106 protein-coding genes, 4 tRNA genes and 1 pseudogene (2 of these 111 cut by a window edge) are annotated in these 111,162 nt (G+C 63.3%); 51 read left to right on the top strand and 60 right to left on the bottom strand.

Annotated elements, in window-relative coordinates; translation table 11 throughout:
• From ACB037_RS12630 to nhaC, 5 genes are all read right to left on the bottom strand, one after another.
• Nucleotides 1-645 carry the 5' portion of an ABC transporter permease gene (locus ACB037_RS12630; RefSeq protein WP_201932977.1) on the bottom strand. 324 nt of this gene lie to the left of the window's left edge, so the window shows 645 of its 969 coding nt (coding positions 1-645); the start codon lies at nt 643-645; its stop codon lies off the left edge, out of view.
• Nucleotides 642-1,655 (bottom strand): ABC transporter ATP-binding protein, encoded by a 1,014-nt coding sequence (locus tag ACB037_RS12625; RefSeq protein ID WP_011707520.1) that lies wholly within the window; start codon nt 1,653-1,655, stop codon nt 642-644. Before ACB037_RS12625 ends, ACB037_RS12630 begins: the two co-directional genes overlap by 4 nt.
• 73 nt (nt 1,656-1,728) lie before the next feature.
• On the bottom strand, nt 1,729-2,874 hold the full coding sequence (locus tag ACB037_RS12620) for an ABC transporter substrate-binding protein (RefSeq protein WP_323950872.1): 1,146 nt from the start codon (nt 2,872-2,874) through the stop codon (nt 1,729-1,731).
• Nucleotides 2,875-3,070: 196 nt separating this feature from the next.
• Nucleotides 3,071-3,994 carry a LysR family transcriptional regulator gene (locus ACB037_RS12615; RefSeq protein WP_043152857.1) on the bottom strand — a complete coding sequence of 308 codons (924 nt, stop codon included), beginning with the start codon at nt 3,992-3,994 and terminating at the stop codon, nt 3,071-3,073.
• Nucleotides 3,995-4,099: 105 nt separating this feature from the next.
• Nucleotides 4,100-5,509: a Na+/H+ antiporter NhaC gene (gene nhaC / locus ACB037_RS12610; protein WP_279961469.1), complete on the bottom strand. Its 1,410-nt coding sequence runs from the start codon at nt 5,507-5,509 to the stop codon at nt 4,100-4,102.
• A gap of 298 nt (nt 5,510-5,807) precedes the next feature.
• On the opposite strand from nhaC, the gene ACB037_RS12605 reads away from it, so the two are divergent.
• The gene (locus ACB037_RS12605) at nt 5,808-6,017 is read left to right on the top strand and encodes a hypothetical protein (RefSeq protein ID WP_010675758.1); all 210 of its coding nucleotides are present in this window, start codon (nt 5,808-5,810) and stop codon (nt 6,015-6,017) included.
• On the opposite strand, the gene ACB037_RS12600 is transcribed toward ACB037_RS12605, so the two are convergent.
• From ACB037_RS12600 to rsmC, 8 genes and pseudogenes are all read right to left on the bottom strand, one after another.
• The gene (locus ACB037_RS12600) at nt 6,014-6,286 is read right to left on the bottom strand and encodes a late competence development ComFB family protein (protein WP_029314828.1); all 273 of its coding nucleotides are present in this window, start codon (nt 6,284-6,286) and stop codon (nt 6,014-6,016) included. The genes ACB037_RS12605 and ACB037_RS12600 overlap by 4 nt on opposite strands.
• A gap of 101 nt (nt 6,287-6,387) precedes the next feature.
• Nucleotides 6,388-6,473 (bottom strand) — tRNA-Leu (locus tag ACB037_RS12595).
• Between the two features lie 71 nt (nt 6,474-6,544).
• Nucleotides 6,545-6,630: transfer RNA gene (locus tag ACB037_RS12590), tRNA-Leu, on the bottom strand.
• A gap of 45 nt (nt 6,631-6,675) precedes the next feature.
• Nucleotides 6,676-6,761: transfer RNA gene (locus tag ACB037_RS12585), tRNA-Leu, on the bottom strand.
• A 55-nt stretch (nt 6,762-6,816) separates the two neighbouring features.
• Nucleotides 6,817-6,902, bottom strand: a tRNA-Leu gene (locus ACB037_RS12580).
• Nucleotides 6,903-7,018: 116 nt separating this feature from the next.
• Nucleotides 7,019-8,479: a glycogen synthase GlgA gene (glgA, locus tag ACB037_RS12575; protein WP_039040607.1), complete on the bottom strand. Its 1,461-nt coding sequence runs from the start codon at nt 8,477-8,479 to the stop codon at nt 7,019-7,021.
• A pseudogene (glgC, locus tag ACB037_RS12570) lies at nt 8,469-9,689 on the bottom strand (glucose-1-phosphate adenylyltransferase); the annotation flags it as partial. The gene glgA and the pseudogene glgC, both read right to left, overlap by 11 nt.
• A 147-nt stretch (nt 9,690-9,836) precedes the next feature.
• A complete protein-coding gene (gene rsmC / locus ACB037_RS12565) occupies nt 9,837-10,865 on the bottom strand; it encodes a 16S rRNA (guanine(1207)-N(2))-methyltransferase RsmC (RefSeq protein ID WP_319918854.1) in 1,029 nt (342 codons plus the stop codon).
• 278 nt (nt 10,866-11,143) lie between these two features.
• Between rsmC and dapA the strand changes: the two genes are divergently transcribed.
• The 3 genes from dapA (at nt 11,144) to ACB037_RS12550 (ending at nt 14,531) form a co-directional block, all read left to right on the top strand.
• Complete coding sequence (dapA, locus tag ACB037_RS12560; protein ID WP_371175399.1) at nt 11,144-12,016, top strand: 4-hydroxy-tetrahydrodipicolinate synthase; 873 nt, start codon at nt 11,144-11,146, stop codon at nt 12,014-12,016.
• A 95-nt stretch (nt 12,017-12,111) separates the two neighbouring features.
• On the top strand, nt 12,112-13,758 hold the full coding sequence (locus ACB037_RS12555; protein WP_041211732.1) for a diguanylate cyclase domain-containing protein: 1,647 nt from the start codon (nt 12,112-12,114) through the stop codon (nt 13,756-13,758).
• 182 nt (nt 13,759-13,940) lie between these two features.
• Nucleotides 13,941-14,531 (top strand): HAD family phosphatase, encoded by a 591-nt coding sequence (locus tag ACB037_RS12550; protein WP_043152842.1) that lies wholly within the window; start codon nt 13,941-13,943, stop codon nt 14,529-14,531.
• A gap of 136 nt (nt 14,532-14,667) precedes the next feature.
• On the opposite strand, the gene hfq is transcribed toward ACB037_RS12550, so the two are convergent.
• Nucleotides 14,668-15,027 carry an RNA chaperone Hfq gene (hfq, locus tag ACB037_RS12545; RefSeq protein ID WP_039040603.1) on the bottom strand — a complete coding sequence of 120 codons (360 nt, stop codon included), beginning with the start codon at nt 15,025-15,027 and terminating at the stop codon, nt 14,668-14,670.
• Between the two features lie 176 nt (nt 15,028-15,203).
• Here hfq and ACB037_RS12540 point away from each other — a divergent pair, with 176 nt between their 5' ends.
• Genes ACB037_RS12540 through ACB037_RS12530 form a run of 3 tightly spaced genes read left to right on the top strand, consistent with a single transcriptional unit; the run spans nt 15,204 to nt 18,683 of the window.
• Nucleotides 15,204-16,475 carry a paraquat-inducible protein A gene (locus ACB037_RS12540; protein WP_043152840.1) on the top strand — a complete coding sequence of 424 codons (1,272 nt, stop codon included), beginning with the start codon at nt 15,204-15,206 and terminating at the stop codon, nt 16,473-16,475.
• A complete protein-coding gene (gene pqiB, locus ACB037_RS12535) occupies nt 16,468-18,114 on the top strand; it encodes an intermembrane transport protein PqiB (protein WP_069651939.1) in 1,647 nt (548 codons plus the stop codon). Before ACB037_RS12540 ends, pqiB begins: the two co-directional genes overlap by 8 nt.
• Nucleotides 18,114-18,683, top strand: a complete 570-nt coding sequence (locus ACB037_RS12530) for a membrane integrity-associated transporter subunit PqiC (protein ID WP_371175398.1) — start codon at nt 18,114-18,116, stop codon at nt 18,681-18,683. The genes pqiB and ACB037_RS12530 overlap by 1 nt, the downstream gene beginning before the upstream one ends.
• A 55-nt stretch (nt 18,684-18,738) precedes the next feature.
• On the opposite strand, the gene ompA is transcribed toward ACB037_RS12530, so the two are convergent.
• The gene (gene ompA, locus ACB037_RS12525) at nt 18,739-19,770 is read right to left on the bottom strand and encodes a porin OmpA (RefSeq protein ID WP_069784275.1); all 1,032 of its coding nucleotides are present in this window, start codon (nt 19,768-19,770) and stop codon (nt 18,739-18,741) included.
• A 279-nt stretch (nt 19,771-20,049) separates the two neighbouring features.
• Nucleotides 20,050-21,057, bottom strand: a complete 1,008-nt coding sequence (locus ACB037_RS12520; protein ID WP_319874154.1) for an SGNH/GDSL hydrolase family protein — start codon at nt 21,055-21,057, stop codon at nt 20,050-20,052.
• 234 nt (nt 21,058-21,291) lie between these two features.
• On the opposite strand from ACB037_RS12520, the gene ACB037_RS12515 reads away from it, so the two are divergent.
• Nucleotides 21,292-21,672 (top strand): YgiW/YdeI family stress tolerance OB fold protein, encoded by a 381-nt coding sequence (locus tag ACB037_RS12515; protein WP_039040598.1) that lies wholly within the window; start codon nt 21,292-21,294, stop codon nt 21,670-21,672.
• A 57-nt stretch (nt 21,673-21,729) separates the two neighbouring features.
• On the opposite strand, the gene mltC is transcribed toward ACB037_RS12515, so the two are convergent.
• The 5 genes from mltC to ACB037_RS12490 form a co-directional block, all read right to left on the bottom strand.
• Nucleotides 21,730-22,833 carry a membrane-bound lytic murein transglycosylase MltC gene (gene mltC, locus ACB037_RS12510; protein WP_010675743.1) on the bottom strand — a complete coding sequence of 368 codons (1,104 nt, stop codon included), beginning with the start codon at nt 22,831-22,833 and terminating at the stop codon, nt 21,730-21,732.
• Nucleotides 22,834-22,952: 119 nt separating this feature from the next.
• On the bottom strand, nt 22,953-23,225 hold the full coding sequence (locus ACB037_RS12505; protein WP_010675742.1) for an oxidative damage protection protein: 273 nt from the start codon (nt 23,223-23,225) through the stop codon (nt 22,953-22,955).
• On the bottom strand, nt 23,222-24,307 hold the full coding sequence (gene mutY, locus ACB037_RS12500; protein ID WP_128272543.1) for an A/G-specific adenine glycosylase: 1,086 nt from the start codon (nt 24,305-24,307) through the stop codon (nt 23,222-23,224). The genes ACB037_RS12505 and mutY overlap by 4 nt, the downstream gene beginning before the upstream one ends.
• A gap of 167 nt (nt 24,308-24,474) precedes the next feature.
• A complete protein-coding gene (gene exeB / locus ACB037_RS12495; protein WP_010675740.1) occupies nt 24,475-25,158 on the bottom strand; it encodes a GspB family T2SS assembly factor variant ExeB in 684 nt (227 codons plus the stop codon).
• On the bottom strand, nt 25,158-26,801 hold the full coding sequence (locus tag ACB037_RS12490) for an ExeA family protein (protein WP_010675739.1): 1,644 nt from the start codon (nt 26,799-26,801) through the stop codon (nt 25,158-25,160). The genes exeB and ACB037_RS12490 overlap by 1 nt, the downstream gene beginning before the upstream one ends.
• A 229-nt stretch (nt 26,802-27,030) precedes the next feature.
• Between ACB037_RS12490 and ACB037_RS12485 the strand changes: the two genes are divergently transcribed.
• A complete protein-coding gene (locus tag ACB037_RS12485) occupies nt 27,031-28,269 on the top strand; it encodes a multifunctional CCA addition/repair protein (RefSeq protein ID WP_324029477.1) in 1,239 nt (412 codons plus the stop codon).
• Nucleotides 28,270-28,371: 102 nt separating this feature from the next.
• Here the strand turns inward: ACB037_RS12485 and ACB037_RS12480 are convergent, their stop codons facing one another.
• Nucleotides 28,372-29,637 (bottom strand): inorganic phosphate transporter, encoded by a 1,266-nt coding sequence (locus ACB037_RS12480; RefSeq protein WP_069784272.1) that lies wholly within the window; start codon nt 29,635-29,637, stop codon nt 28,372-28,374.
• A gap of 25 nt (nt 29,638-29,662) precedes the next feature.
• Complete coding sequence (locus ACB037_RS12475; RefSeq protein WP_010675736.1) at nt 29,663-30,343, bottom strand: TIGR00153 family protein; 681 nt, start codon at nt 30,341-30,343, stop codon at nt 29,663-29,665.
• 169 nt (nt 30,344-30,512) lie between these two features.
• Between ACB037_RS12475 and ACB037_RS12470 the strand changes: the two genes are divergently transcribed.
• The gene (locus tag ACB037_RS12470) at nt 30,513-31,466 is read left to right on the top strand and encodes an inorganic triphosphatase (RefSeq protein ID WP_371175397.1); all 954 of its coding nucleotides are present in this window, start codon (nt 30,513-30,515) and stop codon (nt 31,464-31,466) included.
• Nucleotides 31,467-31,545: 79 nt separating this feature from the next.
• Here ACB037_RS12470 and ACB037_RS12465 read toward each other — a convergent pair whose 3' ends face one another.
• The 7 genes from ACB037_RS12465 to hslR all read right to left on the bottom strand — a co-directional run bounded on the left by ACB037_RS12465 (nt 31,546) and on the right by hslR (nt 38,575).
• Entirely contained in the window at nt 31,546-32,016 is a 471-nt protein-coding gene (locus ACB037_RS12465; RefSeq protein WP_010675734.1) for a glycine zipper 2TM domain-containing protein, read from the bottom strand.
• A 131-nt stretch (nt 32,017-32,147) separates the two neighbouring features.
• The gene (locus ACB037_RS12460) at nt 32,148-32,600 is read right to left on the bottom strand and encodes an N-acetyltransferase (RefSeq protein WP_200164356.1); all 453 of its coding nucleotides are present in this window, start codon (nt 32,598-32,600) and stop codon (nt 32,148-32,150) included.
• A 137-nt stretch (nt 32,601-32,737) separates the two neighbouring features.
• Nucleotides 32,738-34,540: an aminopeptidase P family protein gene (locus ACB037_RS12455; RefSeq protein ID WP_216987119.1), complete on the bottom strand. Its 1,803-nt coding sequence runs from the start codon at nt 34,538-34,540 to the stop codon at nt 32,738-32,740.
• A 33-nt stretch (nt 34,541-34,573) separates the two neighbouring features.
• Entirely contained in the window at nt 34,574-35,239 is a 666-nt protein-coding gene (locus ACB037_RS12450) for a GntR family transcriptional regulator (RefSeq protein ID WP_029314822.1), read from the bottom strand.
• A gap of 173 nt (nt 35,240-35,412) precedes the next feature.
• Nucleotides 35,413-37,038 (bottom strand): phosphoenolpyruvate carboxykinase (ATP), encoded by a 1,626-nt coding sequence (pckA, locus tag ACB037_RS12445; protein WP_010675730.1) that lies wholly within the window; start codon nt 37,036-37,038, stop codon nt 35,413-35,415.
• Nucleotides 37,039-37,187: 149 nt separating this feature from the next.
• Nucleotides 37,188-38,072 carry an Hsp33 family molecular chaperone HslO gene (gene hslO / locus ACB037_RS12440; protein WP_010675729.1) on the bottom strand — a complete coding sequence of 295 codons (885 nt, stop codon included), beginning with the start codon at nt 38,070-38,072 and terminating at the stop codon, nt 37,188-37,190.
• Nucleotides 38,073-38,176: 104 nt separating this feature from the next.
• A complete protein-coding gene (gene hslR / locus ACB037_RS12435) occupies nt 38,177-38,575 on the bottom strand; it encodes a ribosome-associated heat shock protein Hsp15 (RefSeq protein WP_010675728.1) in 399 nt (132 codons plus the stop codon).
• A gap of 216 nt (nt 38,576-38,791) precedes the next feature.
• Here hslR and exeC point away from each other — a divergent pair, with 216 nt between their 5' ends.
• The 12 genes from exeC to exeN all read left to right on the top strand — a co-directional run bounded on the left by exeC (nt 38,792) and on the right by exeN (nt 50,363).
• Complete coding sequence (gene exeC / locus ACB037_RS12430) at nt 38,792-39,640, top strand: GspC family type II secretion system variant ExeC (RefSeq protein ID WP_371175396.1); 849 nt, start codon at nt 38,792-38,794, stop codon at nt 39,638-39,640.
• A gap of 21 nt (nt 39,641-39,661) precedes the next feature.
• Complete coding sequence (exeD, locus tag ACB037_RS12425; protein ID WP_010675726.1) at nt 39,662-41,716, top strand: GspD family T2SS secretin variant ExeD; 2,055 nt, start codon at nt 39,662-39,664, stop codon at nt 41,714-41,716.
• A complete protein-coding gene (gene exeE / locus ACB037_RS12420) occupies nt 41,716-43,221 on the top strand; it encodes a GspE family T2SS ATPase variant ExeE (protein ID WP_041211720.1) in 1,506 nt (501 codons plus the stop codon). Before exeD ends, exeE begins: the two co-directional genes overlap by 1 nt.
• A 1-nt stretch (nt 43,222) precedes the next feature.
• Complete coding sequence (gene exeF / locus ACB037_RS12415; protein WP_039040588.1) at nt 43,223-44,443, top strand: GspF family T2SS innner membrane protein variant ExeF; 1,221 nt, start codon at nt 43,223-43,225, stop codon at nt 44,441-44,443.
• 116 nt (nt 44,444-44,559) lie between these two features.
• The gene (gene exeG / locus ACB037_RS12410) at nt 44,560-44,991 is read left to right on the top strand and encodes a GspG family T2SS major pseudopilin variant ExeG (RefSeq protein WP_010675723.1); all 432 of its coding nucleotides are present in this window, start codon (nt 44,560-44,562) and stop codon (nt 44,989-44,991) included.
• A 47-nt stretch (nt 44,992-45,038) separates the two neighbouring features.
• On the top strand, nt 45,039-45,602 hold the full coding sequence (gene exeH / locus ACB037_RS12405) for a GspH family T2SS minor pseudopilin variant ExeH (protein WP_201933026.1): 564 nt from the start codon (nt 45,039-45,041) through the stop codon (nt 45,600-45,602).
• Nucleotides 45,603-45,667: 65 nt separating this feature from the next.
• Nucleotides 45,668-46,021: a GspI family T2SS minor pseudopilin variant ExeI gene (gene exeI / locus ACB037_RS12400; RefSeq protein ID WP_257707003.1), complete on the top strand. Its 354-nt coding sequence runs from the start codon at nt 45,668-45,670 to the stop codon at nt 46,019-46,021.
• 44 nt (nt 46,022-46,065) lie between these two features.
• Nucleotides 46,066-46,707 carry a GspJ family T2SS minor pseudopilin variant ExeJ gene (gene exeJ, locus ACB037_RS12395; protein WP_160836642.1) on the top strand — a complete coding sequence of 214 codons (642 nt, stop codon included), beginning with the start codon at nt 46,066-46,068 and terminating at the stop codon, nt 46,705-46,707.
• A gap of 89 nt (nt 46,708-46,796) precedes the next feature.
• Nucleotides 46,797-47,822: a GspK family T2SS minor pseudopilin variant ExeK gene (gene exeK, locus ACB037_RS12390; protein ID WP_104452241.1), complete on the top strand. Its 1,026-nt coding sequence runs from the start codon at nt 46,797-46,799 to the stop codon at nt 47,820-47,822.
• A 113-nt stretch (nt 47,823-47,935) separates the two neighbouring features.
• Nucleotides 47,936-49,120 carry a GspL family type II secretion system protein ExeL gene (gene exeL / locus ACB037_RS12385; RefSeq protein ID WP_371175395.1) on the top strand — a complete coding sequence of 395 codons (1,185 nt, stop codon included), beginning with the start codon at nt 47,936-47,938 and terminating at the stop codon, nt 49,118-49,120.
• Entirely contained in the window at nt 49,117-49,608 is a 492-nt protein-coding gene (exeM, locus tag ACB037_RS12380) for a GspM family type II secretion system protein ExeM (protein WP_010675717.1), read from the top strand. Before exeL ends, exeM begins: the two co-directional genes overlap by 4 nt.
• Nucleotides 49,605-50,363 carry a GspN family type II secretion system protein ExeN gene (gene exeN / locus ACB037_RS12375; RefSeq protein ID WP_041213945.1) on the top strand — a complete coding sequence of 253 codons (759 nt, stop codon included), beginning with the start codon at nt 49,605-49,607 and terminating at the stop codon, nt 50,361-50,363. The genes exeM and exeN overlap by 4 nt, the downstream gene beginning before the upstream one ends.
• Nucleotides 50,364-50,411: 48 nt before the next feature.
• Here the strand turns inward: exeN and ACB037_RS12370 are convergent, their stop codons facing one another.
• On the bottom strand, nt 50,412-51,221 hold the full coding sequence (locus ACB037_RS12370; protein ID WP_371175394.1) for a LuxR C-terminal-related transcriptional regulator: 810 nt from the start codon (nt 51,219-51,221) through the stop codon (nt 50,412-50,414).
• 145 nt (nt 51,222-51,366) lie between these two features.
• Between ACB037_RS12370 and tyrS the strand changes: the two genes are divergently transcribed.
• Nucleotides 51,367-52,632, top strand: a complete 1,266-nt coding sequence (gene tyrS / locus ACB037_RS12365; protein WP_319862291.1) for a tyrosine--tRNA ligase — start codon at nt 51,367-51,369, stop codon at nt 52,630-52,632.
• Here the strand turns inward: tyrS and ACB037_RS12360 are convergent.
• A complete protein-coding gene (locus ACB037_RS12360; RefSeq protein WP_371175393.1) occupies nt 52,627-53,532 on the bottom strand; it encodes a LysR family transcriptional regulator in 906 nt (301 codons plus the stop codon). The genes tyrS and ACB037_RS12360 overlap by 6 nt on opposite strands.
• Before the next feature lie 116 nt (nt 53,533-53,648).
• Here ACB037_RS12360 and ACB037_RS12355 point away from each other — a divergent pair, with 116 nt between their 5' ends.
• Nucleotides 53,649-54,755 carry an NADH:flavin oxidoreductase gene (locus tag ACB037_RS12355; RefSeq protein ID WP_371175392.1) on the top strand — a complete coding sequence of 369 codons (1,107 nt, stop codon included), beginning with the start codon at nt 53,649-53,651 and terminating at the stop codon, nt 54,753-54,755.
• A 79-nt stretch (nt 54,756-54,834) separates the two neighbouring features.
• On the opposite strand, the gene yrfG is transcribed toward ACB037_RS12355, so the two are convergent.
• Entirely contained in the window at nt 54,835-55,503 is a 669-nt protein-coding gene (gene yrfG / locus ACB037_RS12350; protein ID WP_043152800.1) for a GMP/IMP nucleotidase, read from the bottom strand.
• A gap of 147 nt (nt 55,504-55,650) precedes the next feature.
• Here yrfG and nudE point away from each other — a divergent pair, with 147 nt between their 5' ends.
• The 3 genes from nudE to ACB037_RS12335 all read left to right on the top strand — a co-directional run bounded on the left by nudE (nt 55,651) and on the right by ACB037_RS12335 (nt 58,796).
• Nucleotides 55,651-56,259 carry an ADP compounds hydrolase NudE gene (gene nudE / locus ACB037_RS12345; RefSeq protein ID WP_039040577.1) on the top strand — a complete coding sequence of 203 codons (609 nt, stop codon included), beginning with the start codon at nt 55,651-55,653 and terminating at the stop codon, nt 56,257-56,259.
• A 44-nt stretch (nt 56,260-56,303) separates the two neighbouring features.
• Nucleotides 56,304-57,116, top strand: a complete 813-nt coding sequence (gene cysQ, locus ACB037_RS12340) for a 3'(2'),5'-bisphosphate nucleotidase CysQ (protein WP_371175391.1) — start codon at nt 56,304-56,306, stop codon at nt 57,114-57,116.
• A gap of 411 nt (nt 57,117-57,527) precedes the next feature.
• Entirely contained in the window at nt 57,528-58,796 is a 1,269-nt protein-coding gene (locus ACB037_RS12335; RefSeq protein WP_371175390.1) for an aromatic amino acid transport family protein, read from the top strand.
• Between the two features lie 83 nt (nt 58,797-58,879).
• Here the strand turns inward: ACB037_RS12335 and ACB037_RS12330 are convergent, their stop codons facing one another.
• The 3 genes from ACB037_RS12330 to metJ all read right to left on the bottom strand — a co-directional run bounded on the left by ACB037_RS12330 (nt 58,880) and on the right by metJ (nt 60,420).
• Nucleotides 58,880-59,218: a tRNA-binding protein gene (locus ACB037_RS12330; protein ID WP_010675707.1), complete on the bottom strand. Its 339-nt coding sequence runs from the start codon at nt 59,216-59,218 to the stop codon at nt 58,880-58,882.
• 84 nt (nt 59,219-59,302) lie between these two features.
• Nucleotides 59,303-60,061 (bottom strand): helix-turn-helix domain-containing protein, encoded by a 759-nt coding sequence (locus ACB037_RS12325; RefSeq protein WP_371175389.1) that lies wholly within the window; start codon nt 60,059-60,061, stop codon nt 59,303-59,305.
• Nucleotides 60,062-60,096: 35 nt separating this feature from the next.
• Nucleotides 60,097-60,420, bottom strand: coding sequence for a met regulon transcriptional regulator MetJ (metJ, locus tag ACB037_RS12320; protein WP_005327165.1), 324 nt, complete (start codon nt 60,418-60,420; stop codon nt 60,097-60,099).
• A gap of 223 nt (nt 60,421-60,643) precedes the next feature.
• On the opposite strand from metJ, the gene metB reads away from it, so the two are divergent.
• Nucleotides 60,644-61,822, top strand: a complete 1,179-nt coding sequence (gene metB, locus ACB037_RS12315; RefSeq protein ID WP_069651922.1) for a cystathionine gamma-synthase — start codon at nt 60,644-60,646, stop codon at nt 61,820-61,822.
• Nucleotides 61,822-64,275: a bifunctional aspartate kinase/homoserine dehydrogenase II gene (locus ACB037_RS12310; RefSeq protein ID WP_371175388.1), complete on the top strand. Its 2,454-nt coding sequence runs from the start codon at nt 61,822-61,824 to the stop codon at nt 64,273-64,275. The genes metB and ACB037_RS12310 overlap by 1 nt, the downstream gene beginning before the upstream one ends.
• 67 nt (nt 64,276-64,342) lie before the next feature.
• Here ACB037_RS12310 and ACB037_RS12305 read toward each other — a convergent pair whose 3' ends face one another.
• Both ACB037_RS12305 and ACB037_RS12300 read right to left on the bottom strand, forming a co-directional pair.
• On the bottom strand, nt 64,343-65,032 hold the full coding sequence (locus ACB037_RS12305) for an LrgB family protein (protein WP_010675703.1): 690 nt from the start codon (nt 65,030-65,032) through the stop codon (nt 64,343-64,345).
• On the bottom strand, nt 65,025-65,426 hold the full coding sequence (locus tag ACB037_RS12300; RefSeq protein WP_039040574.1) for a CidA/LrgA family protein: 402 nt from the start codon (nt 65,424-65,426) through the stop codon (nt 65,025-65,027). The genes ACB037_RS12305 and ACB037_RS12300 overlap by 8 nt, the downstream gene beginning before the upstream one ends.
• 128 nt (nt 65,427-65,554) lie before the next feature.
• On the opposite strand from ACB037_RS12300, the gene ACB037_RS12295 reads away from it, so the two are divergent.
• Nucleotides 65,555-66,430, top strand: a complete 876-nt coding sequence (locus ACB037_RS12295; protein ID WP_039040573.1) for a LysR family transcriptional regulator — start codon at nt 65,555-65,557, stop codon at nt 66,428-66,430.
• Nucleotides 66,431-66,445: 15 nt separating this feature from the next.
• On the opposite strand, the gene ACB037_RS12290 is transcribed toward ACB037_RS12295, so the two are convergent.
• The 3 genes from ACB037_RS12290 to ACB037_RS12280 form a co-directional block, all read right to left on the bottom strand.
• Entirely contained in the window at nt 66,446-67,276 is an 831-nt protein-coding gene (locus ACB037_RS12290; RefSeq protein WP_371175387.1) for a substrate-binding periplasmic protein, read from the bottom strand.
• Entirely contained in the window at nt 67,260-68,144 is an 885-nt protein-coding gene (locus tag ACB037_RS12285) for a hypothetical protein (RefSeq protein ID WP_371175386.1), read from the bottom strand. Before ACB037_RS12285 ends, ACB037_RS12290 begins: the two co-directional genes overlap by 17 nt.
• Before the next feature lie 102 nt (nt 68,145-68,246).
• Complete coding sequence (locus tag ACB037_RS12280) at nt 68,247-69,674, bottom strand: PLP-dependent aminotransferase family protein (RefSeq protein ID WP_371175385.1); 1,428 nt, start codon at nt 69,672-69,674, stop codon at nt 68,247-68,249.
• Nucleotides 69,675-69,926: 252 nt separating this feature from the next.
• Here ACB037_RS12280 and ACB037_RS12275 point away from each other — a divergent pair, with 252 nt between their 5' ends.
• The 3 genes from ACB037_RS12275 to ACB037_RS12265 are packed head-to-tail and all read left to right on the top strand — an operon-like array spanning nt 69,927 to nt 71,607.
• The gene (locus tag ACB037_RS12275; protein WP_214005170.1) at nt 69,927-70,394 is read left to right on the top strand and encodes an OsmC family protein; all 468 of its coding nucleotides are present in this window, start codon (nt 69,927-69,929) and stop codon (nt 70,392-70,394) included.
• An 18-nt stretch (nt 70,395-70,412) separates the two neighbouring features.
• Nucleotides 70,413-70,850: a rhodanese-like domain-containing protein gene (locus ACB037_RS12270; RefSeq protein ID WP_042878345.1), complete on the top strand. Its 438-nt coding sequence runs from the start codon at nt 70,413-70,415 to the stop codon at nt 70,848-70,850.
• Between the two features lie 28 nt (nt 70,851-70,878).
• Entirely contained in the window at nt 70,879-71,607 is a 729-nt protein-coding gene (locus tag ACB037_RS12265; protein WP_371175427.1) for a GNAT family N-acetyltransferase, read from the top strand.
• Between the two features lie 129 nt (nt 71,608-71,736).
• Here the strand turns inward: ACB037_RS12265 and ybaK are convergent, their stop codons facing one another.
• On the bottom strand, nt 71,737-72,207 hold the full coding sequence (gene ybaK, locus ACB037_RS12260) for a Cys-tRNA(Pro) deacylase (protein ID WP_010675694.1): 471 nt from the start codon (nt 72,205-72,207) through the stop codon (nt 71,737-71,739).
• Between the two features lie 181 nt (nt 72,208-72,388).
• Here ybaK and ACB037_RS12255 point away from each other — a divergent pair, with 181 nt between their 5' ends.
• Nucleotides 72,389-73,870, top strand: a complete 1,482-nt coding sequence (locus ACB037_RS12255; RefSeq protein WP_371175384.1) for a diguanylate cyclase — start codon at nt 72,389-72,391, stop codon at nt 73,868-73,870.
• Nucleotides 73,871-74,036: 166 nt separating this feature from the next.
• On the opposite strand, the gene ppc is transcribed toward ACB037_RS12255, so the two are convergent.
• Nucleotides 74,037-76,670 (bottom strand): phosphoenolpyruvate carboxylase, encoded by a 2,634-nt coding sequence (gene ppc, locus ACB037_RS12250; protein ID WP_010675692.1) that lies wholly within the window; start codon nt 76,668-76,670, stop codon nt 74,037-74,039.
• A gap of 213 nt (nt 76,671-76,883) precedes the next feature.
• Nucleotides 76,884-78,029 carry an acetylornithine deacetylase gene (gene argE, locus ACB037_RS12245; RefSeq protein ID WP_039040568.1) on the bottom strand — a complete coding sequence of 382 codons (1,146 nt, stop codon included), beginning with the start codon at nt 78,027-78,029 and terminating at the stop codon, nt 76,884-76,886.
• 261 nt (nt 78,030-78,290) lie between these two features.
• Between argE and argC the strand changes: the two genes are divergently transcribed.
• The 5 genes from argC to argH all read left to right on the top strand — a co-directional run bounded on the left by argC (nt 78,291) and on the right by argH (nt 83,924).
• A complete protein-coding gene (gene argC, locus ACB037_RS12240) occupies nt 78,291-79,298 on the top strand; it encodes an N-acetyl-gamma-glutamyl-phosphate reductase (protein ID WP_042864921.1) in 1,008 nt (335 codons plus the stop codon).
• A gap of 23 nt (nt 79,299-79,321) precedes the next feature.
• Nucleotides 79,322-80,101, top strand: a complete 780-nt coding sequence (gene argB / locus ACB037_RS12235) for an acetylglutamate kinase (protein WP_045522048.1) — start codon at nt 79,322-79,324, stop codon at nt 80,099-80,101.
• A 25-nt stretch (nt 80,102-80,126) separates the two neighbouring features.
• Nucleotides 80,127-81,044, top strand: a complete 918-nt coding sequence (locus ACB037_RS12230; RefSeq protein ID WP_010675688.1) for an ornithine carbamoyltransferase — start codon at nt 80,127-80,129, stop codon at nt 81,042-81,044.
• A gap of 56 nt (nt 81,045-81,100) precedes the next feature.
• Complete coding sequence (locus ACB037_RS12225) at nt 81,101-82,336, top strand: argininosuccinate synthase (protein WP_010675687.1); 1,236 nt, start codon at nt 81,101-81,103, stop codon at nt 82,334-82,336.
• 202 nt (nt 82,337-82,538) lie between these two features.
• Entirely contained in the window at nt 82,539-83,924 is a 1,386-nt protein-coding gene (gene argH / locus ACB037_RS12220; protein ID WP_371175383.1) for an argininosuccinate lyase, read from the top strand.
• Between the two features lie 107 nt (nt 83,925-84,031).
• On the opposite strand, the gene ACB037_RS12215 is transcribed toward argH, so the two are convergent.
• Nucleotides 84,032-84,925 (bottom strand): LysR substrate-binding domain-containing protein, encoded by an 894-nt coding sequence (locus ACB037_RS12215; protein WP_371175382.1) that lies wholly within the window; start codon nt 84,923-84,925, stop codon nt 84,032-84,034.
• Nucleotides 84,926-85,021: 96 nt separating this feature from the next.
• On the opposite strand from ACB037_RS12215, the gene ACB037_RS12210 reads away from it, so the two are divergent.
• From ACB037_RS12210 to ACB037_RS12195, 4 genes are all read left to right on the top strand, one after another.
• Nucleotides 85,022-85,348 carry a carboxymuconolactone decarboxylase family protein gene (locus ACB037_RS12210; protein ID WP_342040157.1) on the top strand — a complete coding sequence of 109 codons (327 nt, stop codon included), beginning with the start codon at nt 85,022-85,024 and terminating at the stop codon, nt 85,346-85,348.
• A complete protein-coding gene (locus ACB037_RS12205; RefSeq protein WP_371175381.1) occupies nt 85,339-85,731 on the top strand; it encodes a tautomerase family protein in 393 nt (130 codons plus the stop codon). The genes ACB037_RS12210 and ACB037_RS12205 overlap by 10 nt, the downstream gene beginning before the upstream one ends.
• Nucleotides 85,728-86,252: a DUF4865 family protein gene (locus ACB037_RS12200; protein WP_371175380.1), complete on the top strand. Its 525-nt coding sequence runs from the start codon at nt 85,728-85,730 to the stop codon at nt 86,250-86,252. Before ACB037_RS12205 ends, ACB037_RS12200 begins: the two co-directional genes overlap by 4 nt.
• A gap of 235 nt (nt 86,253-86,487) precedes the next feature.
• Complete coding sequence (locus ACB037_RS12195; protein ID WP_371175379.1) at nt 86,488-87,123, top strand: FMN-binding negative transcriptional regulator; 636 nt, start codon at nt 86,488-86,490, stop codon at nt 87,121-87,123.
• Nucleotides 87,124-87,196: 73 nt separating this feature from the next.
• On the opposite strand, the gene ACB037_RS12190 is transcribed toward ACB037_RS12195, so the two are convergent.
• The 10 genes from ACB037_RS12190 to ACB037_RS12145 form a co-directional block, all read right to left on the bottom strand.
• Entirely contained in the window at nt 87,197-87,658 is a 462-nt protein-coding gene (locus ACB037_RS12190; RefSeq protein WP_371175378.1) for a hypothetical protein, read from the bottom strand.
• Nucleotides 87,659-87,858: 200 nt separating this feature from the next.
• Nucleotides 87,859-88,071, bottom strand: coding sequence for a hypothetical protein (locus ACB037_RS12185; RefSeq protein ID WP_043154852.1), 213 nt, complete (start codon nt 88,069-88,071; stop codon nt 87,859-87,861).
• Between the two features lie 94 nt (nt 88,072-88,165).
• Nucleotides 88,166-88,504 (bottom strand): DUF1294 domain-containing protein, encoded by a 339-nt coding sequence (locus tag ACB037_RS12180; RefSeq protein ID WP_371175377.1) that lies wholly within the window; start codon nt 88,502-88,504, stop codon nt 88,166-88,168.
• The gene (locus ACB037_RS12175; protein WP_069652172.1) at nt 88,501-89,091 is read right to left on the bottom strand and encodes a sugar O-acetyltransferase; all 591 of its coding nucleotides are present in this window, start codon (nt 89,089-89,091) and stop codon (nt 88,501-88,503) included. The genes ACB037_RS12180 and ACB037_RS12175 overlap by 4 nt, the downstream gene beginning before the upstream one ends.
• Nucleotides 89,092-89,209: 118 nt before the next feature.
• Complete coding sequence (locus tag ACB037_RS12170) at nt 89,210-90,472, bottom strand: MgtC/SapB family protein (RefSeq protein WP_371175376.1); 1,263 nt, start codon at nt 90,470-90,472, stop codon at nt 89,210-89,212.
• Nucleotides 90,473-90,692: 220 nt separating this feature from the next.
• Nucleotides 90,693-91,529: a transporter substrate-binding domain-containing protein gene (locus ACB037_RS12165; protein ID WP_323926148.1), complete on the bottom strand. Its 837-nt coding sequence runs from the start codon at nt 91,527-91,529 to the stop codon at nt 90,693-90,695.
• On the bottom strand, nt 91,526-92,287 hold the full coding sequence (locus ACB037_RS12160) for an amino acid ABC transporter ATP-binding protein (RefSeq protein ID WP_102983667.1): 762 nt from the start codon (nt 92,285-92,287) through the stop codon (nt 91,526-91,528). The genes ACB037_RS12165 and ACB037_RS12160 overlap by 4 nt, the downstream gene beginning before the upstream one ends.
• Nucleotides 92,284-92,946 carry an amino acid ABC transporter permease gene (locus tag ACB037_RS12155; protein WP_371175375.1) on the bottom strand — a complete coding sequence of 221 codons (663 nt, stop codon included), beginning with the start codon at nt 92,944-92,946 and terminating at the stop codon, nt 92,284-92,286. The genes ACB037_RS12160 and ACB037_RS12155 overlap by 4 nt, the downstream gene beginning before the upstream one ends.
• A 74-nt stretch (nt 92,947-93,020) precedes the next feature.
• Nucleotides 93,021-93,686, bottom strand: coding sequence for an amino acid ABC transporter permease (locus ACB037_RS12150; protein ID WP_261998849.1), 666 nt, complete (start codon nt 93,684-93,686; stop codon nt 93,021-93,023).
• Nucleotides 93,683-94,894, bottom strand: a complete 1,212-nt coding sequence (locus ACB037_RS12145) for a threonine synthase (protein WP_371175374.1) — start codon at nt 94,892-94,894, stop codon at nt 93,683-93,685. The genes ACB037_RS12150 and ACB037_RS12145 overlap by 4 nt, the downstream gene beginning before the upstream one ends.
• A gap of 215 nt (nt 94,895-95,109) precedes the next feature.
• On the opposite strand from ACB037_RS12145, the gene ACB037_RS12140 reads away from it, so the two are divergent.
• The 3 genes from ACB037_RS12140 (at nt 95,110) to ACB037_RS12130 (ending at nt 100,480) form a co-directional block, all read left to right on the top strand.
• Nucleotides 95,110-97,257 (top strand): prolyl oligopeptidase family protein, encoded by a 2,148-nt coding sequence (locus ACB037_RS12140; protein WP_371175373.1) that lies wholly within the window; start codon nt 95,110-95,112, stop codon nt 97,255-97,257.
• 189 nt (nt 97,258-97,446) lie between these two features.
• On the top strand, nt 97,447-99,606 hold the full coding sequence (locus ACB037_RS12135) for an AsmA family protein (RefSeq protein WP_371175372.1): 2,160 nt from the start codon (nt 97,447-97,449) through the stop codon (nt 99,604-99,606).
• Between the two features lie 139 nt (nt 99,607-99,745).
• A complete protein-coding gene (locus ACB037_RS12130) occupies nt 99,746-100,480 on the top strand; it encodes an SDR family oxidoreductase (protein WP_371175371.1) in 735 nt (244 codons plus the stop codon).
• Nucleotides 100,481-100,525: 45 nt separating this feature from the next.
• Here ACB037_RS12130 and ACB037_RS12125 read toward each other — a convergent pair whose 3' ends face one another.
• The 5 genes from ACB037_RS12125 to ACB037_RS12105 all read right to left on the bottom strand — a co-directional run bounded on the left by ACB037_RS12125 (nt 100,526) and on the right by ACB037_RS12105 (nt 106,637).
• The gene (locus ACB037_RS12125) at nt 100,526-100,792 is read right to left on the bottom strand and encodes a hypothetical protein (protein ID WP_371175370.1); all 267 of its coding nucleotides are present in this window, start codon (nt 100,790-100,792) and stop codon (nt 100,526-100,528) included.
• Between the two features lie 3 nt (nt 100,793-100,795).
• Entirely contained in the window at nt 100,796-101,617 is an 822-nt protein-coding gene (locus ACB037_RS12120) for a type I restriction endonuclease (protein WP_371175369.1), read from the bottom strand.
• Nucleotides 101,618-101,818: 201 nt separating this feature from the next.
• The gene (gene glnE / locus ACB037_RS12115; protein WP_371175368.1) at nt 101,819-104,692 is read right to left on the bottom strand and encodes a bifunctional [glutamate--ammonia ligase]-adenylyl-L-tyrosine phosphorylase/[glutamate--ammonia-ligase] adenylyltransferase; all 2,874 of its coding nucleotides are present in this window, start codon (nt 104,690-104,692) and stop codon (nt 101,819-101,821) included.
• 135 nt (nt 104,693-104,827) lie between these two features.
• A complete protein-coding gene (locus tag ACB037_RS12110) occupies nt 104,828-105,268 on the bottom strand; it encodes a GNAT family N-acetyltransferase (protein ID WP_010675667.1) in 441 nt (146 codons plus the stop codon).
• Nucleotides 105,269-105,386: 118 nt separating this feature from the next.
• Nucleotides 105,387-106,637 carry a methyl-accepting chemotaxis protein gene (locus ACB037_RS12105; RefSeq protein ID WP_010675666.1) on the bottom strand — a complete coding sequence of 417 codons (1,251 nt, stop codon included), beginning with the start codon at nt 106,635-106,637 and terminating at the stop codon, nt 105,387-105,389.
• 100 nt (nt 106,638-106,737) lie between these two features.
• On the opposite strand from ACB037_RS12105, the gene ACB037_RS12100 reads away from it, so the two are divergent.
• From ACB037_RS12100 to ACB037_RS12080, 5 genes are all read left to right on the top strand, one after another.
• A complete protein-coding gene (locus ACB037_RS12100) occupies nt 106,738-107,490 on the top strand; it encodes a potassium channel family protein (RefSeq protein ID WP_029314808.1) in 753 nt (250 codons plus the stop codon).
• Nucleotides 107,491-107,642: 152 nt separating this feature from the next.
• Nucleotides 107,643-108,248, top strand: coding sequence for a TIGR04211 family SH3 domain-containing protein (locus ACB037_RS12095; RefSeq protein ID WP_010675664.1), 606 nt, complete (start codon nt 107,643-107,645; stop codon nt 108,246-108,248).
• Between the two features lie 165 nt (nt 108,249-108,413).
• On the top strand, nt 108,414-109,193 hold the full coding sequence (nudC, locus tag ACB037_RS12090) for an NAD(+) diphosphatase (protein WP_139737296.1): 780 nt from the start codon (nt 108,414-108,416) through the stop codon (nt 109,191-109,193).
• A 139-nt stretch (nt 109,194-109,332) separates the two neighbouring features.
• Nucleotides 109,333-110,400 (top strand): uroporphyrinogen decarboxylase, encoded by a 1,068-nt coding sequence (gene hemE, locus ACB037_RS12085; RefSeq protein ID WP_371175367.1) that lies wholly within the window; start codon nt 109,333-109,335, stop codon nt 110,398-110,400.
• 151 nt (nt 110,401-110,551) lie between these two features.
• Nucleotides 110,552-111,162, top strand: partial view of an ROK family protein gene (locus ACB037_RS12080; RefSeq protein ID WP_010675661.1) — the 5' portion only. The gene runs 319 nt beyond the window's last position; only the first 611 of its 930 coding nucleotides appear in the window; it begins with the start codon at nt 110,552-110,554; its stop codon lies off the right edge, out of view.

The raw sequence follows: 111,162 nt of genomic DNA, 5'->3' as shown, positions 1-111,162 counted from the left end.
CGCCGCCTGGATGGGCAGGATCATGAAAGGCAGCCAGACGTAGACGAACACGATGAATGTGCCGATGCGCGAGAACGAGAGCGACGGCCCCCCTATCACCGGCAGCGAGAGGATGGCGTCCAGCAGCCAGTCCAGTCCCAGAGTATCTGCCAGCCAGCTGATGACCCCCTCCTTGGCCAGGATCAGCTTCCAGGCGTAGACCCGTACCAGATAGCTGGACCAGAGCGGCAGCATGATGCCGACGTAGAACAGGGCTCGGGTCTTGCCGCTGGTGTAGCGCGCCATGTAGTAGGCCACCGGAAAGCCGAGCAGGGCGCAGGCCAGGGTCACCAGCAGCGACATGCCGACGGTGCGCAGGATCACGTCCAGGTTCTCAGCCCGCAGCAGGGCGACGAAGTTCTGCAGACCCAGGTCGTGGCGGATCTGGCCGCTGAACTCGTCCAGTCCGAAGAAGGCGTTGGAGAGCAGCATCAGCAGGGAGCCGACATAGATGATGCCAAGCCAGAGCAGGGGGGGCCCGAGCAGGATGGCCAGCAGCAGGCCTGGTCGCCCGTAGAGCAGGGTGGAAAGGCGCCGCAGCGGCCGATAGGAGAGGGGGGCAGTGGATTGGCTCATGGCAAGGCTCGCACTGTGGGGGGCGCTCATGGTTGAGCTCCCTGAGGGGCTGTGTGCAGGTGATGGATCGCCTGCTCCGGCCAGCTGAGGCTGACCCGGGCGCCACGGGGCAGGCGGGCCTGGCCCTCGTTGGGGTGGTTGACGATAAGCTCGAGCTGCTCGCCGAGATCGACCCGGTAGCGCACGAAGGGGCCGAGATACTCCACTTCGCGCACCTCCCCGGACCAGCCCGGTGTGCCGGCCTCGGCGAGGCGGATCCGCTCCGGGCGCACCATCATCTGCTGAGCATCGCCGCACAGACGGCGGGCCTGCTCCCCCTCGAACAGGTTGACTGTGCCGACGAAGCGGGCGACGAAGGGGGTGGCGGGGGCGTCGTAGATGGTATCCGGCGCGGCGATCTGCTCGATCTTGCCCTGATTGAAGATGCAGATGCGGTCGCTCATGGAGAGCGCCTCCTGCTGATCGTGGGTGACGAAGATGAAGGTGATGCCGAGTTGGCGCTGCAAGGCTTTCAGTTCGAGCTGCATCTGCTCGCGCAGCTTGAGGTCGAGCGCCCCGAGCGGTTCGTCCAGCAGCAGGATGCGTGGCTGGTTGATCAGTGCCCGGGCGATGGCGATGCGCTGGCGCTGGCCGCCGGAGAGCTGGCCCGGCTTGCGGTTGCCGACGCCGGGCAGGCGCACCAGTTCCAGCATCTCGTCCACCTTGCGGTAACGCTCCGCCTTGGCGACGCCCTTGAGCATCAGGCCATAGCCGATGTTGTCGCGCACATCCATGTTGGGAAACAGGGCGTAGTCCTGAAACACGGTATTGAGGTTGCGATCGTAGGGGGGCACGGTGGAGCAGGGCTCACCAAACAGCCGGATCTCCCCCTCGCTCGGGTATTCGAAGCCCGCAATCATCCGCAGGCAGGTGGTCTTGCCAGAACCGCTCGGCCCCAGCAGGGTGAAAAACTCGCCGGCCGGGATCTGGAAGGAGATGTCATCGACCGCCTTCACCTCGCCATAGTGGCGGCTGACCCGGTCAAATTGTACGGCATTCATGGGGCGTCCTTGTCTGTGTGGGAAGCGGGCCGGACTCCTGTCCGGCCCCATATCGGCATTTACTCAGGCAATCTCAGCGACCACCCAGGATGGCGATATAGTCCGAAACCCAGCGGTAGTAGGGCACGCAGGTTCCCTGGCTCTTGCACTGGGAGACAGGGGTACGCCAGAAGCGCACTCGATCGAAGTTGTCGATGCCGTTGGTCTTGCACCCCTCTTTCCCGAGCAGGGCATTGCCCTCGCAGGCGGCCGGTACCACGGGCACGGAGCCGAACCAGGAGGCGAGATCCCCCTGCAGCTTGTTGTTGAGGGAGTGCTCCAGCCACTGATAGGCACAGGTGAGGTTCTTCGCCTCGCTGTGCACCATGCTGGTATCGGCCCAGCCGGTGACGCCCTCCTTGGGCACCGTCGTGGCGATAGGCTGCTTGTCGGCGATCAGGGTATTGGCCTGGAACGGCCAGGAGCCGGAGGCCACCACCCCCTCGTTCTTGAAGTCGTCGATCTGGACGAAGGCATCGTGCCAGTAGCGTCCCACCAGCTTGCGCTGCTGGCGCAGGAGGTCGAGGGCGGCCTTGTACTGATCTTCGTTGAGCTCGTAAGGATCCTTGATGCCGAGCGCCGGCTGGTGGCTCATCAGATAGAGGGCGGCATCGGCGATGTGGATGGGGCCGTCGAACGCCTGTACCCGCCCCTTGTTGGACTTGCCGTCCGGCAGGGTCTGCTCCTCGAACACCACGTTCCAGGAGTCGGGCGCCTTGGGAAACACCTTGGTGTTGTACATCAATATGTTGCCGCCCCACTGGTAGGGCACGCCATAGTGCTTGCCGTCTACCGTGTGCCAGGGGGCATTCTGCAGGCGGGGGTCTATCTTGCTGTAGCTCGGGATGAGCGCCAGGTTGAGCACCTGCACCTTGCCGCCGGCGATGAGGCGCAGGCTGGCGTCGCCGGAGGCGGTCACCAGGTCGAAGCCCCCCTCGTTCATCAGCGCCACCATCTCGTCCGAGGTGGCGGCCGTCTTGACGTTGACCTTGCAGCCGGTCTCTTTCTCGAAGCCGGTGACCCAGTCGTAGTTCTTGTCGGTCTCGCCGCGCTCCACGTAGCCGGCCCAGGCCACGATGTTGAGCTGGCCTTCACCCTTGCCGAGGGTGGTGGGGGCAGCCTGGACCTGGCCTGCCAGCAGCGCCGGGATCAGGGCCAGGGTCAGAGGGGTCAATTTCATCTTGCTCTCCTTGCATGATTGGCAACCGTGGCGGCGCCACAGTAGGCATTAACATCCTGTTAACCAGCCATGAGCGTAGGAGAAGCCGGGAGCAATGAGAATTTCAATTTTTAACGGCTTTGGTATCTGTAAAATCGATATCGAGTGCAGATGAATCTGATTTTTTTGCCGGAGTCACGGCTGTTCAGGCTCAGTCCTAGCGGGGGAGGTGCTGGCGGGCCCGTAGCCGGCTCTGATCTCTGGCGATGTCGATGAACTCGCGTGCGGCCCAGTCAAGGCGCGAGCCGCGCCGCCACACCAGACCGATGTCGATGGCGGGGATGGGCTCCTTGATGGCGCGGGCCTCGACCCGCTCCTGCTCCAGGGACCAGGGGCGGTAGGCAAAGTCCGGCAGCAGGGCGAGCCCGAGCTGGCTCGCCACCAGGCTGCGCACCGCTTCCACCGAGGCGGTACGCAGCACGATGCGCGGCGCGATACCGTAGCGGCGCAGGCCGCCGCCGATGATCTGGTCCAGCTGGTCGGCGGTCAGCGAGATCATGGGCTCCTCGCCGAGCGCCTTGAGGGAGAGGGTCGACTCGGCGCAGAGGGGGTGGTTGGCGGCGAGCCAGACCCGCAGCGGCGAGCGGGTCAGCAGCTCGGTATCGAACGCCTCCTGGCGGATGGTGCGGTTGGTCATCAGGATCCCCACGTCCACCTCGCCGTTGACGATCTGGTGCTCGAGATAGGGCTGCTCATCCTCCTTCACCTCGATCTGCACCGCCGGGAAGGCGCGGCGAAAGCGGCCGAGAGCCTCCGAGAGGTAGTAGCCGGCCACCAGCGTGGTTACGCCTATGGTGAGCCGCCCCTGATCCTGCTGGGCCACCGCCTTGAGGGAGTGGCTGGCCTCGGTCATGGCGCCGAGGATGCGACGGGCGTGCAGCAGAAACTGGTGGCCCTGGGTGGTGAGGCTGACCCCGCGCGGATTGCGCTCGAACAGGGCGGCGCCGAGCTCGGTCTCCAGCTCGCGGATGGCGCTGGTGACAGCCGACTGGGAGATGTGCAGCTCGGCGGCGGCGCGGCTGACCGAGAAGCTGTCGGCCACCGCCACGAAATAGCGGATCTGGCGAAAGGTGAAGTTCATCTGGGCGTCCTGCCATGTGGGATCAAGGTGAGTGCCAGCTTAACCTCGAATCGCACCCAGACAAAAGGCGCCGTGATGGCGCCTTTGTCGTTGTTTTTACGGAAATTAGCGGGTTGTCACCGCCTCTGTGGCCGGTACACGGTTCACCCCCTTGCCCAGATAGGCGAGGGTGATGGTCACTATGATGCAGGTGAAGCTGAGCCACATGTAGGGCAGGTAGTCGAGGGTCGCTACCCCGAGGACCCCAGCCATGAAGATACCGTTGTCGCTCCAGGGCACCATGCCACAGGTGAGGGTGCCGCCAAACTCGGCGTTGCGGGAGAGGTTCTTGCGCGCAAGCCCCAGTCTGTCGTAGTTCTTGGCCATGATCTTGGGGGTCAGGATCAGGGACACATACATGGCGGAACCGAATACGTTGGCCAGGAAGGCGGTGCCGATGGTGTGGCTGGTCAGGCTGCCGGCGCTGTTGATGCGCTTCTCGAAGGCGCTGGCGATCACTTCCAGAATGCCGACCTTCTCCAGCAGACCGCCGAAGCCCAAGCCGAAGATGATGACGGCCACGGAACCCAGCATGGACTCCATGCCGCCACGGCCCAGGATGTTGTCGATGAAATCGACGCCGGAGGTGATGGCAAACGGGCTGTAGGCGGAGTGCATCGCCTTCACCGGATCCATGTCCTGGAAGACTATGGCCCAGACAAGACCCAGCAAGGCGCCGAAGCTGATCACCGGGAAGGCGGGCTTGCGGTTGGCCAACAGGCCCAACACCAGCACAACGGGCACTATGGCCATGGGGGTGATGTTGAACTGTTTGTCGAGGGCGTCCATCACCAGATTGACCTGCTCCAGGCTGACGTTGCCGGAGTACTGCATGCCGACCACGGTGAACAGGGCGGCGGTGATGACGTAGGAGAACAGGCTGATGGGCAGCATCCCCTTGATGTGTTCCATCACATCGACGTTGGACATGGTCGAGGCCAGCACCACGGAGTCGGAGAGCGGGGAGAGCTTGTCACCGAAGTAGACACCGGAGAGCACGGCACCGGCTACCAGCGGCGCGGGTACCCCCAGGCTGTGGCCTATACCCATCATGGCGATGCCGGCGGTGGCCGCCGAGCCCCAGGAGGTGCCGGTGGCCAGCGAGGTGAGAGAGCAGATGATCAGGGTCGCCAGCAGGAAGATGGAGGGGTGTATCACCTTGAGGCCGAAGTAGATGATGCTGGGGACTATGCCGCCGGCAATCCAGGTGCCCACCAGGGCACCGACGGAGATCAGTATCAGGATGGCCCCCATCCCCTTGGCGACGCCGTCGACTGCCGCCTGCTCCAGGGATTTGTAATCGTGGCCGAGCTTGATGCCGAGTCCCATGATGACGAACCAGGCGATGAACAGTGCCAGCTGGATTGGCAGATCCAGCACGCTGGTGAAGGAGAAGGCCAGGGCCAGGAAAATGGCCAGGCAGGCAAATACTTGCGACATGCCCGGCAATCGGATGTGGTGTTGTTGGTTTTGCATAGACGCTCCCTAAACTCTTGCTCGCCAAGGTCAGCCCCTCTCGTCCTGCGGATGCGTCGATCCCGAGAGGCTTACCAAAAGAGGGCGCAATCTACCATAAAGCGAAGGTGTAAAATCCCTGCTCATTCGGCAAAACAGCTTTAAAATTTTAAAATCCCACAAAATAGTTGATCTAATCGGCATTTTTCACTGTTCAATCGACACCGTTTGATAGCCGGAGATCCATAGGCAATTTCGATTGCAGATGACAACACCAAAGATGATAATAGTTATCATTAATATTTTCGGACCAATGCCAATGAACTGGATAGCACGCGCTCTGCTCTTGGCCGCCCTTCTGGCGGTGCTGGTCTGGGGTCAGGAGAAGGAATACGGGTTCTGGAGCCTGGGGTTCTTGCTGGCTGCCTGGGTCATGCTGGAACCCAGGCTGAGACCGGTGTTGATCCTGCTGCCGGTTGCGGGAATGACAGGGGTCGTCACTCTGCTCTGGCAGCAGGGCTGGCATTAAGCCTGGCGAGTGGGGACGGCCTGGATCTTGTCGTAGGCCTGGCGCAGGGAGGCGATGACCTTCTTCTCCATCTCGCTGCGTTCGGCGTCTGTCGTGAAGTAGATCATGTCGACATCGTGGCGGATATAGTGGGAAGGAAGCTGGTTGAGTGTCAGGCAGCAGAGGTCTGCCAGCTGATAGGGGGTCAATGTTCGAGCCAACCCCTGTTTTTCTATCTCCTTGAGCACCAGGTGCTCATAGAAGTTGTGAATATCGGTATCCAGGATCATGGGAAAACCCCCGTGGTGGCGTAGCATCTTCAACAGCATAGCCATGGGGCATGAAAACACAAAAGGCCTGTTACTCTCGTAACGGGCCTTTGCAGAATTAATGGTGCGAAGAGAGGGACTCGAACCCTCACATCCGTGGGACACTAACACCTGAAGCTAGCGCGTCTACCAATTCCGCCACCTTCGCACACTGATTTTCTCCAGCTGGTTTTTAAATGCGGTTGGAGCGCATTTTCTGTGTTTTACATGCCAGAAGCATGGTGCGAAGAGAGGGACTCGAACCCTCACACCCGGGGGGCACTAACACCTGAAGCTAGCGCGTCTACCAATTCCGCCACCTTCGCACATCGGGTTATCAGTCTGGATTTACATGCTGTCTGACAAAAGCATGGTGCGAAGAGAGGGACTCGAACCCTCACACCCGGGGGGCACTAACACCTGAAGCTAGCGCGTCTACCAATTCCGCCACCTTCGCACATCGGGTTATCAGTCTGAATTTACATGCCGTCTGATAAGAGCATGTTGCAGTATGGTGCGAAGAGAGGGACTCGAACCCTCACATCCGTGGGACACTAACACCTGAAGCTAGCGCGTCTACCAATTCCGCCACCTTCGCATCACTGCGGTGGGGGATTCTATAGAGTTTTGGGGGGGCGTCAACAGCCAAAGGGGACTTTTTTCGCTGTTGACGGATAAAGGCGTGCCAAGGGCACAAAACTTCAGCAATCGGCGTCAGACGGTGGCCAGCGCATCCTGATACATCTGTTCGTACAAGATGACGGAGTCTGCCCAGTCGAAGCGGGTGTTCATGGCGTGGTGCTGCACACGGGCAAAACGTGCCGGCTCCTGCAGATAATGGAGCAGGCTGCGGCGCATGGCATCGAGCAAGGTGCTGGCAGTGGGATCGTTGAAGCAGAAACCGGTCGCGTGCGTCGGGTCGGCATCCCAGTCCACGACGGTATCTTTCAATCCGCCGACAGCCCTCACCAGGGGCAGGGTGCCATAGGCCAGACTGTACATCTGGTTGAGCCCGCATGGCTCGAACAGAGAAGGCATCAGGAAGAAGTCGGCGCCGGCCTCCACCAGGTGGGCCAGACGGTCGTCATAGGCATTGATGAAGGCAAACTTGTCGGGATGCTGCTGGGCAATGCTTTGCAACTGGGCGGCGAGAGAGGGATCACCGGAGCCCACAATTACCACCTGGACCTGATGCTGCAAGAACTTGTCCAGCGCAGGGATGAGCAGGTGTACTCCTTTCTGCTCGGTCAGTCGACACACCATGCCATAGATGGGGAGGTTGCCAACGGGGAGCCCCGTCTCCTGCTGCAGGATGCGCTTGCAGGTGTGTTTGCCATCCAGGTTGTCGGCATCATAGGTGGCGGGCAACAGAGGATCGAAGGCGGGATCCCAGTCCTGATAGTCACAGCCGTTGAGGATGCCACGCAGGTCAGCTGCCCGCTGCTGGAATACGCTGGCCATGCCGTGAGCGCCCAGGTGTGTCAGCAGCTCGCTGGCGTAGTTGGGGCTGACCGCATTGATCTTGTCTGCGTAGAGCACACCGCACTTGAGCAGATTGATGTGACCATAGTCGTAGTTGATGCGCTGCTCGTAGTCGTGGATTTCCGGCACGGCCCAGAACTGCTGGCGATCGAACACGCCCTGAAAGGCCGCGTTGTGAATGCTGATGACCGACCGGGTGCGCTGGAAGAAGGGGTTGTGGGCATGACGGGTTTTCAGCAGCAGCGGCAGCAGACCGGTGTGCCAGTCGTTGCAGTGGGCGATGTCGGGAGCGAAACCCAGCTGTTCGCACGCATGCAGGGCCGCCGCGGCCAGAAAGGCAAAGCGTTCACCGTTGTCGGGATAGGCCTGGTTGTTCTCGGCATAGAGCTGGGGGCGGTCGAAATAGTGCGGGCAATCGAGCAGATAGACGCAGATCCCGTCCAGTTCCAGCTGATGGATGCGATAGCTGATATCACTGCGATCCTGGGGGGTGGGGAGCCAGCGCGAGGCGAGGAGGGTGGCCTCGTCCCGGCGCTTGATGGTCTTGTAGAAGGGCATAATGATGCGCACATCGTGCCCCTGACGGGCGAGATGCTGCGGCAGGGCCTTGGCCACATCCGCCAGGCCCCCGGTCTTCACCAGCCCCTCAACCTCCGAGGCTACAAACAGGATTTTCAGTGGGTTAATAGCCAACTCTTGCTCCCTTAGGTACCACGACGATACCGCCTTCGGATACGGTAAACCGCTCTCTGTCATGGTCCAGATTCTCACCGATCACGGTGCCGGGTGCAATTTCAACGTTTTTGTCGATGATGGCGCGGCGAATGGAGCAACCTTCGCCGATTTTCACATCCCCCAGCAGCACGGATTCACTGATGTGGCTGCAGGGGCCTACGTTGCAGCGAAATCCCAGTATGGATCGCTGGATCTGGCTGCCCTGAATGAAGCAGCCACCGGAGATCAGGGAGTTGGCGATCTTGACCTTGCAGTCGTCGGTATCGATGAAGGTGGCGGGGGGCAGGGGCGGGTAGTGGGTGTGCAGCGGCCACTTGCGATTGTAGAGAGAGAAGGGGGCATCGTCGGCCACCAGGTCCATGTGTGCCTGCCAGTAAGAGTCGAGCGTCCCCACATCGCGCCAGTAGACGTTGGGCTTCTCGCCCGGGATCACGTTGGTGCTGTAGTCGTAGACATAGACGGGGGCACGGGGGAACAGGCTGGGAATGATGTCCTTGCCGAAATCGTGACTGGAGTTCTCCTCGGCGGCATCCCGCTTGAGCTCCCGATAGAGGGCCTCGGTCTCGAAGATGTAGTTGCCCATGGAGACCAGGGCCTGGGTGGGGTCGCCGGGGATGTGTTTCGGGTGACGGGGCTTTTCTTCAAAGCCAATCATGCGCCCTTCCTGATCCACCTCGATCACCCCGAAGGCGCTTGCTTCCTCGATGGGCATGCGCAGTGCCGCGACGGTCAGGGCGGCCGCTTTCTGCTTGTGGAAGCTCACCATCTGGCTCACGTCCATCTTGTAGATGTGATCGGAGCCGAAGATGCAGACGTGCTCGGGGTCGGAGATCTCGATGAAGCGCAGGTTCTGGTAAATGGCGTCTGCGGTGCCGTCATACCAGCGTTTGCCCATTCGCATCTGGGCCGGAATGGGGTCGATGAAGCGATCCGTGATGCCGACGATGTTCCAGCCCTTCTTCATGTGCAGGTAAAGGGACTGGGACTTGAACTGGGTGAGTACATAGATGCGCAGGAAGTCGGCGTTGACGAAGTTGTTGAGCACGAAGTCGATCAACCGGTAACTGCCGCCAAAGGGCACGGAGGGTTTGCTGCGGGTGGTGGTCAGCGGTTGCAGTCGGGTACCTTCACCGCCTGCCAGTATCATGGTGAGTATGCCTGCCATCGTCGTTCTCTCCCTGAGATCATGATGTTGAAAAGGTTTTCATGTTGCTGCGAAAAAAACACCCCTAAAGGGGTGGTAAACGTTTTCCTGGTACCTTAACAGATCCCGTCTGGCACTCTCTACTTGTTTTATTACAACCGTTGCACTTCTTTAAGCTTTGCTCAGATACACCTTGAATTTGGCATCGCCCGCGATCACCTCGGTCTGTTTGAAGTGCGCATCGAGTATAGGCTGGTATCGCAGGAAGGCATTGGCGACTATGGTCAGGGCGCCATTTGCGGTCAGGTACTCAGGTGCCTTTGCCAGGAAGGTTTCGGTGGCGGCGTAGAAGGTCTTGAGCCCGGCATGGAAGGGGGGATTCGAGACAATCTGTTGGAATGTTTCGGCAATGTCGGAATAGACATCGGAGGCATGAACACGTCCCCTCAGACCGTTGACCGCCAGGGTTCGGCGGCTGGACTCCAGTGCCAGGGCATTGATATCCACCATGGTGACGGCCAGGGCCGGGTTGCGCTTGGCCAGCACGGAACCGATGACGCCGGCGCCGCAGCCAAAGTCGAGCAGCTTGCCCGTCACGGGGGGGAGGCTCGCCAGCAGCATCTGGGTGCCGAGATCCAGGCCGTCTGCACTGAAGACCCCGGGCAGGGCCATGACGGTCAGGGTGGTGTCGCCCGCCTGGCACTCATAGCGACTGAACCAGGCGTCCAGCTCGAAGGGGACGACCGGTTTGTCGAGCGTGCCGTGGTAGAGAGAGCAGCGGCGCGCAGAGTCGCGCTTGATCGGTTTCTCGCCATAAGGTGCCAGCAGCTTGTCTGCTCCGTTGATGCCGCCCCGGTTCTCGCCGGCGAGGAACAGGTCGGCCCCGCTTTCGAGCAGCGGCGTCATCATGGCCAGCAGGTATTGCGCCTCGGCCTTGGCCTTGGGCATCAGCAGCAGCAGGGCATCGAATCGGGGGGCGCCACCCAGCTGGTGATCGAACAGGATGGCGTCTCCCAGAGCGGCCTGCTGGCTGCGGTAATAGCAGTAATCCGTGGTGAAGACGGTCAGGCTTTGTGCCAGCTCGGCCAGTTGACGAGGATAATCATCCTCCAGGGCACCGCACACCAACAGCCGCTTGCCGACAAAGAGGGCTTGGTTACGTTCCAGCATCTGACTGACGGCACTGACAGGACGGCTCATTGGGTCTCTCCACGCATTTTTGGGCGGCCATTATACATGGCCGCTTTCGCCTTGACATTTATGCCGTGTTCCCGAAATATGCCCAGACGCCTTATTTACCCAGAGATGATGCAATGCGGTCATGCGTATCGAAACGAAAGCATAAACACAGCCTGACAATCGGGCCTGCTGGCGTGCGCGCGTAACCTCTCATCCCTGAGACGATTCAAGCCCCGGTAGCGACTCCCGTACCGGGGCTTTTTATTGACCAATCCATCTGTTTAGGAGAAGGAAATCCCATGTTTCAAGGTTCGATAGTTGCCCTGATCACCCCATTTCGACAGGGCCAGCTGGACGAGGCCGCACTGGCTCGCCTGGTAGAGTGGCACATAGAGCAGGGAACCCATGGCATAGTGCCGGTCGGCACGACCGGGGAGAGCCCGACCCTGACCCACGATGAGCATTGCCGCGTGGTGGAGCTGGTGGTCAAGCTGGTGGCCGGGCGCATTCCCGTGATCGCAGGTGCAGGCTCCAACAACCCGGTTGAAGCCATTGAATACACCCGCTATGCCGAGCAGATGGGAGCGGATGCCACCCTGCATGTGGCCGGTTACTACAACCGCCCCAATCAGGAAGGGCTCTACCACCACTTCAAGGCGGTGCACGACGCCACCACCAAACCCATCATCGTCTACAACATTCCGCCCCGCGCCATCGTTGACGTGCAGCCGGCGACCCTGGCCCGTCTGGCCGAGTTGCCGCGCATTGCCGGCGTGAAGGATGCCACCGGTGATCTGGCCCGCCCCTGGGTTGAACGCCAGCTCATCAAGAAGCCGTTTGCCTGGCTCTCCGGTGAAGACGCCACCGCCGTGGCCTACAACATCGGTGGTGGCCGGGGTTGCATCTCGGTGACGGCCAACGTGGCCCCCAAGCTGGTGGCCGAGGTGCAGAACCTGGCGCTGGCCGGTGAGTGGCAAGCTGCCCGCGAATTGCAGGACAAGCTCATTCCGCTGCACCAGGCCATGTTCGCCGAGCCGAGCCCCGCAGGGGCCAAGTATGCGGTCTCCCTGCTGGGTCTGTGCAGCGAAGAGTGCCGTCTGCCGGTGATGCCGCTCTCCGAGGCCACCCGCGAGCGTATCCGCAGTGCCATGCAGGCATTGAATCTGTTGTAAAAACTGGGCTCTGGATCTCGCTTTTGATTGCCCGGTCAATTAATGGCCGGGCTTTGCCGATATACTCGCTTGGATACAACCAAGGATGATTTGGCATGGAAGAATGGGATCCGGAGCACTTCACCAGTTTTGAACATCTCTGTGAAGTGACCTTGTCTGCGGTCAGGGAAAAAACAGAGGCTGAACAGATCTATCTGTGGCTGCGTGCTCCGACGCCCCAGCTCTATCACTATCGCCCGGAACAGGGTCTGCTCTGCCTGAGCGCCGACATCCTCTCTTCCCTCGAGTTGCCCATCCTCTTCATCGAACGTTCCCTTGCGCTCGGCCAGTTGCTGGTGGAGCCCATCGCGCCGACCCGTGCCATCTGGGAGCGGGAGAGCGTCGAACCCGAGATCCCGCGCCTGCGCGCCAGCTTCCCCCTCAAGCGTCACAAGGGGCTGGAGGCCGTGGTCTATCTGGAAACCCGCCGTCGTCTCGATCGCCTGCCAAGACGCCAGCAGCAGAGCATCCAGCTGCTCATGCATTATCTCGCCGCCGAGCTCGAGAGTCGGCGACTCGCGGGACAGGTGGATCTGGAGCGGGATCAGCGGCTCCACACCCAGGCAGACCTCGTGCGCAGCCAGGCCCTGCAGGACTCTTTCCTCAGCATGCTGCAGGCGCTGCATCAGGTGGGGGTCAAGCTCTCCCGCTGCGAGAGTGAGGATCGTCTGCTGCACGACGCGGTGGCACTGGCCCGCCAGGAGTTGCAGTTCGATCGCATCGCCATCTTCCTGACTGACAGTGAATTCAAGACCATGCACGGTACCTGGGGTACCAACGAGGCGGGTGAGCTCATCGACGAGCGCCATTTCATCAGCCCCATTCCGGATCATCCCACGGTGCAGGAGGCGCTGCGTCGCAAGGACTATGTCCTGGTGCTGGAGGACACGCCTCTCTATTACGAGAAGCAGGAGGTGGGTCGCGGCTGGAACGCCATGGTGTCGCTCTGGGACGGGAGTACCCCCATCGGCTGGATCGCCGCCGACAACCTGCTCTGGCGGCGCCCCCTCAAGGCGTATCAGAGCGAGATCTTCAAGCAGTATGCCGCCGTGCTCTCCCAGTTGCTGATCCGCCAGCGCACCCAGGAGAAGCTTGAGCGCTTCAATCGGGAGCTGGAGCTGAGGGTGCAGGAGCGGACCCGGCAACTGGCCGATACCAACCGGGCGCTGGAGGAGGCCAACCGGCGCCTCTCTCTGCTGTCCCTGGAAGATCCCCTGACTGGCATCGCCAACCGCCGCCAATGGGACATCACCATGGAACGGGAGTGGGAGCGGGCTCGCCGCCATCAGGGCGTGTTGGCGGTGCTGATGATCGATGTGGACGAGTTCAAGTCCTACAACGATCACTTCGGCCACGGCAAGGGGGATCAGTGCCTGCAGCGGGTGGCGGCACTGCTGCAGGACACCGAGCGGCGGCGCACCAACCTGGTGGCCCGCTATGGGGGGGAGGAGTTTGTCATCCTGCTGTGTTCACCGCAGCCGGGAGAGGCGGAGCGGCTGGCGGAGCAGATCCACCACGGCCTTGACGCCTTGCAGATTCCCCATCCGGCCTCCCGGGTGGCGGCGACACTCACCGTCAGCATCGGGTTCAGCTATCTGGTCCCGTCATCGGACAAGGAGTGGCAAACCCTGACCGAGCAGGCGGATCAGGCACTCTATCACGCCAAATCCCAAGGGCGGGCCTGTACCCTGGCCTATCGCTGACACCTGCGTGGGGGCTGCCTGCCCGGCATCAGATCCATGCTGGTCTGTATACGTGTGGGCTTTCAGATCCACGCCGCCCTGCATAAATGAGGTGGCAAGCGTTTCTCGCCATCTGGCGCATGGCGATGCGCCCGCGCTCTGGCTAGAATGGGGGCCCATTTTTCACAGACAGATCCTGCACCATGACCCTATCCGGATTTCAAGGCCTGGTTTTCGACCTCGACGGCACTCTGGTGGACTCCATGCCCTTGCACCTGGCCGCCTGGGAGCACACCGCCCGCGAGTTTGGCTTTCGGTTCGACGCCGACTGGTTTTATGAGCTGGGAGGCATGCCCAGCCGCAAGATAGCCCTGCTGGTGGCCGAAGTGCAGCAGATCGCGCTGGATCCTCTGGTGGTGACACGCTGCAAGACCGAACACTATGTTGCCAACCTGCACAAGGCCACCCCCTTCCCGGCCATGCTGGATCTGGTGGAACGCTATCACGGCCGGATCCCCATGGGCATAGGGACAGGCTCCCCCCGTATCAATGCCGAAGCGGTGCTGCGCAACACAGGGCTGGATCGGTATTTCCCCGTGGTGGTTACCGCCGACGACGTGGAGCTGCACAAACCCCATCCAGACACCTTCCTGCTGGTGGCGCGACGCCTGGGTGTCGAGCCCGGTCAATGTCTGGTGTTCGAGGACACGGGCATAGGCGCACAGGCCGGTGAAGCGGCCGGCATGCAGGTCTGCATGGTCAGAGAGGGAAAACCGGTCGGGTTGACCTGCTGAGTGACGAAGACGAGCGGGTCAACAACCGGCTCGGGAGAGAAACCCCACTCTCATACGGGACAGGCGAAACATGAGAGTGGGGAGCAGATGTCACTGGCTGACGCAGCAACACCGTCAGGATGGGCGGGGGCGAGATTTACTGCTCGCTGCCACCACCCTGGTTGTCGTCATAACGGCTGGGGGCGCCATGGGGGCGCGGCGCCATGGAAACCCGTGGCTTGCGGGCTCGCTGGATGCTGACGGCAGGACGGCCGGAGTGCATGGCAATGGTGGAAATCTTGGCCTTGTAGACCAGTTGCTGATTGCCATGGGCATCGGTCAACAGCACGCTGTACTGGTCAAAACCGCTGATGGTCCCCTCCAGCTTGATGCCGCTCACCAGGAAGATGGCGACCTGGCTACGGTTTTTGCGCAACCAGTTGAGGGCAGAATCTTGCCCGTTCCCGAGGGAGAAGGCCTGCTCGATAGTGGAGTAGCTTGGGGATTCAGTTGTCATAAATTATTGTCCCGCGGAAAAAAAGTGGCGTTTGATTGTGCTAAATGGTCACTGCCTTGTCAAAGTCATTCTCACTCCCGGGCAGGATGGATAACGACAGTGCTGGTCGGCAGGGGCCGCTGCTGCAATAATTGGCGGCTCTGGCCCCGTGGCGGGCCTCATGCTGGGGTCTTATCTTGCATCCGGTTTCACACCAACATCCACCCACCTATACCCATGACGCGACCGCCTGCGAAGAGTGTGACCTGCTGGTGCCGGCCACCGAGCTGGCCGTGGGGGAGACGAGCAGTTGTCCGCGCTGCGGCCATACCCTGACTCGTCATCTGCCGGAGCAGGAGCGCAGGCCCATCGCCTATGGCTTTGCGGCCATCATCATGTTCGTGCTCTCCAACGCCTTTACCTTCATGTCGTTCTCGGCCAAGGGGGTGGGGCAGGAGATGACCTTCCTGCAGTGCATCACCACCCTGGTGGATCAAGGCTACCTGTTCCTCGGGGCCGTGCTGAGCATTACCCTGATCGGGTTGCCGCTGGTCTATATCGGCTCCATCATGCTGGTGCTGTGGCGCCTGGACAAGGATCTGCACAGCAAAGCTCTGCGCTCCCTTGGCCGCCTGCTGTGCCGGATCAAGCCCTGGCTGATGGTGGACGTCTTCCTCATCGGGGTGCTCATCTCGCTGGTCAAGCTGATGGGGATGGCCGACATCAAGATGGGGCTGTCGTTCTGGGCCTTCGTTGGCTACACCCTGCTGCTCATCAAGATGATCTCCTCCCTGGATCGGATGTGGCTGTGGCAGCGGCTGTTCGGCCCGACGGCGGCGAGGGAGCTGGATCCCGAGGAGAGCGCCCTGTCGTGCGGTCTGGTGGGCTGTCACATCTGCGGCGCCCTGAACGAGCAGGATGCCCATAGTTGCGTTCGCTGCGGGGATCACCTGCACAGCCGCAAGCCGGGTGGTCTGAACCGCACCTGGGCCCTGCTGATCACCTCGGTGATCCTCTATGTCCCAGCCAACCTTTATCCCATCATGGACACCGTGTTCCTGGGGGATGACAGCCCCTCGACCATCATGGGCGGGGTGGTGCTGCTGTGGGCCATGGGCTCCTACCCCATTGCCGCCGTCATATTCTTCGCGAGCGTGGTGGTACCGCTGGTGAAGATCCTGGCGCTGCTGTGGCTCTGCTACGTGGTGCAGCGCGGCCAGGGGACATCTCCCCTCGGCAAGCTAAAACTCTATCGCATGACCGAATTTGTGGGGCGCTGGTCGATGATCGACGTCTTCGTGGTGGCCATCCTGGCCGGTCTCATCCGGCTCGACAATCTGATGACCATCTACCCTGGCCCTGCGGCCGTCGCCTTTGCCGGGGTCGTACTGGTCACCATGGTGGCTGCCATGAGTTTCGATTCCCGCCTGATCTGGGATTTACAACAAGGAGAACGCGAACGTGAGTGAGCGTAAGACAAGGTGGAAACCGGGCTCTGATTTCATGAGTTCGGCTGCCGCTATCTGGATGGTGCCTTTGCTGGCGCTCTTCATCGGCGCCTGGATGCTGTTCCAGCACTGGTATTCACAAGGGCCGAGCTTCACCCTGACGGTGGCGACCGCCGAGGGCATAGTGGCGGGCAAGACGGTGATCCGTTCTCGTGAAGTGGAGGTGGGCCGTATCGAGACCGTGGAGCTCAGCGAGGATTACAGCCATGCCGTGCTCAAGGCTCGCCTGACCAATGCCGCCGCCGGCATGCTCAAGAAAGACAGCCAGTTCTGGGTGGTCAAGCCCAGGGTCGGGCGTGAGGGCGTTTCCGGTCTTGGCACCTTGCTCTCCGGTGCCTATATCGAGCTTTCTCCCGGCAAGAAGGGCAGGGCGCGAAGCGAATACGCCATGCTGGACAGGCCACCCCTGGCATCCCTGGATGCCAAGGGATTGCGGCTCTCCCTGTCCAGTCGGGATGCCAACGCGCTGGGTGCGGGCTCCCCCATCAGCTATCAGGGATTCACCATCGGCCAGGTCGAAGAGGCCAAGTTCCTGCCCGAGAAGAGCGAGATGCAGTACCAGCTCTTCATCAACGCGCCTTATGACGTCCTGGTGAGCAGCAACTCCCGGTTCTGGTTGACGCCCGGCTTCGAGGTCTCCATGAGCAGCGAGGGGATGAAGGTGAAGATGGACTCGCTGGAGAGCCTGATCAACGGCGGCATCACCATGGGGCTGCCTCCCGGCTGGTTGCCGGGGGAACCGGTGAAACAGAACGACGAGTTCGTGCTGTTCAAGGACGAGGAGAGCGTGCTGGCCGGTAGCCTGGATCAGTTCATCGACTATGTCTTCCTGTTCGACAATGATGTGGGCGGGCTGCATCCCGGCGCGGCGGTACAATATCGCGGCATCCGGGTCGGTACCGTCATCTCGGCTCCCTATCTCATCGACGACAAGGGCGTCCAGCTGTTCAAGAGCCGGCAGATCCCGGTGTTGGCGCGCATCGAGGTGCAGCGTCTCTCCCACCGTTATGCCAATGCGGAGAAGGAGCAGTGGCGGGCCCTGTTCAACAAGCAGTTCAAGGAAGGGCTGAGGGCCAGCCTCAAGACCGCCAGCCTGCTGACGGGGGGCAAGGTGATCGATCTGAACTTCTATCCGGATGCGCCAGTCTATCAGCCGCTCAAGATGGCGGGCTATCAGGTCTTCCCGACCGCCCAGGCCGGGCTGGATCAGATCGAGCGCAAGGTGAACCTCATCCTCGACAAGTTCGTCGACATGGACATGGCCACCACCCTCACTCAGGTCAACAGCACCCTGATGACGCTGGACAAGACGCTCAAGCATGTCAGTGCCGTGAGTGCGAATCTGGAGCAGTTTACTGGTCAGCAGTCGACCCAGCAGTTGCCGGCCTCCCTCAATCAGAGCCTCAAGCAGTTGCAGGAGACGTTGCAGACCTATGATGCCGGTTCCCAGACCAATCAGGAACTGCGCCAGTCGGTGCAATCCCTCAACCAGCTGATGAGCGAGTTGCAACCTCTGGTCCATTCACTGAACGAGCAGCCGAGTTCACTGATCTTTGACCGCGCTCGTCCGCGGGATCCCGAGCCCAAGCGAGGAAAATGATGAAAAAACGGATGATGACGCTGGCCTTGCTGGGCCTGCTGGCGGGATGTGGCAGTGCGCCGACGACGCTGCATTACTATTCGCTGGATGCCGACACGGCGCCGTCGAGTGTCACCACGGCGCAGCCACAGCACCAGTTGGTGCTGCGCCCCGTCGCCCTGTCCGGTCAGCTTGACCGGATGAGCCTGGTCTATCAGCTGGAGGGAAAGGAGCTGCACTTTGCCGAGTACCATCGCTGGGCAGGTTCCCTCGATGCCCAGTTGAACCAGTTGACCCTCAATGGCCTCTCCAGTCGCTTGCCTGGCTGGGTGGTGCGTCAGGACGGGGCCCGCAAGGGGCCTGTGCTGAGCATCTCGGTCGAGCGTTTCCAGGGGCGGCACGACGGCCACGCCCTGCTTAGCGGTCGCTGGCGCCTGCTGACGGAGGAGGGGGTCGTGTTGAGAGATGTTCCCTTCCAGCAGGAGCGGGTGCTGCCTGCCGATGGGTATGGCGCCCTGGTGAACGAGCTGGGGCAGGGCTGGCAACTGTTGCTCGAGCAGATTGCGGCGGATGTGCGCACGCGCAGCTGAGGAAGCATAAAAAAAGACGGGAGGCCATGGCCTCCCGTTTTGTTTGGGGTCGTCGTTATTGCTGTACTTCCGAGACGCCCTGTACCTTGACCTCTACCCGGCGATCCGGGGCCAGGCAGACGATCAGCTCGCGCTTGGATTTGCTGGTGCAGCTGTCGCCGGTGACGGGAGACTGCTTGCCACGCCCTTCCACATTGACCTTGCCGGCAGGCAGGCCCTTGCCAATCAGGTAATCGGCCACGGTCCGGGCACGCTGCTCGGACAACTTCTGGTTGTAGGCCTCGGAGCCGATGCGGTCGGTATAGCCGATGACGGTGGCTGACCCGTCTTTGGGCCTGGCCTCTTCAATCTGGCTGTAGAGGGTATCCAGCGCCTGCCCGGCCTGGGGCTTGAGGGTGGCCTTGTTGAAGTCAAACAGCACGTCCGAGCTCAGGGTGAACTGTTTGTCGACCACCACCGGCTCGGGCGCCGGGGCGGGAGCTGCGACCGGCAGAGCCGGTGCAACCTGACCGAAGCGGTAGACGGCGGCCAGGGAGAGCAGGCCGTTGTCCATGCGCAGGCCGGTATCGTCACGGCTGCCATACGGGGTGCTGTACTGGTATTCGAGGCGGGCTGCCCAATCCAGGCTCAGGGCATACTCCGCACCGAGCGCGCCGACGAAGGTGAAGCGGCTGTCGTTTTCCAGCTGATCGCTGTCGGTCCAGCCATAGCCGCCCCCGACACGGCCGTAAAGGTCCAGATTGTCCGCAACCGGGAAGCCCAGTTTCAGCGTGAGCTGGGCCAGCTGGGCTTGCACGGAGTCATTGAAGGCCGCGCCATTGCGGGTGCCGCTGTACTTGAGCTTGCCAAGGTAGTCATAACCGAGTTCGACACCCAGATTCTGGTTGATCTGGTAACCGGCGAAGGCACCGGCGCCGACTTCATCGTCGTCTTTGTCGGTGATGGCGATGGAATTGCTCTCATCGACACCGTAGAAGTTGGACCAACCCAGTTTGGCACCGCCATACCAGGTGTTGTCTTGTCCGGCTGCCTGGGCGTTGGCCGCAAGCAAGCCTGAAACCAGCAAGGTAATCAGTGTTTTGTTCATAGATGCCTCTGCAATCTTGTGTGTGGGGAGCGCGAATTCATGTCGCCTCGCCTCGTGGGTTGGGCCTGTGTTCGACCACAACACGTTTAAACGTAGCTCGCTTTTCTCGATCTACAAGCAACTGATATAAAACATATTGTGATATCCATCTGCATCATAGTGGAGACAGAAGACCGCCGGGGAACCGTGACTCGAATCTGTGGTGGGTGTCATATGGGGTTGCTTGCCCTTGTCGGCAAGAGGGCCGGCGAAGCGCCGGCCCTGGCAGGATGGCCTCCGTTATCGAGGGAGGAATTCGTACTCCTGTTCGATGAAGGCGGCAGCCCGCTCGCTCAGGGCGGCGTGTACCACTGTGGTGGGGTGGACCTGGTCCCAGAACATCTTGCCTTCACAGTTCAGCTCGCCCGCACTGCGGCGCGCCATGGGCGTTGCGACGGCCTGAGCCAGCAGGGGGTTGCCGGCGATGGCAAGGCGCTCCTCGGGATTGAAGGGGGCCAGCCGACTGTCGGTGGCGGCGCTGCGGGAGGCGAACGGCTTCCACACATAGCCGCCGCCATAGCAGGCGTGCTCGGTGTCGCTCAGGCCGAAGTTCTGCGGCTCGCGCAGCATCTCGGCGAACTGCTTGTCGATCTCGAACAATTTCACCATGCCGGTGGGGGCCAGCTGGCGTGCCAGGTTCAGCAGCAGCTGGTTGTGGTAGGCGGAGACATGGCTGGCTGCCTCGACCACTTTCTGGCTGCGGGCCGAGGGGTTCTGGCCCAGATCAGGCAGGTTGAACAACAGAATCTGCCTGGCACCGTTCAATACCATGCGGTTGGCCGCATCGCTGATGGCGTCGCGCACCCGCTTGGCATCCTGCTCGGTGTTCCAGCCATAGGCCAGGTAATCGTTGGCACCGACCCAGAGGATCACCAGATCGTCGGGCTTGAAGCCATCCTTTTGCAGGAACTGGGTCACCTCGTAGTCCAGGTTGTTGATGACCTGATACTTGGGATTCCAGGAGATCTTGTTGTAGGCCACGGCAGTGGCGCCCCCTTCCGCCTCGTTGGCGATGGCGAGGCCCGGGAAGTGCTGGTTGAGCTGCTCCAGCCAGACCGGGCCGTTGGAGAAGCGGCCCTGATGGTAGGGCGGGCTGGAGGGGAGGTAACCACGCATCTTGTCGTACATCTTGCCGGTATCGGAGAGGCTGTCGCCGAACATCACGATGCGGGAGAAGGGGGGACGCGTCTCGGCGGCATGGACCGTGAGGGCGAAGAGACCCAATAAACACAAAAGCCATTTGTTCATGTAGCTGTTCTCATGGATGGGGCAGGGCGGGCCTGCGGGCTGTTCCTCGATGGCGGCGGGCTGGGAACCCGCATGGCCAGGTGAAAAGGTATCCACTCGAATACATTATTGCAGCATGCCGTAGCCATTTAATCGCTTGCGATCACATCACTCCTCCCTGAATGGGGAGGCTTCACGTTTGTTTCACGCGCCCCCGGGCAAGATGCCCTCATACCGCAAAGACAGGAGCATGAAATGAACAACGCAAAAGCAATCGCCCTGGTGGCCCTGATGTCCGTCTCTTCCTTCGCCATGGCGGCCTACACCGGCCCCAAGGAGCAGAACAAGGTATCGGTCGCCCAGTTGAAAGACGTGGCCGATGATCAGTGGGTGACCCTGGAAGGCAAGCTGGTCAAACACCTGGGTGGCGAAAACTACCTGTTCCGTGACGACAGCGGCGAGGTGGAAGTGGAGGTGGACGGTGACGTGTGGCGCGGTACCGAGGTGGGTCCTGACGATCTGATCCGCGTGCGCGGCGAGGTGGACCACAGCTGGAACAAGACCGAAGTCGAGGTGGAACACCTGGAGAAGGTGGGGGCAGCGCCCCTGAGCAAGGGCGGCTTCATCGCCAAGTAAGCTTTCAGGCCACAGTAAATGAGAAGGGCGCTCCGGGAGCGCCCTTCTTGCATGCCATCAGCCAGCCCGGCTTGCGACGGTTCGCTTGAACCCCTTCTCGGCCTGATTGACCTTGTAGAGATAGCGGCGAGCCTCTGCCTTGGGATGCTGTTCGGTCAGCACCTGATAGACGGCCTCGGGGGAGAGGCGGTTGATCATGCCGGGGGCCGCCTTGCGATCGTTGGAGAAGGTGTTGAGCACCCCTCCCGCACCACCGTTGTAGGCGGAGATAACAGCATAGCGGCGGGACTGGGGATCCTGGATATCCGCCAGATAGACGGTCTGCAGCAGGTGCAGGTAGGCGGTCCCCACATCGATGTTGTAGGCCGGATTGAACAGATCTTCCCTGGTCGGCTGGCCATCCTTGCCCTTGACCCTCACATAGACATCCCGCCCAGCGGTAGCCGGGATAACCTGCATCAGGCCATAGGCGTTGGCGTGGCTGACCGCATAGGGGTTGAAGCTGCTCTCGGTCTTGATCACCGCGTAGATGAGACTCTCGGCGACCCCGTACTTGCGGGAGGCGTCGCGGATGATGCTGGCGTATTTGTAGCCGCGCCTGTCTTCGTGGTTGGCCACCATGGGAATGTCGATGAAGAAGATGTTGCGGATCCCGAGGGTGCGCTTCTTCATCGCGTTGGCGATCAGATAGTCGGCATAACGCTCTGCACGCCAGCTGGAGCGGATCGCTTGTCCCTGGTTGTCCAGCACCTGGCCATAGAGGAAGGGCTCGCCACCTGGCATGATCTCACGGTCGGAATAGAGGTCGACCTCTGCCGGATCGTCCGGGGTCAGCAGGGTTTCGATGATGGCGCGACGCAGGTGGGCGCGGGGATCCAGACCCGAGACGGTCTCCACCATGATGTGACCGCTGGAGAAATCGATGTGGGCGCGGCTCTTGTACTGATCCGTGTATTTGACGTAGTCAAACTTGCCCGCGAACAGCGCCTCGCGCCCCCATATCTCGTTCACGTTATGGGAGAGCGCACTGATCATGTGTTCAAAACCGCGCACGTCCTTGCCGTTGACCAGATCATCATCGCCACTCCCGCTGGTCTGGGGTGTGGATGAACAGGCAGAGAGAAACAGCAGGGCGCACAGCAGCCCAAAAAAACGACCCATAAGATCCTCAAACCGGGCGGTGGGGCCGCCCATCACTGACTGGCCTGAGCCAGGATTGGTGCCACCCTGCGGCATGTCGACGACTCAGGGGGACGCTGGCCCTTTGACTCGATTCCCGCTCACTGGCTGGGAGGGGTGTAGCCGTCGATCTGGACTTCACCCGCGTCGAACAGATAGCTGACCATCTCTTTTTCCAGCAACTGGCGGTGCTCGAGATTCATCATGTTCAGCTTCTTCTCGTTGATCAGCATGACCTGCTTCTTCTGCCACTCGGTCCAGGCTTCCTTGCTGATGTTGTCGAAGATCCGCTTGCCGAGTTCACCGGGGTAGAGTTGGAAATCGAGACCCGGCGCTTCTTTCTTCAGGCGCAGGCAAAATACGGTACGGCTCATGTTGACCTCTGTGGTTGCAAGTCTGGTTGTAAGTCCGGGTAGGCGAGCAGACGGGCCGTGGCCGCCGCCAATCCCACCTCGGCAGGATGGCGTAAGTTATACCAGAGTCGGGTATCCGCTTCCATGAGCAGGGGGGCGGGCGGAACAGCCATTTCGATCAGCAAAGGGCGGATATCGAGGTGGAAGTGGCTGAAAGTGTGACGAAATCCAGCGAGCTCCTGATAGGCGGCATCCTCCAGCCCCAACTCCCGCAGTCGTCCGGTCACCTCTGTGAGGGATTCCACCTGCGGGAAGCAGTAAAGCCCGCCCCAGATCCCTTGCGGCGGACGCTTCTCCAGCAGCAGCTGATCGCCGTGGCGGATGATCAGCATAATGCCGTTGCGTGCCGGAATGCTCTTCTTCGGCTTGCTGTGAGGGTAGGCGGTGGGGTTGCCCTGCGACAGCCCCTGGCAATCGGCCTGCACCGGGCAGCGCTCGCAGGCGGGCTTGCTGCGGGTGCAGACGGTGGCCCCCATGTCCATCATGGCCTGGTTGTACTGGGCCACCCCGACGCGCGGGGTGAGGCGGGTCGCCAGCTCCCAGAGATCGTGCTCGACCTGCTTCTGGCCCGGCCAGCCCGCCAGCGCCAGCCAGCGGGTGAGTACCCGCTTCACGTTGCCATCCAGGATGGCGTGGGGTTGGCCCAGAGAGAGGGAGAGCACGGCCCCGGCGGTGGAGCGACCGATGCCGGGCAGGGCCATCACCTCTTCCAGTTGTTCCGGAAAGAAGCCGCCGTGCAGATCGCGGATCTGCTGGGCAGCCTTGTGCAGGTTGCGGGCGCGCGCGTAGTAGCCAAGCCCGGTCCAGTGATGCAGCACCTCGTCGATGGGGGCGTTGGCCAGGGCCAGCACGTCGGGGAAGCGGGCCATGAACCGCTCGTAATAGGGGATGACAGTGGCAACCTGGGTCTGTTGCAGCATGATCTCGGAGACCCAGACCCGGTAGGGGGTCTTGTCCTGCTGCCAGGGCAGGGTCTTGCGGCCGTGGATCTGGTACCAGTCCAGAATGCGGGTGGCGAAGGTGGTGTTGTCTGAGTGGCTCACAGTGTGCTCATGTTCTGATGATAAGTCCGCCCGCCATCAGGAGGGCGATCCCCGACCCGGCGCATGGCAAAGGTCGAGTGTAGGTTATTGATTAAAAAGGGGAGCTCTCGGGCTCCCTCAGAATGGGCGGTGACCCTCCCGGGGGAGGGCCACTGGATGCCGGCAGATCAGCCGCGCCAGTCTTGCAGCGCCTTGAGGCTGGCATACTGGCCGCCGACCTGCAGGACGATGTAGTCCTGGGCGATGGCTGCCAGGATGACACCGGGGGCGATCTCATTGCCCTCGCGCCACTCCCGTCCATTGAGCACGACGGCCCGCTTGGCAGGGTCGGAGGAGTAGTTGTGGGCACCATAGGTCAGGGACGGTACCTGCTGTTTCAGGGCCGGAGCCAGGGCGCCGAGGGGGATGGCACTGGTCTGGACCTGAGCCTGGGGCGCACTCTCTTCCACCAGCGGCGTGTTGTTGAGGGCGGCCATCAGCCGTTCTGCCAGACTCTGTCCCCCCTGGTTTGCGGTAGTCGCAGCCGGGGTTGCGGCAGGTCTTGGAGCGACCACGGGCTCCGGCAGGGGGGGCGGCAGCGGCCGGGTGATCATGGGCCTGGGTTCGACCCGTACGAAGGGGGGAGTCACCACTTCCTTCACTTCGACCTGCTGTTCCACGGGTTTGAGGTGATAGAGGTGCCAGCCATAGTTGGCGGCGGCGCCCATCACCAGGGCAAGGGGCACCAGGGCCCACCAGATCCAGCGGCGGTTGGGCTCCTCTTCCTGGCTCACGGGCAGACCCATGAGCGGCATATGGGGGGTGAACTGGGGCTGGTCGGCCCGGCGCAGGGCCTTGAGCAGGGTGGACATCAGGAGGCCTCCTCGACCATGGGATCCGTCTCATCATCCGCCACGCTGTCGAGATCGACCGGCGTACTGGCTCGCAGGGATTCATCCTCCAGCCTGGGCATGGGTTCGCCGGAGGCCACATTCAGCCGCAGCAGGGTGTTACTGCCGGCGATGCCGTCCGGGGTCAGTCCCTGCTCGCGCTGGAACTGTTGCAGCTTGTTCTTGAGGGTGGCATCGAATCGACTCACCTTGCGATCGGGTTGCTGCATGGCGCGGCTAAGGGCGTTGTCCAGCCACTGCACCTGGGCAGCCCCGGCATTGCTCGCTATCAGGGGCACGTTGCCCCTGGGCATGCGCCAGAGCAGGGTGTAGCTGCCGCCCCAGGCGTCGGAGAGCCACTGCCTGTCCACCTGCCAGCTCTGGTTGCCGATGAGCAGGGAAGCCTTGTCCGCCCCCAGGCTGACCAGGGTGGCGTAATAGAGGCCGCCGGTCTCGTCGGTGAGACTGATGAGGGCCGGGTATTGCAGCGCCTGCAATTGCGCCAGGGAGGCTTCTCCCTCCTGGCAGCGCAGGCCCGCACGGGGAGCATTGTCGCAGGTTGCCTCCTCCAGCTCGGCCTGGTAGCCCCATACCTTGTAGAGATTCTGCATGGCGACGTCCGGCTCCAGCGCCTGATTGATGGCGCGGGTCAGCTGGGCCTGCTGCTCCGGCGTGTCATCCACCTTGACCGGTACCTCGACCTTGACCAGGGGGCGGGCTGGGAAGAATCCGAAGAATTGCCAGCCCCACCAGCCGGTGGCGACCAGCAGGGCGCCCACCAGGGCGACCGTGAGGCCGGATTGCCAGCTCCCCTCGTCGCGAATACCGCTCACCTCATACGCGGACTGGCTGATGTCCCCGTGCACTATCTTGTGGCTGCCACGGGCGAAGGCGGCGATGAGGGCGCGGTCGCAGATGAGGTTGATGAGGCGGGGAATGCCCCCGGAGAGGCGATGCAGGGTCTGGATGGCCCTGGGGGTGAAGATGGGCTGGACGCAGCCTGCCACCTGCAACCGGAAGCGGACATAGGCATCCACATCCTGGCGCGACAGCGGCAGCAGGTGATAGCGGGCGGTGATCCGCTGCGCCAGCTGGCGCAGCAGGGGCTGGCGCAGCATCTGTTGCAGCTCGGGCTGGCCGATGAGCACCACCTGCAGCAGTTTCTTCTCGTCTGTCTCCAGATTGGTGAGCAGTCGCAACTGCTCCAGCACGCCGGGCAGCAGGTGCTGGGCTTCATCCACCAGCACCACGCTGCGCTTGCCTGCCGCCAGATTCGCCAGCAGATGATCCCGGATAAGGTCGAACAATTGCTTGAGGCTGGCCTCTTCGCCGTAGGGCAACTGGAATTCGTCGCAGATGGCGGCCAGCAGATCCCGCTCGGTCAGAGAGGGATTGAGGATGTAGGCGATCTCGGTGTCGGCGGGCAATTGCTGCAGCAGACAGCGGGAGACGGTGGTCTTTCCCGTACCCACTTCCCCGGTCAGCAGCACGAAGCCGCCACCGTCCTGCAACCCGTAGTTGAGGTGGGCGAGGGCCTCCCCGTGACGCTCGCTCATATAGAGGTATTTGGGGTTGGGCGAGATGGAGAACGGGGGCTCCGACAGACCGAAGAACTGTGTGTACATAAGGATCCATTCCATTGTTATGGGCGGCAGGTTAAAGCCTCCCAAAAGGGATGTCAAAGACCCGGATACCATAAGGGGAGCTGGCTCGAACCACAGGCTGACTCACCCAGGACGATGACGGAAAGCGGCCGCCCGGCCGAGTGATGACGAGCCCGGTGCGGTGGGGGCACATCGTCTCTCTTGGCCAAAAGCGGTATCATCGGGGCAAGTTTATCGAGGGAGAGTGCGCGTGCAGATTTATCTGGTAGGAGGGGCGGTACGGGATCGCCTGTTGGGACTGCCCCAGGGTGACAGGGATCACCTGGTGGTCGGCGCCACGGTGGAGCAGATGCTGGGTCTCGGATTCACCCAGGTGGGCCGAGACTTTCCAGTCTTTCTTCACCCGAAAACCCAGCAGGAGTACGCCCTGGCGCGCACCGAGCGCAAGCAGGGGCAGGGTTACACCGGCTTCGTCTGCCATGCCGCCCCCGAGGTGACGCTGGAGCAGGATCTGCTGCGTCGGGATCTCACCATCAACGCCATCGCCGAAGATGAGGACGGGCAACTGCACGATCCCTACGGCGGCGTGCAGGATCTGGAGGCGCGGTTGCTGCGCCATGTCTCGCCGGCCTTTGCCGAGGATCCCCTGCGCATCCTGCGGGTGGCGCGCTTCGCCGCCCGTTTTCATGCCCAGGGGTTCGTGGTGGCCCCCGAGACGCTGGGGCTGATGCGCGAGATGACGGAGGCTGGGGAGCTGGCCCACCTGACCCCGGAGCGGGTCTGGAAGGAGCTGGAAAAAGTGCTGCTGGGGCCGGCACCCCAGATCTTCTTCGAGGTGCTGCGCGAATGCGGCGCACTCAAGGCGCTCTTCCCCGAGCTCGATGCCCTGTTCGGTGTGCCGGGCCCTGCCAGATGGCACCCGGAGATCGACACCGGCATCCACACCATGATGGTGCTGGCGCAGGCATGTCGTCTCTCCCCCGAACTGACCGTGCGCTTCGCGTCCCTCTGCCACGACTTTGGCAAGGGGCTGACCCCGCCCGCCTTCTGGCCGAGCCATCACGGCCATGGTCAGAAGGGATTGCCGCTCATTCGCGATTTTTGCGAGCGCTTCCGGGTGCCGAACGAGTGTCGCGATCTAGCACTGCTGGTGAGCGACCTGCACACCCATATCCACATAGCCTTCGAGCTCAAGCCCGCGACCCTGCTCAAGGTATTCGACAAGGCCGATGCCTGGCGCAGACCGGAGCGCTTTGCCCAGCTGCTCGATGCCTGTCGCGCCGACTTCCACGGTCGTACCGGCTTCGAAGAGAAGGTCTACAGTCAGCCGGACTATGTCGCTCAGGCCCTGGAGGCGGCGCAGTCTGTGCCGGTCAAGGAGATAGTGGCGGCCGGCTTCAAAGGGGAGGCAATCCGCGAGCAGCTTGCCAAGCGGCGGCTCGATGCCATCAGCCGGGTGCGCGACGAGTGGACCTTTATCGAGGAGTAAACGCCGCAGCCGATCGACACTCAATCGACGGCGTGATATGGGCGAAGCATAAAAAAAGCCCGGGTCAATGACCCGGGCTTTTTGTCGTGCGGCGTGGGCTGCTCAGGAGAAGCAGGCCTGCAACACGTAGAAGATGGCGATGGCCAGGATGGCGCCCGCGGGCAGGGTGATGACCCAGGAGACCACTATGTTGCGCAGCACGCCCAGGTTCAGGGCCGCGATGCCCCGTGCCAGACCGACGCCCATGACGGCACCGACCAGGGTCTGGGTGGTGGAGATGGGCAGACCGGTGCCGGAAGCGATCACCACGGTGGCTGCGGTGGCCAGCTGGGCCGCGAAGCCACGGCTCGGGGTCAGGTGGGTGATGCCGGTGCCGACGGTCGCCATCACCTTCTCGCCCATGGTGGCCAGACCGATGACGATGCCGATGCCGCCAAGGGGCAGGATCCACCAGGCGATGTGGGAGCTGCCGCCGATCTCGCCGCCGGCCGCCACGATGGAGGCGACTGCAGAGAGCGGACCGATGGCGTTGGCCACGTCGTTGGAGCCGTGGGCGAAGGCCATGGCGCAGGCGGTGATGATCATCAGGATGCCAAACACCTTCTCCACGTTGGCGAAGTGCATCTTGCTGTCATCTTTCGGGTTGTACTGCTGGCCGCGGATATAGATCCAGCCAGCAAACGCCACCGCGATGGAGATGGCGACGGAGAGCAGCGCGCCTTCGCCATTGCTCAGGTGCAGACCGACGTGGGTCAGCCCCTTCTTGATGGTCACCAGGCAGATGACCAGGGACGTCAGGAACATGTAGAAGGGGACATAGCGCTTGGCGTTGTCCAGGGGATTGTCCGTGTTGAAGATGAGCTTCTGCACGCTGATGAACATGAAGTAGGCGATGATGCCCGAGATGGCCGGCGTGATGATCCAGGAGCCGACGATGCCGCCAAACTTGTTCCACTGTACCGCTTCCGGACCGATGCTCACCACGGCGAAGCCCACGATGGCGCCGATGATGGAGTGGGTGGTGGAGACGGGCCAGCCGAAATAGGAGGCCAGGATCAGCCACAGACCCGCAGCCAGCAGGGAGGCGATCATGCCGAGCACCAGCAGATCCGGCGTGTCGGCAAAGGCGTTGCTGTCGATGATGCCGCTGCGGATGGTTGCCGTCACTTCGCCACCGGCCAGATAGGCACCGGCAAATTCAAAGATCATGGCGATGATGATCGCCTGACGGATGGTCAGGGACTTGGTGCCGACCGATGTGCCCATGGCATTGGCGACGTCGTTCGCACCAATGCCCCAGGCCATCAAAAAGCCGAACAAGGCCGCCACGAGCACCAGGGTGGTGCCGTAATTCGCGATAATGTCCATTAGTAGTGTTTACCCAGTCAGTCGATTACGAACGAGCCAGCATCAATTCCAGACGGGCGCCAACGCGCTCTGCCTGATCAGCCAGGTCACCTACCCATTCGAGGATCTTGTAGAGGAACATAACGTCGATCGGATTGTATTTGTGCTCAACGGCTTGCAGCTGTTGGCGCAGCCCGATCTGCATGGTGTCAGTATCGTCCTCGATGAGATCCAGCTGGTGGATCATCTCGGCAACCATTTCAACTTCACGTCCTTTAAAGCCGGTTTCGAGCAGCTCATCGAGTTCTCCGATGGCTTTTTCGGCTTGGGCGGTCGCATCGATACAGCGTTTGAGATAGGCCATGAAATCGGCGCGCATCTCGGTGGGGAATTCCATCTTGCGGCCAAGCATGCGACCGGAAATATCCTTGGCACGGTTGGCAATCTTGTCTTGCTGGGTCAAGAGCTCCAGCAGATCGGTACGGGCGACCGGCAGGAACAGGCCGCGGGGGAGTTTCAAGCGGATTTCGCGCTTGAGGATGTCCGCTTCTTTTTCCAGCTGGGCGATCTGTTGCCGGATCTTCTCGGCATCTTCCCAGCGGTCTTCAGCGACGGCATCAAAGAAGGGAATGAGCTGTTCGCAGCACACGTGAACCTTGACGATATGCTTCTGCAGCGGCTTGATGGGGGACTTGGCAAAAAGACCCAAAATAGTATTTACTGGCATGGCCAAACCTGTGTCGGTGAAAAAACACTCGATACGATTTTATGAGGGGCGCATGGTAACCGAACTGTGCCATCAATAAAACCGTGAATTAATCGTGAACTGTCGCTGGCATTATATCCTCACGACCCTGAACATGCCCCCCAAAGTTGCCCGCCAGCCCGGAATGACTATGCAAACTGAGATCGAGATAAAGTTTTTCGTCACCAGCAATATTCAAGAATCCCTCTCCAAACTTCTGAATTCACTAGAGATTATCTCTTCCAATCAAGCCGCTCTTGGCAACGTCTATTTCGACACGCCCGATCTGGGTTTGCGTGGGCTCGAGATGGGGTTGCGCATTCGTCGCAGCGATGATTTTTCCGAGCAGACCATCAAGTGCCGGGGGCAGGTCGTGGGCGGATTGCACGCCAGACCCGAGTACAACACCCCGGTAGAGGGAACCATTCCGACCCTGTCTGCCTTTCCTGCCGATATCTGGCCGAGTCTGGCAGTGCGCGATGAACTCCAGAGCCGTCTGGTGGCCCAGTTCAGCACCGATTTCCTGCGCCGCCACTGGCTGATCGCATTCGGGGATGCCGAGATCGAGCTGGCCTGGGATCAGGGGGAGATTGCCGGTGCCCTGGGGCGTACCGGGATCGACGAGCTGGAGCTGGAGCTGAAATCCGGTGATGCCCGCGCCCTGTTCACCCTGGCGAGCAAGCTGGCGGCGCTGGGAGGATTGCGGCTGGGTACCCAGTCCAAGGCGCAGCGCGGATACAGGCTGGCTGGGCTTGGCAAGCGACTGGCCGTGCAGCCCCTGCAAAGGATTGAGGGCAAAGATCAGAAGGCCAGCATTACCCTGGGTATGCAGCACTGGCAGTATCATGAGCAGCTCTGGCTCGAGAGTGACGATGCTGGCGAACAACAACGGGCGCTGCATGCCCTGCTCGAGGGGGTATCCCTGGTTGCCGAGGCGGCAGGCACGCTGACGGTGCCCCCCTCCTGGCTGGCCGGCCTGCAGGCGCAACAGCGTCTGATGATGCAGGTGGCCGGGGATCGTGCATCATTGCATGCCCTGTTCCACCATGCCGACCTGGTGGGCCTGCAGTTGTCCATCGCGGCCTGGCTGCATCTGGGGGAGTGAATCCTCAGTGGTGCAGAGCGCAAAAAGGTGAGCCCGGGCTCACCTTTTTTTATGGCATTGTGCACCTTGAGCGGCGCTATTAGTTCACCACGGCCACGTTGATGGTGCCGTTGCCCTGGGTCATGCGGACCCGGGCACCAGGCACAAAGGTGGGGCTGGCCTTTTGTACCACCACGATGGATTCGCCGTTCTCTTTCTTGATCTCGAGCTCGACCCCGTCAACCTGGTTGAGTTTGTCCCCTGCCGCCTTGCCGGCCGCCGCACCCGCAATGGCGCCACCGGCCGCCGCGATGTCACTGCCACGACCGCCGCCTATGGTGCTGCCGAGCAGGCCGCCGACCACGGCACCGCCAATGGTGCCGATCAGGGAGTTCTCATCGGCCTGGATCTTGACGGGGCGGGTGGAGAGGATGGTGCCATAGCTGACGGTCTGTACCTGCTTGGCGCGATCCTTGGTGTAGACATCGCCGGAGTAGACGTCGCTGTTGGCACAGCCGGTGATGGCGGTGGTGGCCGCCAGCAGGGTGACGAGAGCAATACGTTTGAACATGATGGGCCTCCTGGGCGGGCATCGGATTAATCTGGTGATGAATTGCACTTTACGCCAACCAGATTGCGCATTAAACCCGCAAAGTGTAACCAATTATGTGGCCGGAAGGCTCCCGTGCCGGTGGTGGATGGTCAGGTCAGGGCTTTTTCCAGCAGCAGGCGATCCTCGCCCGGCCCGAAGTAGCCTCTCTCTTCTGCCAACTGCTGATAACCCAGCCTGAAGTAGAGGCGCTGGGCCGGATTGGCGGGATCAACGGTCAGTCTGACCCGCTCAACTTCCAGTTTCAGCAGTCCCTGCTCCACCTGCAACATCATTTGCTCGGCTAGGCCGAAGCCGCGCGCTTCGGGGCGTACCGCGAGGGAGAGCAGCCAGCCCTGCGACCGATCCTGACCAAGCCCCCCGAGGGCATAGCCCAGCAGCCGGTCTTCCCGCTCCGCGACGACCAGCAGTTCCGGCCACAGATCCATGGCCTGGCGAAAGAAGAAACCGGGGTAGACATCCTCGCCGAAGACATCGGCATCTATCTGCCAGATGGCGTGCATGTCGGTATGGGTGGCAAGGCGCAATACGGGGGACGAGTGCATCGGGGCTCCTCTCATCGGGTCTCTGCTGCGGGGCAGCCAAAAAGGAGGCACAGGGTAGAAGGGGCGGGGAGTCGATGCAAGGGGGGCATTTGTGGCATGCCGCAGATAAAGAAACAGGGCCCGCAGGCCCTGTGTCATCAGAGGAGGCTGGTTGCCTGCTCCAGCCAGGCGAGATCCTCGCCCTCCAGCAGCGGACTCAGACGGCGGTAGACCTCCGCATGGTATTCGTTGATCCAGCGGAACTCCGCCGGGCTCAGCAGGCTGCGATCGATGAGGCGGATGTCGAATGGCACATAGGTCAGTCGCTCGAAGCCCAGCATCGGCAGCTCGCCACGGGCCTCCTGTTCGGTCACCACCACCAGGTTTTCACAGCGGATGCCGAAGGCATCTTCCCGGTAGTAGCCCGGCTCGTTGGAGAGCACCATGCCCGGTTGCAGGGCCACCAGGCTGCCCTTGGGGGCGATGCGCTGCGGACCTTCGTGCACGCTGAGGAAGTGGCCGACCCCGTGGCCGGTGCCATGGTCGTAGTTGTAACCGGCCTGCCACAGGGGCATGCGGGCCAGCACGTCGAGCTGGATGCCGGCAGTGCCACGGGGGAAGCGGGCCTGATCCAGGGCAATATGACCCTGCAGCACCCGGGTAAACATGGCCCTGTGCTCGTCGGTCACCTCACCCACTTTGACGGTGCGAGTGATGTCGGTGGTGCCGTCCAGGTACTGGGCGCCGGAGTCCACCAGATAGATGCTGTCCTGGCCGAAGGCGCGCGGGGTACCGTTGGTGTGGCGGTAGTGGCACATGGCGGCGTTGGGGCCGAGTGCCGAGATGGTGTCGAAGCTCGGCTCCACATAGTGCTCCTGCTCGTGGCGGAAGGCTTCCAGCTGGTCGGCCAGGGTGCCTTCGTCCACACCGTCGAACTCGCCGCTGGCGATCAGGCGATCCAGCCAGGCCAGGAAGCGGGTGACGGCAACGCCGTCGCGCAGGTGGGCGGCACGCATGCCGGCCAGCTCCACGGGGTTCTTGCACGCCTTGGGCAGCATGGTGGGATCCTGGCCGGCCACCAGAATGGCGCCCGCCTCTTCCATCACGAGCTGGGTCCAGGCGTTGGCGGTGTTGGGGTCGGCCAGCACCTTCTGCTGATCCTCGCCGATGCGCTGCAACACGTCACCCAGCTTGTCGATGGGGTAGACGGAGACATCCTGCCCCACGTGCTGGCTGAAGGCGAAGCAGTCGATCTTGTCGGTATCGACGAAGAAATCCATGGTGGCGTTGGCGTAGAGCACCGCAAAGCCCAGCACCACCGGCAGGCGTTCCACGTCGCGACCACGCAGGTTGAGCAGCCAGTTGATGGGCTCGGCCTGGGTCAGCAACACCGCATCCAGCCCGCGCTTGCGCAGATCGCTGGCCAGCATTTCGCGCTTGGCCTGGCTGGACTGGCCCGCCAGCTCCTCGCTGTAGAGGATGACAGGGCTCTTGGTCGGAGCGGGACGATCGCTCCAGTGCAGATCGATGGGGTTCTCGTCGATGCGCACCAGCTCGATGCCGTGATCGGCCAGCACGGCGTTGGCGTTCTGATACCAGGCCAGGCTGTGCAGGCGGGCATCGAAGCCGACCCGGGAGCCTGAGGGCAACTGCTCCGCCAGCCACTGCACGTGGGGGTCTTCATTGAGGTGGAGAAACTCGAACAGCTCGGCCGGCGCCTGCATGCGGGCCTGCACGGTATAACGACCGTCGATGAACAGGGCCGCCCGATGCGCCAGGATGATGGCGAGCCCGGCGGAGCCGTTGAAACCCGTGATCCAGTCCAGCCGCTCGGCATAGGCGGGAATGTACTCCCCCAGATGCTCGTCGTCGTGGGGAACGATGAAGGCGTCCAGCTCCAGCGTGGCCAGTGTGGCCCTGACCTGGGCGACGCGGGTTTCAATAATCTCGAAATGGTTCATGTCGTTATTGCCAGCTTGTGGTGATGTGAGTGTTCATTGATGGTGGCCGCTTGCCAGGATCTGTCTGATCGATTGGCCTGCCGCCTCGATGTGTTGCTTGAGCAGTACCACTGCTTCGTGCTTGCGCCGGGCGCGGCACAGTTCAAGGAGTCGGGCGTGCTCCCGCTCGGCCTTGTCCACGCCGCCCTGGGCGAACAGCAGTTCGAAACGCACATAGCGGTCGCAGCTCAGATTGATCTGGGCGATCAGTTCCAGTGCCTGGGGGCGATTGGCTGCCTGGTAAAGGGTGGCGTGAAAGCGGTGATTCAACTCGGCCCAGTGTTCGATCTGGGTGCCAGACTCCAGCGCCAGATCAAACTGGGCGAGGATGGCTTGCGCCTGGGCGAAGGTCTCCTCCGTCATCAGGTCGACGGCGTGGAACAGGGTATCGGCTTCGAGCAGTGCCCGCAAATAAAAGAGCTCCTCGATGGCCGAGGCATCCAGCATGGTCACCACGGCGCCGCGATGGGCCTCGAACTTCACCAGCCCCTGAGCTTCCAGTTGCATCAGGGCTTCCCGCACCGGGATGCGGCTTACCGCCAGCTCCTTGGCGATGGCGTCCTGGCGCAGGGGGGCGCCCGCAGCAAACTCGCCACGCAATATCCGGCCGCGGAGGTTCTCCATCACCATCTGGGTTCGGGTCTTGTAAGGTGGGGTCATGCTGGGGTCACGGGCAGGTTGCAAAATTGTATATTGTATAAAGTTTGGCTGAATCTAACGCGCAAGGGCCGTCAAGGCAAGGCTTGGCGGGAGCCATATGCCGCGCATCGGCCAAAAAAATACCGGCCAGCAGGGCTGACCGGTACGGGATTGTGAGACGCGAGGCGCGTTTCTTACAACTGCGGGCCCGCCGCGACCAGGCGTTTGCCTTCGTCGTTGTCGGTGAAGCGCTCGAAGTTCTTGATGAAGCGCCCGGCCAGATCGGCCGCCTTGGCATCCCACTCGGCCTGGTCGGCGTAAGTGTCTCGCGGATCCAGGATGGCGGGGTTGACGCCCGGCAGCTCGGTCGGCACTTCCAGGTTGAACACCGGCAGTACCTTGGTCGGCGCCTTCTCGATGGAACCATCCAGGATGGCGTCGATGATGCCACGGGTATCCTTGATGGAGATCCGCTTGCCGGTGCCGTTCCAGCCGGTGTTGACCAGATAGGCTTCAGCCCCTGCCGCTTCCATCCGTTTCACCAGCTCCTGGCCGTACTTGGTCGGGTGCAGGCTGAGGAAAGCCGCGCCGAAGCAGGAGGAGAAGGTCGGGGTCGGCTCTGTGATGCCGCGCTCGGTACCGGCCAGCTTGGCGGTAAAGCCGGACAGGAAGTGGTACTTGGTCTGCTCCTTGGTCAGCTTGGCGACCGGGGGCAGCACACCGAAGGCGTCTGCGGTCAGGAAGATCACCTTGGTGGCGTGACCCGCCTTGGAGACCGGCTTGACGATGTTGTCGATGTGATAGATGGGGTAGGAGACCCGGGTATTCTCGGTGCGGGAACCGTCGTCGAAGTCGATGGTGCCATCGGCGGCCACGGTCACGTTCTCCAGCAGCGCATCGCGGCGGATGGCGTGGTAGATGTCCGGCTCGGCCTCTTCGGAGAGCTTGATGGTCTTGGCGTAGCAGCCCCCTTCGAAGTTGAACACGCCGTGATCATCCCAGCCGTGCTCGTCATCACCGATCAGCTGACGCTTGGGATCGGTGGAGAGAGTGGTCTTGCCGGTGCCGGAGAGGCCGAAGAAGATGGCCACGTCCCCATCCTTGCCCACGTTGGCGGAGCAGTGCATGGAGGCGATGCCGCGCAGGGGAAGGAAGTAGTTCATCATGGAGAACATGCCCTTCTTCATCTCGCCACCGTACCAGGTGCCGCCGATGAGTTGCATCTTCTCGGTCATGTTGAAGGCGACGAAGTTCTCGGAGTTGAGACCTTGCTCCTTCCAGTTCGGGTTGGTGCACTTGGCACCGTTCATCACCACGAAGTCCGGTTTGAAGGTCTTCAGCTCCTCTTCGCTCGGGCGGATGAACATGTTCTTTACGAAGTGCGCCTGCCAGGCCACCTCGGTGATGATGCGCACCGCCAGGCGGGTGTCCGGGTTGGCGCCGCAGAAGCCGTCCACCACGAACAGACGCTTGCCGGAGAGCTGTTTGGTGACCAGCCCTTTCAGATGTGACCACACTTCCGGGGTAATCGCCTTGTTATCGTTTTTACCCTGGTCAGACCACCACACAGTATCCTGGGTAGTGGCATCTTTGACGATATATTTATCTTTAGGGGAGCGGCCGGTGAAGATGCCGGTGTTGACGTTGACGGCGCCAAGCTCGGTGACGACGCCACGTTCGAAGCCCTCAAGGTCTGAGCGGGTCTCTTCAGCGAAAAGCTGCTCATAGGAGGGGTTGCGAACGATTTCCTGGCTGTTTTTGATACCGTATTGGTCCAGCTTCAGTTGTTGGGCCAGGGTGGGTTCTACCACGATTGTCATTGTATTCTCCTGGGTTCAGAGGTGTGTAGGGTTCTATCTGACGTTCATGCTACCACCTAGGTGGTAGTTTTTAGCGATCGCCATCAAACTTTATAAAATAGGGTATTTTTTTGTTATTTAAGTTAAAGGCGGGTTTTGCCCGCCTTTGATTAGTGTAACTGGTTTGCATCATTACCGGGAGCCCTGCTGAACAGGGTTTCGATGTCTATCCCGTCGAATTCGTAGTGGGCGCCGCAGTAATCGCAGTGCATGTCGATCTTGCCGAGCTCCTGCACCATGGATACCGCTTCCTCCTTGTCTATCTGCAGCAAGGCCCCTTCGCAACGGGCGCGGGAGCAGGTGCAGCGGAACTCGATGGCCTGGGGATCGAACACCCGTACCTTGTCCTGGTGGTAGAGGCGGTAGAGGATCTCTTCCGCGTCCAGACCGAACAGCTCTTCGTCCTTGATGGTGGTGGTGAGCTGGACCAGGTGGTCGAAATCTTCGCTGTGATCCTCGCTCTGGGCCGGCAGCTCCTGCAGCAGGATGCCCGCCGCACGGGGCTCGCCCTCGTGGTGGCCGGTGCGGATCCAGAGGCGGGTGGCCAGTTGTTCGGACTGGGCGAAGTAGTGCTCCAGGCAGGCCGCCAGGGTGTCGGCCTCCAGGGCGATGATGCCCTGATAGCGCTCTCCCTGATCCGGGGTGATGGTGATGACCAGATGGCCGTTGCCGATCAGGCTTTGCAGCTTGCCGTCCGTCGGCAGTTCCCCTTCATAGCGTGCCACGCCGCGCAATTGCTGGTTGTTGTCGCCGTTGATGACGGCCAGACGTACCGGACCGTCCCCCTGCAGCTGCACCGTGATGGAGCCTTCGAACTTGAGGGTGGCGGTCAGCAGGCTGGTGGCAACCAGCAGCTCGCCCAGCAGGTGCTGCACCTGTACCGGGTAGTTCTGGGCGTCGATGATGTGGCGGTAGGTACGATCCAGCTGGACCAGCTCCCCACGCACTTCGTACTCTTCGAACAGATAGCGATACAGGAGGTCTTGGTTACTCATCATGGTTTCCTAGGATGTTCTTGGGGAAAAATAAACACATTGTTAAACAGGTGGTTAGGAACTAATTCCTCCACCTGTCGTCATAAAGGGGCCACAGACGCGGATTAGGATTGCTTGACCCGGATAAGCTGGCGTCGCTCCTGCTTGTCGGGTCGGCGCTCCGGGCTTGGGGCAAACTGGCTGTTGAAGCGGCGGGCTTCGCTGTTTTCGGCCCGTTTCTTCAGGCTGGCCTCTGTCTCTTCATAGAGTTGCTGGGCCAGCGGGGCGGATTTGCGCTGCTCGCTCACCTCGAGCACCCGCACCTCCCGCTCGTCCTGGCCTTGCCAGAATCGCACCAGGGCGCCGACCTCGACCGCCTTGCCCGGCTTGGTGCGCTGGCCGTTGTAGTGCACCTTGCCGCCGTCGATCTGATCCCGCGCCAGACTGCGGGTCTTGTAAAAGCGGGCGGCCCACAGCCACTTGTCGAGACGGACCTGGGTGCTGCTTTGTGCTGGATTCGACATGGATCGGCTCCGGGATGGCTGAAAAGGTGCCTGATTATACCAGAGGCGGGCCCCGGGATAGAAACAGGGGGCATCCGGGTGTGACGGAAACTGAATTTTCACCCCTTGGTCCCATCCGGTCGGTTGTCTCTGGGTCCATTGCCGTACACAATAGCCAACCGACTTGGATGCCAGACAATTTTGAGAAAGATGACGCTACCGTTCAGGGATGATTTGTTGACTTCCCTTCTGGCTCGCTGCAAGGCCATGCCACTCTCCCGTTTCAGCCAGCCCCTGTTCTGGCTTCTGCTGCTGTTGCTGGCCCAGCAGTGTGCCGTGCTCACCTGGCGCCTGTACGAACTGGCCCAGCCCGCACCCCTGACCCCCTGGCAACCCTCGGTCACCTCGGCGCAGGGGAGTGGCGGCGATCGCCTCGATCTTGGCAACCTCAGCCGCCTCTCTCTCTTTGGCAAGGCGCTGCAACCTCAGGCGGACAAGGCGGCAGAGACGGTGGCGGCGGATGCCCCGAAAACCCAGCTCAACGCCCAGCTCAACGGGGTGCTGGCAAGCTCGGATCCCGCCAAGTCCATCGCCATCATCGCCCACAACGGGACACAGAACTCTTACGGCATCGGAGACTACATCGACGGTACCCAGGCCAGGATACGCCAGGTGTTTGCCGATCGGGTCATCATCGCCCGGGACGGCCGTGACGAGACCCTGATGCTGGACGGGGAAGAGTATGGCAAGCCCCTGCCCAAACCGGCCCGCCAGGAGGGACTCTCCTCCGTGCGCAGCGAACTGCTGGGCAACCCGGGCAAGATCACCGATTACCTCAATATTTCTCCGGTCCGGGTGGACGGTCGCATGACCGGCTATCGCCTCAACCCGGGTCGCAATCCGGAACTGTTCAATCAACTCGGACTGGTCGCCAACGATCTGGCGGTCAGCATCAACGGCCTGGATCTGCGTGACAACGCCCAGGCCATGCAGGCGATGCAGCAGGTGGCGGGCGCCACGGAAATGACCGTCACCGTCGAGCGGCAAGGACAGCTCTACGACGTCTATGTCGGCTTGTCAGAATAATGAATTGGAGTAGCACCAAGAATGACAAATAAAGGGAAGGGCTGGCGTCTGGCCACCATGGCGGCAGCCTTGATGATGGCCGGTTCTGCCTGGGCCACCGAGTATTCCGCCAGTTTCAAGAACGCCGACATCGAGGAGTTCATCAACACGGTCGGCAAGAACCTGAACAAAACCATCATCATAGAGCCATCGGTACGCGGCAAGATCAACGTGCGCAGCTATGACCTGCTCAACGAGGATCAGTACTACCAGTTCTTCCTGAGCGTGCTCGACGTTTACGGCTTTGCCGTGGTGCCCATGAACAACGGCGTGCTCAAGGTGGTGCGCTCCAAGGATGCCAAGACCTCGGCCATCCCCGTGGTGGATGACACCAACCCCGGCGTGGGTGACGAGATGGTGACCCGGGTCGTGCCGGTGCGCAATGTCTCGGTCCGTGAACTGGCCCCCCTGCTGCGTCAGCTCAACGACAACGCCGGCGGCGGCAACGTGGTCCACTACGAGCCCTCCAACGTGCTGCTCATCACTGGCCGCGCCGCCGTGGTCAACCGCCTGGTGGAGGTGGTTCGCCGGGTGGACAAGGCGGGGGATCAGGACATGGACGTCATCAAGCTCAAGTTCGCCTCCGCCGGCGAGATGGTGCGGCTGGTGACCAACCTCAACAAGGATGGCAGCAATCAGGGGGCCAACGCCTCGCTGCTGCTCTCCCCCAAGGTGGTGGCCGACGAGCGCACCAACTCCGTGGTCATCAGCGGCGAGCCCAAGGCCCGTGCCCGCATCATCCAGATGGTGCGCCAGCTCGACCGGGATCTGCAGAGCCAGGGCAACACCCGGGTCTTCTACCTGAAATATGGCAAGGCCAAGGATCTGGTGGACGTCCTCAAGGGGGTCAGCTCCAGCATCGCCGCCGACAAGAAGGGCGGGGCGGCTGCCACGGCCACGGGCGGTGCCAGCATCGGCGGCGGCCAGCTCGCCATCTCCGCCGACGAGACCACCAATGCCCTGGTGATCACCGCCCAGCCGGACGTGATGGCCGAGCTGGAGCAGGTCATCGCCAAGCTCGACATTCGCCGTGCCCAGGTGCTGGTGGAGGCCATCATCGTCGAGATATCGGATGGTGACGGCATGAACCTCGGGGTGCAGTGGGCCAACACCAATGGCGGCGGCACCCAGTTCACCGACACCGGTCTGCCCATCGGCTCCCTGGCCATCGCCGCCAAGGATTACAAAGACAACGGCAACACCGACGGCCTGTCATCCCTGGCGGGCAGCTTCAGCGGCATGGCGGCAGGCTTCTATCACGGAGACTGGGCGGCGCTGGTGACGGCGCTCTCCACCAACAGCAAGAACGACATCCTCTCCACCCCGAGCATCGTCACCATGGACAACAAGGAGGCCTCCTTCAACGTCGGTCAGGAAGTGCCGGTGCAGAGCGGCTCCCAGAGCTCCACCACCAGCGATCAGGTGTTCAACACCATAGAGCGCAAGACGGTGGGGACCAAGCTGGTGGTGACGCCCCAGATCAACGAAGGAGATTCCGTGCTGCTCAACATCGAGCAGGAGGTCTCCAGCGTGGCACAGAAGCAGGCGACCGGGACCGCCAACCTGGGCCCCACCTTCGATACCCGTACCGTGAAGAACGCCGTGCTGGTCAAGAGTGGCGAGACAGTGGTGCTGGGTGGCCTGATGGACGAACAGACCCAGGAGCAGATCTCCAAGGTGCCCCTGCTCGGGGACATTCCGGTGCTGGGCTACCTGTTCCGTTCCTCCAAGACCTCCACCGCCAAGCGCAACCTGATGGTCTTCATCCGCCCGACCATATTGCGTGACGCCAATGTCTACTCCGGGGTCTCCAGCAACAAGTACACCCTGTTCAGGGCCGAACAGCTGAGCCGGGCTGCGGAAGAGGGCTATGCCACCTCGCCGGCTCGCCAGGTGCTGCCCGCCTATGGCCAGGACGTGATGATGTCCCCCGAGGTGCAGCAGCAGATCCAGAGAATGCAGGCCCAGCAGCAGGCGACCGCCACCGGCGTGCGCGCCCAGGTGCAGGAGCAGCCCTTCGTGCAGAGCAAGCCCTGATGGCCGCCTACCAGCTCGATGGCAGCGAGCTGCCGGCTCCCCTGCCGGAACTGCCGTTCGCGTTTGCCCGCAACTTCGGGGCCATCCTGACCGAGCGCCAGGGTGCCCCGGTGCTGCTCTGTCGTCAGGGGATCTCCCCCCAGACCCTGCTGGAGGTGCGACGGGTGGCGGGCTGTGCCTTCGCGGTGGAGCAGCTTGGCAACGACGAGTTCGAAACGCTCCTGATGGCCCACTATCAGCGTGACTCCTCCGAGGCGCGTCAGTTGATGGAGGATCTCGGCAACGAGATGGACTTCTTTGCCCTGGCTGAAGAGCTGCCTCAGAGCGAGGATCTGCTGGACGCCGACGACGACGCCCCCATCATTCGCCTCATCAATGCCATGTTGAGCGAGGCGATAAAAGAAGAGGCGTCCGACATCCACATCGAGACCTTCGAGCGGGCCCTGGTGATCCGTTTTCGCATCGATGGGGTGCTGCGGGAGATCCTGCGCCCCCATCGCAAACTCGCCTCCCTGCTGGTGTCGCGCATCAAGGTCATGTCGCGCATGGACATCGCCGAGAAGCGGGTGCCGCAAGATGGCCGCATCTCACTGCGCATCGGCGGCCGGGCGGTGGACGTGCGGGTCTCCACCATGCCTTCCAGCTACGGCGAGCGGGTGGTGCTGCGACTGCTGGACAAGAACAACGTGCGCCTCGAGCTCAAGCAGCTCGGCATGACGCTGGCCAACCGCAACATCATCAGCGAACTCATTCGCAAGCCCCACGGCATCATTCTGGTGACGGGCCCGACCGGTTCGGGCAAGTCCACCACCCTTTATGCGGCCCTCTCGGAGATCAACTCCCGGGATCGCAACATCCTGACCGTCGAAGACCCCATCGAATATGACCTCGAAGGGGTGGGCCAGACCCAGGTCAACAGCAAGGTGGACATGACCTTCGCCCGGGGCCTGCGCGCCATTCTGCGCCAGGATCCGGACGTGGTGATGGTGGGGGAAATCCGTGACCTCGAGACCGCCCAGATCGCGGTGCAGGCATCCCTCACCGGTCACCTGGTGATGTCGACCCTGCACACCAACACCGCCATCGGCGCCATTACCCGGATGCGGGACATGGGGATCGAGCCCTTCCTGCTCTCCTCGTCGCTCCTGGCGGTACTGGCCCAGCGGCTGGTGCGCACCCTCTGCCCGGATTGCCGCGCACCGCACCCTGTCACCGAGCAGGAGCGTCTGGCAATGGGCATCGAGCTTGCGCCGGATCAGCAGATCTGGCGTCCGGTGGGCTGCGAGCAGTGCAACCACACCGGCTATCGCGGCCGGACCGGCATCCACGAGCTGGTGGTGGTGGACGAGGCGGTGCGCGAGGCGATCCACAGCGCCAGCGGCGAGCTCGCCATCGAGCGGCTGATCCGGGGTCACACCCCCAGCATCCGCCGCGACGGCATCGACAAGGTGCTCAAGGGGCAGACCAGCCTCGAAGAGGTGCTGCGCGTGACCCGGGAAGACTGAGATGGCGGCATTTGAATACAAGGCCCTCGACGGCAAGGGGCGCAACAAGAGCGGCGTGCTGGAAGGGGATTCCGCCCGCCAGGTGCGCCAGCTGCTGCGCGAGCAGGGGCTGACCCCCCTCGAGGTGAACGAGACCACCGAGAAGGCCAAGCGGGAGGCGAACCGCTTCGTGCTGTTTCGCCGTGGCGCCTCCACCGCAGAACTGGCCCTCATCACCCGCCAGCTGGCGACCCTGGTGGGGGCCGGTCTCACCATCGAGGAGGCCCTCAAGGCGGTCGCCGAACAGTGCGAGAAGGCCCACCTGCGCAGCCTGGTGGCGACGGTGCGCAGCAAGGTGGTGGAGGGGTATTCCCTGGCCGATTCGCTGGGGGCCTTCCCCCATGTGTTCGACCAGCTGTTCCGCTCCATGGTGGCGGCCGGCGAGAAGTCCGGTCACCTGGAGAAGGTGCTCAACCGTCTCGCCGATTACACCGAGCAGCGCCAGCACATGCGCACCAAGCTGCTGCAGGCGATGATCTATCCCATCGTCCTCACCCTGGTGGCGGTGGGGGTCATCTCCATACTGCTCACCGCCGTGGTGCCCAAGGTGGTGGCCCAGTTCGAACACATGGGCCAGCAACTGCCGGGCACCACCCGTTTCCTCATCGGCACCAGCGAGCTGTTGCAGCACTACGGCCTCTGGTTCCTGCTGCTCCTTGGCATTGGCGGCCTGATCTGGCGCTGGTGGCTGACCGACGACAAGCGCCGCCGTCGCTGGCACCAGGTGATACTGCGCCTGCCAGTGATCGGTCGGGTCAGCCGCGGTCTCAACACCGCCCGCTTTGCCCGCACCCTGAGCATCCTCAACGCCAGCGCCGTGCCCCTGCTGGAGGGAATGAAGATCGCCGGCGAAGTGCTCTCCAACGACTATGCCCGCATGCGCATCGGTGAGGCCACCGAGCGGGTGCGGGAGGGGACCAGCCTGCGCAAGTCGCTGGATGAAACCAGAATTTTTCCGCCCATGATGCTGCACATGATCGCCTCGGGCGAGCAGAGCGGCGAGCTCGACAGCATGCTGGAGCGGGCGGCGGACAACCAGGACAGGGAGTTCGAAACCCAGGTGAACATCGCCCTCGGGGTGTTCGAGCCCATGCTGGTGGTCTCCATGGCCGGGGTGGTGCTGTTTATCGTGATGTCGATCCTGCAGCCGATCCTGGAGCTCAACAACATGGTGAATCTGTGAGGGTCGGGTGCCCGAATAGGCTTCGCCATTCGAACCTGCAAATTCAATCGAACGATCGTGGTTTAACAGTTAATCGTTGATGGCTCATGCCATCTCATTTCGTTAGGGAGTCAGTCATGCAAAAGCGTCGTCAATCGGGTTTTACCCTGCTGGAAGTGATGGTGGTCATCGTGATCCTGGGGATCCTGGCCAGCCTGGTGGTGCCCAACCTGATGGGCAACAAGGAGAAGGCGGATCAGCAAAAAGCGGTCTCCGACATAGTGGCGCTGGAAAACGCCCTCGACATGTACAAGCTGGACAACAACCGCTACCCCACCACCGAGCAGGGGCTGGATGCCCTGGTCAACAAGCCGACCGCATCCCCTGAGCCGCGCAGCTACCGTGAAGGGGGCTACATCAAGCGCCTGCCGCAGGATCCCTGGGGCAACCAGTACCAGCTGCTGAGCCCGGGCCAGTTCGGCAAGATCGACATCTTCTCCATGGGGATGGACGGCGAAGCCGGGACCGATGACGACATCGGCAACTGGAACCTGAAGGACTTCCAATAAGTGATTCCGCCGCGTCGTGCTCACTGCGCCCCCCCGGGGCTGCCTGAATGAAGGTGGCCTCTTCTGCCCGTCACCAGGCCGGTTTTACCCTGCTGGAAGTGTTGCTGGTCGCCATGTTGATGGGACTGGTGGCGACCGCCGTCACCCTCAGCATGGGGGGCGCCAGGGGGGATCGGGAGCTCGACAAGCAGGCGCGCCGCTTCATGGCGACCCTGCAGCAGGCCCAGGAGTATTCGGTAATGGATGGCAGGCTGCTGGGGCTGCGGGTCGAGGAGAACGGCTGGCAGTTTATGTCCCGGGATCCCAAGGATCGCAAGTGGCGCGCCCTGACCGGTGACAAGCTGCTGGGGCCGGTGACGTTGCCGGAGGGGATGACCCTGGCGGCGGAGCTGGAAGGTTTCAACTGGCGCACTGCGTCGGACGAACGCCAGGAGCAGGGTCGGGACGAGCGCGAGCGGACACCCCAGATCCTGGTCTTTCCGGGGGGAGAGCTCTCTCCCTTCGTGCTGACCCTGAGCCAGCAGGACGAGGATCTGCACTATCTGCGTACCGTCAGGGGGGACGAGTTCGGTCGTCTCTCCCTGTTGCAGGATGAAGAGGAAGAAGAGTGAGGAGCGCCAGGCCCGCAGGGGGCGCTCTAGCGCGTCGCACCGCTCTGTCGGGCGGCCCCGCCCGGGTGCGCGGCATGACGCTGCTGGAGGTCATGGTGGCCCTGGCTGTGTTTGCCATCGCCGGGCTGGCGGTGATGAAGACCGCGAGCGAACACCTGGCTGGCCTCAATTATCTGGAGCAGAAGACCCTGGCGACCTGGGTGGTGGAGAATCAGCTGGTGCAGCAGAAGCTCGAAGGCAAGTGGCCGGGAGACAGCTGGGTGGAAGGGGACGAGGAGATGGCCGGGCAGACCTGGTACTGGCGCTATCGCGGCGTCGCCACGGCGGACAGCAACTTCAGGGCGCTGGACATGGAAGTGCGCACCGCGCCCAAGGCCGAGAGCCCGGTGGCCATGATCCGGACCTATCTCAGCCGATGAACATTCATCAACGTGCGTCCATGATCCGGAGCCGGTGTCAGCCGATGCTCCAGAGCAACACCCGCCCATCGCACCACCGCGGCTTTACCCTGCTTGAGATGCTGGTGGCCATCGCCATCTTCGCCACCCTGAGCCTGGGGGCCTATCAGGTGCTGCAAGGGGTGCTGACCAGCGACGAGGTGGCCAAGCGCAAGGAGGCCCGCCTCTCGGAACTGCAGCTCGCCTTCAGCCTGCTGGAGCGGGACGTCACCCAGATGGTGCCGCGCAGCGGTCGCATCGACGGCGAGAACAACAAGGTGCTGCTGGCGGCGTCCCGCTTCGGCCAGCAGAGCGACGATTGGGGCATGGCCTTCATTCGCGGCGGCTGGCTCAATCCGGACGGCATACTGCCGCGCTCCGGCCTGCAACGGGTGGGTTGGCGTCTCAAGGGGCAGACCCTGGAGCGGTTGAGCTACCTCTATCCGGATCCGGCCATTGGCACCGAGCCGCGCATTCAGCCCGTGCTGACCGGCGTGACGGCGCTGCGCCTCTATTTCTACGACAAGGGACAGTGGAAGGAGGAGTGGACCCAGCGCGACCTGCTGCCCTACGGGCTGGCGGTGGAGCTGGAGCTTGAAGACTACGGCACCATCCGTCGCCAGTTCCTGATCGGAGCCGGTGGCCAGAGGGCAGAGAATGGTAACTGATCGTCGTTTTCCCCTGTCCGTCACGGAGGATGACGGCACTATTCGACGTCGCCAGTTCCTGATCGGTGCTGGTGGCCAGCGAGCGGACAATGGCAATTAAGCGCGGCCGGGGCCGATCCCGCACTACACTGGGCCGCCAGGGGGGAATGGCCCTGCTGGTGGTGTTGCTCATCCTCGCGGTGATGGTGATCGTCGCCAGCAACATGAGCGGCCGCCTGCAACTGGAGCTGCGCCGCACCGCCAACCTCACCCTGGGCAAGCAGGCCTGGTGGTATGCCATGTCGGCGGAGGCCCTGGTGATCAAGGTGCTGAACCAGGACTTCAAGGATGACCCGGATCGGGTGAGTCTGGGACAGAACTGGGCGCGGGAGGACGGGGTCTTCCCGGTGGAGGATGGCACTCTCTCGGGCCGGGTACGGGATCTGCAATCCTGCTTCAACCTCAACAGCCTGAGCGTGCCCCTCAAGGAGGGGGAGAACGGCGACGATCTCGAGGCCCAACCTTATCAGTTCAAGGTGTTCCGGGCCCTGCTCGCCCAGCTCGAGGTGGATGATTACGAAGCGGTGCAGCTGACGGACGCCATCCGTGACTGGACCGACAAGGATACCCAGCTGGTCTCGAGCAACGGGGCCGAGGATGCCTACTACGAGGGACTCAATCCTCCCTACCTGGTGGCTAACCAGCGGATGCTGGGCACCGACGAATTGCGGGCAGTGCGCGGGGTGAGCGCCAGCCTGTACGCCCGGTTGGCCCCCTATGTGTGCTCCCTGCCCAATGACAAGCTGGTGGTGAACATCAACACCATCCGGCCGGAGCAGGCGGCCCTGCTGGTGGGGCTCTACCAGGGGAAGATCGGGCTGGACGATGCCAAGCGGGTGCTGACCAGCCGCCCCAAGAAGGGGTGGAAGAACAAACAGGAGATGACGGAGCAGTTGCAGGTTCAGCCGGGTGCCATCACCGGGCTGGATGGCGCCCTTGACATCAAGAGCAGCTTCTTCGAGGCCCGCCTGCTGGCGGAGGTGGGGGAGACCCGCGCCAGGCTTGAGACCGTCTTCCAGCGTGGCAAGGACAACAAGCTGGTGATGCTGCGTCGCCTGAGCGGCGGCGCCGAATAACAAGGGGGCGTGGGGCGGTTTCAGCTGCCCTGCGCATCCCCCGATTGGACTGCAACCCATGGCTGTGCGCCCGCCCCCCTGAGGGAGGAGCGGGCATGGCAGGAGAGACATTAGTGAGCGAGAGTCTGGTCATCCGTCTGGGGACCAATGCGCAGCAGCCAGTGCACTGGCTGGTCTGGTCGGCGCAGGAGCAGGAGATCATCGCCTCCGGCATCCTGGCCTCGGCGCACGCCCTCGGCGAGCTGCAGGAGCGTGCCGGTGGTCGCCCCGTGGTGACCCTGGTGCCCGGCAGCGATCTTATCTTCCGGCGGGTCAATCTGCCGGGCAAATACAGCCGCCAGAGTGCGGCGGCCCTGCCCTATCTGCTGGAGGAGCAGATCGCCTCAGACGTGGACGATCTGCACCTGGTGGTGCTCGGCCATCAGGGCCGAGAGGTGGATCTGATGGCGGTGGACAAGGGGAAGATGCACTCCTGGCTCGGCTGGCTGGAGCAGGCAGGGCTCAAGACCCTGCACCTGCTGCCCGACGTGCTGGCGCTGCCGCTCGCCGCCGATGGCTGGTCAGCCCTGCAACTGGGGGAGGAGTGGCTGGTCCGCCAGGGCCCCCGTCAGGGCATAGTGGCGGAGGAATCCCTGCTGGCCATGCTGCTGGCAGCGCAGACCGAACCCGTCACCCTTCACTGCCATACTCCCATCCCCGCCATGGCGGCGGGCAACTGGCAGGGGGCTGACCCGGAACTGCCCATGCTGTTGCTGGCGAAAGGGGCGCTGACCTGCCAGGCCAACCTGTTGCAGGGGCCCTATCGTCCCCAGACCGAATACGCCCGCTACTGGTTGCAGTGGCGCAAGGTGGCGGTGCTGGCAGGCGTATTGTTGCTGGTGGCCCTGGTGCAGCGCGGTGTGCATCTGCACCAGCTGGCGGAACAGGACAAGGCCCTCAAGGCTGAGATCCGGCAGGTCTACACCCGGATCTTCCCGGGGGAGACGCGCATCGTCAACGTGCGCAGCCAGATGACCCAGCACCTCCAGCAGTTGGGGCAGGCTCCCCAGGATGGCGTCCTGTTGCTCCTGACCGAGCTGGCCCCGGTGTTTGCCGAGGTGCCCGGCCTCAAGCCCGAGGTGCTGCGCTTCGATGCAGCCCGGGGCGAGCTGAGGTTGCAGGTGACAGCCCCCAGCTTCACCGAGATCGAACGTTTCCGCGAGCTGGCGGGCAAGCGCTTCGAGGTGCAGCAGGGTGAGGTGCGAAGCACCGAAGGCAAGGTCGAAGGGGCGCTGGTACTCAAGGGGAGGTCGTCATGATGGACAAACTGCAGAGCTGGTGGCGCGGCATCAGTGCCCGCGAGCAGCGGCTGGTGGCGGTGGGGGGCAGCGTGCTGCTCATCGGGCTCTTCTACTGGGCGATCTGGCAGCCGGTGGCAAATCGCATTGCCGAGCGCGAGCGGCAGGTAGTGAACCAGCAGCAGACCCTGGCCTGGCTCAAGGAGAAGGGACAGGAGGTGCTGGCGATGCAGGGGGGACAGGGGCGCCAGATCGATACCGGCGGTACCCTGGACGGCGTGGTGAACCGCACCGCCTTCAACCAGAAGATCAAGATTGCCCGCTTGCAGCCCCAGGGTCAGGAGCTGCAGGTATGGATAGACACAGTACCGTTCGATGATCTGCTGATCTGGCTTGCGACCCTCTCGGATCAATACGGCGTCCAGGTGCAGATCATCGAGCTGGCCCGCGAGGGGCTGGCCCCCGGGCTGGTCAAGGTCAGACGTTTGCAGTTGAGTCGTTCCCAATGAAGCGAAAAATAGTGATCGCCAGTCTCTTCCTGCTGGCCTATCTCGGTTTCCTGCTGGCCCAGTTGCCTGCATCCCTGGTGGTGCGTCATCTGCCGCTGCCCCCCAATCTGGTGCGGCTGGAGGGGGTGAGCGGCACCCTCTGGAGCGGTCAGGCCGCCCGGGTGCAATATGCCAGCGAGTCCCTCACCCAGTTGCGCTGGGATCTCGATGGCTGGTCCCTGCTGCGGCTGGCGCCCGAGGCGTCGGTGCGCTTTGGCGAGCGCAGCGGGCTCAACGGGCAGGGGATCCTGGGTTGGAACGGTGCTGCTTTCGGGCGCGACATCACCCTGAATGCGCCGGCCCCCTGGGTGCTGGAGCGGGTGCCGATGAGACCCCCCTTCCCGTTGACGGCGACGGGTCAGTTGCAGCTCAAGATCGATCAGTTTGCCCAGGGCACTCCCTGGTGCGACAACCTTTACGGGGATCTTCACTGGTATGACGCACAGGCGGACACCCCGGCGGGCAAGCTGGCCCTGGGGGATCCCGAGATCACGCTCACCTGTCTCGACTCCCGGCTGGTGGCCGAGATCAAGCAGGGCTCGGAGGCGGTGCAGGTGCTGGGCAAGCTGGAGTTGCAGGCCAATCGCCAGTACCTGTTCCAGGGCACCCTGAAACCGGGTCCCGAGCTGCCGGACCAGATGAAACAGGGGCTCCCCTTCCTCGGCCAGCCCGATGGGCAGGGGCGCTTCCCGCTGCGTTATCAGGGCCGCATCTGACGGCGTTGCCCATGGTTTGAACCACCCCGCCCCGGCGGGGTGGTGTCGTTATGGGGGCGCGCCGGCTGGCGCCGTGATGAGGTGATTGAGGAAGAAGCTGAACAGCTCGGCCCGGGAGTGCAGGTTCAACTTGGCGTAGAGGTGCTTGCGGTGATTCTTCACCGTGCCGCTGCCGATGCCGAGTGCATCGGCAATGGCCTCGGTATCCAGCCCCTGCAACAGCAAACCCGCCACCTGGCGCTCCCGCCGGGTTAGCTGATCTCCCCCCACACTGGCGATAGCCTGCTCCACCGCCCCCTTGAGGTCAGTGCCATCTGACCTGACCGGGCTGCGGGCCAGGCGGGGTGTCTCTTCCCGCCAGTGCTGGCGACACAGGGAGTGGACCAGCGGAAACAGTGCCTCCAGCCTGGCCAGCTCGTCACGGCTGAGGGAGCGGCGCTTGTCGAGGCGGCCCAGAAACAGCATCAGGGTGAGGCCGCCGCGCACCGGCAGGATCAGCCCCACCTCCTCCTGCCAGCCGGTGGCCTGATAGAAGTGGTGGCGATACTCGGGGTCGAGCCGCCCCCGTGACACCTGCGCCAGGGTCCAGACCCCGGCAGGTAAGCCCTGCTCCAGCGCCTGCATGAAGGGATCCTGACTGAAGTGGCGGGTGAGGTAGCGGTCGAACAGCAGGGCCCGCTGGTGGTGCAGGTTGTCGTAGAGGTAGACGGGCCGTTGCCCCACCCCGAGCAGCAGGGCACAGTCGAACGCCACCTGTTGCTGGATGAGGCGCACCAGGGCCGCCGGGAAGCCGCTGCCGTGCAGGGCATCGACGGCGGCGGTCAGGCTCAGGGTATCCGTGGCAGGAGACGGGGGCATGGCGATGGGCTCCGGGTCAGGGAATGGTTTCCCCACGATGGCAGGATGCTAGCACGGGAGTGGCAAAACTGTCCCCTGGGGGACATATCTACCAGCACTGCAAACGGCGAGGATGGCCCTCTTTCTCTTGCTGTTGGAGCCCTCTATGACAAATCCTCACCTGCTCGATGAGCTGACCCAGCGCGGCCTGGTGGCCCAGAATTCCGACCCGGTGGCGCTGGCCGACCATCTTGCCACCCCTCGCACCGTCTATTGCGGGTTCGATCCCACCGCTGGCAGCCTGCACATCGGCCACCTGGTGCCACTGCTGATGCTGCGCCGCTTCCAGCTGGCGGGCCACACCCCGGTGGCCCTGGTGGGCGGGGCCACCGGCCTTATCGGCGATCCCAGCTTCAAGGCAAGCGAGCGCACCCTCAACAGCGCCGAGACGGTGCAGGGCTGGGTCGCCAGCCTGTCGGCCCAGATAAGCGCCCTGTTGCCGGCGAGCGACGGGCTGGCGGCGCCGCTGCTGGTCAACAACGCCGACTGGATGGGGCAGATGTCCGCCCTCGATTTTCTGCGGGACATCGGCAAGCACTTCTCGGTCAACGCCATGCTGGCCCGCGAATCGGTGCGCCAGCGCCTCGCCCGTCCGGATCAGGGCATCTCGTTCACCGAGTTCTCCTACGCCCTGCTGCAATCCCAGGACTTCGCCGTGCTCAACCAGCGCCTCGGCTGCACCCTGCAGATCGGCGGCAACGACCAGTGGGGCAACATCACCAGCGGCATGGACCTCACCCGCCGCCTCCATCAGGCCCAGGTCTATGGCATGACGCTGCCGCTCATCACCAAGGCCGATGGCACCAAGTTCGGCAAGACCGAGGGGGGCGCTATCTGGCTCGACCCGGCGCTCACCTCCCCTTACGCCTTCTACCAGTTCTGGCTCGGCACCGCGGACGAGGATGTCTACCGCTTCCTGCGCTACTACAGCTTTATGCCGCTGGCCGAGATTGAGACGCTGGAGGCGGAGGATGCGAAGCGGCAGGGGCGCAAGCTGGCCCAGCAGGTGCTGGCGGACGAGCTGACCGAACTGGTACACGGCAAGGGGGCGCTGGCGGCGGCGCAGCGCATCAGCGAATCGTTGTTCAGTGGCGAGGTAGCGCGCCTTGGGGAGAGCGATCTGGCCCAGCTGGCGCAAGATGGCATGCCAAGCAGCTGCATCGAGGGGGAAACGGATCTGGTGACCCTGCTGGTGGAGTGCGGCCTGGCCAACTCGAAGCGGATCGCCCGCGAGCTGCTGGCGGCGGGGGCCGTCAGCGTCAACGGTGCGATCCGCCGGGATGAGCCGCTCACCGCCGACGATCGGCTGTTCGGCCGCTACCTGCTGCTGCGCCGGGGCAAGAAGCAGTACCACCTGGTGATCTGCTCATGAAGGGGTGAGCGCCTCGATGACGTAGTCGAGGAAGTGGCCGACCAGGGCCGACTCGGCCCGGCGCTGGGTATAGAGGGCGTAGAAATGGGCCCCCTTGGGGCGATAGTCCGGCAGCACTTCGCGCACCACCCCCTCGGCCAGCTCGGCCGCCACCAGGTAGCGCGGCAGGCGGGCTATCCCCAGTCCCTGGCGCATCCCCTGGTGAATCGCCTTCTTGCTGCTGAAGGCCAGCTCGCCCGCTACCTCGAGAGGGATCTCGCGCCCCTGGGCAAGCAGGGGCCAGCGCTCGTGGCGGCCGTACTCCTGGCTGCGGGTGATGAGGCTGTGCTGGTGCAGATCTTGCGGTGTGCTGAGGGGCGGATGGCGGTCGAGGTAGTCAGCGCTGGCGCAGAGCACCAGATCGTCCACCGCGATGGGGCGCGCCAGGTAGGGCTGGGTGCCGAGCTCAGTGCTGCGAAACGCCACGTGCAGGTTGTCGCGCAGCAGGTCGGCCGGGGTATTGCTGAAGTCGGCGATGATCCGCACCTCCGGGTGGTCGGCGCGAAAGCGCAGCAGCACCGGAGTCAGCACCACTTCTCCCCAGAGATCCGGCGCCGTGATGCGCAGCTCCCCGCACAGTGCCGAGCGGCGGCGCTGCAGGCCGTCCAGCAACTGCTCATGCAGGGCGATCATCTGGTCGGCCTGGCGGTAGGCGAGCTCTCCTGCGTCGGTCAGTTGCACCCGGCGGGTGGTGCGGCTCAGGAGCATACTGCCGAGGTTTTGCTCCAGGTGGCGCAGATCTTTTGACGCCTTGCTCGGGGTGATGCCGAGCTGGGACGCTGCCGCGGCGAAGGATCCGCAGCGGACGATGGCGACCAGCAGACGCATCAGGTAGAGGGTATCGAGCTTGTGGTGACTCATGAGGGGTGGCCTATTATGTCTTTCTGGGAATGAATGTCTTGCTTGTACGTCTGATTATATCCTCCTGGCCCGGGTTTATAGTGGCCGCCATGCCATTGCGATCCCAGGAGAGGACGATGAACAAGACACTGGGCGACAGCTTCCACTTCGAGCGAGCCGGATTGCGGCTCAAGAACCGGGCCGTGCTGGCCCCTTTGACCCACAACATGAGCGGCGCAGGCGGTGATCCCGGCCAGGCCGAGCTCGACTGGCTGGCGCGCTGCGCCCGTGGCGGCTTCGGCCTGCTCATCGCCGCCGCCACCCAGGTGCGGCCCGGCGGACGCTGCTGGGTGGGGCAGCCTGCCCTGATGACGGACGCCCAGCAGCAGGCCTTCACGGCCCTGGCCGACAGTGCGCGGCAGGCCGGGGCGCTGGCGGTGGTGCAACTGCATCACGGCGGGATGCGGGCTCTGCCCGAGCTGAACGACGGGGTGCCGGTCGGCCCGTGCGCGCTGGCGCCGGGCGGGCGTTACCCTCTCGGGGTCAAGGGGCTGAGCGAGGAGGAGATTCTGACGCTGATTGACGCCTTTGTGAGCGCTGCGGAGCGGGCCCATGATGCCGGCCTGCACGGGGTCGAGCTGCACGCAGCCCACCACTTCCTGCTCTGCAACTTCCTCAACCCCCTGCACAACCGGCGCACCGACCGCTGGGGTGGCAGCCTCGCGAACCGGGCGCGGATCCTGGTGGAGATAGTGCGCGGCATTCGCGCCCGTCTACCCCGGGGCTTCCTGGTCGGGGTGCGTCTCTCCCCCGAGAGCTATGCCCATATCCAGGGCATCGAACTGGCCCATCAGCTGGCGGTGGCGCGCCTGCTGGCGGACGAGGGGATCGACTACCTGCACTTCTCCATGGGGGACAGCTTCAAGGCGGTGGCGGGGGATCCCGACGGCGGCGCCCTGCTGGAGGCGGTAAGGGTCGGGTTGGCCGGGCGGGTGCCGCTCATGGTGGCGGGCAAGATTAGCGACGCAGTTTCGGCGGAGCGGGCTCTGGCCGGCGGCGCCGATCTGGTGGCGGTGGGCACGGCGGCCCTTGGCAATCCGGACTGGATGGAACGGGTGAGCCGCGGCCTGCCTCTGCATGCGGCCCCTTTCACGGCGGCGCACCTCACGGAGGTCGGCTTCACCCCAAGCGCCCTCGACTACCTGGCCGGCATGGGGGTGCTGGCCCCGCGCGATGCGGCCTGAGGGCTTTCATGAGCGGTATGCGCTCGGCAGGCTGTTGAGCTTATGTGACAAGGCCCTTGTGAAGAGGGCCTTGTGCGTGTCAGGCGCCGAGAGGGAGCAGGTCGGCGTAGTCGTCGAGCGCCGGGAAGTGCTGGAAGGTGAGCGGCGGCATCTGGCTGTCGGGGTGACGGATGCCGAGCTGGTGGGCGATGCCGAACTCGGCCGAGGCGGCCAGGATCCGCTCGCTGTCATCCACGAAGAGGGTGCGGGCCGGGTCGAAAGCCAGCCGCTCGGCCAGCGCCTGCCAGCAGTGCTGGCTCTCCTTCGACCACCCTAGCTCATGGGTGCTCACCATCAGATCGAGGTGCTGGGCGAGGCCGAGGCGTGCATCCTTCACCGACAGGCTGGCGGGATGGGCATTGGTGAAGAGCACCACCTGCTTGCCGGCGGCCTTGAGTGCGGCCAAGAAGGGAATGACGTTGGGGCGCCACTGGATCTTCTCCAGGATCTCCTGTTTGAGGGCGCGGATGTCGAGCCCGAGCGTCCGGGTCCAGTAATCCACGCAGTACCAGTCGAGGGTGCCGTTGACCGCATGATAGTGGGTGTCTATCTGCGCCTTCGCCTCGGCCAGCGGCAGGCCGAGTCGCTCGGCGTAGCGCACCGGCACCAGGGTTTGCCACAGATGGCTGTCAAAATGGAGATCGATCAGGGTGCCATCCATGTCGAGCAACACGGTATCAATCTGGTGCCAGGGCAGGGGAGTCGACATGGGGCCTCGCGATGTCTGTGGTGATGGGAAAAACGGGGCGCATTATAACGGATTTTTCAGACATCTTTCCCCTCTTTGCCCCGTGGTGTTCGGCAGGGGAGTCGTTTACTCTTGAAACACGATTTTTTAACGAGCAGTCAGCCTCCGATGAGCGATCCCCACAAGCGCAATCCCGTCCACCTCAGTGTCGAGACCATGGCCCATGACAAGAGCAAGCCGGAGATCCTCAAGGCCGAGATCGTGGCCGAGAGCCGGCTGTTCAAGGTGGAGTCCCTTCACCTGAAATTCTCCAACGGCGAGGAGCGGGTCTATGAGCGGATGCGCGGCGGCAACCGGGGTGCCGTCATGGTGGTGCCCCTGTTCGATGCCCACACCCTGCTGCTGGTGCGCGAGTACGCGGCGGGCACCCACTCCTACGAGCTGGGTTTCCCCAAGGGATTGATAGACCCCGGTGAAAATGCCTTCGAGGCGGGCAACCGGGAGCTGATGGAGGAGGCGGGCTTCGGGGCGAGCAGCCTGACCCTGCTCAAGCAGGTGTCGCTGGCGCCGGGGTATTTCTCCAGCCGGATGGACATCTTGCTGGCGCGGGATCTCTACCCCGAGCAGCGGGTCGGTGACGAGCCCGAGCCTCTCGAGGTGATCCCCTGGCCCCTCAACCGGATCGACGAGTTGCTGGCACGACCGGACTTCACCGAGTCGCGCAGCATCAGTGCCCTGCTGCTGGCCAGCAAATGGCTGGCGGAGCAGGGAAATTAGCCCGCAGAGGGTCTGTTTGGCAATCAGAGGCAGAGGTAAGCACCATGCAGGAGTTGTTGGCCTGGATACCCGAGGTCAAGGAGATCGCCCGTGAGGCGGGCAGGATCCTTCACGAGATCTATCGCGGCGGTCAGTTCGAACGCCAGTTGAAGGAGGATGCGACCCCGGTCACCAGTGCCGATCTTGCTGCCGATGCCTACCTCAAACAGGCGCTGGCAGCGCTCACTCCCCATGTCCCCGTGCTGACCGAAGAGGCGGCCGACATCCCCTTCAGCCAGCGTGCGAACTGGCGCCAGTACTGGCTGGTGGATCCCCTCGATGGCACCGGCGAGTTCATCGCCGGTAGCGGCGACTTCGCCACCCTGATCGCCCTGGTGCGGGACAATGTCCCGGTGCTCGGGGTCATCTACGCCCCCGAATCCGATCTGCTCTACTGGGCGGTGCGTGGTCACGGCGCCTTCAAGGAGGCGAACGGCGAGAGCCGTCCCATCAGCGCCATCCATCATGAACACGATCAGCCTGACTCCCTGGTGGTGGCCATCAGCCGCCGCCAGAAACTGGAGAACCTGACCCGTCGTCTCAACCCGGCCATCCACTACGAGCTGATCCCGCTCGGCTCCAGCTCCCTCAAGTCCTGCCTGGTGGCGGAAGGCGTGGCGGATTGCTACGTGCGCCTGGGCCCCACCGGGGAGTGGGATACCGCTGCCGCCCAATGCATCGTGGAGGCGGCAGGGGGCCGCATCCTCAGCCTGGCGCTGCAACCGCTGAGCTACAACGAGACCGAGTCGCTGGAGAACCCGGACTTCATCGTGATGGGGGACCCGGATCTCGCCTGGGGACGCATTCTGTCCCACTGACGGGTCGACCAGCTCGCAGGGAATGCAATCAGGCGACCACAGGGTCGCCTGATTGCATTGGTGTGATCCACTGGCTGGTTACGGGGATTTCAGGGGGATTCGCTAGTGATGGCGATAACGGCAGTGGATCATCACATCCAATCTGGCTGCACTGGCATAAATTTCAGTTAATTCTGAAAACATGCATTTCATCGAAACAAAGAATCGGCGTGGGTTTTAATTTTGGTTTTATATTCCTGTTTTTTGGTAAAAATTAGGATTAATTGCATAATCCGGGTTGAGATTTCCTCCCGATCTCACTGGTGGAACAGGGCTTTGCCAGTGAGATCTGCCAGTCTCCATTTTTGAGAATTAAATGCTAAAGGAGCACAATATTTTTAGATTTTAATACTACGTAAAAGTGATTTATCGATGAATTTATCTGCAGACGTCTCACGGGAGCTGTCCGGTTCCCCCTCCACCATGGCCAGCACCGGCTGGCGTCGCCACGACACCCACTGGGTCATCAGCCTGTTCGGCACCGCCGTCGGCGCCGGCATCCTGTTCCTGCCCATCAACCTGGGTCTGGGGGGGATCTGGCCCCTCATCATCGTCGCCGTGCTGGCCGGTCCCATGACCTTCCTGGCCCACCGCGGGCTGGCGCGTTTCGTGCTCTCGTCGTCGCGCCCCCAGGCCGACTTCACCGAGGTGGCCGAGGAGCATTTCGGCAAGATGGCCGGGCGCCTCATCTCGGCGCTCTATTTCCTCTCCATCTTCCCGATCCTGCTCATCTACGGCGTCGGGCTGACCAACACGGTGGAGAGCTTCATGGTCAATCAGCTCGGCCTGGCCTCCCCGGATCGGGTGATGCTCTCCGGCGTGCTGGTGTTCGCCATGATCGCCGTGATGCTGGCCGGCGAGAAGGCGATGCTGCGGGCCTTCGCCGTCATGGTCTACCCGCTGGCAGCGATCCTGCTGGCCCTCTCCTGCTACCTCATTCCCCAGTGGCAGTGGCCGGAAGTGACCGCCTTTGAAGGCACGACCTTCCTCAACACCGTCTGGCTGGCGCTGCCGGTCACCGTGTTTGCCTTCAGCCACGCCGCCGCCATCTCGGGCTTTGCCAACGTGCAGCGCCGGGAGTACGGGGAGCAGGCCGAAACCAAGAGCGGCCTGATCCTGCGCAACACCACCGTCATGCTGGTGGGATTCGTGCTCTTCTTCGTCTTCTCCTGCGTGCTGAGCCTCTCCCCGGCTCAGTTGGCCGAGGCCAAGGCCCAGAACGTCTCCGTGCTCTCCTATCTCGCCAACATCACCGACAACCCGGTGATCGTGACCCTGGGGCCGCTCATCGCCTTCATCGCCATCAGCTCCTCCTTCCTCGGCCACTTCCTCGGTGCCCGCGAGAGCCTGAAAAGCCTGATCGCCAAGCCCACCGGCCTGCCGCTGGCGAAGGCGGACAAGCTCGGCATTGCCCTGATGTTCTTCGCCATCTGGGGCGCCGCCATCATCAACCCGGGCATTCTGGGGTTGATGGAGACCCTCTCCGGCCCTGTCATCGCCATGATCCTCTTCATCATGCCGGTGGTGGCCATCTACAAGGTGGAGGCGCTGGCCGGCTTCCGTCACCGTTGGGTCAACGGCTTCATCCTGCTGACCGGTGCCCTGGCGGTCTCGGCCCTGCTGTTCAGCCTGCTGAAATAAGCCAGGCCGTCAGCATCAAACAAGAGAGGCGACCCCGGGGGTCGCCTCTCTTGCTTCTGCTCTCTGGTTGCCTTGCCGTCGTCTCACCCCAGCTTGGCGCCATTCTCCACCGCCTGCTCGGGGATGGCGATCACCACGGCGCCATCCGGGCGATAGAAGCCGGTCAGCAGAAACTCCGACTGGATGGGGCCTATCTGCTTGGGGGGAAAGTTCACCACGGCGACGATCTGGCGGCCCACCAGATCCTCCGGTCGATAGAGGTCGGTGATCTGGGCGCTGCTCTTGCGCACCCCGAGCTCGGGGCCGAAATCCGCCCACACCTTGTAGGCGGGGCGGCGCGCCTCGGGGAAGGGCTCGACCCGCACCAGGGTGCCCACCCTGAGCTCCACCATCTCGAAATCCTGCCAGCTTATGGTCTGCATCTTGGCTCCTCGTTGCCCATACCTTGCATGAGCCTCAGCATGCCTCGAGTGCCCGGGGATTGTCTTCGGCAAAGAGCCGACCGATTACGGCAGGCAGCCGTTTTGCCGGCGCCAGAGGGAAGGGGTCAGTCCGGTCTCGGCCAGGAAACGCTCGGCAAAGGCTCCCTGGTTCTGGTAGCCGCAGCGGCTGGCCACCTCGCCGACGGGCAGCCGGGTGCGGGCGAGCAGGGTGCGGGCCAGTGCCATGCGCCGCATCCTGAGGTAGTGGGAGACGCTCGTGCCCACCTGCTGGCGAAAGGCGTGTTTGAACTGGCTCAGGCCGAGGCAGGCGATGGCGGCGAGTTCCTCGTTGGTAAGGGGGTCTGCGAGGTGGGCATCCATATGACGCTGCACCTTGGCGATACGAGGGGCTATGCGGGGAGCGACGGCGGGGCCCATGCCGCGTCCCTCGGTCAGCAGCCCGAGCCACACCTGATCCATGCCGGCCACGTGGCGCCCCTCGGCCACCATGCGGTGCAGGAAGGCGAGGTAGTGGCGCTGAGCCTCATCCAGCTCGACGAAGGGGTGGTCCCCCAGGGCTGCCGGCAGCCAGTGGCTCTCCTGCACCAGAAACACGTGCGCCGGGTCGGCGGCGTAGTCGTGGCGAAGGCCAGGGGCGATGATGCAGGCAAAACCGGGGGCGAGGCGACATCCCCGACCCTGCACCTCGATCTCGAGGGGGCCGACGAGGGGGATCACCAGCTGGGCGTGGTCATGACTGTGGCTCTGCATGTCGCTCTGGTAGTGACGCAGGCTGAAGGGGGAGGCGGCAGATAAGCATGACGCGGCACCGGGCCGCGTCATTGAAAGGGATGCATCGTTTGCCATGGGCAGCCGCATTACTCGGCGTCGAAGTCTTCGATCTCTTTGCCAAGGGCTTCCATGATGGCGCGGGCCTCGGCGGGGACGCTGTCCGGGTGATCCTTGCGCAGATCGTCGTCACAGGGCAGCGGCTGGCCGGTGAAGGCGTGCAGGAAGGCTTCGCAGAGCAGCTCGCTGTTGGTCGCATGACGCAGGTTGTTCACCTGGCGACGGGTGCGCTCATCGGTCAACACCTTCAGCACCTTGAGCGGGATCGAGACGGTTATCTTCTTGACCTGTTCGCTCTTCTTGCCGTGCTCTGCATAGGGGCTGACGTAGTCGCCGTTCCACTCTGTACCCATGTTCCACCTGTAGTCGTTTGGCCGTGAGCGCGGATTTTAACCCTTAAGGAATTCAATGGCAATCCAACAGCAAAGCCATTTAGACGTCTAGAAGTGTTGACGGCTTTTTTAAGGTGGCGTAGTGTGGTGCACCATGGGCCGGCAGTCCGGCCAACGAAAATGAGAGCGGGGCTGGACGACCCACGAGGCGGACCGGCTCCGGCAACCCATCAAGGAGAGTGACATGACCCACAAGGCCACCCTGGCGGTACGCACCGGGATTGAGACAGACACGCAGCACGGTGCCGTGGTGCCCCCCATCTATCTCTCCAGCAACTACACCTTTGCCGACTTTGGCGAGCCCCGTCAATACGACTATGCCCGCTCCGGCAACCCGACCCGCACCAATCTGGCGGATGCCCTGGCGGCCCTGGAAGGGGGGGCCGGCGCCGTGGTGACCGGCACCGGCATGGGGGCTGTTCACCTGGTGACCACGGCTCTGCTCAAGGCGGGGGATCTGCTGATCGCTCCCCACGACTGCTACGGCGGTACCTGGCGTCTGTTCGAGTATCTGGCGGCCAAGGGCCACTACCAGGTGCAGTTCGTGGATCAGGGAGACGAGGGGGCGCTGGCCGCCGCGCTGGCCCAGAAACCCGCACTGGTGTGGGTGGAGACCCCCTCCAACCCGCTGCTGCGGGTGGTGGACATCGCCGCCATCGCCGAGGCCTCTCACGGGGTGGGGGCCCAGGTGGTGGTGGACAACACCTTCCTCTCCCCCTTGCTGCAACAGCCCCTGGCCCTTGGTGCCGACGTGGTGGTCCACTCCACCACCAAGTACATCAACGGCCACTCCGACGTGGTAGGGGGGGTGGCGATCGCCAAGGATCAGGCTCTTGCCGACTCCCTGGTGTGGTGGGCCAACTGCCTGGGGCTCACTTCCGGTGCCTTTGACTCCTACCTCACCCTGCGGGGCCTGCGCACCCTGGCCCCGCGCCTGCGCACCCATCAGGAGAACACGGATCGCATCCTCGCCTTCTTGCAGCAGCAGCCGCTGGTCAAGCGGATCTATCACCCCAGCCTGCCGAGCCATCCGGGCCACGACATTGCGCGCCGTCAACAGTCCGGCTTTGGCGCCATGCTAAGTTTTGAGCTCGATTGCAACGAGACGGGGCTGCGCGCCTTCCTCGCGGGGCTGCGCCTCTTCTCGGTGGCGGAGTCCCTCGGCGGTGTGGAGAGTCTGGTGGCCCATCCGGCCAGCATGACCCACAGGGCCATGACCCCTGCGGCCCAGCAGGCGGCGGGTATCAGTGCCCAGTTGCTGCGCCTGTCGGTGGGGATCGAACACGGTGAGGATCTGGTGGCCGATCTGGCCCAGGGGTTTGAACAGGCGCAGTTGGCACAACAGGCAGAGCAGGTGAAGTAATGGAACAACAACAAGGAGAGTGTGTGGTGGCAACAGAGGCAGTCTTCAAGCGGCGCCATGTACACAAGTTCGGCGGCAGCAGCCTGGCGGATCCGGTCTGTTATCGCCGGGTCGCCAGCATCGTCGAGCAACAGGTGGGGGGCAACGAGCTGGTGGTGGTCTCCGCCGCAGGCAAGACCACCAACCGGCTGATCCAGCTGGTGGAGCTGGCGGAAGCGGGGGATGAGGCCGCAGGCGAAGCCATCACCGCCCTGCACGCCTATCAGCAGAGCCTGATCGACGGCCTGCTGGAAGGGGAGCTTCACCTCGATCTGAGCCAGCAACTGACGGACGACATGCAGCTGATCGCCAAGACCCTGGAGGGGCAGTTTGACCGCTTCGAGCGCAACGGCCTGCTCGCCTTTGGCGAGGTGTGGTCCGCCCGTCTGCTGGCTGCCCTGCTCACCAGCCGGGGTGAGGCGGCCGCCTGGCTCGATGCTCGCAGCTTCCTGCGCGCAGAAGACGGCGCCCTCATCAAGGTGGATACCGCCCTCTCCAGCGAGCTGCTCAAGGCCCGCCTGGCCGAGCACGCCGGTCGCATCGTGGTGACCGGCTTCATCGCCGCCGACATGGAGGGGCGTTCCCTGCTGCTGGGGCGCAACGGCTCCGACTACAGTGCCAGCCTCCTGGCGGCGCTGGCGGACGGCGAGTCCACCACCATCTGGAGCGACGTGGCCGGGGTCTACAGTGCCGACCCGCGCAGGGTGAAAGAGGCGCGTCTGCTGGAGCGCCTGAGCCTGGCCGAGGCCAACGAGCTGGCGCGCCTGGGCTCCTCGGTGCTGCATTCGCGTACCCTGCAGCCGGTGGCCGACAGCCGTCAGCGCCTCACCCTGCGCTGCAGCTACAATCCGGACGAAGGCTGCACCCACATCCTGCGCCGGGCGCCCCGTTCCGGCGGTGCCCGCATCGTCTCCTCGGTGGATCAGATAGCCCTCATCGAGCTCAAGGTGCTGCCGCAGACTGACTTTGAGCAGACAGTGGCGGCCATCGAGGCCCATCTGGCCCGCCATCGCCTCCATCCGCTCACCCTGCAGCGCCAGCCGGATCGGCGGGTGCTGCGTCTGGCCTACACCCTGGAGGTGGCACAAGGGGCCTTCGAGGTGCTCCGTGACTTCCAGTTGCAGGGCAACTTTACCGGCCTCATCCAGAAGGAGGGGTTCAGCCTGGTCGCCCTGGTGGGGGCCGGCGTCACCGACAATGCCGAGCAGTGCCACCGTTTCTACCAGCTGCTGGCGGATCAGCCTCTGGAGTTCGTGCAGGTGGCCAAAGACGGCCTGAGCCTGGTGGCCGTGCTGCGCCAGATCGTGCTGGAGCCGCTGCTCATCGCTCTGCACAGTGCCCTGTTCAGCCGCCCGACCCGGGTCGGGCTGGTGGTGTTCGGCAAAGGCAATATCGGCGGTCACTGGCTGGGGCTCTACGCCCGCGAGAAGGGGCGCCTCGAGCATGAGCTCAATCTGGCGCTCACCCTCTACGGGGTCTTCGACTCCAAGGGCGGGCTGCTGGACGAAGAGGGGCTGGATCCCCTCAAGGTACAGGACAACTTCAATCCCAAGCCGCTCATCTGGCCGGAGCTGCTCTCCCAGCTGGAGCAGCACAGTTTTGACTCCCTGATCGCGCTCGACATGACCGCCAGCGAGACGGTGAGCCGCTACTACCCGGACTTTGCCCAGCTCGGCATCCACATCATCGCCGCCAACAAGTTTGCCGGTGCCGCCGACAGCGAGTTTTACCAGCGCATCAAGCAGACCTGCCGCGACCATCAGGTGCAATGGCGCTACAACGCCACCGTGGGGGCCGGGCTGCCCATCCAGTCCAGCATCCAGATGCTGCGCCAGAGCGGTGACCGCATCCAGGGGGTCTCCGGCATCTTCTCCGGCACCCTCTCCTGGCTGTTCCAGCAGTATGACGGCACTCGCCCCTTCTCCGAGCTGGTGGACGAGGCGTGGCAACATGGCCTGACCGAGCCGGATCCCCGGGAGGATCTCTCCGGTCAGGATGTGCGCCGCAAGCTGCTCATCCTGGCGCGGGAGGCGGGCTTCGAACTCGACTCCGCCGACATCGAACTGGAGAACCTGGTGCCGGTGGCCCTGCGCAAGGTGATCGCCGATCAGTTCATGGACAGGCTCAAGGAGCTGGATGACCCTATCCAGACCGCCTTCGAGGGGGCGCGCCGGGTCGGCAAGGTGCTGCGCTATGTCGCCCGCTTCGAACACGACGGCAAGGCCCGCGTCGGGCTGGAGGCGCTGGAGCCCCATCACCCGTTTGCCAACCTCTTGCCCTGCGACAACGTGTTCGCCATCGAGAGCGACAGCTATCGCACCAACCCCCTGGTGATCCAGGGGCCGGGAGCGGGCCGGGAAGTGACGGCCGCCGCCATCCAGTACGATCTCTGGCAGATCTGCGCCAGCCTCTGAGGCTGCGTGACACGATGCAATGAGAAGAGGCGCCCCAGGGCGCCTCTTCTGTTATCGGGTGGCGGAGTTACCAGAACAGCCGGCCCAGGAGGGGGGCGAGCAGCACGGTGGCCATGCCGGCTATCATCATTACCATGCTGGAGACCACCCCCTCCTCGTTGCCCATCTGATAGGCCCTGGCTGTCCCGGCCCCGTGGGCCGAGGCACCAAAGCCCGCGCCCTTGCCGAGGCGGCTGCGGATGGCGAGCACGGTGAGCACGCTTTCTCCCACCGCCATGCCGATGACGCCGGTCAGCACCACGAACAGGGCGGTGAGATCGGCGTTGCCACCCACGGAACGGGTCGCCTCCACCGCGAAGGGGGTGGTGATGGATCTCATGGCCATGCTGCGCTGCAACAGCTCGGAGAGGTTGAGCCAGCGGGCCAGCAGCACTGTGCTGCCCACCGCCATTACCACGGACGCCACGACCCCGACCGAGAGGGAGAGCCAGTGGCGGCGCATCAGCTGGCGATTCTCGTAGACGGGCACCGCGAAGGCGACGGTGGCAGGGCCCAGCAGCCAGAGCAGCCAGTGGGATTCGGCCATGTAATCCCGGTAGGGAATGTGGAACAGCATCACCACGGCCACCAGCAGGGTGGGGGCCAGCAGCAGCGGCATCAGGGGCAGGATGCGCTTTTTGCCATAGAGCCACTTGCTGGCGTAGTAGAAGAGCAGGGTCAGGGCGAAGCAGAGCAGGCCGAGCAGGGTGTCAGACATGGCGGCGACTCCGGCGGGCCAGCTTCAGCTCGAGGCGATAGACCCTGTCCACCACCAGCGCCGTGGTGCCGAGCACCAGCACGGTGCTGACGATCAGGACCACCATGATGCGCCACCCCTCCTGCAGCAGCAGCTCCTGATAGTTGACCACGGCCACCACGGCAGGGACGAAGAAGAGCAGCATCTCAGCCAGCAGCCAGCGGGCCCCGGCACTGAACCACTGGGCCTTGACCACCCCGAGCAGGATGCAGACCAGCAGCAGCAACATGCCGGTGAGGTTGGCGGGCAGGGGCAGGTGCAAGGTGCGCACTGCGATGTCGGCCAGCAACCAGATGGCCGCCAGCAGGGCGATTTGGAAGGGGGTTTGCAACCAGCGAAGGCAGAGGGTTTTCATGGCAAGCGTCTTTCTGTGAATCTGCTCACAGTATAGAGAGGGACCAAACCTGCAAAAAATGAATTTAAATTATCAAATTCATGCCAAAGAGGCATGATTTAGCCAGCCATCCCCGTCAAGAGAGCACCATGGATATTCGAGCCCTGCGTTACTTCGTCGAGCTGGTGCGGGAGCAGAGCTTCACCCGCGCCTCCGAAAAGCTGTTCGTCACCCAGCCCACCATCAGCAAAATGATCCGTAACATGGAAGAGGAGCTGGGCCAGCCCCTGCTGAGCCGGGTCGGCCGCCGCTTCACCCTGACCGACAGCGGCCAGGTGCTGTTCAATCGGGCCCAGACCATCCTGGCGGAGATGCAGCAGCTGGAGGCGGAGCTGGCGGATCTGCAGAGCCTGCAATCCGGGCGTCTTGCCCTCGGCATCCCGCCCATGGTGGGCCATGTCTATGCGGATCTCATCCGTACCTATCGCAGCCGCTACCCCGGTGTGGAGCTCTCCATCGTCGAATATGGCGGGCGGCGCATCGAGCAGGCGGTGCTGGCGGGGGAGCTGGATCTCGCCATCACCATGCTGCCGACCAGGGAAGAGGGGGCCCTCTGCGCCCTGGATCTGGACAGTTACCCCATCCGGGTGGTGCTGCCGGACCTGCCCCGCTGGCGCGAGGGGGGCGAGATCCGGCTGGAGGCTCTGCGGGACGAACCCTTCCTGCTCTATACCCAGGCCTTCACCCTGAGCGAGCGGCTGGAGCAGGCCTGCGAGCAAGCCGGGTTCGTGCCCCAGGTGGCGGCCCGCAGCAGCCAGTGGGACTTCCTCACCGCCATGGTGCGAAGCGGCATGGGGGTCGCCTTCCTGCCAGAGCCCATCTGCCGGCGGCTGACGCCGGACGGGCTGGTGTTGCGCCCTCTGGCCCCGGCGCTGAGCTGGCGACTCGGGGTGATCTGGCCAGGGGATCGCTACCTCTCCCGCACCGCCGAGGCCTGGCTTGCCCTGTGCCGCGAGCAGGGCTGAGGGGCGGGCCTGGGGTTAGGGGGTCCCCGGTGACGCCATGCCTGTGACGAAGCGGGCATAGGCTGCGGAGTGTCGCACCTCCTCAATCTCGTCCCACACCTGTTGGCTGAGATCGGGGTGGGCCTGATGGAAGGGGTGGGAGAAGATGAGGTAGTAGGGTTTTTCGACCAGGGGAGGGGTGATCCGCTCGAGTGTGGCCTGCAGCTGCGGGTGGGCGGCCAGGGTCCGTTCTGCGACCCCGGTTTGCAGGGCGGCGGCAACGGCGCGCTGCATCGCGACCTTCTTGAGCAGGATCAGTGGCTCCCTGCTGGAGTCATCCACCCTGACACCGCTCTCCTGCAGCTGGGCGACGATGGAGAAACCGGACTGTGCCGCAATGACGCCATGGGCGACGAGCTGCCGGCCATCCCAGCGAACCTGTCCGCCTTTTGGCTGGTAGAGGCTGTAGCTCTCGGTAAGCAGGCGCTTGGTGGGATCCGGTGCCCCGTGTCGCATGGGATAGACCCCTATGGTGCGAGCACGCTCTTCGCTGTAGCTCAGCTTGACGGCGGCATCGAGCTGGCCCTGGCTGACGAGGGAGAGGCAGCGTTTCCAGGGAAGGGGGGTGAGAATGATGGGGTGCCCGATCCGGTTTGCCACCTCCTTGAGGTGGAACTGTACTATCCCCTCGCCGGACATCAGCAACCAGGGAGGCGAATCGCTGTTCTCCATGCAGGCACGAATGCTGCCGGGGGCGGCCATGACGCAGGTCGGCAGCAACCAGAGCAGCAGCGCCAGGCAGAGAGTGCGCAAGGGGAGCCTGCCTGACAGGGGAGAACCGGCGAGCCAGTCAGGGAGCGATGCCAAAGTCATCCCTCATCGGGTCATAGAGATAGGAGCGGTAGTCGGTGCTCTCGTCGGGCAACTGCGGGTTGGTCAGCCGGAAGATCTGGCGTGAATCGAGCCGGGCAAAGACTAGGGAAGGCTGGAAATGATGGCGCCAGAGGCGCTGCAGGGAGCCATCTTTCCAGGCCAGTTGCAGGCCGCGCAAAAGGCGCTCGCGCTCCTTGCTGTAGGTGGCGTGGCTATAGAGGGAGTGGATGAGCGGATAGAAGAGGGCGACATGGCTATCCACGGTCAGCCCCGGCAGGCCGGGTCTGTGGTTTTTCCACTCGCTCAATATCTCGTTGGCACCACGGCAGAAGAGATCGATCCGGCCACGGGCCACCAGGCGAAACAGTGACTCATAGTTATCCACCTCCTGCACCCTGAAGCCGTTGTAGCGCAGGATGTCGGCATCCCGCCAGCCGGTGCCCACCCCTTGCGTGAACTGCTGCAACTGGGACAGGGTGTGAACCCCGGCCAGGGCCTGGGCACGGGCGCTGCCGACAAAACAGACCCGGTAGCCGAGCACACCCAGATCGATGGGGAAGGGGACCAGGATGACGCCGGGTTGAGGGATCTCCTGGGGCCAGCTGTCGACGATGAAGAGGGCATTCTTGCCCGGCGTTTGCACTTCGAGCCGCATCCTCGCCTTGTTCATCCTGATGGCGTCGAGCAGTTCATAGTCGCCGTAATCAGGCCGTGTTTTCTCCAGCGCCAGCCGCATCGCCGCCCGGTAATAATTCATGCGGACATCCTGTTGGGTTTCCCCGGTGATCAGGGTGAAGCGGGTGGCCGCCATCGTGAGGGACGGGAGGGAGAGGGCGAGCAAAAGGAGCAGGATTCGATGCATCTTGACCGGGTTCGGCAACGGGATTGTGCCCAGTATAGACGGGCCATTCCCGTCGACACAGCGCTATCAGGCTCTGGCAGATCTGACCTCTTGAGAAGGGGGTCATGCGGATTTCATCAAGAGACCCAGGCGACGACAGAGTTGGCGCAACGTCTGGTTGTCGAGGCAGCCAAAGCCGAGCAGCCACCCTTCCTGTGTCTGCGGGCCCAGGTAGAACTGGCCCAGATGGCGCAGCCCCAGCCCGCAGGCGTTGGCGGCATCGGTCCAGCGCGCCTCGCCACCCGGGGGCAGCAGCACGGCGCACTGCAGGCCGGCGCCGCTGTGGATGGGAGTAAGCCCCGGGCAGTGCTCTGCCAGTTCCGCCAGCAGCAGATCCCGTCTGCTCTGGTAGAGGAGGCGGCTCTGGCGCAGGTGGGTGGCGAAGTGCCCGCCCCGGATGAAGTCTGCCGTGACCGCTTGCTGCAACTGGTTGCTGTGGCCGTCGACGGCGGCCCGGGCGCGGCAGAAGGAGTCCATCAGCGGCCTGGGCAGCACCAGGTAGGCGAGGCGCAGCGAGCCGAACAGCACCTTGCTGAAGGTGCCCACATAGATCACCCGCCCCTGGCCGTCGAGCCCCTGCAGGGCGGGCAGGGGACGCTGATCATACTGGTACTCCCCGTCGTAATCGTCCTCCAGGATCCAGGCGCCGTGACGCTCTGCCTCGGCCAGCAGCGCCATGCGGCGGGGCAGGCTCATGGGGACGCCAAGGGGGTACTGGTGTGCCGGGGTGCAATAGATGAGGCGCGGCGCAGGATGATCCCCATGAGGGTTGAGTCCCTCTTCATCCACCGGCACCGGATGCACCCGGGCACCGGCGCTCTCCATGGCGGTGCGAGCCCCGGGATAACCGGGGTCTTCCACCCAGACGGTGTCACCGGCATCGATGAGCAACTGGGTCGCCAGCAGGATCCCCTGCTGGGAGCTGGTGAGGATCAGGATCTGATCCGGCTCGCACACCACGCCGCGTGACTGCACCAGATAGCTGCTGATGGCGGCGCGAAGTTCCCCAAGCCCCTGGGGATCCCCGTAGTTCATCCAGTCGCTGGCGCGCTGGCGCCACTGTTGCTGCATCAGCCGACCCCAGAGTGCCTGGGGGAAGAGACGGGGATCCGGCTGGCTGGAAGCAAAGGTGGTGCCCACCTCGGGCACGTCGTGACAGGCGCCACCCAGGGCCATCTCCTGACCGCGACGGGAGAGGCCCGCCGCTGACTGGGGCGGGCGCGGCGCGGGGCGCACCGCCGCCAGGGCGACAAAGCTGCCAGCGCCCACCTTGCGCACCAGATACCCCTCCGCCTCGAGCCGGCCATAGGCCAGTTCCACCGTGCTGCGGGAGATACCGAGATCCCGGGCCAGGAGACGGCTGGCGGGCAGGCGGCTGTGCAGGGGCAGGTGGCCCGCCAGGATGGCCTCGCGCAGGGTACGCACCAGTTGTTCGTGCAGGGGCAGATCCCCTTGCTGCTGGCTGGCGAAGAGCGTTGGCAGAACGGTCATGGTGTACTCCCGTTGGCGCGGGGGTTGCGCCTCTTTCGAGGCCGGGATCCTGCCCGCAGGGCATGGCGCGGCTGTGGGGCTGGCGACCTACGGGCAGAGCGGGTGGGGTGGATGGTCATGGTGGCGGCCCGATGAAATTGGTCTGCCCATATTGGCAAAATTGGTCGGCGTGGCAAGGCCATTTTGTCGCTACATTGGTGGTCACAGGGTGGCGCCAGCAGGCGGCACGGATTGGCAACACAAGGAGTCTGCATGTCGGAATACAGTGCCACCATCAGTTGGCAGCGGGGGGAGCATGAGCCCTTCGTCGATCAGCGTTACAGCCGGGCCCATGAGTGGGCGTTTGATGGCGGGGTCAGGGTGCCGGCCTCCTCCTCTCCCCATGTGGTGCCGCAGCCTTACTCGGTGGCGGAACATGTGGACCCGGAAGAGGCGTTTGTGGCGGCCCTGTCCAGTTGCCACATGCTCACCTTCCTCTGGCTGGCGGCGAAGGCGGGCTATCGGGTAGAGAGCTACCGGGACGAAGCGGTCGGCATCATGGCGAAAAACGGGCAAGGTCGCCTCGCCATGACCCGGGTCACCCTGCGTCCCAGGGTGATCTTCGGGGGAGAGCGGGAGCCCGCCCTGGCGGATCTGGAGCAGTTGCACCACCAGGCCCATGAGGAGTGCTTCATCGCCAACTCGGTCAACACCGTCGTCACCACAGAGATCGTCATCTAGTCATCAGGAGCGTTCAGGATGAGTCATGTATTGAGCACAGGGGTGGCAGGGGCCGCCGAAGCCAGCGCCTTTTTCGAGGCCCAGCTGAAGTTTCGTACCGATCCGGCGGATCTGGCCGCCGATCTGCTGGCCGGGGCGGCGGGGATCGTGGTCATCGATACCCGCTCCCCCGCACACTATGCCGAGGGGCACATTCCCGGCGCCATCTCCTTCCCCCACAGGACCATGACGGCGTCGACCACGGCGGTACTGGACCGGAACCTGGTGTATGTCTGCTATTGCGACGGCATCGGCTGCAACGGTTCGACCCAGGGGGCCTACAAGCTGGCGTCCCTCGGGTTTGAGGTCAAGGAGCTGATAGGGGGCCTGCACTGGTGGCGTCAGGACGGTTTCGCCGTCGCCACGGGCAGCGAGCCCGGAGTGCTGCTGGAAGGGGGAATTGCCTGTGCCTGTTGAACGTTGCAATGAGGGGGGCGATGCCTCCCTGTCCGGCGCCGCCCTTTTCAACGACTTTGGGCAGCCTCTGGGGCGTGCGCAGCCAGAATGGCGCGGCGCCGAGTTCCCTCCCCACCGCGCACTGCATGGCTGGGGCTGTCGTCTCGAGCCCCTTGATCCCGAGCGCCACCTGGGGGATCTGTGGCAGGCATTCAGTGCCGACAGCGGGGCCATGTGGACTTACCTGACCAGCGGCCCTTTCGCGGACGAGGTCGCCATGGGGGTCTGGCTGCGGGAGGTCGCCACCAAGCGGGATCCCCAGTTCTACGGCATCATCGACGAGGGGAGCGGACGGGCGCTGGGGCTGGCGAGCTACCTGCGCATCGATCCCCTGGCGGGCAGCATCGAGGTGGGCTGGCTGCACTTCTCCCCCGCCATGCAGCAGTCACGGCTGGCGACGGCGGCCATGGTGTTGATGATGGCCAATGCCTTTGCCCTGGGATACCGGCGCTATGAATGGAAGTGCAATGCCCTGAATCTGCCTTCGCGCCAGGCGGCCCTGCGCCTCGGCTTTCACTATGAGGGGACCTTCCGTCAGGCGCGGGTGGACAAGGGACACAACCGGGATACGGCCTGGTTCTCCGTCATCGACAGCGAGTGGCCCGCCCTGAAAGGGTGCTTCGAGCGCTGGCTGGAGGACGGCAACTTCGACCATGCCGGGCGTCAGCGTCGCCGGCTCTCCGAACTGACCGCCGCCTGCCGCTCTGGGGCGTGTTGAGGGCGGCAGATCACCCGCGGGGGATGGGGCGGTTCCCGGTGCCGGGGCTTTGGGTATCCTTCGCACACAAGGCGCCAGATCCAACATCCAGACGCAAGAGGCGCCAGTCATGGCGCCTCTTTTGTTTGTTCAGTCGTGGTGATCACCGATGGGGGCCGCAATCCAGTTCATCAGCCGGACCATGTCCCCGGGGGCCACGCCGACCGAGAGCCCCCGCTTGCCACCGCTCACCAGGATCTCGTCGAAGGCCATGGCGGAGTCGTCCAGCACGGTGGGCAGCAGCTTCTTCTGGGCCAGGGGACTGATGCCGCCCACCTTGTAGCCGGTCAGCTTTTCGGCTTCCGCCGGCTTCATCATCTCCACCTTCTTGAGCCCGGTGGCCTTGGCGAGCTGCTTGAGGCTGCACATGCCCGAGGAGGGCACGATGGCCACCACCGCCTGCTTGTCGTGATGGGCGAGCAGGGTCTTGAACACCTGCGCCTCAGGCAGACCCAGCTGGGTAGCGGCATGCTTGCCGAAGTCGTCGTGGGCTTCACACTCGTAGGGGTAGAGCCTGTGGGGGATCTTGAGCTTTTTCAGCAAGTTGATGGCGGGTGTCATGGGGTCTCCTCGAACCGTGGCAAGGCCAGACAGTCTGCGCCCGGGAGCCGGATGTGGCAAGAACCAGTCTTCACACCCAATCGGGGCCTGTGTTAGCGTAACCGGGTGCCGGATCCTATGATTTGGGCACTTGTCCCCGCATTCCAATGCAATGCGCCGGCGATCGAAAGGAATCGTAGCCATGAATACCACAGCACTTTGCGCTCGCGATATCGACGCGATGGATCGATATGAGACCCTTGCCAGGCTGACCGCCCTTGATCGGGCCTATGGCATGGTCGAGTTCGATCTCGATGGTCGCATGGTGTCGGTCAACCCCCTGTTTTGCGACATGCTGGGCTATCCCCCCGAAGCGCTGGTGGGCCAGTCCCATCTCATGCTGTTGCCGCCGGATCTGCAGGCGGAGCATGATCTCTTCTGGCAGAAGGTATTGGGTGGCGAGATCCAGTCGGGGGAGTTTCGCCGGGTCAGGCAAGGTGGCAACCCCCTCTGGCTCCATGCCACCTACATGCCCGTGACCGACGAGGCCGGCACCCTGCTGGGGGTGGTCAAGCTGGCGCACGACATTACCTCGGCTGTGATGGCCAAGCAGCGGGTCGAGCAGCAGAGCCAGCTGTTTGACATCGTGGTGGCCGCGCACCAGAGTTTTCTGCTCGATCGCAATCTCGGCTCCGCCTGCGACACTGTCTTCGAGCGGCTGCTGAGCGTGAGCGAAAGCTCCTATGGTTTCATCGGCATCATCCAGTACGAGGATGGTCGTCCCAGTCTCTATGTTCCCTCCATCTCCAATGTCTCCTGGGACGAGGCGACCCATGCCTGGTATGAGCAGCAGCGCCAGAGCCGGGGCGGGCTCATCTTCAGCAAGCTCGACAACCTGTTTGGGCACGTGGTGACCCACAATACCCTGGTGTGCTGCAACGATCTGCCGAGCCATCCAGCCAGTCGCGGTGTCTCCCCCCGTGGTCATCCGCACCTGGAGAGCTTCCTCGGCATTCCCATCCGCCACAAGGGAGAGGCGATCGGCATGATCGCCCTGGCCAACCGCCCGGGTGGCTTTGACGAGACCCATGTCAGCCTGCTCGAGCCCCTCACCACGGCCCTTGGCACCCTTATCCACGCCCGCAACCTGGAGGACGAACGCAGCCGCATGGAGCGGGTGCTGCGCTTCAACGCCGAGCACGACTTCTTGACCAAGCTGCCCAACCGCAGCAGCTTCTTCCAGCAGGCCAACGTGCTGCTGGATCACGTCCAGCACCATCCCGCCGAAGGGGAGGCCTGCTGCCTGGCCTTGATAGATATCGACTTCTTCAAACAAATCAATGATGTATATGGACACCTTGCCGGAGATGCCGTGCTGGCGTCGCTGGCGGGGCTCCTGATGCAGGCGGTACGCAGCAAGGATCTGGTGGCACGCTTTGGCGGGGAGGAGTTCATCCTGCTGCTGCGGGGCACGACCCTGGAGGAGGCCCACACCATCATGGAGCGCATCCGTCGCCAGGTGGAGCAGCACACCTTCCTGTACCAGCACCAGGCGATCACCGTCACCATCAGCGTGGGGCTCACACCCTATCAGATGAGCTACAGACGTATGGATGACTGGCTTCAGTGCGTGGATCAGCGACTTTACGAGGCAAAGCGTCGGGGTCGCAACCAGGTCTCCTGATAAGAGGCCATATCGCGAAATAAAACAGGGCGCCACCATGGCGCCCTGTTTGTTGTGGATGCTTTTTTCCCTTAGAGGGGGCTGTGCTGGCGGCAATATCGGGATCCCCGTGCCCGGCAGGGACGAAAAAGGGCGCCGGGGCGCCCTTGTTTGCAACGGTCCGGGATCAGCCGGTGTTGCGCATGCCGGCGGCGATGCCGGCGATGGTGACCATCAGCGCCTGATCCAGCTCGGGGTGCAGGGTCTCAGGGTGGTTGCGGGAGCGATTGAGCAGCTCGGCCTGCAGCACGTTGAGCGGGTCGGTGTAGGGGTTGCGCAGCTTGATGGACTCCTTGATCCAGGGCTGATCGTCCAGCAAGTCGCCCTGCGGGCGCAGTTTCAGCACTACCTCGATGGAGTCGGCAAGCTCCTGACGCAGCTGCTTGCCGAGTGCCCACAGGTTCTCCGGCACCAGGCGGGTGTCATAGTATTCCGCCAGCCAGAGGTCGGCCTTGAGGAACACCATCTCCAGCATTTCGAGACGGGTGCGGAAGAAGGGCCACTGGCGGCTCATCTCGTCCAGCACGCTCTTCTGGCCGTCGTCGATGGCCTGTTGCAATCCCTTGTGGGCGCCGAGCCAGGCCGGCAGCATCAGCCGGTTCTGGGTCCAGGCGAAGATCCAGGGGATGGCGCGCAGGCTCTCGACACCGCCGTTGGGCTTGCGCTTGGCGGGGCGGGAACCGAGCGGCAGCTTGCCGAGCTCCATCTCCGGGGTGGCGGCACGGAAGTAAGGCACGAAGTCCGGGTGACCGCGCACGATACTGCGGTAGTGATCACAGGAGACAGACGCCAGCTGCTCCATGACGGCGCGCCAGCTCTCTTTCGGCTTGGGCGGCGGCAGCAGGTTCCCCTCCAGCACGGCGCTGGTGTAGAGGTTCAGGCTCTGGATGGCCACTTTCGGCAGGCCGAACTTGAAGCGGATCATCTCCCCCTGTTCGGTGACTCGCAGGCCGCCGCGCAGGGATCCCGGGGGTTGCGACAGGATCGCCTGATGGGCAGGGGCGCCGCCACGGCCGACGGTACCGCCGCGGCCATGGAACAGGGTGAGGCGGATGTTGTTGGCTTCAGCCAGCGCCACCAGGGATTCCATGGCGGCGTACTGGGCCCAGCCAGCGGCCATCATGCCCGCATCCTTGGCGGAGTCGGAGTAGCCGATCATCACGTACTGACGGCCCTGGATGTAACCGCGATACCAGTCCACCGACAGCAGGCGTTCCATCACGGCGGTGCCCGCCATCAGGTCTTCCTGGGTCTCGAACAGCGGGGCCACCGGCATGCGGAACTTGCAGCCAGCTTCCTTCAGCAACAGCTGGACCGCCAAGACATCGGACGGGGCACCGGCCATGGAGATGATGTAGATGCCGAACGCATCGGGGTCGTGCTGGGCGATGACGCGACAGGTGTCGATGGTCTCGCGGGTCTCGGCACTGGGATCCCAGTCGCTCGGGATGAGGGGGCGGCGGGAGTTCAGCTCGCGCAGCAGGAAGGCCTGCTTGTCCTCTTCGCTCCACTCGGCGTAGTCGCCCACACCCAGGTAGCGGGTCAGCTCGGAGAAGACCTGGCCGTGACGCTCGCCATCCTGACGGATGTCCAGCTTGACCAGGTGGATGCCGAAGCAGGCCAGCTTGCGCAGCACGTCCAGCAGCATGCCGTCGGCGATGTTGCCCATGCCGCAGGCGTGCAGGGAGTGGTAGCAGAGCTCCAGGGGCTCGCGCAGCTGGGCGGTGCTCTTGACCAGATCCCGGCTCTCGCTCGCCTGGCCCTGTACCTTGGCGGTCAGGTACTCCTGGGTCTCGCGCAGCTGCTCGCGCAGCTCACGCACCAGGGCGCGATAGGGTTCCGGGTTATCACCGACCCGGGCACGCACGGCGTCGGTGCAATCGGCCATGGAGAGCTCGGAGGTAAGCTCCTTGATGTCCTTGTAGAACAAGCTCACCGCCATCCAGCGGCCCAGCTCCAGCACTTCGGCGGTCACCTTGGCGGTGACGAAGGGGTTGCCGTCGCGGTCACCGCCCATCCAGGAGGTGAACTTGACCGGCGCGGCGTCCAGCGGCAGCCGCACACCCAGATGGTGTTGCAGGCGCTCGTCCAGATTGCGCATGAATTCGGGGATGGCCGGCCACAGGCTGTTTTCCACCACGGCGAAGCCCCACTTGGCTTCGTCCACCGGGGTCGGGCGCTGTTCGCGGATCTCGTTGGTGTGCCAGGCCTGGTTGACCAGCTGCTCGATGCGACTCTGGATCTTGTCCCGCTCGCGGGGCAGCAGATCGGAGAGTTCCAGGGCCTCGAGGCAGTCGTTGAGCTGCACGTGCTTGTGGATCAGGGTACGACGGGTCACCTCGGTGGGGTGAGCGGTCAGCACCAGATCGATGTCCAGCTCGCGCACGGCCTGGATGATGGCCTCCTGGGACAGGTTGGAGGCTTTCAGCTTGTCGAACATCTGCTCCAGCGGGTCCGGGGTGCAGACCTGCTCTTCGCAGCGACGGGAGATGGTGTGGAACTGCTCCGCCACGTTCGCCAGGTTGAGGAACTGGCTGAAGGCACGGGCCACGGGCAGCAGTTCGTCATCGGAGAGGGTACGCAGGGTGTCGAGCAGGCGCTCTCTGTCTGCCTCGTTCCCCTTGCGGGAAGACTTGGCCAGCTGGCGAATGGTCTCAATCTTGTCGAGGAAGGCCTGCCCCTGATGATCCTTGATGGATTTACCCAGCAGTTGGCCCAACATGCCTACGTTGGCCCGTAGTGCGGCGTACTTTTCGTTCATTCCACATCCTTATTTTGTTGGTGCCTCCTGACCTTCCAGGCGGGAGGCGACCTCACTTATTGTTGTGCGATTACAACATATGCTCCGTCATCTTAGGGGGACAATCTACCCAGATTGTCTGCGCAAGGTCAAATAACAAGCCGATTCAGAACATGTATTTCCCTCACCTGTCCCAAGGCGCCTGTCATGTAACTTACTTACATCCCTATTTGGCTAGACGCAGAAGCGCCGGATCAGGTGCTGCAGCACCGCCGTGGTCGGTTTGACGAACGACAGATCCAGGTATTCATCGGGCTGGTGGGCCTGGGTGATATGGCCTGGGCCCATCACTATGGTCTCGCAACCCAGCTGCTGGATAAAGGGGGCTTCGGTGCAATAGTTCACGGACTCGGCGGCCCGGCCGCTCGCCTTTTCCGCCTCCCGCACCAGCTCGGAATCATCCTGGCAGGCATAGGCCGGAATGGGTTCGTGCAGGTGCTGCAGGTGCAGGCAGCCGGGCTGGTGGATCTCGATGGGGGAGAGCGCCTCTTTCAGCATGCCCATCAGCTCGTCGGGACCCACCTGCGGGGTGGGACGCATGTCGATGTGCAGCTCGCAGCAGCCGCAGATGCGGTTCGGGCTGTCGCCCCCCTGGATGTAGCCGAGGTTCAGGGTGGGCTGGGGCACGGCGAAGCGGTGATCCGCGTACTTCTCCTTCAGATCCTGCTGGAGCCTGAGCACCTGACCCATGGCCTTGTGCATGATCTCCATGGCATTGACGCCGTTGGCGGGATCCGAACTGTGGCCGCTTCGGCCTGTGATGCGAATGGCTTCCGACATGTGGCCCTTGTGGGCCACCACGGGCACCAGCCCGGTGGGTTCGCCGATCACCGCGTAGTCGGGTTTGAGTTCGGCTGCGGCGGCGATGGCGCGGGCCCCGGCCATGGTGGTCTCTTCATCGGCGGTGGCCAGGATGCGCAGCGGCTTGCTCAGGGTCTTGAGGTCGACTTCCTTGAGCGCTTCCACGATAAAGGCGAAGAAGCCCTTCATGTCGATGGTGCCGAGCCCGTACAGGCGGTTGCCCTCTTCGGTCACCTTGAAGGGATCCTTTGTCCAGGCTCCTTCATCGAAGGGAACCGTATCCGTGTGACCTGCGAGCAGCAGCCCCCCTTCTCCCTGACCATAGGTTGCCACCAGGTTGAACTTGCCCGGCAGATCCGGCAGGGCCGTCACCTCGCACTGGAATCCAAGCTGGCCGAACCAGTCGGCCAGCAGCCGGATTACCGCCTCATTGCTCTGATCCCAGCGAGTATCCGTGCTGCTGATAGAGGGAATCGCAATAATATTCTTATAAAGTGAAAAAAAATCCAGTTTGGCCATCAGCTCCTCCTTGCGTCCCCGGAGTGTTTCTGTTAGAAAATACAAATGCAAAGTGAGTGCATGAATATTCTGTTCGAGTGCTCATCGACAAGGCCTCTAGTTGTAAGGGAAAGTTAATGTTCTGTCACCTGATCTGTAACCGACGACGCATATCCGCCTGAATTGCCCCTCCGCACTCGTTGCATCAAAGGGGCGATAGCCGACCCCTTGCACCGCAGCACCATGCTGTGAATTTCGAACCCAGACTTGGAATACTCAAACATGCTTAAGACCGTTATCGTCGGTGCCAGTGGCTACGCGGGGGCCGAACTGGCCGCTCTGGTCCAGAACCATCCACAACTCGAGCTGTTCGGCCTCTATGTTTCCGCCGGCAGCCAGGACGCCCACAAGCGCTTCTCTTCCCTGCATCCCCAATGGGTGGGTAAGCTGGATCAGCCGCTGCTGCCCCTGGACGAAGACGGCATGACCCGGATCCTGACCCAGGCCGATCTGGTGGTGCTGGCCACTGCTCACGAGGTGAGTGCGGAACTCGCGCCCAAGTTCCTGGCCAAGGGGTTGCCGGTGTTCGATCTCTCCGGTGCCTTCCGGGTCAACGATCAGCAGTTCTACTCCTCCTTCTACGGCTTCACTCACGAGAATGAGCAGTGGCTGGAGCAGGCCGCCTACGGTCTGGCCGAGTGGAATGCCGATGCCGTCAAGGCCGCCCAGCTGATTGCCGTGCCGGGATGCTACCCGACCGCCTCCCTGTGCGCCCTCAAGCCGCTGCAACAGGCCGGGCTGATTGCCCAGGGATGGCAGCCCATCATCAATGCGGTTTCCGGCGTCTCCGGGGCCGGTCGCAAGGCCGCCATCAACACCAGTTTCTGCGAAGTGAGCCTCAATCCCTACGGCACCTTCAATCACAGGCACCAGCCGGAGATCAGCCACCACCTTGGCAAGGAGGTGCTGTTCCAGCCCCACCTCGGCAACTATGTGCGGGGCATCCTGGCCACCATCTATGTGCAACTGGCGGAAGGGGTGACGCACACCCAGGTGGATCAGGCCTACCTCAAGGCCTACGAAGGCAAGCCGCTGGTACGCCTCACCGGCCAGATGCCCTCCATCCGCGGCGTGGCGAGCACGCCCTACTGCGACATCGCCTGGCAGCAGCAGGGCAACATGCTGGTGGTGGTTTCTGCCATCGACAACCTGCTCAAGGGGGCCGCCTCGCAAGCCATGCAGTGCATAAATATCAAGTTTGGTTTTGAACCGGCCACCGGCCTGATTTAACGCTTTAAGAAAGGATCGAGAAGATGGACAAGCAGACGCTGGTAATCAAGTTGGGTGGTGCCCTGATCGAGAACGACGAGGCCCTGACCGCCCTGTTCGCCACCCTGAAGACCTTCCTGGATGATCAGCACCGTCCTCTGGTGCTGGTGCACGGTGGTGGCTGCCTGGTGGACGACCTGCTCAAGGGGCTGGGCATGACCTCCACCAAGAAGAACGGCCTGCGGGTGACCCCGTTCGAGCAGATCCCCGTGATTGCCGGTGCCCTGGCCGGGACCGCCAACAAGATGATGATGGCCAAGGCCATCTCCACCAGCATTCCTGCTGTGGGTCTGTGCCTCGCCGACGGGGGTCTGTGCCAGGTGACCCAGCTCGATCCGGATCTCGGTGCGGTCGGTGACTGCAAACCGGGCAACCCGGCGCTGGTGGCCGGCATCCTGGGGCAGGGCTTCCTGCCGGTGGTGAGCTCCATCGGCATTACCGCCGACGGACAGATGATGAACGTCAATGCGGATCAGGCGGCCACCGCCATCGCCGAAGCGCTGGGCGCCGATCTGGTGATGCTGTCGGATGTGAGCGGCATTCTGGATGGCAAGGGCAAGCTGGTGCCGCAACTGGACAAGCAGAGCGCGCTGGACCTGATGGAGAAGGGCGTTATCACGGACGGCATGGCCGTCAAGGTGAAAGCCGCCCTGCACGCCGCCGAAACCCTGGGCAAGCCGGTCTGTGTCGCCAGCTGGCGCTACCCGGATCAGCTGCTCAAGCTGCTGGCTGGCGGCGCGGTCGGCACCCAGGTCACCCTCTGATCTCCACCGGGAAAAGGACAATCCGATGCAACATCTTCTGAAAGACAGTGATTTAAGCAAGGCCCAGATCGAGGCGCTGCTGGCGCTTGGCAAGGCGGTCAAGGCCGATCCGAAGAAATACAGCCAGGCCCTGGCGGGCAAGAGCGTGGTCACCCTGTTCGAGAAGCCCTCCCTGCGCACCCGGGTCACCTTCGACATCGGCATCGCCAAACTGGGTGGTCACAGCGTCTATCTGGATCAGCAGAACGGGGCGCTCGGCAAGCGGGAGTCGGTGAAGGATTTCGCCAGCAACCTGTCCCGCTGGTGTGACGCCATCGTCGCCCGGGTGTTCGATCACCAGACCCTGGTCGAGCTGGCCGAGTTCGGCTCGGTGCCTGTGGTCAACAGCCTGTGCAACCTCTACCACCCCTGCCAGGGGCTGGCGGATTTCATGACCATCAGCGAGCACTACAGCGACCTGTCCAAGGTGAAGCTGGCCTATCTCGGCGATGGCAACAACGTGAGCCACTCCCTGCTGCTGCTGGGGGCGACCCTCGGTACCGACGTGACCCTGGTCTGCCCGAAAGGCCATGGCCCGGATACCCAGATCTTCCTGCAGGCCCAGGCGCTGGCAGCTCAATCTGGCGCGACCATACATATCAGCGATGATGTCGCGGATATCGAAGGCTTTGACGTGGTTTATACCGATACCTGGGTTTCCATGGGTGACAACACACCAATGGAGCAGGTAAAAGATATCTTCATGCCTTATCAGATCAACCAGGCCCTGCTCGATCGGACCGGCATCCAGCACGTGCTGCACTGCCAGCCGGCCCACCGGGAGCTGGAGATCACCTCGGAGGTCATGGACGGCCCAGCCTCCCTCATCATGGATGAGGCAGAAAACCGGATGCATATCCAGAACGCCGTGCTGCTGACCCTGTTCGGACAGGGCCAGAAGTAATCCGGCAACCGACCCAGAATCACCCCTTTTTATCGAATCATCACGGAGAGAAGTAAATGAGCGGAATCAACAAGATCGTACTGGCTTACTCGGGCGGACTGGATACCTCGGCCATCATTCCCTGGCTGAAGGAGCACTATGACGCTGAAATCATCGCCTTCGTCGCCGACGTGGGCCAGGAGCGTGACGATCTGGAAGGGATCGAGCAGAAGGCCATCGCCTCCGGCGCGGTCAAGTGCATCGTCAAGGATCTGCGGGAAGAGTTCGTCAAAGAGTACGTCTACCCGACCCTGAAGACCGGCGCCGTCTATGAAGGCACCTACCTGCTGGGCACCTCCATGGCCCGTCCGGTGATCGCCAAGGCCATGGTCGAGGCTGCCCTGGCGGAAGGGGCTGATGCCATCTCCCACGGTTGCACCGGCAAGGGCAACGACCAGGTGCGGTTCGAAGGGGCGGTAGCTGCCCTGGCGCCCCAACTGAAAGTGATCGCCCCGTGGCGGTTGTGGGACATGCGTTCCCGGGAAGATCTGCTGGCCTATCTGGAAGCCCGCAACATCCCCTGCAAGGCGACCCTGAAGAAGATCTACAGCCGCGACGCCAACGCCTGGCACATCTCCACCGAGGGTGGCGAGCTGGAGAGCACCTGGAACGAGCCGTCCGAAGCCGTCTGGCAGTGGACCGTCTCTGCAGAGGATGCCCCGAACGAGCCGGAATACGTCAAGCTGACCGTGGCCAAGGGCGAAGTGGTCGCCGTTGACGACCAGCCGCTCAGCCCGCACCAGATCCTGACCACCCTGAACGAGCGTGCCGGCAAGCACGGTGTGGGCCGGATCGACATCACCGAGAACCGGATGGTGGGCATGAAGTCCCGTGGCTGCTACGAGACCCCGGGTGGTACCGTGATGGTTGCCGCACTGCGCGCCGTGGAAGAGCTGGTACTGGACAGACCGACCCGCGCCTGGCGGGAAAAGCTGGGTGCCGAGTTCTCCCACCTGGTGTATGACGGTCGCTGGTTCACCCCGCTGTGCAAGGCCATTGTCGCCTCCGCCAACGCCATCGCCGAGGAGCTCGACGGTGAAGTGGTGCTGAAGATGTACAAGGGTCAGGTCACCGCGGTGCAGAAGAAGTCGCCGAACAGCCTCTACTCCGAAGACTTCGCCACCTTCGGTGCCGACGAAGTGTACGACCAGAGCCATGCCGAAGGCTTCATCCGTCTCTACACCCTGGCGAGCCGGATCCGCGCCATGAAAGAGCAGCATCAAGCCATCGGTGGTGACCATACCCACGGCTAAGCAAGCGCTATCACCCGTTGATTCGAGGGGGCATGGCCCCCTCTTTTACAGGCAGAGAGGCCCTTTGCAATCCTCATCGGGTGTGACAAGAGCGGCTGCGCCCTGGCCGCTTATGTGAGATAACAGGCTCGCAGAAAAACAGGGCAAGATTTCAAGTTCGACGGCGCAAGGCGCCGCCGACAACGCATTCAAGGAGAGCAGTATGGCACTTTGGGGTGGACGCTTCAGTCAGGGAGCCGATAGCCGGTTCAAGCAGTTCAACGATTCGCTGCGGTTCGACTACCGTCTGGCGGAGCAGGATATTCAAGGCTCCATGGCCTGGGCCAAAGCGCTGGTCAAGGTGGGGGTGTTGACCGCCGATGAGCAGGCTCAGTTGCAGCAGGCGATGGAGGTACTGCTCGCCTCCGTGCAGCAGGATCCCCAGCAGATCCTGAACTCGGACGCCGAAGACATCCACTCCTGGGTCGAGAGCCAGCTCATCGACGCCGTCGGCGCCCTTGGCAAGAAGCTGCACACCGGTCGCTCGCGCAACGATCAGGTCGCCACTGACCTCAAACTCTGGTGCAAGGCACAGGGCGAGCTGCTGCTCGGCTCCATCACCGCCCTGCAACAGGGGCTGGTGGCCTCCGCCCGTGCCAACCAGGCCGCGGTACTGCCGGGTTACACCCACCTGCAGCGTGCCCAGCCGGTCACTTACGCCCACTGGGCCCTGGCCTATGTGGAGATGCTGGAGCGGGACCATTCCCGTCTGCAGGATGCCCTCAAGCGCCTCGACACCAGCCCCCTCGGCTGCGGCGCCCTGGCAGGCACCGCCTATGCCATCGACCGCGAAGCCTTGGCGCTCGACATGGGCTTTAGCGGTGCCACCCGCAACAGCCTGGATTCGGTCTCCGATCGGGATCACGTGGTGGAGCTGATGCATGTCGCGTCGCTGTCCATGACCCACCTGTCGCGCTTTGCCGAAGACCTTATCTTCTACAACACAGGTGAAGCCGGTTTTGTGGAGCTCTCCGATGCGGTGACCTCAGGTTCCTCCCTGATGCCCCAGAAGAAGAACCCGGATGCGCTGGAGCTCATTCGCGGCAAGACCGGCCGGGTGGTCGGCGCCCAGATGGGTATGTTGATGAGCCTCAAGGCGTTGCCGCTGGCCTACAACAAGGACATGCAGGAAGACAAAGAGGGGCTGTTCGATGCCCTCGATACCTGGCACGACTGCCTCGACATGGCGGCGCTGGTGCTGATCGATCTGAAGGTCAATGGCGAGCGGACCAAGACGGCGGCCCAGGGCGGTTACGCCAACGCCACCGAGCTGGCGGACTATCTGGTGGCCAAGGGCATCCCGTTCCGTGAGGCGCACCATATCGTCGGCGAGACCGTGGTCTATGCGATCCAGGTGAAAAAGCCCTTGGAAGAACTCTCCCTCCCCGAGTTCCAGCGCTTCAGCCCCGTGGTGGGGGAGGATGTTTACCCGAACCTGGAGCTGGAAGCGACTCTGGCCAAGCGGGTTGCCAAGGGAGGCGTCGCTCGCGAGCAGATCGAATCGGCCCTCACCGCCGCCGAAGCCTGGCTGAGCAAGCGGGCGGGTTAAGCCAACCGGCTTGCCATGGGAATTAGAAGGCAGAACGGCAACCTCAGGGTTGCCGTTTTTTTTATGGGTACGCCTAGGCGCCGTGGGGCGCGTTGACCAGGCGCTGTTCAGCCCCTGTGTCCGGCGCTGGCATGATGTACGGCGTCCGTGAGCAGTCGTTGCAACTGGCTCCTGGCCTCGTCGGTTTCATGGCTGGCGGCGAGTAGCACCACCCCCAGGGTGCCCGGTGAGGGCAGCACGCCGCCGAGGGTGGCGAGACTGGCCGGCATGCCGATGGCGGAACGCACCGTGATCCCGAGCCCGGCCTGCACGGCGGCCCAGATCCCGCCCAGGCTCTGGCTGGTGAAGGCGATCCGCCAGGGGATCCCGGCATCGTCGAGGGCGCGGATGGCCCGCGCCCGCATCAGGCAGGGGGCATCGAAGAGCACCAGGGGCAGGGGCTCCCCGCGCGCGAGCAAAGGGGCGAGGTCCCACTCGGGGTGGGCAATCCAGGCCAGTTGCACCATCTCGATGAGGGGAAGATCCTCCCGCTCTCCCTGTGGCTGCCAGGCGAGAGCCATATCGAGGGTGCCCTCCCTGATCCCCTGCACCAGAGCCCCGTTGCGATCGATGCGGGTCGTCATGCGCAGGGCCGGGTGCTGGCGACAGAGGGGCCCCAGCACGGCGGGGAGCAAAGATTCACCGAAGTCCTCCTGCACCCCGAGCCGGATCTCCCCTTGCAGCAGTTCCCCTTTGAGGGCGAGCACGGCTTCGTCATTGAGCGCCAGCAGCCGCTTGGCGTAGCCCAGCAGGCGCTCACCGCTGGCCGTCGGCACCAGGTGACGTCCCTGCTTCATGACCAGATCGGTGCCGCACTGCTGTTCGAGTTTTTTCAACTGGGCACTGACCGCCGAGGTGGAGCGGCACAGCCGCTGCGCCGCCAGCGCAAAGCTACCGCACTCCAGCCCCAGCACGTAGCTGCGCAGGGCATCGAGATCCAGGCTGGGGGGAAGGGGTGACATAACTATCCTTATAATCGGGATGATTGGTCTTGAATATTTCGATTTTTTAAATTGTAGCAGTGAGGGAGAGTGGCTTCATCCACCAAGGAGATTGCCATGACACCTGATGTTCCCGATCGCGCCGCCCTGGCGCAGCTTGCCCCCCGACTCGCCCGACTGGCGGAAGAGACGCTGTTTGGCGATATCTGGCAGCGCCCCACCCTCTCGGCCCGCGAGCGCAGCCTGATCACCCTGGCCATCCTGGCGTCACTGGGCCGGGTGCAACAACTGCCCTGGCATATTGCATTCGCCCGGCAAAACGACCTGTCCCGGGATGAGCTGGAAGAGCTGTTTACCCATCTTGCCTTCTACGCCGGTTTGCCCGCCGCAGTGACGGCCGTGGGCTATCTGCCCCCCCGCGAGGAGGTGACCCCATGCCGCTGACCCGCATCACCCTGTGCGAGGGGATGAGCGACGCACACCTGCAGCAACTCAGCGCCCTCTACCACCAGACCCTGGTGGAGGTGTTCGAGGTGCCGCTGGAGGATAAATTCCAGATCCTCGAGATCTTGCCTGCCAGTGCGCTCATCTATGACCCCCATTACCAGACCGGCCGCCGGGACCAAGGTTTCATCCTCTTCCAGATCCTGGCGGGCAAGGTGCGCAGCACCGCGACCAGGGAGCGGCTTTATGCACGTCTCGCCGAGCGCCTTGAGGCCGAGCTTGGGATCCACCCCGACAACCTCATGGTGGTGATCCAGCAGACCGATGCCGAGGCGTGGAGTTTCGGCCAGGTCCGGATGTTCAGACAGGAGGTGGCCTCATGATCGCCATGCACTACCGATTCACCCTGCCCGCAGACTACGACATGGCGCTGATCGAGCAGCGGATCGCCAGCAATGGCGCCAGACTGGACGGCTTTCCCGGTCTGTTGTTCAAGGCCTATCTCTACAGCCGTCAGGACGATGAGGCCCTGCCGGGGCAGGAGAACCGCTATGCCCCCTTCTATGTGTGGCACAGCGCCGAGGCGATGCACCGATTCCTGGCAAGCGAGGGATTCGCGGCGCTCACCCGGCATTTCGGCTGGCCCCGCATCGAGACCTGGCATCTGCTGCGGGCGCCGGATCCGGCCTCCCTCGACGGGGCTTGCATGGCCAGGCTGCGGCGCACCAAGGTCACTTCCCACGGCCAGCTGGCCGACCTGCACGGCGAGGCCATGGTGAGCGGCTGGGATCTCACCCGATGGGAATGGCTGGAGGCGGATTTGCTCCCGTCCTTCTCATCACCCTTGCCTGCCGGGGGCGAGATCTACCGTATCGGCTATCTGGCGAAGGGGGGTGGGGTATAAAGCGGAATTATCTTTGTCATTGAGGCTGTTTTTCCATTCACTTGGGCTGTGAAAGTGATATTCGCATCGTGAACATAGGGTGTTATATCGCGCTTGTGGATGATGATGTGGCATTGCGGCCACCTGCGGCAATGAACTGGCTCAGTGGGGCACATTCAGGGTGACGGCCCGCGCCGGGCAGGGCATGATCCCGCTGCAATGCGTATGGACGCGTCAACCGGATCAAGGAGTTCCCATGTACCTGCCACCCCATTTCGCCGTTACCGACCCCGAGGCGCTGCACCAGCTGATGCAGGCGAACCCCCTGGGGGCCCTGATCACCTGTGGTGAAGGGGGGCTGGATGCCAACCACCTGCCGTTCGAGTTCGATGGGGCGCAGGGGGCCCACGGTGTGCTGCGGGCCCATGTGGCCCGCAACAACCCGCTTTGGCAGGAGGTGAAAGAGGGCGACGAGGTGCTGGTGATCTTCCGCGCCGCCGAGGGTTATATCTCCCCTAGCTGGTATCCGGGCAAGCAGGTGCATCACAAGCAGGTGCCCACCTGGAACTATGCCGTGGTGCACGCCCATGGCCGTATCCGGGTGAGGGACGATGCCCGCTTCGTAAGACGGCTGCTCGCGACCCTGACCCGTACCCACGAGGCGGGAGAGTCCATTCCCTGGAAGATGGCTGATGCACCGAGAGACTATCTCGAGACCATGGTGCAGGCCGTGGTGGGCATAGAGATCGAGATTGAGCGGCTGGTCGGCAAGTTCAAGCTGGGTCAGAACAAAGATGCGGCGGATCGCCTGGGAGCGGCCAATGCCCTGCAGGAGCGCGGGCAGACCGCGCTGGCCGGCGCCATGCTGAACCCGCTCCCTTCAAAGCCCTAGCGTGACACCTTGAGATTCGGCCCGACAAAAACGGCAACCGTCTGGTTGCCGTTTTTCATGGTTCCACTCCCGCTCACGCGCTGGCATTGAGCAGCTTGCCGACGCCTTCCCCCGGGCCCTGGGGCAGTGTCTGTTTGAAGGCATAAAGCAGCTGATCAAGGTTGAGGTCGCTGTTGCCGAGGGAGCCCTTGAGGGTGTCGAGCTCGCTTTGCAGCGCATCGAGGCGGGTGCTCTGGGTGCCGTCTGCCAACTGGGTGCGGGCGGCATCGATGGCCTGGGGCAGGGGCTGGCCCGAGGATTCCTGACCCAGGGTCTGCATCAGCGCCCCCATGAAGTGGTTGATGGCGGGGCGGTTCTGCTCGCTGTCAGCCTCCTGGATGCCGAGGCGCTGGAACAGGCTCTGCACCGTGGGGGCAAGGTGCTCTTCCTGCACGACAGGCTCGGTCTGGGCGGGCGGCGTGCTGTCGCCCAGCAGCTTGCTGCCGAGCTTGATGGCAAGGGAGGCGAGGGGAAGCAGGGTGCCGATGGCGATCATGATGTCACTCTCCGTACGACTGATGTCATGACGGAGCAGGGATCGGGCCAGCTTGGCGAACATTCAACCGAAAAATGGCAGGGGATTGATCCTGCTGTGAATTTCGTTTTTGCCAGGCGGAGGACGGGCGGGTGCGAACGGGGGCGGCGGCAAACCCTTGCAGCCCGGGGGCTGGTTGGTTTGCCACCCGGCTTGCCGGATCAGAGATCCTTGAACGGGCGGCGTTTCTCCTCCTCGATGACGATGGCCTCCAGATTGGCGATGCGCTCCTGCAACTCCTTGATGATCATGTCCTGCTTGCCAAGACGGTCGGTAATGCGGGCATCCCCCATCTGGTAGCGGGCGCGCTTGGTGAGATAGCTGAACGACACGCTGATAAAGACGATCAGAACGATACCTGTCCACATGGTCATGAATGACTCCTTTCAATATTTGAACGAGAGGATCTGTCTCCCGTGCTGTCGTTGTCTCATACCCAACCTTGGGCGGCAATGCCTGCCTGGTTGTTCAGAGCGGCCAGAGCGGCCAGCCGAGCCAGATCCCGAGCAGCAGCAACTGCCCCCAGACGATGGCCCAGAACCGCAGGCGGTAGCTCCCCTTCTGGGTCTTGTGGCGCAGCCACTGGCGGGCGACCAGGGCGCCGGGCCAGCCGCCGCACAGCTCAAGCAGATGCAGACGGGCCTCGGGGACGCGCCAGCCACCACGAATGGCCTGGCGCTTGTCCCAGGCGTAGGCAGCCAGGGTCAGCAGGCTCATCAGCAGGATCAGGGCCAGCGGCCACCAGCTCGCATCCCGCACCCCGAGCCAGCCGGCCCAACCCAGGGGCAGCAGGGCCAGCACCATCATGACAGCAGCGCCGGATCCCGGGTCTCGTCCGGGCTTAACGTGCGGATCACCCGGGCCGGGTTGCCCACCGCCAATGAGTCGGCCGGTATGTCCCGGGTCACCACGGCACCGGCCCCTATGATGGAGCGGGGCCCTATGGTGACGCCGGGGCAGATGATGGCCCCGCCGCCAATCCAGCAGTCATCGCCGATCCGTACCGGCTTGTTGTAAGCGGTCCAGTTGCGTCGCTCCAGATGATCCATGGCGTGGGTGGCGGTGTAGATCTGCACGTTGGGGGCCAGCAGCACATGGTTGCCGATGTGCACCTCGCCCACGTCGAGTATGGTGACGTTGAAGTTGAAGAAGGTCTTCTCGCCGATGTGGATGTTGCGGCCGAATTCGCAGGTGAAGGGGGTACTTATCCAGCAGGAGTCGGGGCAGTGGGCGAAGAGGTCGCGGCAGATCTGCTGGCGCAGGACGTGATCCCCCGCCGGTGAGGCGTTGAGTCGGCTCAGCAGCGCCTGGCCGCGAATGCGGTCGTTCGCTATCTCCTCGCTCTGGCTGTCCAGGGCGCCCCCCGCCAGTACCTTGTCCCAGTCGCTTGCCATGGTCATCTCCTCCTGCTGCAAGAGGGGGCAGTATACGCGACAAGGGGAGGGGGTGTCAGAGTGCCGGGCCCGTCAGGTGATCCCCGTCATCCTGTCATCCTGTCATCACGCCATCACGTCACAGGACAAGGGGCAGGATGAGCAGGATGAGCAGGATGGAGACGAGGTAGGGGAGCAAGACCCGCCGCCCCAGGCTGCGTCCGCCAATCACCAGTGCCAGCACCCCTTTCACCAGGGAGTTGACCAGCCCGGCGAGCAGTATGCCCCTGGCCGCCACCTCCAGGGCCAGCTCCTTCTGGGCGAGCTGGGAGAGGGAGAGGGTGATGGCGTCCACGTCCGTGATGCCGGAGATCAGCGACAGCAGATAGACCCCGGAGTTGCCCACCTTGCTTTGCAGCAGGGTGGCCATGAAGCCGATGAGGGCGAGCAGCAGACCGAACTTGATGGCGGTGGCGAGATCCAGCGGGTTGCGGGTTTCGGGCTGTACTGGGCCGTCCGGCATCTCTTCCCGTTGGCGCCAGAACCAGAACGCAAAGCCGTAGACGATGGCTGCCAGCAGCAGCAGGGGGACAGCCAGACGCAGCGCCAGCTCTCCGTGGATGATCAGCACCAGTGCCAGCAGCCTGAGCCACATGGTGGCCCCCGCCAGCAGGATGCCGGTGGCCAGCAGCCGCTCCAGCCCTCCCTGCTCCTTGTTGAGGCGGGCAAATTGCAGGGTGAGGGCGGTGGAGGAGGCGAGCCCCGCCAGCATGCTGGTGAGCACCAGCCCGGAGCGGGTGCCGAGCAGGCGCACCGCGAAGTGACCACAGAACGAGATGCCGGCGATCACCACCACCATGAGCCAGATCTTGAAGGGATTGAAGGCATTGAGGGGACCCATCTCGGTATCGGGGAGCACCGGCAGCAGCACCAGGGAGATAAGCAGAAAACGCAGGGTGGCGTGAAACTCCATTTCGCTCAAGAACAGCATCCCCTGCTGGATCTTGCCCTTGAGCCCCATCAGGAGGGCCGCCAGCACGGCGCAGGCCACCGCCTCGCTCGGGCTCTGCAGCACCGACATCAGCCCCAGCAGGTAGGTGAGCACCATGGCTACCGAGCTGGTGAGGCCGAACTCCCCCTGCCAGCGCTGGGCCAGCCAGACCGAGAGGCCGCACCCCGTCACCACGGTCAGCAGACCGAGCAGGGCCAGCCAGGCGCCCAGGGTGGGCAGCAGCAGGGCGCAGACCCCGCCGAGCAGACCGATGAGGCCATAGGTGCGCATCCCGGCGATGCGCTGGTTGTCTCCGAGCTGGCGCACCTGCCAGCCCCGCTCCAGCCCGATGATGAGCCCGATGGCCAGGGACACCAGAGCGCCGTAGACGGGCTCGGCCTCTATCCACATGGGTTTCTCCTCCCGCTGCCGTTTCAGTGAGGATGGCACAGGGCATCCCGGGGCAGGGGGAGCTGGCTCACAGAGCGGGTGTCCCGCCTGCCGGGGTCTTGCAAACAAAAAAAAGGCGCCACCTGGAGGGGGCGCCTGGAAAGGTCAAACCTTGCGGTTTGCAGACCAACGGAACCAAAGATCACACACTTCACACTCAGCACTGCTGTGGGGGCAGGGCTCAACCCTGCCACTTGCCTCCTTCCACTATCACGTCGTTGGGATCGGTATCGGCGCTCAGTTTGTCGCGCACATACTGGTCGTAGAGTTTGAGCAGGTACTTCTCTTCCCCCAGCTTGGCGAGACGGTCGTTGACCCAGTCACGCAGCTCGATATTGCCCTTCTTCACCGCCGGCGCGATGGGGTCTTCCGAGCCCAGCTTCTCGGGCAGCACCCGATAGCCCGGGTTCTCCTTGGCCCAGCTGAACAAGACCAGGTTGTCCTGGGCATAGGCATCGCCGCGGCCCTGGGCCAGGGCCTGCAGGGATTCGGTGTTCTTCTCGAACTTGAGCACCTTCCAGTCCGGGTGGTTGCGGGTCAGCCAGATGTCGGCCGTGGTGCCGGTAGTGACGATAAGCCGCTTGCTGGCCAGATCGTCGAGCTTCTTGGCGTCGCTGCCTTCCGGCACCAGCACCTGCACCGCGACCTTGAGGTTCGGGTTGGTGAAGTCCACCACCTGCCGCCGCTCCGGGGTCACCGTCATGTTGGCGAGGATGAGATCCACCTTGTCGCTCTGCAGGAAGGGGATGCGGCTGGCGGGCTCCACCGCCACGAACTCGACCTTGTTCTCGTCCCCCAGCAGATCCTTGGCGAAGCGGCGGCCGAGATCGGTGTCAAAGCCGACGTAGTTGCCCTTCTCGTCCACATAGCCAAACGGCGGCTTGTCGGTGAAGACGCCGACGATGAGTTTGTCACGGGCCTTGATCTTGGCGAGGGAACCGTCTTCTGCCTGGGCGGCGCCACTGGCGAGGCCCAGGCCGATGAGGGCGCTAAACAGGGCCGAGGTAATTATCTTCATGCTGACTCCTTTCGTTTGCTGACAGTTGTATAAGAAAACTTGGCGAGGAACTGGCGGGCACGCTGGCTCCTGGGATTGTCGAAAAATTGATGGGGGGCGGCCTGCTCCAGGATGTGGCCGCCGTCCATGAAGACGATGCGATCCGCCACCGCCTGGGCGAACGCCAGCTCGTGGGTGACGATGAGCAGGGTCATACCGCTGCCGGCGAGATCGCGGATCACCTCCAGCACCTCCTGCACCATCTCGGGATCCAGCGCAGCGGTCACCTCGTCAAACAGCATCACCTGCGGGTTCATGCACAGGGCCCGCACGATGGCGATGCGCTGCTGCTGGCCACCGGAGAGCTGGCGCGGATAGTCGTGGCGCCGCTCCCACAGACCGATGCGGGTCAGCAGCTGCTCCGCCTGCAGCAGGGCCTCGGCCCGCTCCCGCTTCTGCACCTGCACAGGGCCGAGCAGCACGTTCTCCAGCACCGTCAGGTTGGGGAAGAGGTGATAGCTCTGGAACACCATGCCGATGCGCTGGCGCAGCCGCTGCCAGTCGGTGCTGGCATCCAGCAACTCTCCATCGAAGCGAATATCGCCCCCCTGAATGGGTTCGAGCCCGTTGAGGGTGCGCAGCAAGGTGCTTTTGCCGCAGCCGCTCGGCCCCAGGATGACGATCACTTCCCCGGCGTTCACCGTGAGGCTGACCTCGTCCAGTACCCGGTGTTGGCCGAATTGTTTGCTGACAGCATTGAGCTCAAGCAGAGGTGTCATACCGCATTACCCCATTGTTGCTCCAGCCGGCGCGAGGCGAGCGAGAGCGGATAGCAGACCAGAAGGAAAAACAGGAACAGCAGACCGTAGATGAGCAGCGAGCCATAGGTGCGCTCGATGATCTGCTGGCCTACCTTGATCACCTCCACCACCCCGATCAGCACCGCCAGCGAGCTGGTCTTGATGATGCGGGTGTAGATGTTGATGGTCGGCGGCGTCAGCCGTTGCAGCGCCTGGGGCAGCAGCACGTGGCGATAGAGCTGCCAGCGGGAGAGCCCGAGCGCCAGGCCAGCCTCCTGCTGGCCGCGGGCGAGGGACTTGAGACCGCCGCGCACCACTTCGCCTACCTCGCTCGCCCCCCACAGGGCCAGCACCAGCACGGCACACCAGAAGGCCGGGATAGCCAGGCCAAAGAAGATCGGCAACCCGAAGAAAAAGAGATAGAGCCACACCAGCACGGGCACCATCCGAAACAGCTCCAGATAAACCCGCAGCACTCCCCGAGTCAGCCTTCCCCCTTGCTGGGCCAGCACGCCATAACCGACCCCGCCCAGGGTGGCGAACAGGATGGCGAGCAGCGATATGGCGAGGGTCTGACCCGCACCCACCGCCAGCAGCGGCAGCGCCTGCGCCAACTGCTCAGTGACCGGACTGGCCATAGTGACCCCTCCCTTCTTGTGTATGGGTGGCGAGTGACGGCGGCTGCAGGACAATAGGTGCCTGCATCAGTTGCTCAATGACCGAACTGACCATGTTGCAGCCTCCTTTCAACGACGCGCAGGGCAAGGGAGAGCGGCAGAAAGATCAGCACGCACATCAAGGTCAGCACCGCCAGCATCTCGTAGGTCTTGTAGTAGAGGGCGATGTAGTTCTTGGTGGTGTAGAGGAGCTCGGGCACCGCCACCGCCGAAGCCACCGTGGTCTCTTTGAGCAGAAAGATGAAGTTGGCAAACAGCGCCGGCAGGCTGGCGAGCCAGGCCTGGGGCAGCTGGACGTGGCGCAGCAGCTGCCAACGGGAGAGGCCGATGGCCCGGCCTGCTTCCAGCTGGCTGGGGGGGATTGCCTGAACGCCTGCCCGCAGCGCCTCGGTGAGGTAACCGCCACCGAGGAAGGTCATGGCGATCACCGCCGTGGCAAAGCCGGAGAGCGAGATGCCGAGCGCCGGCAGCCCGAAGTAGAGAAAGAACAGCTGGATCAAGAGCGGCGTGTTGCGGGCCAGCTCCACATAGCCTCGGATCACCCCGTTCAGCCAGGGCTTGTGCAAGCTCAGCAGCGTCACATTGAGCAGCGCCACGACGAGCGAGGTGAGGATCACTAGGATGCCGAGCTGCAAGGTGACCCAGACCGATTGGCCGAACGCCGGCAGGGTGGTGAGAACAAAGGACCAGTCGAAGCTCATGCCGGGATCCTCCCGTCGCGGCGCAGCCGCTGGGGCACGACCGTGATGGCGTCAGGGGACTTGATGCCGGCGCCGGTGTTGAGCACCACCACCCGCTCGCCCCCCCGTATCCAGCCCGCTTCCCGCAGCTGGCGGGCGGCGGCGAAAGCGGCCGCCCCTTCCGGGCAGACGAAGCTGCCTTCGCGCGCGGCGAGCTGTCGGATCTCGCGCTGGATGGCGCTATCGTCCACCGCGATGGCGCACCCCTCGGTGCGATAGAGGGCGTCCAGCACCAAAAAGTCCCCCAGCGCCTTGGGCACGTTGATGCCAAAGGCGAGGGTCTGGGAATCGGGCCAGAAGCGCGATTCGCGCTCCCCCTGCTGCCACGCCTGGACGATGGGGGCGCAGCCGCTCGCCTGCACCGCCACTAGTCGCGGCAACGGCCCCTTGACCCAGCCCAGCTCCTGCAACTCCCGCAGCGCCTTGTAGATGCCGATGAGACCGACTCCGCCACCGGTGGGGTAGAGGATGACGTCCGGCAGGGTCCAGCCGAGCTGCTCGGCGATCTCCAGCCCCATGGTCTTCTTGCCCTCGATGCGATAGGGCTCCTTGAGGGTGGAGGCATCGAACAGCCCCTGCTCGGCCACCGCCTCGGCCACCTGGCGACCGGCGTCGCTGATGGGGCCATCCACCAGATAGAGGCGGGCACCGGCCAGCGAGGTCTCCAGTCTTGTGATGGCGGGTGCCGCCTGGGGCATGACTATGGTGCTGCGCAAGCCGGCGCGGGCGCCGTAAAGCGCCCAGGCCGCACCGGCGTTGCCGTTGGTGGGCATGGCGAAGTGGGTGATGCCGAGCTCCCGGGCGCGGGAGACGCCGACCGCGGCGCCGCGGGCCTTGAAAGAACCGGTGGGGATGATGCTCTCATCCTTCATCCAGAGATCCGGAATGCCGATCTGTTTGCCGAAAGCGGGCAGGGGCAGCAGAGGGGTGAAGCCTTCCCCCAGGGTGATCACCTGGGCGGGGTAGCGCACCGGCAGCAGCTCGTGGTAGCGCCACAGGCTGGCGGGGCGCCCCAGCAGAGCGGCCGGGTGCCAGGCCTGTTTCAGGGCCTCGAGGTCGTAACTGGCCAGCAAGGGGGCACCGACCGGGCTCAACTGCTGGGGCTGATCGGCATCCACTATCTCGCCGGTCTTGCTGCAACGCAGATGTGATAGGTAGCTGTACGGCATGCTTTATCCTGAATGGCTCACGTTGGCTGGTGTCTTATTCCATCCTGTGACCCAAGGGCCGGATAACAAACAAAATAAAGCGGCAAACTTAAGCGAAAAAATTCATATGGCTCCCCCGTGTCGGCGGGCCACCCTCTGCCACCGGTCGGGGGGTTGGGCCATCCGGCGCGCTTTGTTAACCTGCCCGCTCACTCAAACCGCAGGGAGCCGCCTCGATGCGAGCCATTGTCAGCCTGCTGGCCCTGTCACTGCTCTGTGCGTGCAGCGGCCAGTCAACCAAAGAGGATGCCATGTCAGGGAATACGCGCCTTCACTACCCCGTCACCCGCCAGGGTGAGCAGGTGGATCACTACTTCGGCCAGGCCGTGGCCGACCCCTATCGCTGGCTGGAGGATGACCGCAGCCCCGAGACCGAGGCCTGGGTCAAGGCCCAGAACGCCGTGACTCAGGGTTACCTGGCACAGATCCCGTATCGCGCCGCCATCAAGGAGAAGCTCGCCGCCTCCTGGAACTATGCCAAGGAGGGGGCGCCGTTTCGCGAGGGGCGCTACCACTACTTCTTCAAGAACGACGGCCTGCAGAACCAGAACGTGCTGTGGCGCCAGCTGGAGGGCAAGCCGGCCGAGGTGTTCCTCGATCCCAATACCCTCAGCCCCGACGGCACCACGGCGCTGGATCAGCTGAGCTTCTCCCGCGATGGCCGCATCCTGGCCTACTCCTTGTCGCTGGCCGGCAGCGACTGGCGCGAGATCCACCTGATGGACGTGGAAAGCAAGCAGCCGCTGGAGGCGCCCCTCAAGGACGTGAAGTTCAGTGGCATCAGCTGGCTCGGCAACGAGGGCTTCTTCTACTCGAGCTACGACAAGCCCGACGGCAGCGAGCTGTCGGCCAGGACCGATCAGCACAAGGTCTATTTCCACCGGCTCGGCACGGCGCAGGAGGATGACCGGCTGGTGTTCGGCGCCATCCCGGCCCAGCACCACCGTTACGTGGGGGCGACCGTCACCGAAGATGACCGCTTCCTGCTTATCTCGGCGGCGAACTCCACCTCGGGCAACCGCCTCTATGTGAAGGATCTGAGCCAGGAGAACGCGCCGCTGCTGACGGTGCAGGGGGATCTGGATGCGGACGTGAGCCTGGTGGACAACAAGGGCGGCACCCTTTACCTGCTGACCAACCGGGACGCCCCCAACGGCCGGCTGGTGACGGTGGATGCCGCCAACCCGGGCCCGGCCCACTGGCGGGATCTCATTCCCGAGCGTCAGCAGGTGCTGACGGTACACAGCGGCAGCGGCTATCTGTTCGCCGAGTACATGGTGGATGCCACCGCCCGGGTCGAGCAGTTCGACTACGAGGGCAAGCGGGTGCGCGAGGTGGCGCTGCCCGGCCTTGGCAGCGTCAGTGGCTTCAACGGCAAGCACGACGACCCCGCCCTCTACTTCGGCTTCGAGAACTATGCCCAGCCGCCGACTCTCTACCGGTTCGAGCCCAAGAGCGGCGCCATCAGCCTCTATCGCGCCTCGGCGGCGCCGTTCAAACCGGAGGATTACGTTTCCGAGCAGCGCTTCTACCAGAGCAAGGACGGCACCCGGGTGCCGCTCATCATCAGCTACCGCAAGGGGCTGAAACTCGATGGCAGCAACCCGACCATCCTCTACGGCTATGGCGGCTTCGACGTGAGCCTGACCCCGAGCTTCAGCGTGTCGGTAGCCAACTGGCTGGATCTGGGGGGCGTCTATGCGGTGGCCAACCTGCGCGGGGGCGGCGAGTACGGCCAGGCCTGGCACCTGGCGGGCACCCAGCAGAACAAGCAGAACGTGTTCGACGATTTCATCGCGGCGGCCGAGTACCTCAAGGCCGAGGGCTACACCCGCACCGATCGGCTGGCGATCCGAGGTGGCTCCAACGGCGGTCTGCTGGTGGGGGCGGTCATGACCCAGCGGCCGGATCTGATGCGGGTCGCCCTGCCGGCGGTGGGGGTGCTCGACATGCTGCGCTACCACACCTTCACCGCCGGGGCGGGCTGGGCCTATGACTACGGCACCAGCGCCGACAGCGAGGCGATGTTCGACTACCTGAAGGGCTACTCGCCCCTGCACAACGTCCGGCCCGGGGTCAGCTACCCCTCGACCCTGGTGACCACGGCGGATCACGACGATCGGGTGGTGCCGGCCCACTCCTTCAAGTTTGCCGCCACCCTGCAGGCCGACAATGCCGGCCCCCATCCCCAGCTCATCCGCATCGAGACCAATGCCGGGCACGGGGCGGGCACGCCGGTGGCCAAACTTATCGAGCAGAGTGCGGACATCTATGCCTTCACCCTGTACGAGATGGGCTACAGGGAGCTGCCGCGTCAGCCTTGATCCGGGCGAGACGGGCGCCAGCCATCCACTATCATCAGGGCCCTGCGGGGCCCTTTTTATTGCCGCGTGTTTGAACGTGGGCCTGCGACCATCCCTGTCTCGCCGCTGGCCCGTTTTGGCAGACGGGCCCCATCTGTCATCCCCCCGGTGGTATAGTCAGCCACAAGATCCGCATTCAAGGAGTCCATCGTGAAGAAGATCATCTACATCCTGCTGGGGTTGGCGCTGGCGGCCGTGGTGGCCATCGCCGCCCTGGTGTCCCTCATCGATCCCAACCAGTTCAAGCCCCAGCTGGTGGAACAGGTGCGCAAGAGCACCGGCCGCGAGCTGGTGATACAAGGGGATATCGGCTGGCGTTTCTGGCCAAGCCTGGGCCTCTCCCTCGAGCAGGTGGCGCTGCGCAACCCCGCCGGTTTCGCCGAGCCCGACCTGGTGCGATTCGAGCAGGGTGAGGCCTCGGTGGGCCTGCTGCCCCTGCTCTCCCACCGGCTTGAGATCGGCAAGGTGACCCTGAGTGGCGCCCATCTGTTTATCCAGACCAGGGCTGATGGCAGCTCCAACCTGAGTGACCTGCTCAAGGCCTCCGCCGAGCCCAAGGGGGAGGCGACAACCTCTGAGCCTGCCGCAACGACGCCCCCTACCGCCAGCGACGAGCGGCCCTGGCAGATCAGCCTGCAAGGAGTGGAGCTGCAACAGGCCAGCGCTCTGGTGCAGGACGATCGCAACGGCACCGCCTCTCGTCTCGAACAGCTGGACCTGAACCTGGGCCAGCTGGCGGTCGATCAATGGGTACCGGTGACTCTGGCCGCCAAGGGGGCCCAGGGTGAGCTGGCGTTTGATCTCAAGGGGTCGGCCCAGCTCAAGCTGGCGCCCGATGCCAGCCGCAGCGAGCTGAAAGATGTCGCACTGGCGGGGAGCCTGAGCGAACCGACCCAGCGGCTGGATGCTTTCTCCCTCAAGGCCGATCGGCTGGCATTGGGGGAGTGGAGCAGTCTGAGCCTTAGCCTCAGCGGGGCACAGGGGGCGGCGGACAAGCCGACCCTGGCCGGTACGCTGGAGGGGACCCTCAAGGCGCGCCTCGATGAAAACCGGCAACTGCTGGAGATATCGGATGCCGTGCTGGCCGCCAAGCTGAGCGGCGACGCCCTGCCGCGCCCGCAGATGCAGGTGAAGCTGGCGGGCTTTGCCCGCGCCGAGCTGGGCAAACAGGCTGTCACCCTCAGCAACCTGGTGATGGGGGTGGATGACGCCCTGCTGAGCGGCAGCGGCGCCGTTCGTCTGGGGGCCGTACCCAAAGTGGACTTTGACCTCAAGGGGGACAAGCTCGACCTGGACAGTTGGCTGGGTCAGCCAGCCAGGACGGCGTCCGCTGCGGCCACCTCGGGAGCGGCTGCACCGGCCGGAGCAAAGGATCAGGCTGCGGCACCCGCCGCCCAGGCGCTCTCCACGGCTGAACCGGATCTGACCGCCCTCAAGTCGGTGGAGCTGGCTGGCCGCCTGCAACTGGGCAGCCTGCGCCTCAAGGGGCTGGATCTGAGCGCCGTGGATCTGCAACTGGCCCTGGCGGGTGGTCAGCTCACCCTCAAGCAGTTCAGTGCCGGGGTGGCCGGTGGCAAGGTGACCGCCAGCGGCGTGCTCGATGCCCGTCAGCAGCCGGCCCGCTATCAGATGCACAAGCGGGTGCAAGGGGTCGATGTGCGGCCCCTGCTGCAGACCCTGGCCCAGACCGACCTGCTGGAAGGCAAGGGGGATCTGGAGGTCGAGGCGCAGGGCTCAGGACTCTCCGAGCAGGCGCTGCGCAGCCGGATGCAGGGCAAGGTAAACCTCAAGTTGAGCGATGGCGCCCTGCACGGCATCAACCTGGCACAGATGATCCGCGAGGCGCGGGCCACCCTGACCGGCAAGGGGGCGGATCAGGTGAAGGAGGTGCGCAAGACCGACTTCAGCGCCCTCACCGCCAGCTTCCAGATTGCCAACGGGATTGCCAGGAGCGATGACATCCAGCTCTTTGCCCCCGCCCTGCGGGTGAAGGGGCAGGGCCAGACGGCCCTGGTGCCGGAGACCCTCGACTTCCTGTTCCTCACCTCCGTGGTGGAGAGCAGCAAGGGGCAGGGGGGCAAGACGGTGGATGAGCTCAAGGACATCACCATACCGGTGCGCATCGGCGGCCACTGGCAGGCGCCGAGCTACAAGCTCGACGTGAAGGCACTGCTCAGCAACAACAAGGTGCTGGAGGAGAAGGCCCGCAAGGAGGCCGAGCGCGGCCTGAAAAAATTGCTGGGTGACAAGGCCGACAACGAAGGGGTGAAGGGGGTGGCGGACCAGCTGCTCAAGGGTCTGTTCAAATAGCCACCCTCCCGTTGTTGTCATCAAGAGCCCGCCCCGTGCGGGCTCTTTGCTGTGGTGCCGGGCGTTACGGGACGAGGTGTGGTCGGCAACATGAGGTACTATGCGAAATAGTCTTCCAAACCGGGAACCAGGAGGGTTCATGAACAAACGGGTGCTGATCACCGGCGGTGGCAGAGGTATCGGGGCCGCGACAGCCCGCTATCTGGCGGCGCAGGGTTACCATCTCTGTCTCAACTATCGTCAGGACAGGGCGTCCGCCGAGGCGGTGGTGGCCGAGATCCTGGCCACCCATCCGGTCGAGTGCATCGCGGTGCAGGCCGATGTCAGCGTGGAGGCCGAGGTGGTGCGCCTGTTCGAGGAGATGGACGCGAGGCTCGGCCCCGTCACTCATCTGGTGAACAACGCCGGCAGGTTGCAGCCCCAGATGCGGGTGCTGGAGATGAGCGCAGAGCGCATCAACCAGACCCTGACCACCAATGTCACCAGCAGCTTTCTCTGCTGCCGCGAGGCGGTGCGCCGCATGACGGCGGGGGGCGCCATCGTCAACGTCTCTTCCGCCGCCGCGCGCCTGGGCTCCCCCGGGGAGTACGTGGATTATGCCGCCGCCAAGGGGGCCGTCGACGTGCTGACCAGAGGCTTGTCGCTGGAGCTGGCGGCCCAGGGGATCCGGGTCAACGGGGTGCGTCCGGGTTTCATCTACACCGAGATGCATGCCGACGGCGGCGAGCCCGGCCGGGTGGACAGGATCAAGGGGGCCATTCCGCTGCAACGGGGCGGCGAACCCCGTGAGGTGGCGACCGCCATCGCCTGGCTGCTGTCTGACGAGGCTTCCTATGTCACCGGCACCTTTATCGATGTGGCAGGCGGGCGCTAGGTCATCGTAGAAAAAAGGGGGGAGGACGCTCCCCCTAAGGAATGGTTATTCGTAGACAGCAGTTGTAGAAAGCAATTTGTCAGCAAGAGTAAAAATCTCATCTATAGAACTAATGGGATGTCTGGTTTCTTTCTTTTCTTCATCAAACAATCCCAAATATTTCTGTTTTGAGTTGAAATGTAGCCGACATAGAGGTTTCCGATTGTTATCGTCAAGCAACACACCAAAATAGCTTTGTGTGTCTCTTGGTGCGATTCGACTTACATCGAATTTTTGTCTAAGAATCGCTTTCACAATATTAAATGCTTCCATTTCCTAAATCGTGGTTTCTACTTTTGATTTTTCTTGGCTATTGCCAAATTCATTATTTTCTATGGATTGTTCAGCCTCTGATATTGGCTGTGCTGTTGAGGTGCTAAGGCCACTACCTATTGCGGATTTTAATCTTGCGTTGATGCTGTCATTGAGGAATTGACTCAATGCCTTTTTTGTAATGTCGGTGAAGGACTGTTTGACACGAGCAGTCAATACTCCATCATAAATTCGGGAGGCAAAAAATTTCACAAAATCCTCTTCCGGTGCCCCAAATTGTTCTGCAAGTAACTTTTTAATCTGACTAAGATATTTAAGCTCACCAGCTGCATCAACAACAGACTCTACATCGAAGGAAGTTTTGGTTAATTTCAGTACTTCAGGAACTACGTGTTCGTCAATATCTTCCAGATCCAGCGTAAGAAATGGTTTCTCATCCATTTTGTTTGGAGCATCAAGATCTGTATAGAACTCATATTGTGCACCATTAGTCAAAATACCTATGCGGGCATTTGTAACAGAGAAATAACGGAAGAGTTGACCAGAGTGTTTAGCTGATAGTTTTTCACTATACTTTTTACATTCGACCAGAATTTGAACTTGGCCATCTTTTAGAATGGCGTAGTCAACCTTTTCGCCTTTTTTAATGCCAGTGTCAGCTGTGAACTCGGGAATCACTTCAGTAGGATCGAATACATCATAACCAAGTACACGATTGAGAAATGGCATGACAAAAGCGTTTTTGGTCGCTTCCTCAGTTGTGATCATGGAGGATTGCTGAGCAATTTTTTTGGCAAGGCTTTGCAACTGTTCTGAAAAATCCATTTTTTCCTCTCTCTACCACGCTGGGCTTTCATTAATGACCTGGAATTAGTCCTCTGCCTATACATAGCAAAGTGCCATACGATTCCAAGCGCAGAGTGCTCGAAACTGGATCCAGCTCACCGCTATTGAGTGTGGTTAGAGAAGAAAACGGTTCTATATCGGTGGTGTTAACGAGAAGGGGCGCCATGGCGCCCCTTCTGCTTATTCTCCCAGCAGCTGTTGCCAGACCGCCAGCACATGGCCCCGCTCTCGCGGCAACTGATCGTCCCCCACCTTGCGGGAGATCTCCGAGAGATTGAGGCGATGGCCGAGGTTGCGGATCTCCAAATAGGCCTGCTTGAGCCCCTCCGCCTGCTCCAGTGTGAGTACCCCCGCCATTACGCACTCATCGAAGATGCGCACATTGTCTGACCAGCGGGTGAGGGCGTCCGGCTCACCGCAGGCATGGGCCAGCACCAGGTACTGGGCGATGAACTCGATGTCCACCATGCCGCCGGGGGACTGCTTGAGATCGAACTCTCCCTCTCCCGCCTTGAGCAGGTGATCCCGCATCTTCTGGCGCATCTCCCGCACTTCACGGGCCAGGGTGGGCAGATCCCGCTCCTTGGCCAGCACGTCGCGGCGGATGCGGGCAAATTCGGCGACCACGGTATCATCGCCATAGATGGGACGGGCTCGCACCAGGGCCTGATGCTCCCAGGTCCAGGCTTCCTGCTGCTGGTACTGCTCATAGGCCGACAGCGATGAGACCAGCAGGCCTGAGTCGCCGGAGGGGCGCAGCCGCATGTCGATCTCGTAGAGGATACCGGACGGAGTGCGGGTGCTGAACAGATGCAGGATCCGCTGGGCCAGGCGCAGGTAGAACTGGCGGCTGTCGATGGGCTTGCGGCCATCGGTGTAACTGTTGGGGTCGCCGCCGTGCAGGAACACCAGATCGAGATCCGAGCCGTAGCCGAGTTCGATGCCCCCCAGCTTGCCGTAGGCCACCACCGCAAAGCCGCGCTGGCCGCTCACCGCCACCTCGGGCGGCACCCCGTAGCGTTCGCTCATCTGGGCCCACGCCTGATTGACCACCTCCTCGGTGATCGCCTCCGCCAGCCAGGTGAGGTGGTCGCTCACCTTCATCAGCGGCAGGGCGCCGGCGATGTCGGCGGCGACGATGCGCAGGAGCTGCACCTGCTTGAACTGGCGCAGCGCCTCCATCTGCTGCTCCACGTCCTCCTCGGGGATGCGCAGCAGGAACTGGCGCAGCTGGGGCTTGTACTGATCCAGCGGGGTGGGGTGGTAGAGGTGCTGGGGATCCAGCAGCTCGTCCAGCAGGATGGGGTAGCGGGCCAGCTGCTCGCTCACCAGGTTGCTCTCGTCACACAGGCGCACCAGCTGGCGCAGGGCGGCGGGGTTTTCCGCCAGCAGTTGCAGATAGGCGCTGCGGGTGAAGATGCGGGTCAGCAGGGTGCAGACCCGCTCGAACAGGCGGGCGGGCTCGCGGCTCGCCACCACCAGGCGCAGCAGCTCCGGCATCAGCCAGTCCAGGGCGATGCGCCCCTGGGGCCCCACCTGACGGCGCTTGTACTCCTCCTTGAAACGCAGCAGGGCGGCGCAGAGGGGGGCGGGCTCCACCACTCCCTGCGTGGTCAGCAGTTTTTCCAGCTCGGCGGCGTCGAGCTCGGTGCGCCAGAGATCGAGCCAGAGCTGTTCCAGGTGTGCGGGGGCCTCCTTCTCTTCCCCCACCACGGCGACGAACTCCTGATGGACGGCGGCCATCTCCTCGTCAAGGTGGGCCATGAAGGCGTCCCAGTCGGTAAAGCCGAGGGTGGCGGTGAGCCGCTGGCGATCCCGCTCCTCGGTGGGCAGGGTCTGGGTCTGCTGATCGCCGATCTCCTGCAAGATGTTTTCCACCCGGCGCAGGAAGCGATAGGCGGTGAGCAGGCGTTCGCACTGGCTCCCCTCCAGGGCGCCCCCCTGGGCGATGGCGGCCAGCGCCTCGGGCAGGTGGCGTACCCGCAGGGCGGGCTCGCGCCCGCCACGGATGAGTTGCAGCGCCTGGGCGATAAACTCCACCTCGCGAATGCCCCCGGCCCCCAGCTTGATGTTGCCCTCCAGTCCCTTGCGGCGCACCTCGGCGGCGATCATCGCCTTCATCTGGCGCAGGCCGTCGATGACGCCGAAGTCGATGTAGCGGCGGAACACGAAGGGGCGCAGCAGTTCGGTCAGGGCCGTGGCATGTTCACACTGGGGGCCCAGCACTCGCGCCTTGACCATGGCGTAGCGCTCCCAGTTGCGGCCGTGATGCTGGTAGTAGTCTTCCATGGCGGCGAAGGAGATGGCGAGCGGCCCCGCATCGCCAAAGGGGCGTAGCCGCATGTCGACCCGGAACACCTGACCATCCTGGGTGGGCTGGTGGAGGGCGTTGATGAGACGCTGTCCCAGCTTGATGAAGAACTGCTGGTTGGCGAGCTCCCGCCGACCGCCAACGGTGTAGCCGTTCTCGGGGAAGGTGAAGATAAGGTCGATGTCCGAGGAGAAGTTGAGCTCGCCGCCGCCGAGCTTGCCCATCCCGAGGATGAGCAGCGGCTGGGGGTTGCCATCGCCATCCATGGGGGTGCCCAGCTCGCTGCACTGTTTGGCGTAGAGCCAGTCGCGGGCACCACAGATGAGGGCATCCGCCAGCTTGGTGAGATGGATGAAGCTCTCTTCGACCTCGGACTCCCCGAGCAGCTCGCGCCAGGCGATCACCAGCATGCGGCTGCGGCGGAACTGACGCAGGATGCGCTTGAGCGCCTCCTCGTCCGCGACCTCGGCGAGCAGGGCTGCGAGCTCAGGTTCATAGGCGGGCCAGCGCTCGGCCCGGGTCAGTGCGTCCGATGCCAGGGTATCGGCCAGCAGCCCCGGCTGCTTGATAAGGGAGTCGGCGACAAAGTCAGAGAGGCCGAGCAGGGTCAGCAGGGTCTGGCGGGTGGGCTCGGGCAGTGCGTCATACTGGGGCGCCAGGGCGAGCAGCCGCTGCCAGTGGCGCAGGGCCTGCTCCTGCAACAAGGGAGAGAAGGCGGAGAAAGAGGGAGAGTGCTGGGCCACGGTTGCCATCCTTGTGGTTGACGAGTCTGCAGGGAGAGTGAAATGCCGGCTGCCAATCTAGCACTCCCGGGCGCTGGCGTCACAGCGCCGCTGCCCGGAAGGTGATCCGGCAACGGATCTGGCGATCGGCCGGGCTCAGGGACGCCGGTAGATCTCGGGGTCGTAGATTTCCATCAGGCTGCCGGGGCTTCTCGGCGGCACAAAACCGAAACCGGCGTAGAGGCCGTGGGCATCGGAGGTGGCGAGGGAGAGACGGCGCAGCCCTTGCAGCTCCGGGTGGGCGAGGATGGCTGCCACCAGGGCCTTGCTGTGACCGCGCCCGCGATGTTCGGGCAGCACGAAGACGTCGGCGAGATAACCGAAGGTTGCCTTGTCGGTGATGACCCGGGCGAAGGCGACCTGCTGGCCGTCGAGATAGGCTCCGAAGCACAGGGAGTGGTTGATGGCCCGCTGCAGGGTAGCGAGGGGAATGCCGAGGCACCAGTAGGCCTCTTCACTGAGGAAACGGTGAATGAGCGGGACGTCGAGGCGCCCCTTGTCGTCGCTTATCTCAAGCGCACGTTCTGTGGTCTGCATCCTGGCTCCTTGCCGTGATGAAAAAAGAAAGGCCCCTAAGGGGGCCTTCCAGTGTACTCAAATCACGACCTCAGGCCAGCCTGAAGGTTTGACGATGGGCGCCAGCATCAGGCCAGCATCAGGCCAGCTTGAAGGCCTGGATATGGCTGTCCAGCGTCTGGCTGTGGTGTTCCACCAGTTCGGAGGCATCTTTCAGCTCCCGCAGCACCACGACGGAGCCTTCCACCACCTGTTTGACCTGCTCCAGGTTGGCATTCATCTCCTCGGCGACCGAGCTCTGCTGCTCGGAGGCGGCGGCGATCTGGCGGTTCATGTCGGCCACTCCCTGCACCCGCTGCACTATGGTGTCGAGCTGGGTACCAGCCTGGGTCACCTGCTCCACCCCCTTGTCCGCCTGCTGCACGCTCTCGGCCATCAGGCCGACGGCCTGGCGGGCGTTGCCCTGAAGCTGCTCGATCATCTTCTGGATCTCGACGGTGGCGGCCTGGGCACGGTTCGCGAGTTCGCGCACCTCGGAGGCGACCACGGCAAAACCGCGACCCGCCTCACCGGCCCGTGCGGCTTCGATGGCGGCGTTCAGGGCCAGCAGGTTGGTCTGCTCGGAGATGCTGCGGATGGTGTCCACCACGGAGCCGATGCGATCGACCCCGTGCTCCACTTCGTTGACCACGGTGGAGGAGCGCTGGATGTTGCCGGAGAGAGTGTCGATGGTGTTGACGGTAGCCGCCACGCAGCGGCTGCCCTCCTCGGCCAGCTGGCTGGTTTCGGCGGTGGCGTGGGACGCCTGCTCCGCGTGGTTGGCCACTTCTCGAATGGCACCTACCATCTGGCTCATGGCGCTGGCAAGCTGCTCAATCTGGGTGAACTCCTCGTTGATGGCCTCGTTCGCCTCATCCATACAGAGAGTCACCTGGGAGGCGATCTCGTTGAGCTCCTTGCAGGCGGCACGCTGGGTCCCGAACACCTCCTTGAGGTTCTCCTGGGAGTGGGCCACCGCCTTGGCGATGTCGCCGAACTCGTCCCGGGACTTGAGCAGTACGCTGTGGCTGAGATCCTTGTTGGCGAAACGCTCCAGCAGCCCCACCAGGTAGTGGACCTGCTTGACCATGAGGCGTGAGCCGGTAAGCAGCAGCACCACGAAGACGACCCCCATGAGCGCCGTCTCCACCAGCCCGGTCCAGAGCAGGCGATCGGCGATGGTGTTGGCCATGGCGGCATCAATGCCCTCGCTGAGCAGGGTCGCTTCCAGGTTGCTGGCATCGAACCAGAGTTTGGCCAGCAGCAGCAGGGTGCTGAACACCATGAGCAGCACCACCTTGGGCACCAGTCGGATGTTGCTCATGCGCCTCTCCAGCGGGTTCAACTGCATATTTTTTCTCCTTTCAACGTCCATTATTCCTTTGCCGTCATAGCTATCGGCATTATCTTCCTTTTTATTAATTTGCACCGTGCTTAAAGTTGGAAAATGTATGCGACATCACTTAACTCATTTGCGTACCATGGATCTGCTGATGGGGTTTCTCTCCGTGATTTCGGTTTGCCTGGTGGCTGCTCGCTGGCTGGGGCACGGTGAACTGAGCCCCCAGACCCTGCAGCTCTTTTATGATGTCGACAGCCTGATCTGCTACTTCTTCCTCGCTCACTTCGCCTATGGCTGGGCGCGCGCCTCCGACAGGATGGCCTTCTTCAAGAGCAACTGGTTCTATCTGCCCGGCAGCCTGCCCATGGTGGAACAACTGCGCTGGGCGCGGCTCATCCAGCTGTGGCGGGTTTACCAGTTGCTCCGGGACAGACCGGATCTGCTGGCCATGTTCCGTCGTGAACGCAACGAAACCACCCTCTCCGGCATTCTCTTCCTCTTCTTCCTGTTGCTGGGGGTCGGCTCCGGCGTCATGTACTGGCTGGAAACGGGGCAACCCGGCAGCCAGATCCAGACTCCTTACGATGCCTTCTGGTGGACGCTGGTGACCCTCTCTACCGTGGGGTACGGGGATCTGGTGCCCAAGACGGAGGAGGGGCGCTTCGTCGCCAGCCTGCTGATCCTCTTTGGAGTGGGGTTGTTTGGCGCCCTCAGCGGCTTCATGGCCAGCCTGTTCGTCCATCCCGGCAAGACCAACGATGACACCGCTGTGTGGCGACGCCAGCAGAGCGAGCAGCAGGCGCAACTGCTCAAAGAGCTCAAGGCCCTGCGCGCCGAGGTGCAGGCGCTGAAACAGAAGTAGGTACGACGTCTGGAATGGTCGCGTGGCAAACCGGCGGCGCTGCGAGACAGCTCTCACTCGGGGAGATGGCGCTTTTCTTTGCTTGTCCTTTGACCCGCAGGCGGCTTAACATTCGGCCTGCAACCTAATCCAACGAAGAGAATCGATCGACCATGCGCGCCCTTCTCGGGATCCTGATCTGCTTGTGTGCCCAACAGGCACTGGCCGATACCCGCTATGTTTCAGACAACATCTTTACCTATATCCACAACGGTCCGGGTACCCAGTACCGGATCCTCGGCAGCGTCAAGGCCGGTGAGCCGCTGGAGGTCAAGGCGGTGAACCAGGAGGCCGGATTCACCCAGGTGGTGGACGGTCGTGGCCGCGAGGGCTGGATCAAGAACAGCGAGCTGCAGGGGGAGATCAGCCTGCGTGAACGCCTTCCCCAGGTTCAGAAAGAGCTGGACGAAGCCAAGGCCCGTCTGCTGAACCTCAATGGCGACAACGAGAAACGCTTCGCCGAGAAGGATGGCAAGATCGCCGAGCAGAGCAAGGAGATCGCCAGCCTCAAAGCCCGTCTGGACAGCCAGAGCGCCGAGATGAGCAGCCTCAAGGAACAGAACGACGCCCTGACCCAGAGCTATGACAACCGTGAGCACGACATGCAGATGGACTGGTTCATCCGCGGTGGTGCCATGGTGGGGGGCGGCATCCTGCTCGGGATCCTCCTGCCCATGCTCCCGCGCCGTCGTAAGAGCAGCGAGCGCTGGATGAACTGATCGCCCGGGCGGTCAACAGGATGAAAGGTCGCCAGAGGCGGCCTTTTTTCATGGTGTGCCTAGCGAGAAGAGGGCCATGTCGGGGGTCGCCATCGGCCCTTCCCGCTCGTAAGATGAGGCGAACGATCCTGTGCCGCGCGCATTCTCAACAAGAGCCTTCATCATATGTCATCAACTGAACAGGCCTTCTGGTTCGTGCTGGGGGGCGATCACCTCGTCCTGCTGGATGAACAGGGGCGCATTCCACAAGGGCCCCGCGCCGTTTTGCCCACCCATCTGCACACCGCCTCCTTCGAGCGCTTCGACGAGTGGGACGGCCTGCCTTGCCATCTGCTGGATCTGGGGGCGGAGGCGGAGACCGGGGCCATGACCCCGCTGCGCCAGCTTATGGTGGCGGGGGACGAAGAGGGCTTTCGCCTCGCAGGGCGGGCCTGGCAGCTCGCCACTTTTCGCCGAACCCATCGTTTCTGCGGTGAGTGCGGTGCCCCCATGACCCCGAGGGAAGGGGAGTGGGCCCAGGGGTGTCATCACGGCCATGTCGTCTATCCGCGCATCTCCCCCTGCATCATCGTCGCGGTGCGCAAGGGACCGGCCATCTTGCTGGCAGCCCACCGCCGTCACTATCAGGCGGATGATCCCATGTATACCGTGCTGGCCGGCTTCGTGGAGGCAGGGGAGAATCTGGAGCAGTGCGTGGCGCGGGAGGTCTTCGAGGAGAGCGGCATCCGGGTGACCAATGTGCGTTACGTGGCGAGCCAGCCCTGGCCCTTCCCCCACAGCCTGATGATGGGCTTCACCGCCGACTACGAGAGCGGCGAGATCCGGGTGCAGGATGACGAACTGGTGGCGGCAGGCTTCTTTGAGGCTGACCGGCTGCCGCGCTTGCCCCCTCATGGCACCATAGCGCGCCGGCTCATCGAACAGTGTCTCGCCGAGGCGCGTTGAGGGAAAACGGGGGCGCTTGTATGCGCCCCCTCACATCTTTGCACTCCTGCGGCGATGTGCGGCGTCAGGGTCGCCCTCAGACTTGCACAAAGTGGTATCATGTCCGCCATTTTATGCGTGACATGACTCAGGAACTGGGATGAAAGAGCTGAAAAACGATCGATACCTGCGTGCCCTGCTGCGCCAGGAAGTGGACATGACCCCGGTATGGATGATGCGTCAGGCTGGCCGTTATCTGCCGGAATACAAGGCGACCCGCGCCGTTGCGGGGGATTTCATGTCCCTGTGTCGCAACGCCGAGCTGGCCTGTGAAGTCACCCTGCAGCCCCTGCGCCGCTATCCGCTCGATGCCGCCATTCTCTTCTCCGACATCCTGACCGTGCCCGATGCCATGGGGCTGGGCCTCTACTTCGAACACGGGGAAGGCCCGCGCTTCGAGCGCCCGATCACCTCCATGGCCGACGTGCAGGCCCTGCCCATCCCGGATCCGGAAGACGAGCTCGGCTACGTGATGAATGCGGTACGCACCATCCGCCGCGAGCTCAAGGGCGACGTGCCGCTCATCGGCTTCTCCGGCAGCCCCTGGACCCTTGCCACCTACATGGTGGAGGGGGGCAGCTCCAAGGCCTTCACCAAGATCAAGAAGATGATGTATGCAGAGCCGCAGACCCTGCATCTGCTGCTCGACAAGCTGGCGGACAGCGTGATTGCCTACCTCAACGCCCAGATCAGGGCGGGTGCCCAGGCGGTCATGGTATTCGACACCTGGGGCGGCGTGCTCACCCCGCGCGATTACCGCGACTTCTCCCTGCAGTACATGCACAAGATCGTCGATGGCCTGATCCGTGAACATGAGGGCCGCCGTGTGCCGGTCACCCTGTTCACCAAGAACGGCGGCCAGTGGCTGGAGCAGATCGCCGCCACCGGCTGCGATGCCCTGGGGCTGGACTGGACCACCGACATCGCGGACGCCAAGCGCCGGGTCGGCGACAAGGTGGCGCTGCAGGGCAACATGGACCCCTCCATGCTCTACGCCACCCCGGAGCGGATCCGCGAAGAGGTCGCCACCATTCTGGCCGGTTTCGGTCATGGCAACGGTCATGTCTTCAACCTGGGGCACGGTATCCATCAGGATGTGGACCCGGAACGCGCCGGCGTGTTCGTCAACGCGGTGCATGAGCTCTCCGCCCGGTACCACGGTCGCTGAGGGCGGCATACAGCGTGATGAACGGGGCCTGCGGGCCCCGTTTTGCTGTCCGTGACACAGGGGGCTGCATCCTGGTCGCGGCTCGGGTTACACTGCACCCCCATGTTGGCAGTCGTGGCCGGGATGGGGTCGTTGAGGGGCAGGAGGCTGGATGGAGAAGCGGGCGTGGGATTGGGGCATCGATCTTGGCGGGACCAAGTGCGAGTGCGTGGTGCTCGATGGCGACGAGGTGTTGCTGCGCCACCGCATTCCCACTGAACGGCACGGCGGCTACCAGCACATGCTGGGCCAGATCGCCAAACTGGTGGACGAGTGTGCCGCCAAACTCGGTCAGCGTCCTGCACTCATCGGCATGGGGACGCCGGGGGCCCGGGACCCCCAGACCGGGCTGCTGAAAAACAGCAACACCACCGAGTTCAACGGCAAGCCGCTCAAGGAAGATCTGGAGCGCAGGCTGGGCGTCCCCGTGCTCATCGCCAACGACGCCAACTGTTTCGCCCTGGCGGAAACCCACCTGGGGGCGGTGCGCCAGCATCATCCCGATGCAAAAGTGGTGTTCGGCATCATCATGGGCACCGGGGTCGGGGCCGGCATCGTCATCAACGGCCAGATCCTCAACGGTCACCACGGCATCGCCGGGGAGTGGGGGCACAACGTCCTGTTGCCGGAGGGGCCAGAGTGCTACTGCGGCAAGCGCGGCTGCGTCGAAACCCTCATCAGCGGCCCGGCGCTGGAGGCCTGGTACGAGGCCAGGACCAAACG

This window comes from Aeromonas sp. S19(2024) (assembly GCF_041402625.1).
Lineage (GTDB): Bacteria > Pseudomonadota > Gammaproteobacteria > Enterobacterales > Aeromonadaceae > Aeromonas > Aeromonas caviae.
The sequence above is the reverse complement of the archived record's forward strand: the minus strand, read 5'-3'. Positions and strand labels throughout refer to the sequence as shown.

Excerpts from the sequence above, each read along its gene's own strand:
- ACB037_RS12625 (WP_011707520.1), bottom strand. The coding sequence starts at position 1,655 with ATGAATGCCGTACAATTTGACCGGGTCAGCCGCCACTATGGCGAGGTG.
- ACB037_RS12620 (WP_323950872.1), bottom strand. The coding sequence starts at position 2,874 with ATGAAATTGACCCCTCTGACCCTGGCCCTGATCCCGGCGCTGCTGGCA.
- ACB037_RS12615 (WP_043152857.1), bottom strand. The coding sequence starts at position 3,994 with ATGAACTTCACCTTTCGCCAGATCCGCTATTTCGTGGCGGTGGCCGAC.
- nhaC (WP_279961469.1), bottom strand. The coding sequence starts at position 5,509 with ATGCAAAACCAACAACACCACATCCGATTGCCGGGCATGTCGCAAGTA.
- ACB037_RS12605 (WP_010675758.1), top strand. The coding sequence starts at position 5,808 with ATGAACTGGATAGCACGCGCTCTGCTCTTGGCCGCCCTTCTGGCGGTG.
- ACB037_RS12600 (WP_029314828.1), bottom strand. The coding sequence starts at position 6,286 with ATGATCCTGGATACCGATATTCACAACTTCTATGAGCACCTGGTGCTC.
- rsmC (WP_319918854.1), bottom strand. The coding sequence starts at position 10,865 with ATGAGCCGTCCTGTCAGTGCCGTCAGTCAGATGCTGGAACGTAACCAA.
- dapA (WP_371175399.1), top strand. The coding sequence starts at position 11,144 with ATGTTTCAAGGTTCGATAGTTGCCCTGATCACCCCATTTCGACAGGGC.
- ACB037_RS12555 (WP_041211732.1), top strand. The coding sequence starts at position 12,112 with ATGGAAGAATGGGATCCGGAGCACTTCACCAGTTTTGAACATCTCTGT.
- ACB037_RS12550 (WP_043152842.1), top strand. The coding sequence starts at position 13,941 with ATGACCCTATCCGGATTTCAAGGCCTGGTTTTCGACCTCGACGGCACT.
- hfq (WP_039040603.1), bottom strand. The coding sequence starts at position 15,027 with ATGACAACTGAATCCCCAAGCTACTCCACTATCGAGCAGGCCTTCTCC.
- ACB037_RS12530 (WP_371175398.1), top strand. The coding sequence starts at position 18,114 with ATGAAAAAACGGATGATGACGCTGGCCTTGCTGGGCCTGCTGGCGGGA.
- ompA (WP_069784275.1), bottom strand. The coding sequence starts at position 19,770 with ATGAACAAAACACTGATTACCTTGCTGGTTTCAGGCTTGCTTGCGGCC.
- ACB037_RS12520 (WP_319874154.1), bottom strand. The coding sequence starts at position 21,057 with ATGAACAAATGGCTTTTGTGTTTATTGGGTCTCTTCGCCCTCACGGTC.
- ACB037_RS12515 (WP_039040598.1), top strand. The coding sequence starts at position 21,292 with ATGAACAACGCAAAAGCAATCGCCCTGGTGGCCCTGATGTCCGTCTCT.
- mltC (WP_010675743.1), bottom strand. The coding sequence starts at position 22,833 with ATGGGTCGTTTTTTTGGGCTGCTGTGCGCCCTGCTGTTTCTCTCTGCC.
- ACB037_RS12505 (WP_010675742.1), bottom strand. The coding sequence starts at position 23,225 with ATGAGCCGTACCGTATTTTGCCTGCGCCTGAAGAAAGAAGCGCCGGGT.
- exeB (WP_010675740.1), bottom strand. The coding sequence starts at position 25,158 with ATGTCCACCCTGCTCAAGGCCCTGCGCCGGGCCGACCAGCCCCAGTTC.
- ACB037_RS12490 (WP_010675739.1), bottom strand. The coding sequence starts at position 26,801 with ATGTACACACAGTTCTTCGGTCTGTCGGAGCCCCCGTTCTCCATCTCG.
- ACB037_RS12480 (WP_069784272.1), bottom strand. The coding sequence starts at position 29,637 with ATGGACATTATCGCGAATTACGGCACCACCCTGGTGCTCGTGGCGGCC.
- ACB037_RS12475 (WP_010675736.1), bottom strand. The coding sequence starts at position 30,343 with ATGCCAGTAAATACTATTTTGGGTCTTTTTGCCAAGTCCCCCATCAAG.
- ACB037_RS12470 (WP_371175397.1), top strand. The coding sequence starts at position 30,513 with ATGCAAACTGAGATCGAGATAAAGTTTTTCGTCACCAGCAATATTCAA.
- ACB037_RS12465 (WP_010675734.1), bottom strand. The coding sequence starts at position 32,016 with ATGTTCAAACGTATTGCTCTCGTCACCCTGCTGGCGGCCACCACCGCC.
- ACB037_RS12460 (WP_200164356.1), bottom strand. The coding sequence starts at position 32,600 with ATGCACTCGTCCCCCGTATTGCGCCTTGCCACCCATACCGACATGCAC.
- ACB037_RS12455 (WP_216987119.1), bottom strand. The coding sequence starts at position 34,540 with ATGAACCATTTCGAGATTATTGAAACCCGCGTCGCCCAGGTCAGGGCC.
- ACB037_RS12450 (WP_029314822.1), bottom strand. The coding sequence starts at position 35,239 with ATGACCCCACCTTACAAGACCCGAACCCAGATGGTGATGGAGAACCTC.
- pckA (WP_010675730.1), bottom strand. The coding sequence starts at position 37,038 with ATGACAATCGTGGTAGAACCCACCCTGGCCCAACAACTGAAGCTGGAC.
- hslO (WP_010675729.1), bottom strand. The coding sequence starts at position 38,072 with ATGAGTAACCAAGACCTCCTGTATCGCTATCTGTTCGAAGAGTACGAA.
- hslR (WP_010675728.1), bottom strand. The coding sequence starts at position 38,575 with ATGTCGAATCCAGCACAAAGCAGCACCCAGGTCCGTCTCGACAAGTGG.
- exeD (WP_010675726.1), top strand. The coding sequence starts at position 39,662 with ATGACAAATAAAGGGAAGGGCTGGCGTCTGGCCACCATGGCGGCAGCC.
- exeE (WP_041211720.1), top strand. The coding sequence starts at position 41,716 with ATGGCCGCCTACCAGCTCGATGGCAGCGAGCTGCCGGCTCCCCTGCCG.
- exeF (WP_039040588.1), top strand. The coding sequence starts at position 43,223 with ATGGCGGCATTTGAATACAAGGCCCTCGACGGCAAGGGGCGCAACAAG.
- exeG (WP_010675723.1), top strand. The coding sequence starts at position 44,560 with ATGCAAAAGCGTCGTCAATCGGGTTTTACCCTGCTGGAAGTGATGGTG.
- exeH (WP_201933026.1), top strand. The coding sequence starts at position 45,039 with ATGAAGGTGGCCTCTTCTGCCCGTCACCAGGCCGGTTTTACCCTGCTG.
- exeJ (WP_160836642.1), top strand. The coding sequence starts at position 46,066 with ATGCTCCAGAGCAACACCCGCCCATCGCACCACCGCGGCTTTACCCTG.
- exeK (WP_104452241.1), top strand. The coding sequence starts at position 46,797 with ATGGCAATTAAGCGCGGCCGGGGCCGATCCCGCACTACACTGGGCCGC.
- exeM (WP_010675717.1), top strand. The coding sequence starts at position 49,117 with ATGATGGACAAACTGCAGAGCTGGTGGCGCGGCATCAGTGCCCGCGAG.
- exeN (WP_041213945.1), top strand. The coding sequence starts at position 49,605 with ATGAAGCGAAAAATAGTGATCGCCAGTCTCTTCCTGCTGGCCTATCTC.
- ACB037_RS12370 (WP_371175394.1), bottom strand. The coding sequence starts at position 51,221 with ATGCCCCCGTCTCCTGCCACGGATACCCTGAGCCTGACCGCCGCCGTC.
- tyrS (WP_319862291.1), top strand. The coding sequence starts at position 51,367 with ATGACAAATCCTCACCTGCTCGATGAGCTGACCCAGCGCGGCCTGGTG.
- ACB037_RS12360 (WP_371175393.1), bottom strand. The coding sequence starts at position 53,532 with ATGAGTCACCACAAGCTCGATACCCTCTACCTGATGCGTCTGCTGGTC.
- ACB037_RS12355 (WP_371175392.1), top strand. The coding sequence starts at position 53,649 with ATGAACAAGACACTGGGCGACAGCTTCCACTTCGAGCGAGCCGGATTG.
- yrfG (WP_043152800.1), bottom strand. The coding sequence starts at position 55,503 with ATGTCGACTCCCCTGCCCTGGCACCAGATTGATACCGTGTTGCTCGAC.
- nudE (WP_039040577.1), top strand. The coding sequence starts at position 55,651 with ATGAGCGATCCCCACAAGCGCAATCCCGTCCACCTCAGTGTCGAGACC.
- cysQ (WP_371175391.1), top strand. The coding sequence starts at position 56,304 with ATGCAGGAGTTGTTGGCCTGGATACCCGAGGTCAAGGAGATCGCCCGT.
- ACB037_RS12335 (WP_371175390.1), top strand. The coding sequence starts at position 57,528 with ATGAATTTATCTGCAGACGTCTCACGGGAGCTGTCCGGTTCCCCCTCC.
- ACB037_RS12330 (WP_010675707.1), bottom strand. The coding sequence starts at position 59,218 with ATGCAGACCATAAGCTGGCAGGATTTCGAGATGGTGGAGCTCAGGGTG.
- ACB037_RS12325 (WP_371175389.1), bottom strand. The coding sequence starts at position 60,061 with ATGACGCGGCCCGGTGCCGCGTCATGCTTATCTGCCGCCTCCCCCTTC.
- metJ (WP_005327165.1), bottom strand. The coding sequence starts at position 60,420 with ATGGGTACAGAGTGGAACGGCGACTACGTCAGCCCCTATGCAGAGCAC.
- metB (WP_069651922.1), top strand. The coding sequence starts at position 60,644 with ATGACCCACAAGGCCACCCTGGCGGTACGCACCGGGATTGAGACAGAC.
- ACB037_RS12310 (WP_371175388.1), top strand. The coding sequence starts at position 61,822 with ATGGAACAACAACAAGGAGAGTGTGTGGTGGCAACAGAGGCAGTCTTC.
- ACB037_RS12305 (WP_010675703.1), bottom strand. The coding sequence starts at position 65,032 with ATGTCTGACACCCTGCTCGGCCTGCTCTGCTTCGCCCTGACCCTGCTC.
- ACB037_RS12300 (WP_039040574.1), bottom strand. The coding sequence starts at position 65,426 with ATGAAAACCCTCTGCCTTCGCTGGTTGCAAACCCCCTTCCAAATCGCC.
- ACB037_RS12295 (WP_039040573.1), top strand. The coding sequence starts at position 65,555 with ATGGATATTCGAGCCCTGCGTTACTTCGTCGAGCTGGTGCGGGAGCAG.
- ACB037_RS12285 (WP_371175386.1), bottom strand. The coding sequence starts at position 68,144 with ATGCATCGAATCCTGCTCCTTTTGCTCGCCCTCTCCCTCCCGTCCCTC.
- ACB037_RS12280 (WP_371175385.1), bottom strand. The coding sequence starts at position 69,674 with ATGACCGTTCTGCCAACGCTCTTCGCCAGCCAGCAGCAAGGGGATCTG.
- ACB037_RS12275 (WP_214005170.1), top strand. The coding sequence starts at position 69,927 with ATGTCGGAATACAGTGCCACCATCAGTTGGCAGCGGGGGGAGCATGAG.
- ACB037_RS12270 (WP_042878345.1), top strand. The coding sequence starts at position 70,413 with ATGAGTCATGTATTGAGCACAGGGGTGGCAGGGGCCGCCGAAGCCAGC.
- ybaK (WP_010675694.1), bottom strand. The coding sequence starts at position 72,207 with ATGACACCCGCCATCAACTTGCTGAAAAAGCTCAAGATCCCCCACAGG.
- ACB037_RS12255 (WP_371175384.1), top strand. The coding sequence starts at position 72,389 with ATGAATACCACAGCACTTTGCGCTCGCGATATCGACGCGATGGATCGA.
- ppc (WP_010675692.1), bottom strand. The coding sequence starts at position 76,670 with ATGAACGAAAAGTACGCCGCACTACGGGCCAACGTAGGCATGTTGGGC.
- argE (WP_039040568.1), bottom strand. The coding sequence starts at position 78,029 with ATGGCCAAACTGGATTTTTTTTCACTTTATAAGAATATTATTGCGATT.
- argC (WP_042864921.1), top strand. The coding sequence starts at position 78,291 with ATGCTTAAGACCGTTATCGTCGGTGCCAGTGGCTACGCGGGGGCCGAA.
- argB (WP_045522048.1), top strand. The coding sequence starts at position 79,322 with ATGGACAAGCAGACGCTGGTAATCAAGTTGGGTGGTGCCCTGATCGAG.
- ACB037_RS12230 (WP_010675688.1), top strand. The coding sequence starts at position 80,127 with ATGCAACATCTTCTGAAAGACAGTGATTTAAGCAAGGCCCAGATCGAG.
- ACB037_RS12225 (WP_010675687.1), top strand. The coding sequence starts at position 81,101 with ATGAGCGGAATCAACAAGATCGTACTGGCTTACTCGGGCGGACTGGAT.
- argH (WP_371175383.1), top strand. The coding sequence starts at position 82,539 with ATGGCACTTTGGGGTGGACGCTTCAGTCAGGGAGCCGATAGCCGGTTC.
- ACB037_RS12215 (WP_371175382.1), bottom strand. The coding sequence starts at position 84,925 with ATGTCACCCCTTCCCCCCAGCCTGGATCTCGATGCCCTGCGCAGCTAC.
- ACB037_RS12210 (WP_342040157.1), top strand. The coding sequence starts at position 85,022 with ATGACACCTGATGTTCCCGATCGCGCCGCCCTGGCGCAGCTTGCCCCC.
- ACB037_RS12205 (WP_371175381.1), top strand. The coding sequence starts at position 85,339 with ATGCCGCTGACCCGCATCACCCTGTGCGAGGGGATGAGCGACGCACAC.
- ACB037_RS12200 (WP_371175380.1), top strand. The coding sequence starts at position 85,728 with ATGATCGCCATGCACTACCGATTCACCCTGCCCGCAGACTACGACATG.
- ACB037_RS12195 (WP_371175379.1), top strand. The coding sequence starts at position 86,488 with ATGTACCTGCCACCCCATTTCGCCGTTACCGACCCCGAGGCGCTGCAC.
- ACB037_RS12190 (WP_371175378.1), bottom strand. The coding sequence starts at position 87,658 with ATGATCGCCATCGGCACCCTGCTTCCCCTCGCCTCCCTTGCCATCAAG.
- ACB037_RS12185 (WP_043154852.1), bottom strand. The coding sequence starts at position 88,071 with ATGACCATGTGGACAGGTATCGTTCTGATCGTCTTTATCAGCGTGTCG.
- ACB037_RS12180 (WP_371175377.1), bottom strand. The coding sequence starts at position 88,504 with ATGATGGTGCTGGCCCTGCTGCCCCTGGGTTGGGCCGGCTGGCTCGGG.
- ACB037_RS12175 (WP_069652172.1), bottom strand. The coding sequence starts at position 89,091 with ATGGCAAGCGACTGGGACAAGGTACTGGCGGGGGGCGCCCTGGACAGC.
- ACB037_RS12170 (WP_371175376.1), bottom strand. The coding sequence starts at position 90,472 with ATGTGGATAGAGGCCGAGCCCGTCTACGGCGCTCTGGTGTCCCTGGCC.
- ACB037_RS12165 (WP_323926148.1), bottom strand. The coding sequence starts at position 91,529 with ATGAAGATAATTACCTCGGCCCTGTTTAGCGCCCTCATCGGCCTGGGC.
- ACB037_RS12160 (WP_102983667.1), bottom strand. The coding sequence starts at position 92,287 with ATGACACCTCTGCTTGAGCTCAATGCTGTCAGCAAACAATTCGGCCAA.
- ACB037_RS12155 (WP_371175375.1), bottom strand. The coding sequence starts at position 92,946 with ATGGCCAGTCCGGTCACTGAGCAGTTGGCGCAGGCGCTGCCGCTGCTG.
- ACB037_RS12150 (WP_261998849.1), bottom strand. The coding sequence starts at position 93,686 with ATGAGCTTCGACTGGTCCTTTGTTCTCACCACCCTGCCGGCGTTCGGC.
- ACB037_RS12145 (WP_371175374.1), bottom strand. The coding sequence starts at position 94,894 with ATGCCGTACAGCTACCTATCACATCTGCGTTGCAGCAAGACCGGCGAG.
- ACB037_RS12140 (WP_371175373.1), top strand. The coding sequence starts at position 95,110 with ATGCGAGCCATTGTCAGCCTGCTGGCCCTGTCACTGCTCTGTGCGTGC.
- ACB037_RS12130 (WP_371175371.1), top strand. The coding sequence starts at position 99,746 with ATGAACAAACGGGTGCTGATCACCGGCGGTGGCAGAGGTATCGGGGCC.
- ACB037_RS12125 (WP_371175370.1), bottom strand. The coding sequence starts at position 100,792 with ATGGAAGCATTTAATATTGTGAAAGCGATTCTTAGACAAAAATTCGAT.
- ACB037_RS12120 (WP_371175369.1), bottom strand. The coding sequence starts at position 101,617 with ATGGATTTTTCAGAACAGTTGCAAAGCCTTGCCAAAAAAATTGCTCAG.
- ACB037_RS12110 (WP_010675667.1), bottom strand. The coding sequence starts at position 105,268 with ATGCAGACCACAGAACGTGCGCTTGAGATAAGCGACGACAAGGGGCGC.
- ACB037_RS12105 (WP_010675666.1), bottom strand. The coding sequence starts at position 106,637 with ATGCAGTTGAACCCGCTGGAGAGGCGCATGAGCAACATCCGACTGGTG.
- ACB037_RS12100 (WP_029314808.1), top strand. The coding sequence starts at position 106,738 with ATGCGACATCACTTAACTCATTTGCGTACCATGGATCTGCTGATGGGG.
- ACB037_RS12095 (WP_010675664.1), top strand. The coding sequence starts at position 107,643 with ATGCGCGCCCTTCTCGGGATCCTGATCTGCTTGTGTGCCCAACAGGCA.
- nudC (WP_139737296.1), top strand. The coding sequence starts at position 108,414 with ATGTCATCAACTGAACAGGCCTTCTGGTTCGTGCTGGGGGGCGATCAC.
- hemE (WP_371175367.1), top strand. The coding sequence starts at position 109,333 with ATGAAAGAGCTGAAAAACGATCGATACCTGCGTGCCCTGCTGCGCCAG.